Raw genomic sequence first — 115,343 nt, 5'->3', positions numbered from 1 at the left:
GCGTCGCTGACGCATTTCCCACTCGTTATCCTCGCCACCAACACCACGGCGGCGGCCCTGACAGATTGGCGGCAGCAGACCAGTTTCATGGTGACCACCGCCGCAATTTCGGCCACCATCATCGCGCTGATCCTCTACCTGATCATTCGCCAGATCAATCGGCAGAACCGCGAAGCGCAGGAACGGCTGGAAGCGGAGCGGCTGCGACTCGACACCGCCCTGAACAACATGACGCAGGGGCTGATCCTGTATGACGCGGGCGGCACCATCGTCACCTGCAACCGCCGTTATGCCGACATGTTCGGTCTCTCTCACGACGTCATCAAGCCCGGCTGCCACATCCGCGAGGCGATGTATCATCGCAAGGAGCGGGGCGCGTTTGACGGCGACGTCGAGGCGTTTTGCGCCGACGTCATGCGGGTGGTCGCCGAAGGCACCGTTTCCACGAGAATTCATCAGCTGGCCAACGGCCGCGCCTTCCAGGTCATCAACACCCCGCTGGCGCAGGGCGGATGGGTCGCCACGATCGAAGAGATCACAGAGCGCCGCCACCTGGAACAGGAGCGCGATCGCAACCACACCTTCCTGCGGGAGATCATCGACCATATCCCGTCCCGGATCACCGTGAAGGACGCCCGGACGCGACGCTATCTCCTGGCCAACCAGGTGGCCGAGGACCAGCTCGACGAAACCGCGGAGACGATCGTCGGCAAGAGCGCATTCGACCTTTACCCGACGGAAGCCGCCGAAATCATCACCCGGGACGACGACAGGGTGTTGCAGTCGCCGAACGGGTTGTTTCTGGACGAGCACGTCTGGCACACGCCGGCTGTCGGACCGCGCTATATCACCTCGACCCGGATCGGCATCCGCGACAAGTCCGGCGAGCCGCGCTACATCATCAATGTCGTCGATGACGTCACCGAGCGGCGCCGGGCCGACGAGAAGATCGCGCATATGGCGCATTACGATGCGCTGACCGACCTGCCGAACCGCACGTTGTTCCGCGAGCAGATCGAACGTGAGCTGGCGAAGGTCGCGGGCGGGGATCAGTTCGCACTGCTCTATATCGACGTCGACGAGTTCAAGGGCATCAACGATTCGCTCGGTCATCACGTCGGCGACGAGCTATTGAAGGCGATCGCAGGCCGTCTCCGCCGCTGTCTCAAGGAGGGCGATCTGATCGCACGACTGGGCGGCGACGAGTTTGCGGTGATCCAGACCGGGATCCAATCCTCCACCGAGGTGCTGGCCTTCGTGACCCATATCTACCAGGCGATCCGGCAGCCCTATCATTGTCTCGGCCATCAGCTCTCCACCGACGCGAGCATCGGAATCGCGCTGGCGCCGCAGGACGGCACCGATCTCGACCAGCTCGTCAAGAACGCCGACCTCGCGATGTACGGTGCCAAGGCCGAAGGGCGCCGCACCCATCGCTTCTTCGAGCCGGCAATGGATGCCTGCGCCAGGGCGCGCCTGAGCATGGAGCAGGATTTGCGGCAGGCGCTGGTGGACGGCGGCTTCGAGATTCACTATCAGCCGCTGGTCGATCTGCGCTCAGGCGAGGTCACGGGCTGCGAGGCGCTGCTGCGCTGGCGCCATCCCGAGCGCGGCATGGTGTCGCCGGCCGAATTCATTCCGGTCGCCGAGGACACCGGCCTGATCACCGAGCTCGGCGACTGGGTGCTGCGCATGGCCTGCAACGAGGCCGCGACCTGGCCGACGCATATCCGCGTCGCGGTCAACGTCTCGCCGGTGCAGCTCAAATGCGACACGCTGGCGCTCCGGATCGCAGGCGCACTCGCCGCCTCCGGCCTCGACCCGCGCCGGCTCGAGATCGAGATCACCGAGGCCGTGCTGATCCGCGACGACGAGGCTGCGCTTTCGATCCTGCACCAGCTCCGCTCGATCGGCGTACGCATCGCACTGGACGATTTCGGCACCGGTTATTCCTCGCTGAGCTATCTCAAGCGCTTCCCGTTCGACAAGATCAAGATCGACCGCTGCTTCGTCGCCGACATCGCCGAGACCAGCGGTTCGCCCGTGATCGTGCAGGCGGTGGTGAACATCGCCGCCGCCAGCAGCATGACCACGGTCGCCGAGGGCGTCGAGACCGAGGCGCAGCGTGAGATGCTGCGTGCGCTCGGCTGCACGCAGATGCAGGGCTATCTGTTCAGCGCGCCGAAGCCGGCCGCCGAAGTGCGCAAGCTGTTCGGTCCGGGCGACGGCTTGCCTGGAGCCGTGCCGGTGGCGGCGGTGGCCTGAGCGCAAAGCCGTCGAAGTCGCCGAGCAGGATCCCAGGAAGAACTTCGGGCAAGACGTCGGCCAAGTCCTCGACCCGAACGGGTGGCGCGCCGACCTCGCCAGCCTCGGCCGGCAGGCCGCAGCGGTTCCGGGCGCTTTCCGGCGCGAGACGGCTTAAGGCCCATTGCGGCGAGAAGCGGTTGCTCCCCCCTCGGCAATCGGCTAAATGAACCTCGACTAGCACCCGTAGCTCAGCTGGATAGAGCGTTGCCCTCCGAAGGCAAAGGTCACACGTTCGAATCGTGTCGGGTGCGCCAGATAACCGGTTGTATAAACTGGTGTTTCGCTCGACGCTCTTCGCCTCTGATATCGCGCGAAAATCAATCCGTCACAGCCCTGTCACGGCTGGACGAAATCATCCCAACCATCCGAAAGAGAAGCGAGACTCGGCAAGCTGAGGTGGGCCGAGTGGTTTATCCCGCGCTGTCCAAGTCGATCGTGACGCGAGGAGATGCGGCCACGTGCGCGAGGGAGAAGGAGCGATCGACAGACCGCGCTGCGCACCGACATCAAAGAGCCTGAAGCGTCTAACGATTGCCGACCTGCTGAGACGTTGCGAGCAGGACATCACGCCAAGAAAGCGGGGGCGCGGTGTTCGAACGTTCGCGCATTGGGCAGCGGCTCGTCATCGAATGCCGGGCCTGTTGCCCTCCCCTTCCTGCGCGAGGGTCGCCGTCTTTGACCCAAATCAACAGGGTGCCAGCCTGAGTGCGGCAGTCTTCATGAGCGTCACGGAGGTGCATTATGTCCATCACCCAGCCGGATATGACCCAATTTCCCAGCCCCAACAGCGCCCGTCAAATCGATTCCGCCGCGTGGGCAGTGTTCTTCATCTGGGTGGGCGTTGTCATGCTCGCCGGTGTTCCTTGGGCTTGGTTTCTCGTTGTCAGCAGCTTTGTGGTGCTTGGCGCACAGGTGCTGCGGTGGATGTCCGACTTAAAGATAGAAGCGTTTGGCATCTCAGTTGGGCTGATCCTTTTGGCAGCGGGCGTATGGGAGCTTCTTTCGCTGCAATGGCCGCTTATGCCAATCGTGATGATCTTGTTAGGTGTATACTTGTTGTGGAAAGCACTTTCGCGAAGGTCGGCGTGAGCGCGAGCGCCGCAGCCAAATCGGAGGTCTGCCACGGGTCAACGCGACTCACCAATATAGCGGCTGGTGCAGTTCTCAATTCAAGCGCCAGATCGCCGCGTTGAGCACGCCGGCAAAACCGACCCAGGCCGCATAAGGCACGAACAACGCCGCCGCCAGTCTGTCACGTGACAGCTCGAGGCCGATATAGGTGACGATCGCAACGAACAGGCAAATCAGGATGGCGAGCGCGGCGCCGATCTGGTGCATCGTGAACATCACCGGCGACCAGGCGAAATTGAGCGCCAGTTGCGTCGCCCAGGCCAGCATCGCTTTGCCGGAGGGGTCACGCCGAAAGGTCCGCCAGCCCGCGATGGCGATCATGACGTAGAGAATGGTCCAGGCCACCGGGAACGCCCAGTTCGGCGGCACGAAGCCCGGCTTGGCGAGGCCGGCATACCAGTCGCCCGGCGGATTGGTCACGCCGATCAGCCAGCCCATGCCGACCACGCCCACCACGAAGACCAACAACTGCAGCATCCCTCGCCTCGCGCTTCTCATGGTGCAATTGTATCATCTTTCCATGAGCGAATCCGACAAGGTGACTGGCGAGGCCTCGCCGGTGCGCAAGATCATCCATATCGACATGGATGCTTTCTACGCGTCGGTGGAACAACGCGACAATCCGGAGCTGCGCGGAAAGCCGGTTGCGGTCGGAGGCTCGGCGGAACGCGGCGTGGTCGCGGCCGCCAGCTACGAGGCGCGCAAGTTCGGCGTTCGCTCCGCCATGCCATCGGTGACGGCGAAGCGGCAATGTCCCGACCTGATCTTCGTCAGGCCGCGCTTCGAGGTCTACAAGGCGATCTCCAGGCAGATCCGCGACATCTTCGCCGAGCACACGCCGATCATCGAACCGTTGTCGCTCGACGAGGCCTATCTCGACGTGACGGAAAATCTGCAAGGTATCCCGCTGGCGCGGGACATCGCGCTGCGGATCCGCGAGAAGATCAAGGCCGAAACCGGCCTCAACGCGTCGGCCGGCATCTCCTACAACAAGTTTCTGGCCAAGCTCGCCTCCGATCATCGCAAGCCCAACGGGCAGTTCGTGATCGCGCCGGAGATGGGACCGGCTTTCGTCGAGACGCTGCCGGTCGGCAAGTTTCACGGCATCGGGCCGGCGACTGCCGCCAAGATGAATTCGCTCGGCCTGTTCACCGGCCTCGACATCCGCAACCAGACACTGGAATTCATGAATGCGAATTTCGGCAAGTCGGGCGCCTATTATTACTGGATCTCGCGCGGCGTCGACGAACGGCCGGTTCGGGCCAACCGGATTCGCAAGTCCATCGGCGCGGAGAACACGTTCTCGACCGATCTGGCCGAATATGACGCGCTGGCCGCCGAGCTCAGACCTCTCGTCGACAAGGTCTGGCGCCATTGCGAGGCGACCGGCAATCGCGGCCGCACCGTCACCCTGAAGATCAAGTTCGCCGACTTTGAGATCATCACGCGCAGCAGGTCCGTCCTGGCCGCAGTCAGGGGACGGGACGATCTGGAGCGGCTGGCCTGCGGCCTGCTCGAGGCAGAGATGCCGCTCGGAAAGCGCGTCAGGCTGCTGGGGGTTTCGTTGTCCGCCCTCCAGGCCGGCGACGACGCGGAGCCGCAGCTGACGCTGCCGCTGGCTGGAAGCGCAAGGTGATCGAGAACAACTGAGGACGTCCCTGCGTGGCGAGAGCCCTCACCCGCCGCGCTCTGCGAGCGCGCCGGCCTCTCCCGCAAGCGGGAGAGGCCGAGCAAGCCTAGGCAGCACCCGTGTCACATTCAATGCCGCATATGCTCGAACACCACGATCACGCCGGTCGGCTCGGGCTCGTGCGCCATCAGGCGGGTCAGGTCGGAATCGCCCCAATCGGCGAGGCTGACGACTTCACCGCTCTGGCGATCGGCGCCGGGCGACGCAGTGGGCTCGAGCACCTTGAGGCCCATTTCGTCGACGAAGAAGGTATGCTCGCCGAACATGCTGTTGAGCTGCGGCATGGCGGGATGTTCGTCAGGCAGCACCTGGGCGCCAAGCTGGTTGACGGTCTGCTTCACCTGTTCGGATGTGAGCTTCATGAGCTGCTCCGTTCTGTGTCCGGTTTCGTTGGCCTGAGCGGGAGCGCGCGTTCCCTGCGCCTTTGTCCGCCTGGCTCAAGCCCGAACAGGTGCTGCAGACAAATGTTCCGGCGAAATGCATTTTGTGATCGCGCGTTCGCATCTGCCGCGCTCACGGCACGAGATCGCCACAGGATGCACACGATCTGTCGGTGAGCTATGCACAGACTATTCGCTGCGGTTCTCGCCCACCGAGAGCGCGCAGATGCGCGATAGATAAGTGTAGGGCAGGCCGGTTTCCTCGGCCCAGGTGTTGAATTGCGCCTGCACCTTGGCGAGATCGCCCTTCGACTTGACCTCTTCTGCAATGTCGAGACCGGCATCGCGCAGGCAAACGACGACGTCCTTGGACGTCACAAAGCCGTCCCAGCCGACGAAGCGCAGCAACATCTGGCCGGTGTTGCCGCCGAGACGGCTGCCGCGCCGGGTCAGGAGATCGAGCAGGCCGATCTGGTTGGACGGCGGCCATTTCGCCAGAAACTTGCCGAAGCTGCCATGCTCCTTCGCGATCTCCTGGACGAACGCGGCGTTGTCGCGCACCGACATGATCTTGGCCCCGTTGCGCACGATGCGCACGTCGCGCAACAGGCCTTCCCAATAATCTTCCGGCTGGAAGCTGAGCGTGGCCGGCTGGAAATGCAGGAAGGCCTCTTCAAAGCCATCCCATTTCGAATCGATTACGCTCCAGGCGAAACCGGCGCAGAACACCCGCTTGGTCATCTCGGCCAGGATGCGATCGTCGCCGAGCTTGGCCAGACGCTTCAGGTCGGGCTTTTCCGGCATCAGCTTTTCCAGGGCCTTGGGCCCGCCCTTGCGTTTCTCGGCACGGGCGCGAATGGTCTTGAAGGAGGGCATGCGGACACGAGCGGTTGAGGGCCCGTCACGACATCAGAATTCGCGCCACAGGTCCAGCACCGCGGAGGTGAAGTCCGTGATGATGATGCGCCCAGGGCGCAGATTGTCGGGTGTGCGTCCCAGGGGCGCACCCTCCGAGAGCCCGCGCACGGCCGAAACGGTTGATTTCGCCTCAAAGTTGCTATTGGATGTTGCGGTAGTAAATAGGCATCAGTCGCCGCTTTCCCCGGACTGTGATCGATTGCGCGATCCCGGTTGCACCTCCGCCCGTATCGTTTTCCGACGGAGCGGAACGACGAGCGGTGTCGCAGCCCAATAATGTGACTTATTCCTGCAATGTCCTTTGTCACCGTCGCGTTCCTCTGTCTCGTCGCCGCGACCTTCCTGCTATACCACGCGACTTCCAGGCTCCCGGTCCAGAATCTGATCATATTGACGGCAAGCTACGTATTTTACGGCTGGTGGGACTGGCGCTTCCTGCCCTTGCTGATCGGAATTTCCATCGTCAATTACGCTGCGGCGATCCTGATCGCCGCGACCCCTCACGAACACACCCGAAAGCTTCTGGTTCTTGCCGCGGTCGCGGCGGCGATGCTCGTTCTCGCGATATTCAAATGTTTCAACTTCTTCGTCGATTCGTTCGCGACGCTTGCGCAGCGCGCGGGGCTCCGTCCGAACCTGCCGACATTGCACATCGTCTTGCCGCTCGGCATCTCCTTCATCACTTTCCAGGGCATCGCCTATGTGGTGGACGTCTATCGCGGCAGACATGTCGCGGAGAGAAGCCTCGTCAAGTTTCTCGCCTTCAAGGCGTTCTTCCCGCAACTCGTGGCGGGACCGATCGAAAGAGCCAGCAATCTCCTTGATCAATTTTCCAAGCCGCGCCAATTCACGGCCGACCACGCCGAGCGCGCGCTCTGGCTCCTGATCTACGGCTATGCCATGAAGATCGTGGTGGCGGATAGCCTGGCGGTGATCGTCGACACGCTCTTCATTCCGGATCAGCCCTTTGGCTGGTCGGTCGTGCTCGCTACGATCGCATTCGGCATCCAGATCTATGCCGATTTCAACGGATACAGCCTGATCGCAAAAGGCGTCGCACTGCTGTTCGGCTTCGAGCTGATTTGGAATTTCCGTTACCCTTATTGGTCGGTTTCGATCAGCGAGTTCTGGCGACGCTGGCACATCAGCCTCAGCACATGGCTGCGGGACTATTTGTATATCCCGCTCGGGGGCAACCGCCACGGCGCGGCGATCACGAACCGGAATCTGATGCTGACCATGGCATTGGGAGGCCTCTGGCACGGCGCATCCTGGACTTTCGTGCTTTGGGGGCTGCTTCATGGCGCAGCTCTCGCGCTATGGCGCATGGTGCCGGGCGGAGACGCGCCGTCGTCAAAGGCGGCTCGCGCCGCTGGCTGGGTCGTGACGATGCTGGTCGTGTTTGTCGGCTGGTTCCTCTTTCGAGCCGCCAATTGGACCTTGCTGGTCGGCATGCTGAGCGCTCTCGCGAACTGGGAATGGGCGCCGGTGCACAGCGCCATCGTGCTGGCAATTCTGTCGTTGGCCGGCCCGTTGATGCTCCTGGAATGGCAGCTACAGTTGCGCGGTGACTACTTCCTGCTTCACCGACCTGCGTGGATGAGATATCCGCTGTTTGCGGCTCTGGCGGCCGTGACCATCGCGGCGTCCGGGCATGTCAACGCCACCTTCATCTACTTTCAGTTCTAGCCATGCTGAAGCGCACGATCCAGGCGATCGAAAAATGGCCGCTGAGCCATGCGGTCCAGACCGTGGCGCGCAAATTTGTTCCAGTCGCGGTTTTGACCGCACTCATCCTCGCTAGCGCGCATTACATCTACCAGCAGAGCAAGCATCAATGGTCGCGCGGGATCGAGACCTATATCGTGCTCGAGCAGATCAGGCGTTCGGAGCGGCTGCCGACCTCCGATCTCGCCTTTCTCGGCGACAGCTCGTGCCTTTTCGGGGTTCACGTCCCGACCCTCTTGCAGGCGTTTCCGGGATCGAAGGTCGAATCGTTCTGCACCATCGGGTTCGTCGGCCCGGATGGCTACGCTGCGATGCTCGACAAGATGATCGCTCGCGGACGCCAGCCTCGGAAGCTCGTTCTGGTGTTCAATCCCGTCCAATTCGAGCGCGATCCAAGATGGAACGAGTGGCCGGCGTTCATCAGGACGGACCATTTCGAAGCTCCTTCCGTCCTGACGTTTCCGGCCGGCGGGCTCGAATTTATCCGGCTGCTGATGGAGCGGGCGGTGTACAACCCGCTCCCGGGCGCTTATGCGGTCTACTACGGCGGCAAGGACCAGTTCATTTCGACCATTTGGCGCGAGCATGGCAGCGCAATTGAGCCCAACCGGATGCTCAATGAACCTTCGCTGAAAGCTTTCAGAGCCACGCTGGCCGGTCACACTCTTCTCAGGCCGCTACCCGACTCAAAACCGTTCGTGATGAACGCGGAATTCGAAAAGGCACTCGACTCTCTGTCCGCAACGCTTTCGAAGCTCGATCGCTCAAAGGTCTATCTTGTGATCGCGCCGGTCAATTCGGTCAATGCTCAGGGCGGCCCGCAGAGCTTCCACACCGACGCCGGCAGGAAAATTGCGGCTCGCCTTGGCCTTGATCCATCGCAGTTTCTGGATACCCCGGCCGTCATGCTGGATATCCTCTTTGCGCATTATCCGTCGCATTTTCACCGGTGGGGACGGATCATCTACACCGAGCAGCTTGCCAGGACACTGGCCGATCGAGGAATCCTGGAATCCGCCGGCAACTGACCGTCTGCGCCACTGAAAGCGCGTCACACACGGGAGAGTGACGGCACCTCCTCCGGCAGGATCGCCTGGAGGCCGCCAAAGCGGCGCTCGCGGCCGTGGAAGGAGGCCAGCGCCGCGGCAAGATCGCCGGCATCGAACTCGGGCCACATCCGCTCGGTGAAGTGCAGCTCGGCATAGGCCCCTTCCCAGAGCAGGAAGTCCGAGAGCCGCTTCTCGCCCGAGGTGCGGATGATGAGATCGACGTCGCGCAGGCCGGCTTCGCCGGTGACGAGCTGCGAGAAGGCTTCGCGGGTGAGGCTGGTCAGCGCCGCCGCCTTCGCCGCGGCATTGAGGATGGCATCACGCGCGGAATAATCGACCGCGATACGCAAATGCAGCGTGGCGCCGCCGGCGGTGGCCTGTTCGGCCTGCGCGATCGCGCTGGCGATGCCTTCAGGCAGGCGATCGCGGCGGCCGATCACGGTGAGCCGCACGCCGTTCTTGACCAGGCTCTGCACCTCGTTGGCGAGATAGAAGCGCAGCAAGGTCATCAATGCGGCTACCTCGGCCTTTGGCCTCCGCCAATTGTCGGTGGAGAAGGCGTAGAGCGTCAGCGTGCCGATGCCCTGCTTGGGCGCGGCCTCGACGATGCGACGGATGGTCTCGACGCCGGCCTCGTGGCCGCGCACGCGCGACAGGCCGCGCCGTGTCGCCCATCTCCCGTTGCCGTCCATGATGATACCGACATGAAGCTTCTCGCTATGGGACGCATCACTTTGCATTGCAAAGTCTCCGGTCAAAAAAAGGGAAGGATCAGGTCGAGACGATGCCGAGGCGGCCGAGCGGCGGCGCCTCGCGGCCGGCGGCCCTGGCGGCGTCGCGCACCAGGCGTTCCAGCACGGCAAGATAATCGAGGAAACGGCGGCGTCCGGACTTGGTGAGGCGGCAGGTGGTGTGCGGACGGTTGCCCTCGTAGCCCTTGGTCACGTCGACGAGGCCGGCCTCCTGGAGCACGGCAAGGTGCCGGCTGAGATTGCCGTCGGTGAGGCCGCACAGCTGCTTGAGGTCGGCAAAGGCCAGCCCCTTGGGATGCGCCATCAGCGAGGTCAGAAGCCCGAGCCTCGCCTTCTCGTGGATCACGCGGTCGAGCCCTTCGTAGGAGAAGGGTGCGCTGTCAGTCTTCGACATCATGGTCTCCGGATGCGACATGCAGAATGGCCGCCATTAGCGACTGCCCGATCAGGAATGGCAGGCCCATGGTCCATGGCGACAGCGTGTGGGTCTGGCTCGCGATCACCACCACCGAAAAGCCGGACACGAAATACCAGGCGCCGGCGAGCGCCACGGGGCGCGGCAGCGAGCGGACGGAGGCGAAAATGCCGATCGACACCAGGATCTGCCACAGGCCCGGCAGGAGCCACAACGTCTCGGCCGCGAACTTCCACATCACCACCGCGAGCAGCACGCCGGCAACGCCCGCGGGCAGGAACTGCTCAACCGCCTGATGAATCATGGCGTCGGCCAGACCCGAATGATGGCGGCGCGAACGCGCGCGCATCTCGATTCCGATCATCAGGACGGACAGCGCGGCGGCGACGAACCAGCCGACGAAGAAGCCGAGCGGCTCAGCCGTGGGATCGCCGAGCAGCCAGAATTGCAGCACCGCCGTGATGAGCGCGACGGCACCGGTCGCGGCCATCGTCGCCGGGCCGTATCCGCGGAACGCCGTGCCGGCCGCGATCTGGCTGCGGATCGCCACGATGTCGGCCAGGGCCTTGTCGAGATCGCGCATTGGCAACGCCGAAGCCTCGTTCCGCTCACGCCTCACAGGACCGCAGCCCCGTTACTTTGTATTGCAAAGTATATAGCGACGCAAAGTAAACGCAAGTCCGAAAACCGCTGCGGGGACGCGCGGCCCGAACGGACAACTGCCGGTTGCGCGCCCCCCGTCTGCCCCGGATAAGATGTAGCCAAGAAATTCCCGGGGGTCGAGTATGTGGCCTAGGTCATTCATCGTTGCGCTAGTTTCCCAGGCGATGCTCGCCGGTCTCGCTCATGCGGCGGGGCCTTTCGGCACCATCCACGTCGGCAATTGGAACGGCGGCGCCTACACCAATGATTCCACCGGCGCATTCTCCCACTGCGCCGCGAGCACGCCCTACGCCAACGGCATAACGCTGCTGGTCGGCCAGGATTCGAACAACGCGTGGCTGCTCGGCTTCGCCAATCCGGCGTTTCGCTTCAAGAAGGGCGAGAACCTGACGATCGACGTGACTTTCGACGGTCAGGCCGAGGTCAGGCTGTTCGCGACCGCATTGTCCGAGGTGATGGTCTCGGCCGTTCTGCCCACGAGCGTCGCGCGTGCTTTCCAGAAGGCGAGCCTGATGGTGGCGGTGGCGAGAGGCACGCCGTTTCAGTTCAGTCTGACGTCAACTGCGCCCTTGATCGCCGCGGTCACCAATTGCGTGACGCGAGTCAAGGCCGACGGACTGGACAAGGCCGGCGACTTTGCAAAGGTTGCCGCCCGGCCGCAGGCCGCGCCGGACAAGCAGACGCCGCCTCCTGCTGCCGGCAAGTCCGCCAAATCGCAGGCCGGCACCGGCTTCGTCGTGAGCGCGAGCGGGCACATCGTCACCAACAATCACGTGATCAGTGGCTGCGTCGGCGACATCAAGGGCCACCTCACCGGCGAGGCCGCGATGGTGCTGCGCGTCGTTTCGGCCGACGCCAACAATGATCTCGCCTTGCTTCAGGCGCCGCCGACGGCGACGTTCAAGGATTTCGCCCGCATTCGCGACCGCTCGTTCCGCGCCGGCGATTCCGTCGTCGCGATCGGCTTTCCCTACCACGGGTTGCTCAGCTCGGACTTGAGAGTGACGACCGGGATCGTGAGCTCGCTCAGCGGCATGCGCAACGACACGCGTTTCCTGCAGATCAGCGCTCCCGTGCAGCCGGGCAACAGCGGCGGCCCGCTGTTCGACACCACCGGCCAGATCGTGGGCGTGGTCACCGGCAAGATCCCGGGATTGCGGATCGCGGCCATGACCGGCGACATTCCCGAGAACATCAACTTCGCCATCAAGACCGGCGTGCTGCGCGACTTCCTCGACAATTCCGTGGTGCCCTACCAGACCGCGGAGCCCAAGGGCGAGCTGAAGACCACCGACATCGCCGGCAACGCCCGCGCCTACACGCTGCTGCTCTCGTGCAACGTCACGGAGCAGGCCGACGCGAAGCGGTAAATCGCGGCTCCATTGCGGCGCGACGGGCCGCGCGCGCCGCGGCGGCGGCTGCACGAAACAAAGCGCGCAAGAAAAAAGCCCTGCCGAACGGCAGGGCTTCATTCCCGGTCGTCACGGGATCGCTACTCGACCTTGAGGCCGGCGAACTCGACCACCTTCCGCCACTTCTCGGTCTCGGCCTTGATCTCCTCGCCGAACGCTTCCGGAGTCTGCGGCCGCGGCTCGCCGCCGAGCTCGACCAGGCGCTTGGCCATGTCGGGCTCCTTGAGCACCGCGTTGACCTCGGCGTTGAGCTTGGCAATGATGTCCTTCGGCGTGTTCTTCGGTGCACCCATGCCGAACAGCGCGCTGGCCTCGTAGCCCTTCACGGTCTCGGCGACCGTCTGCACGTCGGGCAATTGCGGCGAGCGCTCCGCCGTGGTGACGCCAATCGCACGAAGCGAGCCAGAGCGGATGTGCTGGATGATCGAGGGCATGTTGTCGAAGATCACCTGCACCTGACCGGCGAGCATGTCGGTGATCGCCGGCGCCGCACCGCGATAGGGCACGTGCTGCATCTTGCAGCCGGTCATGGCCATGAACATCTCGCCGGAGAGGTGCACCGAGGTGCCGTTGCCGGACGAGGCCATGTTCACCTTGCCGGGATTGGCCTTCACATATTCGATGAACTCGGCGACGTTCTTGGCCGGCACGTCCTTGCTGACGGTCATCACGTTCGGCACGCGCTGGAACGAAGCGACCGGCGCCATGTCGTTCACGAAGTTGAATTTGAGATTCTTGTAGAGCGAGGCGTTGATGTAATTGGCCGGGTTGACCAGCTGCAGCGTATAGCCGTCGGGCTCGGCATTGATGACCGATTCGGTGGCGATGTTGTTGCCGGCACCCGGCTTGTTCTCGACCACGAATTGCTGGCCGAGCTTTTCCGAAAGCCGCTGGCCGATCAGCCGCGCCAGGATGTCGGTGGCGCCGCCCGGCGGATAGCCCACCACCCATTTCACGGGCCGGGCCGGATAATCGGCGGCAAGAGCCTTCGACAGCGGAGTGGCTGCAAGCGGACTGGCGGCGAGCAGGCCCAGCGCGGTACGGCGAGTGATCATCTCAAGGGTTCTCCCAGTGTTGTTCTTGAAAGTCGAATAGCTTGTAGGTCGAGCCGATCGGGTTGTAACAAAGGTCGTCGCGGGCGGAAAGTGCGCGGGACGCATCATGACGAAAGGATGAGACATGACGGTCAAGGTTCATGCCCTGGATCATCTCGTGATCAATGTCAGCGACGTCGCGGCGACAGCGGAGTGGTACCGCAAGATTCTCGGCATGGAAGTCAAGGTATTCGATCCCGGCGGCGGCAAAGCGCCGCGGACTTTCCTTCAATTCGGTAACCAGAGGATCAACGTGCGCCAGCGCGATGCCGACAGGGTGGAGTGGTTCACCGCCGCACACCCGACCGCGGGCAGCGAGGACCTCTGCTTCCTCACCTCGGCCACACCGGACGAGGTGGTGGCGCATCTGGGTGCACACGGCGTCGCGATCGAGGCCGGTCCAGGCCCGCGGCAAGGCGCCCGCGGCACGCTGCGCTCGGTCTATTGCCGGGATCCCGACGGCAGCCTGATCGAGATTTCGTCGTACGCGGATTAGAAACGTCATTCCGGGGCGGTGCGCAGCACCGACCCGGAATCTCGAGATTCCCCGGTGCGCAATTGCGCACCTGAGGCCTGGTCCTTTCGGACCATCCCGGAATGACAACGGAGCGAGCGCGGGCGTCCCAGCACCGTACGTCGCGCCTCCCGATTTGCACCCCGCGTCATCCGATGGCAGGAAGACGCAATAATCGCATGACAGCCGCCATCAAGATGCAGGCTGCACGGGGAGGAGCCATGCCACTTCAACAAACCACCGCGGGAATCGTAGGCCCGTTCGACGGGCTCGACGTGCCCTGGTTGCTCAAGATGCGCGCCGAGGTCCGGCGCGATCATCCGTTCCTGATTTGGGCGCCGTTCGATGCGCCGGCGCGGCGCTGGAGCTATGGCGAGTTTCACGAGCGTGTCGGCGCGCTGGCGGCGGGGCTGGTACGGCGCGGCGTGAAGCCGGGCGAGTATGTGCTCATTCATCTCGACAATTGCATCGAGGCGATGCTGGCCTGGTTTGCCTGTGTCGAGCTCGGGGCCATCGCGGTCACCACCAACACGCGCTCGGCACCGGCCGAGATCGCGTATTTCGCAGATCATTGCGGCGCGGTTGCCGCGATCACCCAGCCGGCCTATGCGGAACTCGTCGCGCAGAACTGCCGCAACATTCGCTGGATGGCGGTGACCTCACATGATGCCGGCGCGGCGCCTGCGGAGGCGGTCTCACGCGGTGACAGGTTTGAATCGCTGTTCGCCGACAGCGCCGACCGCCCCAGGCGCCCGACCGATCCGCTGGCGCCATGCAGCGTGCAATACACCTCGGGCACGACATCGCGACCCAAAGCGGTGCTGTGGACCCACGCCAACGCGCTGTGGGGCGCCAAGATCAACGCCGCGCACGAGGACCTGCACGCGAGCGACGTGCACCAGACCTACCTGCCGCTGTTCCACACCAACGCGCTGGCCTATTCCATGCTGGCCACGCTGTGGGTCGGCGCCACCTGCGTGATCCAGCCGCGCTTCTCGGCGAGCCGGTTCTGGGGCGTCGCGCGTGAGCACGGCGCGACCTGGACCTCGACGATCCCGTTCTGCATGAAGGCGCTGCTGGAGCAGGAGGTCCCGAAAGACCACAAATTCCGCCTGTGGGGCACCGCGATCAACGAGCCGCCGGCCTTCGCCGCCTTCGGCATCAAGATGATCGGCTGGTGGGGCATGACCGAGACCATCACCCATGGCATCGTCGGCGAGGTCGACCAGCCCAACGTCCCGATGTCGATCGGCCGGGCCGCGCCCGAATACCAGATCCGCATCACCGACGACGACGGGCGGCCGACCGAGGTCGGCGGCACCGGCAATCTGTCGATCAAGGGCATTCCCGGCCTGTCGCTGTTCGCCGAATATCTCCACAATGAGAAAGCCACGCGCGAGAGCTTCGACGAGCACGGCTTCTTCCTCACCGGCGACCGCGTCGAGCGGCTCCAGAACGGCTACATCAAGTTCGGCGACCGTGCCAAGGACATGCTGAAGGTCGGCGGCGAGAACGTCGCGGCCTCCGAGATCGAGCAGGTGATCGCGCTGGTAGCGGGCGTGCGCGAGGCCGCCGTGGTGGCGAAGCCGCACCCGATGCTGGACGAGGTGCCGGTGGTCTTCATCATCCCCTTGGGCGGTGTCGCCGGCGCCGCGCCCGACCTGCATGATCGGGTGATGGAAGCCTGCCGCAAAGGCCTTGCCGATTTCAAGGTGCCGCGCGAGATCAGGCTGGTCGACGACATGCCGCGCTCGACGCTGGAGAAGGTCGCGAAGGCGGAGCTACGGAAGATGGTGGGGTAGCGGCGTCGCCGAACGGCACACTGCCGTAGGGTGGGCAAAGCGAAGCGTGCCCACCAGCTTTCTCAAATCCGGATGCATATGGTGGGCACGGCGCTACGCGCCTTTGCCCACCCTACGGCAGCCGAGAATGCCGAACTAAAACGACCCCAGCGCCACCGGGCGGAACGCCTGCAGCAGCTGCTGGTCCAGCTTGCCGCTCATGCCTTCCATCATGGCGAACGCACGCGAATGCGTAAACGGCATGCGGTAGGCGCGTTTCTCGACCAGCGCGGCGTAGATGTCGACGATCGTCGTGAGACGCACGATGTCGCTGATCTGGTTCGACGACAGCCCGTTCGGATAGCCGCTGCCGTCGAGAAACTCGTGGTGATGCAGGATCACGTCGAGCATCTCCGGCGGGAAGCCGCCCTGGGCGGCAAGCGCGTCATAGCCGCGGCGCGGATGCTGGCGCACCTCGGCCATCTCCTCGTCGGTGAGCTTGCCGGGTTTGTCGAGCAGCGCGGAGGGAACGAAGGCCTTGCCGACGTCGTGAAGCAGCGCGGCGCGGACGAGGCGGCGCTGATCGTCCTCGCGCATGCCGAGATGCTGCGCGAAGGCGACCGCGAAGCCGGTGACGAACAGGCAGTGGCGATAGCTGCCGACATGATGGCAGCCGACCGTGGTGAGCCATTCGCGCAGCGAGGAATGCTTGATCGCCTTCAGGATCTTGCTTTCCGCCGCGATGACGTCGTCGAAGGTCAGGGGCACGCCGAGCGGCAGCTTCTCGAACATCTTCGCCAGCACCGCATGCGCCGCCTCGACGCCGCGGTTGAGCGTCTTGCCGCGATCGGTCGCGTCATAGGCCGCGGTGTCCGGGAAGGCGGCGCGAATGCGCTGCAGGATGGCCTCGGCCTGGAGCGGGCGTGAGATGGTGTCGGTAGCTCCTAACGCCCAGGCCTGCATGGTGCCGTGATGGAGGGCGTCCGCGAGTACGAACAGCCGCGGCATCGAGCGATAGGCATCGCCGCGCAGCTTGTTGCGCACCCGCTGCACGCTTTCGGGCGAGCGCAGGTTGATATCGACCACGAGGCCGGAGAGATCGCGCGAGGGCTTTTCGGGGATGTCCTGCGTCGTCACCGTCGAGACGTCGCCGACCGCCTTCAGGATGCTGGCGAGCTCGGAACTCTCGTCGCTCCGGTCGGAGGCGAGCAGAAGCCGGCGTTTGGCGGCGGATTTGGCTGGCGCGTTCATGGCTTCCCCAAAGCATGGGATCGGGATTTGGCATCAGCCTAAGCGGATCAGGTTCTCCGGCCCTTAAGAGGCGTGCTCAATGGAACCTTGGGGAATTCGGTGCAATTTTACGGGTTCTGGTTGCGATGGCGGGACCTGAAATCCGCAAAACAACCCCATGCACAGTAGAATGGCATTGATAACAAAGGGCAATTTTTCGCGTTTCACGCCACCCTCCGCTGTCATTCGCCGCTAGAGTGAGCAAGAGACAAGAGGGACGGAAACCATGCCTGGGATCAATCGGGACGGCGTCAATATCTACTACGAGGTTCACGGCGAGGGACCGCCGCTGCTGCTCACCCATGGCTATTCCTCGACGTCGGCGATGTGGCATGGTCAGGTCGATGCGCTCGCCAGGGAGCACAAGCTGATCCTGTGGGACATGCGCGGCCACGGCCGGTCCGACTATCCCGACGATCCCCGCGCGTACAGCGAGGCCCTCACGGTCGGTGACATCGCGGCGATCCTCGATGCGGTCGGTGCGGAGCGCGCGATCATCGGCGGATTGTCGCTCGGCGGCTACATGTCGCTCGCGTTCTATCGCGCCCATCCGGAGCGGACCCGCGCGCTGCTGATCATCGACACCGGGCCGGGTTTCAAGAAGGACGACGCGCGCGAGGCCTGGAATGCGCGGGCGCTCGCCACCGCCGACCGGCTCGATCGCGAGGGCCTCGAGGTCCTGAAATCGGCAACGCCCGAGCGCGCCGCCGCCAGTCATCGCAATGCGAAGGGACTGGCCCTCGCCGCACGCGGCATGCTGACCCAGCGCGATGCCCGCGTGATCGAACTGCTGCCCGACATCAAGGTGCCCTCGCTGATCGTGGTCGGTGCCGACGACACTCCGTTCCTGGCCGCGTCCGACTACATGGCCGCAAAAATCCCCGGGGCACAAAAGGTCGTGATCCCCGCGGCCGGTCACGCCGTCAACATCGATCAACCCAAGGCTTTTGTTGACGCGGTCGCGGCTTTCCTGAAGAACTTGCCGACATAGGCTAGGCAATCCGGGACGCAAGACATGATGCGAGCGATCTTCGCGGCCGTCGCAACGGCTGCGCTGCTGTCGTCGGCGGCGCAGGCCGAGCCATACGGTGCGCTGCCGTCGCGCCGGCCCTTCGTCGCGACTTTGTCCAACAACGTTCCCCTCGCCTTCGGCATGGATGCCGAAGAGACCGCGCGCGCCCTCGGACAGCCGCTGCAATATGTGCGGGGTCGCCCCGGCAACGAGATCTATCTCGCACTTCGCAACATCGGCGGCAGCGGCCTGATCCCCTATCGCCACCGCCTGTTCCTGCAATTCCGCCAGGGGCGTCTGGCGGGATGGAAGGAGGATTACGGCGAGAACTGGATGTGGGAGTGAGAGCGTCGCGCGCCGACACGTCCGGATCGTCGTGGCCGGGACAAGCCCGGGCATGACGAGTTTGTGGAACGAGCGAACTCCCTATCGACGACCAACCAAGAAGGACAACCCGCGTGGGACAGGACATCAAGCTGACGGCCTCCGACAATTTCCAGCTCGGCGCTTATCGCGCTGACCCCTCGGGCGCACCGAAGGGCGCGGTGGTGGTGATCCAGGAGATCTTTGGCGTCAATCACCACATCCGCGCGGTCTGCGACCGCCTCGCCCGGGAAGGCTATGTCGCGATCGCGCCGTCGATCTTCGACCGCACGACACCGAACTTCCAGTCGGGCTATTCGCCCGATGAGGTCGCCGAAGCGCGCAAGTTCGTTGCCAATCCGGACTGGGCCGCGATGCTGCGCGACACGCAGGCGGCGATCGATGCGGTGAAGGGCATCGGCCCGGTCGGCATCATCGGCTTTTGCCTGGGCGGCAGCATCGCCTTCGTCGCGGCGACGCGATTGACCGGCCTGAAGGCCGCGATCGGCTATTACGGCGGCGCCGTCGTTCGCTTTGCCGAGGAGACGCCGAAGGTGCCGACCCAATTGCATTTCGGCGAGAAGGATGCGGGCATCCCCTTGACCGACGTCGAGACCATCAAGTCGAAACGGCCCGAGGTCGAGGTCTTCGTCTATCCGGACGCGCAGCACGGCTTCCATTGCGACGAGCGCGCCAGCTACGACAAGGCCAGCGCCGACATCGCTTGGCCGCGCAGCATGGAATTCTTTGCGAAGCATTTGAGATAGGACTTGCGTTTCTCTTCTGTCATTCCGGAATGCGCCGCGAAGCGGTGCAGGCCCGGAATCCATACTCCCGATCGTGGTTATGGAGTCCGGGCTCGCGCTGCGCGCACCCCGGAATGACGAGAAGAGAGAGTTCGGCTGAAACCTAGAACCAGCGCTCGCCGACGAACACGGTGTCGCCGGGGTTCAAGGGTGTGCCGAGCGGCACCACGGCGCGCATGGATCCGCCGCGCTCGGTGTGGGTGACGGTGACTACGTCGCGCTTGGCGCGGGGCGAGAAGCCGCCGGCGATCGCGACCGCGCTCTCGACTGTCATGTTCGGCACGTAAGGATATTGGCCGGGCGCGGTGACTTCGCCGAGGATGAAGAACGGACGATAGGCCTCGATCTCCACCGCGACCGAAGGCTCGCGAATGTAGCCGTTGCGCAGGCGCGCGGCGATCTCGCCGGCAAGTCCGGCGGTGGTGCGGCCGCGGGCCGGCACCGCGCCGATCAGCGGCATGGTAATGGAGCCGCCGGCATCGATGGCGTAGCTGTTGGTGAGACCTTCCTGGCCGTAGACCACGACGCGGAGCTTGTCGCCGGCGTCGAGATGGTAGGAGGCATCATAGCGCACCGGCGCCGCCATCGGCACAGCGTAGCCGACGGGCATGGGGGCGGGCGACGAGGCAAAGGAGTTGCGCAGCGCGCCGATGGCGCCGCCGCCGTCGGCGACGACAACCGGCTGCGGCGCATTGTAGGGCTGGCCATAGGCCATGGAATCGAGGTCGGCGCGCGGTGGCATGACCGCGACGGGGCCGGCGGTCTGCATGCAGCCGCCAAGGGTCAGCGCGGCGGACGCTGTCAGGACCACTGCCGAGATCGACGATCGAAACGCGCGTGCAACTGGCACCGGACCTATCCCTCGAAACGAGACAGCTCCAGTGATGCACCGGTTATGGTTAATAAAGCGTTTGCGGGGAGCGCTGTGACGCGACGCGGCTCGATGCAGACACGGTACGCCCTCTCTCCCGCTTGCAAACGGAAGAGGTGCACCGAGCTTGCGCTTGCCTTAAGCGCCCACGCCGACTTCGATCGGGCGGGACACGCCGGTGCCGCCAAAGATCAATCCCGGGAATAGCCGATCAGCGGCTTCCGCGGCCGGAACAGGATCATCAGCAGGATGCCGAGAATGCCGAGGACGGCAAAGACCGGCTGATCCAGCAGCAGGCGGATCACCGAGGTCCAGAGCCAGGGTGCCTTGGCCTCGACCCAGGTGCGGAAGGCCGACTGGCTGGCCTGATTGATGTCGTTCCAGAACTGGCCGAACCGGGTGAACCTGAGGGTCTGATCGGCCACCCAGCGGGCGCCGTCATAGACCATGAAGATGAACCCGCCGGCGAGCAGCAACAGCCCAATCAGTCGGAAAAAGCCGCGGATCATGCCTCACCTTATTTGGTCGTCCGATCGGAGGACCTGGACAAGACGCCGCCAGCCAATAGCCGGGCGACGGCAGAAATTCAACCTCTTCAGGGCGTTACAGTGCCTCCTGGGGCGCCTTGGGGCCGCTTTTCCAGCCCGGAAAGCGTTGACGGTGCCGAAGAGCCTCTCTATAAGGGCGCCAACTGGCGGTGGGCGCAATCCTGCCGCCGCTGTTCTTTGAGCAGTTGCAGGCCACTTGAGCTTAGGGCTCCTTGAGGCCTCATGTTCCCGGGACAGCCAGCAACCGAACACCCTAAATCCGAGCGTCGATTCCGCGGTCAAGCAAGCCGGCGCTACCCGACCAAGACGCGACCGGTACCCGCAAAGGATATTGAGACCATGGCCAATACCACTTCCGCCAAGAAAGCGACGCGCAAGATCGCCCGCCGCACCGCCGTCAACAAGTCGCGCCGTACCCAGATGCGCGGTGCCGTGCGGACCGTCGAGGAAGCCATCGCGACCGGCGACCGCGCCGCGGCCGTGAAGGCGCTGGCGAATGCCGAGCCGGCCTTGATGCGTGCCGCGCAGCGCAACATCATTCACAAGAACAACGCCAGCCGCAAAGTCTCGCGCCTCACCGCGCAGATCGCGAAGCTCGCCAAGTAAGCTCGTCAGGTCAGCCTGCAAGTCACGGCTGGCCGACCGGTCGACGGATCGATCGCACATCGCACGCGTCAAACAGCCCGGCATCGCGCCGGGCTTTTTTGTTGCCTGTCATGATACACGGAAAGCGGACACGCACGATCGACGCTCGATCGGCGGGCTCGCAGCGCCTGCACCATTCTTCGTTCCGTAGTTTTACCTGCCGATGTCCTGCAACAGCAGTCTTGCAACGGCGCAGACCTTCACCGCGTTGCGAAAACTCCTGTGCCGCGGGCTCGAATTGAATCCGCAAGCGACGAAAGTTCTACACACCGTAGATTCACCGGAACACACACAGCGTGGGAGTTACCCTGCGAAACGAGACTCAAAAAACGATGTCTCGCTAATCACTTATCGACATAGTGACCGCAAGCATTTGGAAAATTCGTCCGCGCGTCGGGCGCATGAAGATTTTGTTAAAAAATTTTGGCGGTGGCGGAGAATTGTCACATGAGGTGCGGCGTTCTCGATTCTGCGCACGAATCCAAAAACTTGCTCCGAAGCCTGTGCACAAGTCGCGCGCGACGTTAACCGACGTCAAGTTTTTTTGGTGGCTCAAGTGTGAATCAATTCGTTGCGAGTCTTTCCGCTTAGTGTATTCCTTAGGTCGTCAGCGGCGCCCACGATCTTCAGACCAGCGCGGTTTAGGAAACGGGGCGAGCGTGCAAATCGGCGGCGGTGTGCACGTAGGCGACGCTTCAAAAAGCGATGTCGGTTCACAACCCATAGCAATATGGGAATGGTAGCTGTTTGTCTGAATGTCTCCAAGCGGGATCTTCCCGCCTCGTGCCAGGTGCATATGAGGGACATCGCAAAGCTATCCCGGCACGCTAAGGTGGCGAAGTCGAGCGGACATTCGAACGGGCAGGCATCCGCGACATCGTACGCCGCGGCTGTCTTTTGGACACGCAGGACCTTGTCGTGAGCAATCACGGCAGGACGGGGAGGTATCATGTCTTACGGACTCAACGCGGTATTGAAACACGTCTTCTCTTCGAACGATGCCGGTTTAGATCAGTCCGACCTCCAGCCTCCCGCGTGTGACGGAGCGCCGAGTACGCGCTGACCTCGCGAACCCTCCATCTCTGACATCGCTGACCGGACGCGGCGTTCTCGCCGAACGGCGGAGCCATGTCTGACGATGGACTCGCTCTGAGGTCGCCCCATGACAGAACCCCTGACGGCAGGAACTCTGCATGGCGCTCACCACGCAACTAAATCTCTCAAGAGAAGTTTTCTGACGATGACAATGGAACAGGATCGCTGGTCACGCGTGAAGGGTCGGCTGCGCTCGAGCGTTGGCGAAGACGTCTACACGAGCTGGTTTGCACGCATGGATCTGGAAGGCGTGCAGGACGAGAGCGTGCGGCTCTCGGTGCCGACGCGCTTCCTGAAGAGCTGGATCCAGGCCCATTACGCCGAGCGCGTGCTGTCGTGCTGGCAGGCCGAGATGCCGGAAGTTCATCGCATCGACCTCACGGTGCGTTCGGCCGTGCGCCCGGTGACGCAGCCGAAGGACGCGCCGGCGCCGGTCGAGACGCGGCGCGTGCCCGCGCCGGAGCTGCGCTCGACCGCAACCGCGCCGGTCTCGGCCAATCACGACGCGCTCGGCGGCTCGCCGCTCGATCCACGCCTGACCTTCGCGAGCTTCGTCGTCGGCCGCTCCAACACGCTGGCGCATGCGGCTGCCCGTCAGGTCGCGGAAGGGCGCCGCGGCGACCCCGTGATGTTCAACCCGCTCTACATCCATGCCGGCGTCGGCCTCGGCAAGACGCATCTGCTGCAGGCCGTGACCTGGGCCGGCAATTCCGGCAACGAGCGCAAGGTGCTGTACCTGACTGCGGAAAAATTCATGTACGGCTTCGTCGCCGCGCTGAAGACGCAGACGGCGCTGGCCTTCAAGGAGGCGCTGCGCGGCATCGACGTGCTCGTGATCGACGATCTCCAGTTCCTGCAGGGCAAGTCGACCCAGGCCGAGTTCTGTCACACGCTGAACGCGCTGATCGACGCCGGCCGCCAGGTCGTGATCGCGGCCGATCGTCCGCCGTCCGATCTCGAAAGCCTCGACGATCGCGTGCGCTCGCGGCTCGCCGGCGGCCTCGTGGTCGAGATGGGCTCGCTCGGCGAGGAGCTGCGCCACGGCATCCTCAAGTCGCGCGTCGCAGCCGCCCGCACCCATCATGCGACGTTCGAGGTGCCCGAGGAGGTGCTGCATTATCTGGCGCGCACCATCACCCATAACGGCCGCGACCTCGAAGGCGCGATCAACCGCCTGCTCGCGCACTCGAAGCTCAACAACCGGCCGGTGACGCTGGAGATGGCGGAGCACGAGGTGCGTGACCTGGTGCGGCCGCAGGAGCCGAAGCGGATCAAGATCGAGGACATCCAGCGCGTGGTGGCGCGGCAATACAATGTCAGCCGCTCCGACCTGCTCTCTTCGCGCCGCACCGCCAACGTGGTGCGTCCGCGCCAGGTCGCGATGTATCTCGCCAAGACGCTGACCTTGCGCTCGCTCCCCGAGATCGGCCGCCGCTTCGGCGGGCGCGACCACACCACGGTGCTGCACGCCGTGCGCAAGATCGAGGCGCTGGTCTCCAAGGACACTGCGCTGTCGGAGGAAGTGGAGTCGCTGAAGCGCCAGCTCCAGGAATAAACGCCTAGGGCGATCCTGCCATCCTGCCGCCGCCCCGGCCTCGCCCGGGCGGCGGTTTTCGTTTGAGCGGTAAATCGTGGGAATCGTGCGGAACTGGCCCCCAATCCCTTGAATCGGATGGCTTTCCGCGCCACCTTGCGCGACCCTGACAGCTTTGGTCATATCGGCTGGATGATCCGGCTTTTCGGGGTCTTCGGTGCCGTGGCGCGCGTCCCGCCGCCCGGCGTTTCCTAACGTTGTTTCCTTGGGGATCGGGCGAGTAGTGCAATGAAGGTTACGGTCGAACGCGCGCAACTGCTGAAGTCGCTGGGCCATGTCCACCGCGTCGTCGAGCGCCGCAACACGATTCCGATCCTCGGCAACGTGCTGGTCAGGGCCGAGAACGCCAAGCTGTCGCTGAAGGCGACCGACCTCGACCTCGAGGTGACGGAGACGCTGCCTGCGGAAACCGCCACCGCGGGCTCCACCACCGTGCCGGCGCACATGTTCTACGACATCGTGCGTAAGCTGCCGGATGGTTCGCAGATCGTGCTGGAGGCCGACGGCGACCGCGCCGTGCTGGCGATCCGCGCCGGCCGCTCGCGCTTCACGCTGCAAACGCTGCCGGAGAACGACTTCCCGGATCTGGCCGCCGGCGACATGTCGCATTCCTTCTCGCTCGCCGCCAAGGACATCAAGCGGCTGATCGATCGCACCCAGTTTGCGATCTCCACCGAGGAGACGCGCTATTACCTCAACGGCATCTATCTGCACGCCGCCGGCACGGCGAAGGCCGCCACCCTGCGCGGCGTCGCCACCGATGGCCACCGCCTCGCTCAGCTCGACCTGGTGCAGCCCAAGGGTGCCGAGGGCATGCCCGGCGTGATCGTGCCGCGCAAGACCGTCGGCGAGGTGCAGCGCCTGATCGAGGATACCGACGCCGAGATGACGGTCGAGCTGTCGCAGGCCAAGATCCGCTTCACCATCGGCAACGTCGTGCTGACCTCGAAGCTGATCGACGGCACCTTCCCCGATTACGGCCGCGTCATCCCGCAAGGCAACGACAAGGAGCTCGTCGTCGACAAGAAGGATTTCGAGAACGCGGTCGACCGCGTCTCCACCATCTCCAGCGAACGCGGGCGCGCCGTCAAGCTGTCGCTGTCGCCGGGCAAGCTGGTGCTGTCGGTGACCAATCCGGATTCCGGCAGCGCGACCGAAGAGCTCGAGGTCGAATACGCCTCCGACGCCCTCGATATCGGCTTCAACTCCCGCTACCTGCTCGACATCGCCGCCCAGATCGAAGGCGACGTCGCAACGCTCCGCCTCGCCGACCCCGGCTCGCCGACCCTGGTGCAGGACCGCGACGACAAGAGCGCGCTGTACGTGCTGATGCCGATGCGGGTGTGAGACCTACCGTCTTCCATACCTGTCACTACATCGTCATGGCCGGGCTCGTCCCGGCCATCTACGTCTTCAGAGTCAAGAACGTGGATGCCCGGCACAAGGCCGGGCATGACGGAAATCGGATCTCATGACCCCCTCCCGCATTCATCGCCTGACGCTGACGCATTTTCGCAATTATCGGGCGGCGGGGCTCGAGACGGCGGCTGACTTGGTGGCGCTGGTCGGGCCGAACGGGGCGGGCAAGACCAATTGCATCGAGGCGATCTCGTTCCTGTCGCCGGGACGCGGGCTGCGGCGCGCCACGCTGGAAGACGTCGCCGACAACCAGGGCGACGGCTCCTGGGCGGTGTCCGCGCAGGTCGAGGGCGCGCTGGGGCTGGCCACGCTCGGCACCGGCATCGATGCACCGCGGCCCGACAGCGCGGTGAGCCGGCGCTGCCGCATCGACCGCGAGCCGGTGGGTTCGGCGGCAGCCTTCGGCGACCACATCCGCATGGTGTGGCTGACGCCGGCGATGGACGGGCTGTTCATGGGCGCGGCGTCCGAGCGGCGGCGCTTCTTCGACCGCCTGGTGCTCGCCATCGACAGCGAGCATTCCAGCCGCATCAACGCGCTGGAGCGCTCCTTGCGCTCGCGCAACCGCCTGCTCGAGACCCGCAATTACGACGACCATTGGTGTGACGCGATCGAGCGCGAGACCGCGGAGCTTGCGGTCGCGGTCGCGGCCACGCGCGGCCAGACTGCTGCGCGTCTGACCGGCATGCTCAACGCGCGCGCGCAGGCCTCCGCCTTCCCCTCGGCGCAGATCGCGCTCGACGGCTGGATGGAGAATGCGCTGCTTCAGGAGACCGCGACCTCGGTCGAGGACCGCTATCGCCAGATCCTGCGCGACAACCGCCCGCGCGATGCCATCGCCGGCCGCACCACCGACGGCCCGCATCTCACCGACCTGCAGGTGATCTATGCGCCGAAGAGCATGCCGGCGCGCGACGCCTCGACCGGCGAGCAGAAGGCGCTGCTGATCGGCCTCGTTCTGGCGCATGCGAGCCTGGTCGCCGAGATGACCGGCATCGTGCCGCTGCTGCTGCTCGACGAGGTCGTGGCGCATCTCGACCCCAGCAGGCGTGCCGCGCTGTTCGACGAGCTGAAGAAGCTCGGCGCGCAGGTGTGGCTGACCGGCGCGGACCCCGCGGCCTTCGCCGAGATCGGCGCCGGAGGCGAAGTGTTTGACGTCGAGAGCGGACGAGTCTCGGCCAGAGGCTAGGCTGCCGCGTTGAACCCGCCCGTTTCCGTCAGCGACTAGCTGCTTGAGGCTGCAACACGCGGCCATCGCGCGAATATCGGACACGCGCGATATCCTTGGAGCACGGGCATGACGACGGTGAGGCATGGGGCGCAAGCTCCGGCACGATGGCAGCTGTTTGCGTGCGGCCTTGCGCTCCTCGCGAGCTGCCTGCTCGCGGCAAGCGCCGGCGCCTTCGTGTCGAATCTGCCGCCGCTGTTCTCGGCCGCGCTCACGCCGGATCCCGATGCCAGGCTGCCCGCGCCGACCCGCTATCTCTATCGCGGCATCCACACCACCATGATGCCGGGCCTCGAGGCTCCGCTCCGGATCAGGTTAGAGGCACGTGTGCCCGCAACGCTCGGCGATGTTCTCGCCTTCTATCGTACCGAGCTTCAAAAGCTCGGCTGGCAGGAACAGCAGCATGATTCTGCGATCGAGGCCGATCACGCGCGCCTCGCCTTCGTCTCGCCGGTCGGGCCTGCGGCGCTGGCGCTCGCCCGCAACGGCGACAGCACCTCGGTCCAGCTCGTGCAGAAGAATCTGGATGTCGCGACACGCGCAAACGTCCTGCCCGAGCCTGGTCAGTCGAAGCTGGTCTTCAGCAACATCAGCGGCAGCGAGGCCGTCCTCACGATCAACGAGCGGAGCATTGCGCGCCCCGCCACCGCCAGCGCCGTCGCGCTGGATCTGATGCCCGGCAAATATTCCTACGGATTGAGCATGCCCGGTCGTCGGGCCACCACGAACATGCTCACCGTCGCAGCCGGCGATACCTGGGAGCTCACGGTCGGGCCGGACGGAGAGGCGTGGCCGCCGCTTCAGCTGTACTGAGCGCCGCTTCACGTCCCGGCTCGGCACCCTGTTGAACCTCTCGGGTTCCCGCCGCGACTTCTGGTCTGAGGTCGCGCGCCGACGACGCCGCAGCCTGCTGCGCAGGGCATGGCGACCCACGCGACATCCAGGAGTTTGGACGATGCCGATGATCCCGCTTGGGGCGCAAGTCCCGGCCAGATGGCTGCTGCTGACCTGCGGCATTCTCGCGATGGCGGGCATTGCGCGTCCTGCGGGCGCGACCGACGAGGGCATCGTCGACGTCCATACGCTACCGCGGCTCGATGGCGCGATGGAGGACACCTCGCGCCCCGACGCCCATCGCGTGGTCTATGCGGTGCCGAGCGCCGTTAGCGCGGCGTCGGACGCCGCCAGGAAGCTGCTCAGCGCCGACGGCTGGGTGCCCTATGTCTATCCGCTGGATGAGAGGAGCGCCGCGCTGACCTTCAAGAAGGGACGGCAGGGGCTGCGCGTCTCCTTCACCCAGGCGCGCGGGCGCCCCGATCAATCCGCGGTGTCCTACACGCCGAACCGGATCTATGCGAACGTCCCCTTTCCGGAAGGCGCGACGAACCTCGTGTTCGACGAGACCCGGCCCTATCTCGGCTGCATCGCGCCCGGCGCGCTCGATGCGACGTCGGAATTCTTCACCAAGGAAATGGCGGCGATCGGCTGGCGCAAGCTCACGCCCGAGACGGCGGCGCGCTGGCCGAATGCCGATCTCGGCGAGACGGTGCCGAACGGCCTGCGCGTCTTCTTCGATCATGCCGGCGGCAACACCGCGCAGTTCTACAAGCAGAAGCCGGTCATGCTGACCTTGACGCGCCGCGACGACGGCCGCACCAACGTCGAGATCAGGGTGGCGCCGTTCGCGCTGCCGCAAGAGCTCGAGGCCGACGATGACATGGCCGGGTTGCCGCGGCCCAAGCCGACCAAATCGGCAAGGAGCCTCGGCAGCGCCAGCTCCAACACGCGCGAGATGTCGGCCGCCGCGATGGCCGAGCTGCCCGCCGTGCTCGCCTTCTATCATCGCGAGCTCGCCGCGCGCGGCTGGCGGGAGGATGGCAACGCGCCGCTCGCCGCCGGCGACGACGTCGCGATCAGGATCTCCAACGCCGAGGAAACCGGCGTGCTGCGGCTTGGCCGCAAGTATGATTTCACCATGGTCAGCCTGACCGCGCAGGTGAAGGAATCCGCGCTCGCCGCCCGCGCCAAGGCGAAGAAGGAGGCAGACGCGCGATTCCTCGGCGATGCCTTGGGTGCGGCCCAGCAGCTCATCGCCGCCGATGATATCAGGCGCAAGGCCCAGGCCGCCTCCCTCTCGGACACACCGCTCAGGGCGCTTGCCGACGCCACGACGCCGGTGCCGCTGCCCGAAAACGCCGAAGGCGTGAAATTCGAAGGCGGCGACGGCCGGCTGGAATTCTCCTCGGCGTCGAGCGTGAAGGCGCTCACCGCGTTCTATCGCGCATCGCTCAAGCCCGCCGGCTGGAGAGAGCAGCCCTCCGTGATCAACCAGCCCAACATGGCGGTGATGGAATTCGCCAGGGGTGGCAAGTCGATCTCGATGACCGTGATGCAGATAGGCCCGAAGGTGAACGTGAGCGCCAGCGGATCGGGCCTGGTGATGGCCACGGCGAAGCCGGCAGCGATCCCGGAGGTGCAGGCCCCATCCTCCGAGCCGCTGAAGCTCGACACCGAATCCCAGCTGCCCGTGCCGACGCAGCGTTCGTCGAAATCACTTGCCACCACCAAGATCCCCGGCGGCGAGGCCCCGCTCCGCCGCGAGCTGACAGCCAGCATCCCCGCTCCGCTCCAGGACGTCCTCGCCTTCTACCGCGCGGAGCTGTCCAAGCTCGGCTGGCAGGAAAAGACCGACGGCGCGGCGGTGTCCGCAGACCGCGCGCAGATCGATTTCACCTGGCCGCAAGGCCCGGCCGTGCTCAAGCTCGGCCGGACCAAGGGCGAGACCACGGTCAGTCTGGAGCAGAAGAACGCGGATGTCGCCGTGAAGGCCGACATCATGCCGAAGGCGGGGCAGGCCCGGGTGATGCTCGGCAACATGGGCCCGAAGGAGGCCTCGCTCACGATCAACAAGCAGGCGGTGAAGATCGCGGCCGGTGCCGGCGGCCCGCAAGCGCCGAAAGGCCCGATGCTCGATCTGCCACCAGGCAAGTACCAATACGCGGTGCGCACGCAGGGGCAGCCCACCCGCACCGACACGCTCACCGTGGCCGCCGGCGACATCTGGGGCCTCATGGTGGGCCCGAGCGGCGACGTGCTGCCGCTGCAGATGTATTGAGCGCCACAAAGGCGGCGCGCAGTCGCGCCATGAACTTTGCCAAAAAAAGATGCTCTGACCGGCGCCTGGGACGCCGTCACGCCCCGCAAAATCCACGCCTTTCAGGGCCCCAAAACGACCCCTCGAATCGCTTTTTTGCAGGACCCCAAATCGGCCTTCTGAAGGCTTGAAAACCGACCGAAAAACCCTATCTACTCAAAGGGTTGCGGCAGCATACTTTGCGCTAGGCGCTAGCCCGCTTTCATGGCACAAATAGCCCCGCAAATCAGCGCCTTCTGCGCCGCTGATTCGGGCGACATTCGAAGGCCTCTCATGACAGAACCAGCTCGGCAGCCCGCTGCCGAAAACGAGCCCTCCAATCCGAGCGAATACGGTGCGGAATCGATCCGCGTGCTCAAGGGTCTCGATGCCGTCCGCAAGCGCCCGGGCATGTATATCGGCGACACCGACGACGGCTCGGGTCTGCACCACATGGTCTACGAGGTCGTCGACAACGCGATCGACGAAGCGCTGGCAGGCCACGCCACGCGGGTCGACGTGATCCTCAATGCCGACAATTCCGTCACCGTGCGCGACGACGGCCGCGGCATTCCCGTCGACATCCACAAGGGCGAAGGCATCTCGGCGGCCGAGGTCATCATGACCCAGCTCCATGCCGGCGGTAAGTTCGACCAGAACTCCTACAAGGTTTCCGGCGGCCTGCACGGCGTCGGCGTCTCCGTCGTCAACGCGCTGTCGAGCAAGCTGGAGCTTCGCATCTGGCGCGACGACAAGGAGCACTACATCGAGTTCGCCCATGGCGACGCCGTGGCGCCGCTCAAGGTCGTCGGCGACGCACCGGGCAAGCGCGGCACCGAGGTGACGTTCCACGCCTCGACCGACACGTTCAAGAACGTCGAATATGATTTCGCGACGCTGGAGCATCGCCTGCGCGAGCTCGCCTTCCTCAATTCGGGCGTCAACATCGCCCTCTCCGACATGCGCCATGCGGTCGAGAAGCGCGAGGAGATGCACTATTCCGGCGGCGTCGAGGAATTCGTCAAATATCTCGACCGCAACAAGAGCCCGATCGTGCCGGCGCCGATCATGGTGCGCGCGGAAGCCAACGGTATCGGCGTCGAGGCCGCCTTGTGGTGGAACGACAGCTACCACGAGAACGTGCTGTGCTTCACCAACAACATCCCGCAGCGCGACGGCGGCACCCATCTCGCCGGCTTCCGCGGCGCGCTGACGCGCCAGGTCAACGGCTATGCCGAGGCCAACGCCAAGAAAGAGAAGATCGCGCTGACCGGCGACGATTGCCGCGAGGGCCTCACCGCCGTCTTGTCGGTGAAGGTACCCGATCCGAAGTTCTCGTCGCAGACCAAGGACAAGCTGGTGTCCTCGGAGGTGCGTCCCGTGGTTGAGAACGTGCTCAACGAGGCGCTCCAGGCCTGGTTCGAGGAGCACCCCTCCGAGGCCAAGATGATCGTCGGCAAGGTGATCCAGGCCGCGGCCGCCCGCGAAGCCGCGCGAAAGGCGCGCGAGCTGACCCGCAAGAGTCCGCTCTCGGTCTCCTCGCTGCCCGGCAAGCTCGCCGACTGCCAGGAAAAGGATCCGGCCAAGTCCGAGCTCTTCATCGTCGAGGGCGACTCGGCAGGCGGCAGCGCCAAGCAGGGCCGCAACCGCGAATTCCAGGCGGTGCTGCCGCTGCGCGGCAAGATCCTCAACGTCGAACGGGTCCGTCCCGACAAGATGCTGTCGAGCGAGCAGATCGGCACGCTGATCACCGCGCTCGGCACCGGCATCAGCGACGAGTTCTCGATCGAGAAGCTGCGCTATCACAAGATCATCGTGATGACGGACGCAGACGTCGACGGCGCCCACATCCGCACGCTGCTGCTGACCTTCTTCTACCGGCAGATGCGGGACATCATCGACGGCGGCTATCTCTATATCGCCCAGCCGCCGCTCTATAAGGTCTCACGCGGCAAGTCCGAGCAGTACCTGAAGGACGAACGGGCGCTGGAAGACTATCTGATCGACGCCGGGCTGGACGACTGCGCCTTCATTCCCGGCAGCGGCGGCGACCGCACCGGCCGCGACCTGCGCTCGCTGGTCGACGACGCCCGCGTGGTCCGCAGCATCCTGCGCAATCTGCACAGCCGCTATAACCGCAAGGTCATCGAGCAGGCCGCCATCACCGGCGTGCTGAACAAGGCGATCTACGGCGATCCCGAGAAAGCCGCGGCCGCGGCACAATACATCGCGGGCCGGCTGGACAACCAGGCCGAGGAGGTCGAGCGCGGCTGGATCGGGCAATACGTGGAAGGCCAGGGCTTCCAGTTCGAGCGCACCGTGCGCGGCGTCAAGGAAGCCGCTGTCATCGACGACGCCTTCCTGGGATCCGCCGAGGCCCGCAAGCTCGACGAGTACACGGTGAAGCTTCAAGATGTTTATGCCCGCCCCGGCAAGCTGCGGCGCAGGGACGTCGAGCACATGGTCTACGGCCCGGCCGACCTGTTCGAGGCGGTCACCGACGCCGGCCGCAAGGGCATCACGCTGCAGCGCTATAAAGGCCTCGGCGAGATGAACCCGGAGCAGCTCTGGGAGACGACGCTCAACACCGACGTGCGCTCGCTGCTGCAGGTGAAGGTCAAGGAGGTCGACGAGGCCGACGACATCTTCACCAAGCTGATGGGCGACGTGGTCGAGCCGCGCCGCGACTTCATCCAGGAACACTCGCTCAGCGCGACGATAGATATTTGAGGGCTCGCCGATTCCGCGGCGTCATGGCCGGGCTTGTCCCGGCCATCCACGTCTTGCCCCGCGGAACAGAGAACGTGGATGCCCGGGACAAGCCCGGGCATAACGACGTAGGGGCACACGGGCTGAACCTCACCACGCGCCGTCGCGACGAAGTGGCATGAACCCGTTGGCCAATTCCGGCCGGGACGCCTCACGTCATGATCGCCTCTGCAACGCCCAGTTCCGCTGCACCCTCACGCCGCCTCGGTATTATCGGCAGCATTGTCGGCGTGCTGGCGCTGATGGCGGCGGTGCTGCCGCATTGGGTGGTGCCGATCGTGTTTCCGCCGCCGCCGGCAGACAAGGTGATCGTCGACACCAGCCATCGCATCAAGGACCGCATCGTCGCGAAGGTGAAGGGCGTGGAATATCAGGCTCCGAAGGTCGAAAAGTCGGCTGGACGAAGCTGGAGTGAAACCGCCTCGGTCGCCGCAATCTCGCTCGGCCTGCTCGCCATCCTGTTGTCGGTTCTCTCGCTGATCTTCCGGGAGGAGCGGCTCCTTGCCGCCGTCGCCGCCACACTCGGCACCGGCGCCATCGCGATCGAGATCTCCTTCTTCATGATGGGAGCGCTGATCCTGATCGCAATCCTGTATGTGATCGGGAATATCATCGGGCTGTTTTAGCAGCCGTTTGTCGCAAGCTCCGACCTCATCCCGAGGGGCCCGCGCCAACGGGCGTCTCGTGGGGATGGCCGCGGCGACATACGGGCCTTCATGGTTCGAGACGCGCGTTCCGCGCTCCTCACCATGAGGTCTTGCAGTTGCATCCGAATGCCTCCGAACCACGCCCAGCACAATTGCTCCCGCGCTCAATTCTCTGTAGTTTCCGCCGAAACAGCCCCGCCCACCAACAGGACAGCGAGAACCACGTGGCGCCCATCCAATACATCGTCGAGGGCGGTCACCGGCTCTCGGGTTCGATCGAGCCGTCCGGCAACAAGAATTCGGCGCTGCCGATCATCGCCGCGGCCCTGCTCACCGAGCATCCGGTGACGCTGGAGAACGTGCCGCGCATCCGCGACACCGAGACGCTGGTCGAGCTGATCCGCTCGGTCGGTGCGTCCGCGGAATGGACGGCCCGCAATACGCTCCATATCCACGCCAAGAGCATCCGCGCCGCCGATCTCGACCCCGAGCTGTGCGTGCGAATCCGCGCCTCGATCCTGCTCGCCGGCCCCCTGCTCGCCCGCTGCGGCGAAGTGATGCTGCCGCCGCCGGGAGGCGATGTGATCGGCCGCCGCCGGCTCGACACCCATGTGCTGGCGCTGGAGCAACTGGGAGCAAGGGTCACCGCGACCGACCGGCTCGAGTTCCGCGCGCCCAAGCTTGCCGGTGCCGACGTGTTCCTGGACGAACCGAGCGTCACCGCGACCGAGAACGCGCTGGTGGCCGCGGTCGCCGCCGACGGCGTCACGCATTTGCGCAATGCGGCCTCGGAGCCGCACGTGCAGGATCTCGCCAACTTCCTGGTCGCACTCGGCGCCAGGATCGAGGGCATCGGCACCAACACCATGATCGTGCACGGGCCGGCGACACTGGGCGAAGCGACCTACCGGATCCAACCCGACCATATCGAGGTCGGCTCGCTGATCGGGCTTGCCGCGGTGACGCGCTCTCCGTTACGCATCACACGCGCCGGCGTCGAGCATCTGCGCTCGATCCGCATGGGCTTCGAGCGGCTCGGCATCGTCTGCCGCGTCGAGGGCGACGATCTCATCGTGCCGTCCAATCAGACATTGAAGATCCAGGACGATTTCGGCGGCCATGTGCCGAAGCTCGAGGACCAGCCCTGGCCGGCCTTCCCGGCCGACCTGATGTCGATCGCGATCGTCACCGCCACGCAATGCGAGGGCGTCATCCTGATGTTCGAGAAGATGTTCGAATCCAGGATGTTCTTCGTCGACAAGCTGATCGCGATGGGCGCGCGCATCGTGCTGTGCGACCCGCACCGCGCGATCATCGCCGGCCCCAGCCGCCTGCACGGCGCGACCATGACCTCGCCCGACATTCGCGCCGGCATGGCGATGCTGCTGGCGGCCGTATGCGCCCAGGGCACCTCCACCATCAACAACGCCGACCAAATCGAGCGCGGCTACGAGCGCATCGAGGAACGGCTGAACGCGCTCGGCGCCAAGATCAAGCGCGTGCCGGACAGGAAGGGCTGAGGCCTTTTCTTCTCCCCGTGTGGGAGAAGGTGGCGCGAAGCGCACAGTATGTAGGGTGGGCAAAGCGAAGCGTGCCCACGCGTCTGTTGCAATATTGGATAGGTGGTGGGCACGGCGCAAATGCGCCTTTGCCCACCCTACGGCACCGAGCTGTTGGCTGGGGCCATGTTTTCGTCGCGCGGCCGTGCTATTGAGCGGTCATGCTCGACACCGTGCAACATCAAGCGCAGCCGCAAGCCGGCGTGCCGCCAAACCATCTCGCTCAGGAATTCGTCGAGACGCTGCGGCTGGCCGTGCCCCTGATGCTGACGCAGCTCGGGCAGATCGCGATGATCACGACCGATCTCGCGCTGATCGGGCGGCTCGGCGAGGATGCGGTGGCGGCGGCGGCGCTGGCGCACACGGTCTATTTCGTCAGCTTCACCTTCGGGCTCGGCCTGATGTCGGCGGTGTCGCCGCTTGCGGCGCAGGCCTTCGGCGCCGGCGACGTCAGGCTGATCCGGCGCTCCTTGCGCGTCGGATTGTGGGTCGCGTTCCTGATCTCGCTGCCGATGATGGCCTCGCCGCTCTACGGCGAGCAGATCCTGCTCGCGCTCGGTCAAGTGCCGCAATCGGCCGCGCTGGCGCAGCGCTATCTCAACGGCCTCGCCTGGGGCATCGCACCGGCGCTCGGCTTCATCGCGCTTCGCAGCATGATGAGCGCGGTGAACCGGCCGCAGCCGCCGCTGTGGATCACGGTCGCGGCAATCCCGGTCAATGCCGTGCTGGTCTACGCCCTGATCCACGGCCTGTTCGGCCTGCCCGAGCTCGGTCTGTTCGGGGCGGGACTTGCGACCACGATCGTCAACCTCGGCACCTTCGCCGCCGTGCTCGCGATTGCCGCGTGGCGGAAGCCATTCGCGGACTATCATCCGCTCGCCCATCTGTGGCGGATCGACTGGCCGTTGATGCGCCAGCTGATTGCGATCGGCGCGCCGATCTCGTTCTCACTGCTCATGGAGTACGGCCTGTTCTCCTCCGCGGCGCTGCTGATGGGACTGATCTCGACCACCGCGATTGCCGCGCACCAGATCGCGCTCCAGGTCACGGCCGTGCTGTTCATGGTGCCGCTCGGCATCGGCATGGCGGCGACGGTGCGGGTCGGACATGCCTTCGGCCGCAATGATCCGGCCGCGGTGAGGCGCGCAGGGCTCGCCGCGGGCGTGCTTGGAGCAGCTCTCGTCTCGGCCCTGACCGTCGCGATCATCCTCGGTCGCTACGAACTAGGCCGCCTGTTTTTCGGCAGCAGCGGGGCGAGCGCAGCGACCGTCGAGCTGACAGCGACGCTGCTGGTGGTCGGCGCGACCTTCTTCATCGCCGACGGCCTCCAGACCATCGTGGGCGGTGCGCTGCGCGGCATCAACGACACCAGGATGACGCTGGTGTTCGCGGTGATCGGCTATTGGTGCGTCGCCTTTCCCGTCGGCTGGACTCTTGCCTTCCACACCGGCCTGGGCGCCGTTGGCGTCTGGGTCGGGTTCTCGGTGGGGACCTTCGTTTATGCCGGGCTGCTGATCTTGCGCTTCCGGATGCTGACACGCAGATTGGCGGGATGATGGCAACAGTCCGCGAAGTGCCTCCCGAAGTCGACGCCAATACGCTGCTGGCCGGCGCGCAGTTCATCGACGCATTTCGCGTGCAGATCGGCGCGAGCGCGATCGATGCCCGCGAGGCCTGCACGCGGATGGTGCTGCACGGGCCGAGCTGGATCGACACGCTGCTGCGCCTGCGCAACATCCTGGTGACGCCGTTCGGGCTGAAGACATCGGGCGAAGGCGCCCCGGCGCCGCACGGCCTGATCGGGCTGTTTCCGGTGGTCGACGAGACGCCCGAGCGTCTGGTCGCGGGCTTCGACGACTATCATCTCGACTTCCGCATCGTGGTCGACGTTTCAGGCGATGCCGCGGACCGCGAGGTAACCTCGACCACGCTGGTGCGGACCAACAACCTCCTCGGACGGACCTACCTCAGGCTCATCACGCCCTTCCACAAGCTCGTCGTCCGCGGCATGATGGGACGGCTCGTGGAGCGGGCCGATGACCCTGTCAGTTGATCTTTTCTTCTCCTTTCGCAGTCCGTTCAGCTATCTGGCGCTTCCGAAGACGCTCAAGCTCGTGGAGGACTACGATCTCGCGGTGAACCTGCGGCCGGTCTACCCGCTCGCGGTGCGCGTGCCCGGCTTCTTCAAGAAGGCCAGCCCGAATTTCATTCGATATGTCGTGCTCGACAGCACGCGCGTGGCGCAGCACGAGGGCATTCCGTTCCGCTTTCCCCGGCCCGATCCGATCGTGCAGGACAAGACGACGTTCGATGTCGCGGCCGAGCAGCCCTACATCCACCGCCTGACCCGGCTGGGCGCCATGGCGCAGCTCGAGGGACGCGGGCTCACATTCACCGATGCGATCGCGCGCGTGCTGTGGGACGGTTCGGTCGCCGGATGGAACGAGGGCGATCATCTCGCGCGCGCGGCCGAGACGGCCGGCTTCGACCTCGCCGCGATGGATGCCGCGATCACCGCGGATCCGGATCGGTACGAGCAGGTGATCGCAGCGAACGAGAAGGACCACGCAGCGTCAGGCCATTGGGGCGTGCCGACCTTCGTGTTCGAGAACGAGCCGTTCTTCGGCCAGGACCGCATCGATCTCCTCGTCTGGCGCATGCAGAGCAAGGGTCTGGCGAAACGCTAGGGCAAATTCCGCGCGATCTCGGAAGCCGTCGCTTGAGACGCCGGAGATGCATACCGTCCGCGGCGTGCGTCTGACACAAGTCAACATGCCGCGGCTATCGGTGCGCCCCACGTTGACACCGATCAAATGACCCATCCCACAGGCTGCATAGCGTCTCGTATCCGGAAGGAACCGCGAGCATGCTGCCGTTCACGATCGAGCAATTCCTCGGCGTCTTTGCGAGCTACAACCGGGCCATCTGGCCGGCGCAGGTTCTCGCATATCTGATGGGCGGGTTGGCCTTCTCACTGGTGTTTCGCAAGGGCCGATGGTCAAATCAGATCATCGCGGGCATTCTCGCGTCGATGTGGGCGTGGACCGGGGTCGTCTATCACCTGATCTTCTTCACATCGATCAACAAGCTGGCCTATGTCTTCGGCGCGCTGTTTGTCGTTCAGGCTGCGGCCTTGATCTATTTTGCCGTGTCTCAGAGACACTTGGATTTCCGCTATATGGAGAGACCGGCGGGATTCATCGGGGTCGCGTTGGTCCTCTACGCAGCGGCGATCTACCCGCTGTTCGGCCTCGCGACGGGTCAGCCCGCCGACCAACTACCGATGTTTGGGGTCACGCCGTGTCCCCTCACCATCTTCAGTTTGGGGATGCTGCTGCTGACGAGACAGCCGGTCTCGCGCTGGCTGCTTGTGGTCCCATTCCTGTGGTCGCTTGTCGGAGGCACCGCCGCGATATTTCTTCGCGTGCCACAAGACTGGGCGTTGCTGGTGGCTGGAGTTGTCTCCCTGGCACTGCTGATCTGGCGTGACCGGCGAATGGCACCGGCGGGATAGTTCCAGCACCAGCTCACTCCGCGAGCTTCGCTGGCCCACCTGCCGCCGCCTCCGCCCATTCGCCGACGACGCGGTCGAGATCGCGGAGATTCTGGTGCATCTGCTCCAGCGAGAAGCCGAGCGCGAAGAAACGCTCGGCAGTGTCGCTGGACTGGCCACGGATCAATCCGTCCTGACGGACGGATGCGACCGCCTCGGCATAGTGCTGGAGCGCGACGTGGACGGGATGGATCGGCGGCGCGCCGGCGCCTTCGCGCAAGGCGTTCGCTGCCGAACGCAGGAAACGGGCAATCGCGGTCGACACCTCCGTCAGCGGAGCAGCAAGGCGCATCTGCACCTCGACCGGCAGCGGCACCACGGTGGCGCGGCCGATCATCACGACGTCATGGCGCAGGCGCAGGACGGTGCGCAACAGCGGGCCGGTGTCGGGCCCGCTCGACAGAAGTGCGGCGCGCTCGCGCTCGGCTTCGGCGCCGATCGCATTCATGCCGACCATCGCAGTGCCGATGCCGTCCTGGATCCGGTGCAGCGCGTCATTGTCGCGGCCGCGGGTGAGACCCGCGAGCAGCTCCGTGAACGCATCCGCGATCAGCTCGAGCAATTGCGCCGCCGCGGCGCGAATCTGGCGCACCGCACGCGAGGGCAGCACCAGGAACGACACCAGCAATCCCGTAACCGCGCCGACACCGACCTCGCTGACGCGGTCGATCGCCGAGGTCATGGGATCGGCATGATGCATGGTCGGAACCAGCAGCACGATCACGGCCGTCACCGTGGCCGCGCTGAGGCTCGGATTGATCGCGGCGATGAAGGCGAGCGGGGCGACCGACAGCACCAGGAGGCCCAATAGCCCCGCTTCGCTGGAATAGGGGATCAGGATCGCGAGGGCGCCGCCATAAATCGCGCCGCCGATGGTGCCGAGCATGTAATCGCGCGTCGCCTTCAGCGAGCGGCCGACGCTCATCTGGGTCACGATCAGCGCGGTCAGGACCGCCCAGAGCGGCAGCATCAGATGCAGCGCGGTGGCGAGCGCATAGGCCGCGGTCGCCGCGACCGTGACCCGGATCGCGAGCCCCAGTTGCGTTCGCCGCGACCCGATCCGGTCGAGCAGCTCCTTTGCGAATGTCATCGTCTGAAGTCCCGATCCGCTCGAGGCCAGGCAAAAGCATGGCTGATGCCCGCGGCCGCAAGGCCGCTTGAAAGGCCAAATCAGCCCGCCTAACTTGCGCGCCAAAACGAGGAAACACGATGGCTCACGAAACCGCAACGCTCGCCGCCTATGTCTTCAATCTGAAATACCAGGATATTCCGGCGGAGGTGCTGGAGCGCGCCAAGGTGCTGACGCTGGACTTCCTCGGCAGCGCGATCCGGGCGCGGCGCGAGGCCGAATCGACCCCGTCGATGCTGAAGATGCTGGAAGCGCTGGCGCTCGACACCAAGGGCGAATCCACCGTGTTTGGCGATGCCAAGACCTGGACGCCGGCGGTCGCGGCGCTGCTCAACGGCGCGCTCGGCCATTCCCTCGATTTCGATGACACCCACGCCGATTCCTCGCTGCATCCGAGCGCGCCGGTGGTCCCGGCCGCCTTCGCCGTCGGCGAGATGGTCGGCGCCTCGGGCCGCGACGTGCTGACCGCGATCGTGGCGGGCTATGAGGTCTGCTGCCGGCTCGGCAACGCGCTCGACCCGACCTCGCATTACGCGCGCGGCTTCCATCCGACCGCGACCGCCGGCACCTACGGCGCCGCCGCGGCCGCCGGCAAGCTGTTCGGCCTGTCCGAGCAGCAGCTCATTTCAGCCTTCGGCGTCTCCGGCAGCCAGGCCGCGGGCTCGCTGCAATTCCTGGTCAACGGCGCCTGGAACAAGCGCTACCAGGTCGGCGCCGCCGCGATGAACGGCGTGATCGCCGCGACGCTGGCGCGCAACGATTTTGTCGGATCGACGGAATCGGTCGAAGGCAAGCACGGCCTGCTCGCCGGCTACACCGACGACGCGCATCCCGACAAGGCGGTCGCCGAGCTTGGCAAGAGCTATGAGACCATGAAGATCGGCGTGAAGCCGTATCCGAGCTGCCGCTACACCCATGCGGCGATCGACGCGCTGATCGCGATGCGGCGCGAGCACAATCTGACGCCGGACCAGGTCAAGCGCGTCGAGATCGGCCTGCATCGCAACGGCATCACGCTGACCGGTGACGCCGCGACCAAGCGGCATCCGCGCTCGATCGTCGGCGGCCAGTTCTCGATGTTCTTCACCGGCGCGCTCGCGCTCGACCAGGGCTCGTTCGGCTGGGACGACTACAATCGCCTGGGCGATGCCGCGATCGACGCGCTCGCGGACAAGTTCGACGTGGTGCAGGACGACCGCCTCGAGATCGGCCGCACCCATCCGTTCGGCGCCCGCGTCAGCATCACCACCGATGACGGCGTGCACGAGCGGCTCTATGCCGATCCCTCGGGCGAGCCGACCTCGTTCCCGGATGCGGCGGCGATGCAGCAGAAGTTCCTGACGCTGGCCCGCCCAGTGCTGAACGCGCGCGCGGAAAAATTCGCGGACGCGATCATGACGCTGGAGCGGTTCGACCGCGTCGCGCAGGCGACGGAGCTGGGGAGGTAAGGATTTTGAGCTAGAGCTGCGGCACTCCGCTTACCCTCCCCTGGAGGGGGAGGGTCGCTAGCATGTAGCGAAGCGGAATGCGTAGCGGGGTGGGGTGACGGTCTCTCCGCAACCAACGGTGCCCGCATGGAGAGATCACCCCACCCCGCTCGCGCTGCGCGCGATCAACCCTCCCCCTCCAGGGGAGGGTAAGAGAAAGATCAATCCGCCCCCGCAAATTTCCCTTTGTCGCCCGCTGCCGCCACCACGTCGCGCACGAGATCGAATACGCCGTCCGCTTCCGGCGGCCCATTCGGCGAGCGGCCGAGCCGCACGATCACCAGCTGCGCCGACGGGATCACGATGGTGTATTGCCCGATCGTGCCCTTGGCGAAGAAGGCATCCCGCGGCCAGCCATGGGTGATGCGGAAGTTCGCGCCAAAGCTGTCGCCCTGGTTGGTCCAGAAGCCGGCGCCGATGCCGACCCAGGCATTTGGCGTCGCCGTCGCCGAATAGTTCACCCAGCCCTCCGGCAGGATGCGTTTGCCGCCGGCGAGGCCGTCATTGAGATAGAGCTGGCCGAAGCGCGCCCAGTCGCGCGCGGATGCGAGCATCTCGCTCGACCCTTCGATCGTCCCCGAGCCATCGAGCTGCAGAGTGACATGTCGCATGCCGAGCGGGGCGAACAATTCGCGGCGCGCAAAGCGGAGCGCGCCTTCCGCCGTGCCGCCGGCCGCATCGCGGATCAGATGCGAGAGGACCAGCATGTTGCCGTCGTGATAATTCCACGCCGCACCGGGCGCGGTAGCAAGCGGGATGCTCTCGGCATAGGCCGCCATGTCCGATTCCATGAACTTCATCCGGTTGACCGGCTCGAAGGCCGAGCCGAGCGAGGCCTGCAGCGAGCTGCCGAGCGCAAGGCCGGCGGTGTGACGCAGCAGCTGATCGACGGTGATGGCATGGCGCGGATCATCAGGATCCTTCCAGGCCGCGACCGGCGCGGGTCCGTCGAGCTTCAGCTTGCCCTGGCGCACCAGCACGCCGATCAGGGCTGAGACCACCGATTTCGTCATGGAGAAGCCGAGCAGCGGCGTCTCCGGTCCAATGCCGTCGGCATAACGCTCCGCGACGATGCGGCCCGACTTCATCACGACCACCGCACGGGTGCGCCGATAGGGCGGCTGCGCCGGCTCGGCGAAAGCGCGGTCGAGCGCAGCGGCAAGCGAGGGGCTTTGCGGCGGCACGATCGCGGGGCCGGCGATCTCGGGCAGCAGTGCGGGCTGCCTGTCGGTCGCGGGCGGATCGACGGGGGCTATCCCCGCCCCATGGTCGAGCGTGCAGCCCAGCCCTTCTCGATAGACAGCACGGCTGCGGCCGATGCCGAACAACGTCACCGTGACATCCTTGCGAACGCGGTCGACCCGGGTGTCCATCGCCCATGTGATCAGCCCGGTCCCGGGCATCGCGTCATTGGTCTCGGCAAAGTTGCGCCGCGGATCGAGGCCGGAGACGAACGTCTCCGCGCACAGGACGTCGGCGACGAAGCCGGTGGCGATCTTCGGGACGTCACGGGCCCGCGCGGCTCCGAGCGCGAGGCCGGCGCAGGCGATGGTGGCGGCGAGGAGGACGATGTTGCGGCGGCGGGTCACTTGCTCTCTCCGGCTTAGGATGCGTGCCGGGAGGAAGCAGGAACAGGCGGCGAAGGGCTCGCCGGATTTGGAAAGCGGCCTGGTTGGAATTGGACGAGAGCTGGCCGATTCCAAAATAGCGTTGTTATTTCAAGTTGCTACGGGAATGCCCGGTGCAACGCCGGCCTTCAGGCGCCGATACTCCGTCGGTGTCACCCCCGTGACCGCCTTGAAGGCGCGGTTGAACGGGCCGAGCGACTGGAAGCCGGCGTCCATGGCGATGGTGATGACGGGGACCTCGGCCTGGGCGGGATCGGCGAGCGCGGCCTTGGCCTCCTCGATGCGGTGATTGTTCAGGAACACATTGAAGTTGCGGTAGCCGAGGCGCTGATTGATCAGCCGGCGCAGCCGGTATTCCGGGATCTTCAGCCGCCCTGCCAGCACGCCGATGGTGATGTTCTCCTGACGATAGATCCGCTCGTCCGCCATCAGCCGCATCAGGGCATCGATCAGCTTCTGGTCCGCGGATTCATCGACCGGTGCGGGCCGGGGGGCCAGAATCGCCGGCGCGGCCACCGACGCCGGAAACAGATCGGCGCCATCGACGCGCATCATCGTAGCGGCAATGGCCGCGATGACGCCGGCAAGCACGCCCGTACTGATCGCATCGGCGACAGAACCGACGTCGCTGCCGGCGACGGCAATCTGGAGAACCGCGTTCAACCCGCCATAGAGCGCGGCTGCGCAGACGATGAAGACACGAACGCGCCGGCGGCGCTCGACCAAATCAGCCGGCCACGAGGCAATCGTCTGCCCGATCGCAAGCGCTATGAAGCCGAGCACGATCAGATTGACGATCGTCACGGAAAACCGCGCGTGGCCGCCCGGCGCGATCCAGACGCAGCCCGCGAAGCTGAAGGCCGTCACCAGCGCCCACACCAATCCGTGCCACCTCCGCAGGCGAAATTCATCGTCGAACAGCGCGCGCGTGAACAACCAGAACACCACGATGTTGCCGGTCGACAGCGCGATCAGCGGCGCGTGCCAGGCGGGAATCAGCGACGTGACGCCGACCGAATAGCTCGCCGCATGCGCGGCCGAGCCGAGCGCGAAGGCCGCGCCGAGCCGGGCTGCCAGCACGTGGCGGAAGCCGGAGAGCAACGACGCCGCCAGCACCAGCAGCAGCGCGACGCTGGCGGCGCGAAAGGCAAGCTCGGTTGCAGCAAGGGTCATCGGGTCGTGCGATCAGTCGCAGTTGAAGGCCGCCAAACATCGTTGGTTGCGCCAGGTTTTTCAAGAACCATCCGCATGCCATGCCTAGAGCTACCTCCACCGCTGTCATTGTCCGACTCGACCGGGCGATCCAGCAATCCGAGACAGCCGTGATGAATCGAGCGGCTGCGGCGTACTGGATCGCCCGCCCTTCGCGGGCAATGACGGCGGAGTATGAGGCCTCATTGCGACGCGACGTCTTGTCCGGGCTTGGTCGCGACGACGCTGCAGATTCCTGCTAGGCTCGCGTCAACAAGGTCAAAAAGGAGTTCCTCATGAGCTGGCAGCCCTCGAACGACCCCGTGCTCGGCGATCCCATGTCCTGCGATGCGCTCGATCTCGTCATCGTGCCGCGCACGCGCGATCTCGGCGACGGCTTCGCGGTCCGGCGCGCGCTGCCGCACGGCAAGCGGCAGATGGTGGGGCCCTTCATCTTCTTCGATCATTTCGGGCCGGTGCAGTTCGTCTCCGGCAAGGGCATGGACGTGCGGCCGCATCCGCATATCGGGCTTGCTACCGTCACTTACTTGTTCGACGGCGCGATCATGCATCGCGACAGCGAGGGCAATGTCCAGGAGATCGCGCCCGGCGCGATGAACCTGATGACGGCCGGACGCGGCATCGCACATTCCGAGCGCACGCCGGATGCGCAGCGCGCCTCGGGCCAGCAGATGCTGGGCCTGCAGAGCTGGATCGCGCTGCCGGCCGGGTCGGAGGAGATCGCGCCCTCGTTCCAGCATTACGGCGCGGGCGATCTGCCGATGATCTCCGAGCGCGATTTCACCGCACGCGTAATCGCGGGCTCCTCCTTCGGCATCGCCTCGCCGGTCACGATGGTGTCGCCCTGGTTCTACACCGAGGTCACGGCAGTCGCGGGCGCGACCGTGCCGCTCGATCCTGATCATGAGGAGCGCGCGATTTACGTGGTGGAGGGCGAGGTCGAGATCGCGAACGAACGTTACGAGGGGCCGCGCCTCCTGATCTTCCGGCCCGGCGACCGCATCACCGTGAAGGCGCTGAAGGCGACCCGGATGATGTTTCTCGGCGGCGATGCACTGGAAGGCCCGCGCCATATCTGGTGGAATTTCGTCTCCTCCAGCAAGGAGCGGATCGAGCAGGCCAAGCAGGACTGGAAAACCGGCCGTTTCGCCGCAGTTCCGCAGGAACATGAGTTCATTCCGCTGCCGGAATAGGCTAATCCGGTTTCCGGCCGCGCCATCAGGTGCGGCCGGATGTTCTGCCTGAAGGCCTTGTCCGCGAAAGCTTTACCGATGACCGCCATGCTCTCCAGCGACCTGCCCCTGCCCACGATCGGACGCGGCAAGGTGCGCGATATCTATGCCGTCGACGATGATCGTCTGCTGCTCGTCACCACCGACCGCATCAGCGCCTTCGACGTGGTGATGGGCGAGACCATCCCGATGAAGGGCGCGGTGCTGACGCAGATCAGCGCGTTCTGGTTCAACGAGCTCGAAGGCGTGGTGCCGCATCACATGATCAGCGCGGACACCGATGAGATCGTCGCCGCCGTGCCGGCGTTGAAATCGCACCGCGCCGAGATCCTCGGCCGCGCCATGCTGTGCAAGCGCACCACCGTATTCCCGATCGAATGCGTGATCCGCGGTTATCTCTCGGGCTCGGCCTGGAAGGAGTACGCGGCCTCAGGCACGCTCGCCGGCGAGAAGCTCAAGGCCGGCCTGGTCGAGAGCGAGGAGCTGGAGCCGGCGATCTTCAGCCCGGCGACCAAGGCCGAGACCGGCCATGACGAAAACATCACCATCGCAAAGATGCGCGCGGTCGTCGGCGACGAGGTCGCCTACACGCTGGAGAGCATGACGCGCGCGATCTACACGCTCGGCGAGGAGCTGGCACGCGAGCAGGGCATCATCATCGCTGACACCAAATTCGAGTTCGGCCGCGACAAGGACGGCCGCATCATCCTGATCGACGAAGTCATGACGCCGGATTCGTCGCGCTTCTGGGCGGTCGATTCCTACAAGCCCGGCCAGCCGCAGGCGAGCTTCGACAAGCAGCCCTTGCGCGACTATCTCGACGTCGAGCGCCGCGCCGGCCGCTGGAACGGCGACGCCCCCCCGCCGCCGCTGCCGGCGAGCGTGGTGGAAGCGACCAGCAGGCGATATCTGGAAGCGTATCGGCGCGTGACCGGAACGGAGCTGAAGATTTAGCTTCCACTTAGCCGTCGCGGCGCAACGCGCGTGGTCTCAAGCGTCCGACGACACGGTGTGTTGGGCAAGGATCGATCGATGACCGGCTTCAGCGCTGGGGGGCGCGATCGGCATCCAGAGCCAGCAGCAGCTCGGCAACCCGGTTGGCGGACGCCGTCCATTCCGCGAGCTTGGCATAATTGTCCGTGAACCAGTTGAAGGCGGTCTGGACAACGACGAATGCTGCCGACGCCTGAACCACTTCGCCGAGCGTCATGGTGTCGTCGAGGTACTTGGGCAGGCAAAGCAGCAGGCCGACCACCGGCGTCACCAGCAGACCCGAATAAGTGACCAACGTCATCCGCATCAATTGCCAGCAGTAGATCCGCCAGATCGCAATCACGGCTTTCAAGGCGGCGCCGACGGCGTGGCGGCTATTCATGCCGGCCTCCGGCACCACCTTGCCTTCGCGGGTCTCGCGCACATGGGTTCCGATCGCCCGCAACTCGGCTTCCATGCGCTTGTTCTCCTCGATGACCCGGGTCAGCCGCCCGGCTGTCAGCCAGATGCCGATCGCCAGCAGCGCGGAATACGCGATCACCGCGAGGACGAGGTAACCGGGAATCGCAAAGGCGATGCCGTCGAACGCGATCTCGAGGCTACCACCGACCGACCATAGCAACCCGACGAAGGTTGCGATCGTAAGCACCGATTGAAGCAGGCCGGTGACCAGATCGATCGGGAGGTCGGTCGCAACCCTGGCGTCTTCGGCAATGCGATATTCCGGCGCCTCGTGATGTCCCTCGATGGCGCTGCGCCTCGGACGACGATCGTCCGTCAGCCAGTCGCTGTAGAGGCAATTGCTCAGCCACTCCCGCCACGAACGCTGCAGGGTCATCCGCGCCCACACCGAGAACACGGTCAAAGCGATGCTCGCCGCGGCCAGCGGCACAAACCGAACTGCCTGGTACAGCAGCTCAGCCTGATCCTTCCGGCCGATGGCGTTGAAGAAATCCCGGTTCCAAAAGTTCAGCCCGTACTGCGTCAGGAGTTGCAGGACGACGTTGACGATCAACGCGACCACTAAAAGCCACGCTGTCCAGGCGGTTGGTCCGCGCCAGTATCCTGAGGCGCTCTGCCAGAAGCGGCCGAGAAGTTGCTTTTCACCCAGGGCTAAAGAGGTCCTCATCAGCATGAGCTGAGCCGCAAATCCTGCGCGCGCGCGCCACCCCTATGGTGCCGCACGCGCCAAATTAGGCGGTCTTGCCCGAAGCCGCTTGACCTGCGTCAAGCGATGCTGGCGGCTACACCCCCGCCATCATCACGTATTTGATCTCGACATATTCTTCCATGCCGTGACGCGAGCCTTCACGGCCGAGGCCGCTTTCCTTGACGCCGCCGAACGGCGCGACCTCGGTGGTGATCAGGCCGGTGTTGACGCCGACCATGCCCGATTCCAGCGCTTCGGCGACGCGCCAGACGCGGCCGATATCGCGGGAGTAGAAATACGAGGCCAGGCCGAACGGCGAGGCGTTGCACATCGCGATGACGTCGGCCTCGTCCTTGAAGCGGATCACCGGCGCGAGCGGACCGAAGGTCTCCTCCTGCGACACCAGCGAATCCGGCTTGACGTCGGCCAGCACGGTCGGCTCGAAGAACGAGCGGCCGAGCTCGCTGCGCTTGCCGCCGGTCACGACCTTGGCACCGCGCTTGACGGCGTCGGCGATGTGACGCTCGACCTTGTCGATCGCCTTCATGTTGATCAGCGGGCCTTGCGTGACGCCGCTCTCGGTGCCGTCGCCGATCTTCATCGCCGCGACCTTTGCCGACAGCTTCTTCACGAACTCGTCGTAGATCTTGTCCTGGGCGTAGATGCGGTTGGCGCAGACGCAGGTCTGGCCCATGTTGCGATATTTCGAGACGATGGCGCCCTCGACCGCGGCGTCGATGTCGGCGTCGTCGAACACCACGAAGGGCGCGTTGCCGCCGAGCTCGAGGCCAAGCCGCTTCACGCCGACTGAGGCCTGCTGGTAGAGGATCTTGCCGACCGCGGTCGAGCCGGTGAAGCCGACGAAGCGCACCGCCGGATGCTCGCACAGCACCTTGCCGATCGGCGGCGCGTCACCCGTGACGATGTTGAGCACGCCCTTGGGGATGCCGGCCTTCTCGGCCAGCACCGCGAGCGCCAGCGCCGACAGCGGCGTCTCGTTGGCGGGCTTGAGCACCACGGTGCAACCGGCCGCGAGCGCCGGGGACACCTTGCGCGTGATCATCGAGTTCGGGAAATTCCACGGCGTGATGGCGCCGCAGACGCCGATCGGCTGCTTGATCGCGAGCAGCCGCGCATCGGGCCGCTGGCTCGGAATGGTCTCGCCATAGACGCGCCTCGCTTCCTCGGCGAAGAATTCGATATAGGCAGCGCCGATATCGACCTCACCGAGCGCCTCCGAGAGCGGCTTGCCCTGCTCCGAGGTGAGGATCAGCGCGAGGTCCTCGCGGTTGGCGATGATCAGCTCGAACCATTTGCGCAGGATGTTGGAGCGCTGCTTGGCGGTATGCTTGGCCCAGGCCGGAAACGCGCGCTGAGCGGCTTCGACCGCCCTGGTGGTCTCGTCCGCGCCCAGCTGCGGGACCTTTGCCAGCTCGACACCGGTCGCGGGATTATTGACGGCGAACACCGGCGTGCCGACCCAGGCCCCGTCGATGTAGCAGGCCTCCTTCAGGAGCGAGGGGTCCTTCAGCCGGTCGCGCAGGGTGGCGGTGGCTTGCGGGGCGCGTGCGGCGGCGGTCGGTGTCATGGCGTACTCCCTTAGGCAATCGGACTTGGGGCGATCGGATCGGCCCGGAATATAGGGCCAAGCGGTGCCGAATGCACCGCCCGTAACGCACATCTGCTGATAGCCAAGTCGGGAGCGGCTGGTTCTTCACCTCTCCCCAGCGGGGAGAGGTGGCCACCGCGAACGCGGAAGCAGATACTGTCAGTGGTTACGCCGCGCCGCTCATATAAGTCTCACGGCGGCCGATCATGCGCTCGGCGGCCGCCTTGGCGTCGGCCTTCGTGGACGTCGCGCAGGTCCGGTATTCGAGATCCGGGACGTGAGACGTGTCGCGGCGGCCGAACCATGACTTCGAGCCGACCGGCAGCAGCGCCAGCGCCTGCGCCAGATTGTCCACCGCGCCGAAGGAGTAGAGTGCGCCGGTGCCGGCGACGCGGACCTCGTAGATCCCAGGCGAAATCGGCGCCTCCAGGTTCTCACCCCGTCCGGGACGGGGATAGCGCTTCCATTCGCTCCAGGTCGAAATCATCTGAGGTCCCCCTCGCCGCCCATCCACGGCCGACAACATTTGCATCAAGTCTTATCGGCTCGTCGATCGGGCCGAGTGCTGAACGCGGCAGCTCACGAAATGTTTCAAGGGCTCGAGAACCGCGAAGCCATCGCGTGAAACCCATCCAAGGTGAAGCGAGGCACGTCGATCCACCGCAGATTGCAAAAGAGCGTAGGCGCTCAGCCGCGTTGTCGTCCTGCGCTAGATCAAGATCGTCAAGTCACGACATCGCGACCGGCGCAGGTCCACAGATGCGCTTGCCGCGCCGGACATCCGGGAGGACAATTGATCGCTTCCAACAATAATCAAACCCGAGGAAACGCCATGCAAAGCAAAGCTGAGATCGACGAGATCCTGCGTCAGAAAAGCGAGGCCAAGGAGATCCCTGGCGTCGTCGCCATCGCCGCCAGCGGTAACGACGTGCTGTATCAGGGCGCGTTCGGAAAGCGCGATCTGTCCAAGCCCGATCCGATGACCGCCGACAGCGTGTTCTGGATCGCCTCGATGACGAAGGCGGTGACGACAGCGGGCGCGATGCAGCTGGTCGAGCAGGGCAAGCTGTCCCTGGATGCGCCAATCGGTGAGGTATTGCCCGATCTCGCCAATCCGCAGGTGCTTGAAGGCTTCGATGCCAGGGGCGAGGCCAAGCTGCGGCCGGCCAAGCGGCCGATCACGCTGCGCCAGCTCATGACCCACACCGCCGGCTTCTGCTACAATATGTGGAACGGCGATCTCGCGGTCTATCTCGACAAGCACGGCATTCCCGCCATCACCACCTGCCAGAACGCGGCGCTGAAGACCCCTGTCATGACCGACCCCGGCACGCGCTGGGAGTACGGCACCAACATCGATTTCGTCGGCAAGGCGCTGGAAGCCGTCAGCGGCAAGCGGCTGGACGCCTATTTGCGCGACAATCTGTTCAACCCGCTCGGCATGAGCGACACGGCGTTCAAGATCACCGAGAGCATGCGCAAGCGCCTCGTCGGCATGCATGCGCGCGGCGAGGACGGCCAACTCGCATCGATTCCGTTCGAGCTCGAGCAGGAGCCTGAATTCCACATGGGTGGCGGCGGCCTGTACTCGACCGCGGCGGACTACATCAAGTTCACCCAGATGATTCTCAACAAGGGCCGCGGCAACGGCAACCAGGTGCTGAAGGCCGAGACCGTCGCGACGATGGGGCAGAACCACATCGGCGATCTCGCCATGACCAAGATGACCACGGCGGCGCCGATGTACACCAACGACGTCGATCTCTATCCGGAGCAGGTGAAGAAGTGGGGCCTCAGCTTCATGATCAACACCGCCAAGACCGCCGAAGGCCGCAGCGCCGGCAGCCTCGCCTGGGCGGGCCTTGCCAACACCTATTACTGGATCGATCCTGCCCGCGACGTCACCGGCGTGATCCTGATGCAGCTGCTCCCGTTCGCCGATGCGAAATGCCTGGAGGCGTTCGCGGGATTCGAGCGTGGGGTCTATGCCGGGCTCGATGCTGCCGGAAGCGGGCAGAAGGCGGCGTGAGTGTAGGGCTCTCACCACCCGTCATGGCCGGGCTTGTCCCGGCCATCCACGTGCCGCCGCAGGCACAAAGACGTGGATGCCGGGGCCTTCGCCGCGTCGAAGCGGCTTTGGCCGCGCAGGCGGGTCAAGCCCGGGCATGACGACTGAGAGACTATGCCGGCTATTTTTGACGAGGGGGTTTAGACTCGATGGACGACTTGGCTGATAAAGACGACTTGGCTGATAAAGCGGATAGCTACGTTTGCGGCGTCTCGGACACGCCGCTGCTCGGCGACACCATCGGTCGCAGCCTCGACCGTGCGGTCCGGCGCTGGGGCAATCGCGAGGCGCTGGTCTCGCCCAGCCACGGCGTCAGATGGACCTGGAGAGAATTCGCCGAGCGGGTCGACGCGCTCGCCGCGGGCTTTCTCGCGCTGGGGCTCGAACGCGGCGAGCGGATCGGCATCTGGTCGCTGAACCGGCCGGAATGGACGCTGACCCAGTTCGCCGCTGCCAAGGCCGGCCTGATCCTGGTGACGATCAATCCGGCCTACCGCCTCAGCGAGCTGGAATTCGCGCTGAAGAAGGTCGGCTGCGCGGCGATCGTCACCGCCACCGCGTTCAAGACCAGCAATTACATGGAGATGCTCAACACGCTGCTGCCGGAGCTGGCGGGGGCCACGCCCGGACACTTGCAAGCGGCGCGATTGCCGGCCTTGCGGATGGTGATCCAGATCGGCGGCCCGGCGGCATCGGGCACGATCCCGTTCGAAGAGGTCGCGGGGATGGGCCGGGCCGCGCATCGCGAACGGCTTGCCCAGCTCGGCGCTGTCCTGCAATTCGACGACCCCGTCAACATCCAGTTCACCAGCGGCACCACGGGATCGCCGAAGGGTGTCACGCTGACCCACCACAACATCCTCAACAACGGCTATTTCACTGGACGCGCCATGCGCCTGACCGAACAGGACCGCATCTGCATTCCGGTGCCACTCTATCATTGCTTCGGCATGGTGATGGGCAACCTCGCCTCGGTCACGCTCGGCGCAACCATGGTCTACCCAGGCGAGGGCTTCGATCCGCTCGCGACGCTGCGCGCGGTCGAACAGGAGAAATGCACGGCGCTGTACGGCGTGCCGACCATGTTCATCGCCGAGCTCGATCACCCCGAGTTCAAGACGTTCAATTTGAAATCATTGCGCACCGGCATCATGGCCGGCGCGCCCTGCCCGATCGAGGTGATGAAGCGCGTCAACACCGAGATGAACATGCGCGAGGTCACCATTGCCTATGGCATGACCGAGACCAGCCCGGTCAGCTTCCAGAGCGCAACCGACGATCCGCTGGAGCGGCGCGTCTCCACCGTCGGCCGCATTCACCCGCATGTCGAGGTCAAGGTCGTCGATCTCGAAGGCAAGATCGTCAAGCGCGGCGAACGCGGCGAGCTCTGCACCCGCGGCTACAGCGTCATGCTGGGCTATTGGGAGGAAAAGGAGAAGACCGCCGACGTGCTCGACGCCAATGGCTGGATGCACACCGGCGATCTCGCCACCATCGACGTATCAGGCTATTGCAACATCGTGGGCCGAATCAAGGATCTGGTGATCCGCGGCGGCGAGAACCTCTATCCGCGCGAGATCGAGGAGTTCTTGTACCGTCACCCCAAGATCCAGGACGTACAGATCTTCGGCGTCGCCGACACCCGCTACGGCGAGGAGCTCTGCGCCTGGATCCGCGTCAGGCCGGGCGAGACGCTGACGGCCCAGGAGGTGCGCGCCTTCTGCGACGGCCAGATCGCCCACAACAAGATCCCGCGCTACGTCGAGTTCGTCGACGAATTCCCGATGACGGTGACGGGCAAGATCCAGAAATTCGTGATGCGCGATGCGGTGGAGCAGCGGCTGGGGCTGAAGGCGGCGAAGACGGCGTGAGGCTCGCTGTCATTGCGAGGAGCTCTTGCGACGAAGCAATCCAGAATCTCGCCGCGGAGACAGATTGGATTGCTTTGCTACGCTCGCAATGACGGAGGAAAGTGTCGCGCGCCCTACCTCGTCAGCCCGCGCTGCTGCGCCAGCTCCTTCAGCGACACCAGCGGACGGGCGCCGATGTGCTGGATCACTTCGGCGGCGGCGAGCGCACCGAGCTCGCCGCACTGCTTGTAGGCCAGATTGCGCGCCAGGCCATACAGGAAGCCCGCGGCGAAGAGATCGCCGGCGCCGGTGGTATCGACCACCTTGTCGACCGGGAAGGCCGGCGCAGCGACGGCATCTTCAGACGAGACCACCATGCAGCCCTTCTCGCTGCGGGTGACCACGCCGAGATTGACGTCGTTGCGCAGCTGCTTCAGCGCGGTGTCGAAGTCCGAGGTCATGTAGAGCGAATGCAGCTCGGACTCGTTGGCAAAGACGATGTCGACGGTGCCGTTGCGCATCAGAGAGAGAAACTCGTCGCGATAGCGGTCGACGCAGAACGAATCCGACAACGTCAGCGCCACCTTGCGCTTGGCGTCATGAGCGATCTTGGCCGCCTTGACGAAGGCGTCCTTGGCGTTCTTGGGGTCCCAGAGATAGCCCTCGAGATAGACGATCCCGGCGCCGGCGATCTCGGCCGGGTCGATGTCGGCGGGCGACAGGTCCTGCGCCGCGCCGAGATAGGTGTTCATGGTGCGCTCGCCGTCATCCGTGACGAGGATGTAGGAGCAGCCGGTGGCGGGACCGTCCTTGGCGGCGGGCGTATTGAAGGCGACGCCGGCGGCGCGGATGTCGTGGACATAGAGCTTGCCGATCTGGTCGTCCTTGACCTTGCCGACATAGGCGGCGCGCGCCCCCAGGCTGCCGATGCCGACGATGGTGTTGGCCGCCGAGCCGCCCGAGACCTCCGTGGCCGGCCCCATGTCCTTGTAGATGGCCGCCGCCCGCGCCTCATCGATCAGGGACATGCTGCCTTTGGCCATGCCGTGCTTGACCAGAAAAGCCTCGTCGGTCCTGACCAGCACGTCGAACAGCGCGTTGCCGATGCCGAGAACGTCATATTTCACGTCAGCCATTCACCTTGATCCTGTTTGGCGGATTGCGAACCCTGCGAAAATCCGCTTCCTGTCAGCCTGAAATCCGGCTTGCGGCCTATCACGCCCGGCCGTGCGCGAGCAAGCAACGGGATGAACTAAAGAGCAATGATCCGCTCCTTCCTGACCGTCTCGACGGGAACACTGGCCTCGCGGCTGCTGGGTTTTGCGCGCGATTCCATGATTGCCGCCCTGTTGGGCACCGGCGCCGTGGCGGACGCGTTCCTGGCGGCCTTCCAGCTCGTCAACGTGGTGCGCCGGCTGCTCAGCGAGGGGGCGCTGAACGCGGCGCTGATCCCGGCCTGGCTGCGGGTGCGCGAGCGCGATGGCGAGAAGGCCGCCGCTGCATTCGCAGGACGCATGCTTGGCACGGTCAGCGCGGCCCTGGTCGCGATCTCGATCGTGATCGCGCTGGTGATGCCACTGATCATCACGATGATCGCGCCCGGCTTTCTCGGCAGCGCGACGCTCGATCTGGCCGTCGCCAACGCGCGGCTGATGCTGCCCTATCTCGCTTTTGCCGGACCCGTCACGGTGCTGATGGGCCTGCTGAACGCGCAGGGGCGATTTGCCCTCACCGCCTTCTCGCCGCTGCTGTTCAACATCGCGCTGATCGCGGCGATCGCGATGCTGCTCGTCTGGCATGCCGACGCGGGTGTCGCCGCCTGGCTGCTGGCGGCCACCGTCGGCGTCGCCGGACTGCTGCAACTCGCGATGCTGCTCTCGCAGCGAAGCGCGCGCCTCGCAACGCCGCTGCGCGTCAGCTTCGACGAGGAGATGCGCGCTTTCTTCGCCAAGGCCGTTCCCGGCATGATCGCAAGCTCCGGCCCGCAATGGCTGATGGTGGCTGGCGCCATCATCGCATCCGCGACCCCGTCCGCGGTATCCTGGCTCTATTTCGCCAACCGGCTGATCGAACTGCCGCTCGGCATCGTCGGCGTCGCCATGGGCACCGTGCTGGTGCCGGAGCTGACGCGCGCCGTCGCCAGCTCCGACAGGGACGCAGTGGTGCATGCCGAATCGCGCGCGCTCGAGCTGGCGGCCGGGCTGGCGCTGCCGGCGACGCTCGGCCTGATCGTATTGGCCGAGCCGATCGTACGGCTGCTGTTCGAGCACGGCGCTTTCAGCACCGAGGACAGCATGGCGACCGCGCGTGCGCTGATATGGCTGGCGCTGGGCCTGCCGGCTCACGTGCTGATCAAGGCCCTGTCGCCGGCCTTCTATGCCCGCAGCGACACGATGACGCCGCTGCTCGCCACCGCCAAGGGTTTTGCGGTCGCCGTCGTGCTGGCCGTGCTGCTCGGCCATTTCTTCGGCGCAAGCGGGATCGCGGCGAGCATCGCGGCCGGGGCCTGGAGCAGCGCGCTCTCCCTGCTGCGGAAAGGTGCGGCCGAGTTCGGCTTCTCGGTGGATGCGGCCGCCCGCAGCCGGCTGCCGCGGATCGTGCTCGCGGCGGCTGCGATGGGCGCCCTGCTCTGGCTGACCACGGGTCTCGTGCACTCGGAGGCGCACGGCCTCGTCCGCTTCGTCGTGCTGGGCCTGCAGATCGGGGCCGGCATCGCCGTCTACGGCCTGATGCTGCAGATCGTGGGGGCGGCCTCGTGGCGCGAGGCGGTCAACGCCTTGAAGCGTCCCGCTCATTAGAATGCGCGCTGAGGGCTCTTCACCTCTCCCATCGGGAGAGGTCGATTTGCCCTTGACGGGGCAGCGCCGCTGTTGGAAACGACGGCCGAATACCTATGGGAAGGCTGACCATGCCATTCGTTGAACGGGTCTTTTCGGGCGTCCAGCCGACGGGCAATCTGCACCTCGGCAACTATCTCGGCGCGATCGTCAACTTCGTGAAGATGCAGGAAACCCACAACTGCATCTATTGCGTCGTCGACATGCACGCGATCACGCAGGGCGTCGACGTCTGGGGCGGACCGGCCGAGCTCACGCGCAACACCCGCGAGGTCACCGCGGCGTTCATCGCAGCCGGCATCGATCCCAAGAAGCACATCGTGTTCAACCAGAGCCAGGTCTCGGGCCATGCCGAGCTTGCCTGGATCTTCAATTGCGTCGCGCGCATGGGCTGGCTCGGCCGCATGACCCAGTTCAAGGAGAAGGCCGGCAAGGACCGCGAGAACGCCTCGGTCGGGCTGTTCGACTATCCCGTGCTGATGGCCGCCGACATCCTTTTGTACCGGGCCACACACGTGCCGGTCGGCGAGGACCAGAAGCAGCATCTCGAGCTCTCGCGCGACATCGCGCAGAAGTTCAACAACGATTTCGGCGATTCCATCCGCGCCCAGGGCACCAATGACGGGCTGTTCTTCCCGCTGCCGGAACCTCTGATCACGGGCCCGGCAACGCGCGTGATGAGCTTGCGCGACGGCACCAAGAAGATGTCGAAGTCGGATGCATCGGACAATTCGCGCATCAATCTGACAGACGACGCCGATACCATCGCGCAGAAGATCCGCAAGGCGAAGACCGACCCGGAGCCGCTGCCGACCGAGGAGAAGGGTCTCGAGGCGCGGCCCGAAGCCGACAATCTCGTCGGCATCTTCGCCGCGCTCTCCGGACGCTCCAAGGCCGACGTGCTCCGGGATTTCGGCGGCGGTCAGTTCTCCAGCTTCAAGAACGCACTGGCGGAGCTGTGCGTCACCAAGCTGGCGCCGATCGCGGGCGAAATGAAGCGCCTCGTCGCCGACCCCGGCCATATCGACGCGATCCTCATCGACGGCTCCGACCGGGCCCGCGCCATCGCCGACGAGACGATGAAGCTGTCCAAGGACATCGTCGGCTTCATCCGCCGGCGCTGAAGACGGTCGGCGCTTGAGCGCCGACCCGCATCTCCCCTCCCCAAGCTTGCGGGAGTGTGGCAGCATGCGCGCCATGCACTCGCCGGGACATGCATGACCAGCAAGCGACTTTGCTTCGAGCCGGGTCACAAGCCCAAATGCCTCGTCGTCGTCGACGACACCGCCGAATGGGATCGCGCGGTCTACTATGCCAGCCGCTGGGCGATTCGCGCCGGCGGCGGCGTGGTGATGCTGCGCATCGTCGAGCCGGAGCAGCAGAGCCAGGAATGGCTGGGGGTCGCCGACATTATGCGCGCCGAAGCCCAGGAAGCCGCCGAAGCCGCGCTCGACCGCGCCGCGGGCCGCGCCAACGGCATTGCCGCGATCACCCCGGAGCGGGTGATCCGCGAGGGCGCGCCGATGGAACAATTGCTCGCCGTGATCGACGAGGACCCCGACATCGCCATGCTGGTGCTCGCCGCCAATCCCGGCGCCGAAGGTCCGGGGCCGCTGGTCTCATTGCTCGCGCATGCCGTGGGGACGTTCCCAATCCCCGTGACCATCATTTCAGGCGCATTGAGCGACGAAAGCGTGGATTCGCTGTCGTAGGGACGGCGCTCTTACCCTCCCCTGGAGGGGGAGGGTCGGCTCATGTCGAGCGCAGCGAGACATGAGACGAGGTGGGGTGACGGTCTCTCCACCACGAACGCTGCCCGTGTAGAGAGATCACCCCACCCGCTCGCGCGTTGCGCGATCGACCCTCTCCTTCCAGGGGAGGGTAAGCAAGAACATCCTTAACCCGCTGATATAACAGCGAAACGCCATTCCCTCCCCTTGATCGTGCGTTCCCCGTCGCCATCTGCTAGGGAAGAGGCAACGCGCCGGCCTTGAACCGGCGACGTCTGGAGAAAACCATGTTCATTCAAACCGAAGCCACCCCCAATCCCGCCACGCTGAAATTCATTCCCGGCCGCGTCGTCGTCGACGGCAGCCCGGTGGAGTTTTCGAGCCGCGAGGCCGCGACGCGCTCGCCGCTGGCCGAGAAGCTGTTCGAGGTGCCCGGCGTCACCGGCGTGTTCTACGGATCGGATTTCATCACCGTGACCAAGGCGAACGGTGAATGGCAGCAGCTCAAGCCCGCGATCCTCGGTGCCATCATGGAGCACTACATGTCCGGCGCGCCGCTGCTGGCCGACGGCGCGGCGCAAGGCGATGCCGATCTCGACGACGAGGACGAGTTCTTCGACGAGGCCGATGCCGAAACGGTCGACATGATCAAGGACCTGATCGAGACCCGTGTGCGGCCGGCGGTCGCCAATGACGGCGGCGACATCACCTTCCGCGGCTTCAAGGACGGCATCGTCTATCTCAACATGAAGGGCGCCTGCTCCGGCTGCCCGTCATCGACCGCGACGCTGCAGCACGGCATCCAGAACCTGCTCAAGCACTTCGTGCCCGACGTGGTCGAAGTCCGGCCGATGTGAACCGCGCTATCTGCCCACCACTTCCTTCGTCATGCCCGGGCTTGTCCCGGGCATCCACGTTCTAGGGGCCGCAAAGGCGTGGATGGCCGGGACAAGCCCGGCCATGACGGCAAGAACATTGGGCATCGTGCGATTGGCAATGCTATGATCGCGTTATGCTGATCCTCGCCATCGATACTGCGCTCGACGCCTGCTCCGTCGCGGTGCTCGACACCGAAGCGGCCGAGCTGCTTGCGCAGGAGCAGCTTCTGATGAAGCGCGGCCACGCCGAGGCCTTGATGCCGATGATCGCGCGCGTCATGCAATCGGCCAATGTCACCTTCACCGCGCTCGACCGCATCGCGGTCACCGTCGGCCCCGGAAGCTTCACCGGCCTGCGCGTCGGCATTTCGGCGGCGCGCGGCCTTGCGCTCGCGGCCGCGCGGCCGGCGATCGGCCTTACCACCTTGTCGGCGTACGCTGCCGCCGTCGTCGGCCAGAGCAAATCCGCGCCGGTGATCTCCGCGATCGATGCGCGGCACGACCACGTCTATTTCCAGATCGTCGCCGGCGACGGCAGCCAGCTGGTGCGGCCGCGCATCGCTGCCATCGACGAGGCGATCGCGGCCTCGCAGTTCGGCGCGCCTCACCTGGTCGGCAATGCCGCAAACATCCTCGCCGAGCGCTGGCCGAAAGATGGTGAGCAACCGGTCGCGGTCGACACGCAGGCAGCGCCGGATATCGGCTGGGTCTCCTGGCTCGGCGCGGCAGCCGATCCCGCGACAAATCCGGCGCGGCCATTCTACCTGAAGGCACCCGACGCAAAGCCCGCCGCAGCTCCGCCGTTCGCAGCACACGCTGCAACCTCATGATGAGATGGCTGTCGCAATGGTGGCGCGGCGGCACCGCCGCCGTCGAGCCCGCATCCATGCGCGACGCCGCGCGGCTGGCGCAGCTGCACGGCGCCTCCTTCGCGCACGGCTGGGGCGAAGGCGAATTCGAGGCCATGCTCAATGAGCGCAACACGCTGGTGCATCGCCTGCGCCTGGGACGCCGGACCATCGGCTTCGCGATATCCCGGATCGGGGCGGACGAAGCGGAAATCCTCTCGATCGCGGTGGACGAGGCCTATCGCGGCCGCGGCCTCTCCCGCACGCTGCTGATGACCCATCTCGGCCACCTCGCCGGGCGCGGCGTCCGCACAATATTTCTCGAGGTCGAGGAAAACAACCAGCCGGCGCGGCGGCTCTACGCCGGGTGCGGATTCGTGGTGGTCGGGCGCCGCGAACGCTACTATAAGCAGCCGAACGGGGAACAATTGAACGCCCTTCTGATGCGGCGTGACTTGTCGTAACATCGGTGGCAGAAAGCGCCCCTGCCAGGCAGACAAACAATGACCGCACTGAAACCTTCTTCCGCATCCAAGGCGTCCGGCATCGAGGCGCGCTGTGCCGCCACCGGCATGCGCATGACCGAGCAGCGCCGTGTCATCGCCCGCGTGCTCGCGGAATCAGTCGATCATCCCGATGTCGAGGAATTGTACCGGCGCTGCGTCGCCGTCGACGACAAGATCTCGATCTCGACCGTGTATCGCACCGTCAAGCTGTTCGAGGATGCCGGCATCATCGAGCGCCATGACTTCCGCGAGGGCCGCGCGCGCTACGAAACCATGCGCGACAGCCATCACGACCACCTCATCAATCTGCGCGACGGCAAGGTGATCGAGTTCACCTCCGAGGAGATCGAGAAGCTCCAGGCGGAGATTGCCCGCAAGCTCGGCTACAAGCTGGTCGACCACCGGCTCGAGCTCTATTGCGTCCCGCTCGACGACGACAAGCCGACGAATTGAGCTTAGTGTCCATCGATCTCATCATCTTCGATTGCGACGGCGTGCTGGTGGACAGCGAGGTGATCTCCTGCCGCGCCCATGCCGACGTGCTGACGCGGCACGGCTATCCGATCACCTCGGAGCAGGTGTTCGACCGCTTCCTCGGCCGTTCGACGAAGCAGGCCAATCTTGAGATCGAGACCGAGCTTGGCCGCAAGCTGCCCGAGGCCTATCACGGCGATCTCCAGGAGGAGCTGTTCCGCGCGTTCGAGGCCGACCTCGAAGCGATCCGAGGTATCCATGACGTGCTCGATGTCGTCACGCAACACGTCTGCGTCGCATCGAGCGGCTCGCACCAACGCATGCGCGTGAGCCTCGGGAGCACCGGCCTCTATGAGCGCCTCGCGCCGAACATTTTCTCCGCCTCGCAGGTGAAGAACGGCAAGCCTGCGCCGGACCTGTTCCTGTTCGCGGCCAGGGAAATGGGCGTGCCGCCCCAGCGCTGCGTCGTGATCGAGGACAGCCTGGCCGGGATAGCCGGTGCCCGGGCGGCCGGCATGACGGTGTTCGGCTTTTACGGGGGCAGCCATTGCCGCGACGGCTATGCCGAAACGCTGCGCGAGGCCGGCGCCGACCTGCTCTTCGCCGACATGCATCAGCTGCCCGAGTTGGTCCGGCGGGTCGAGGCCGACGCTTTGGCGGGCTGATTCTTGCAGTCGTTCCGGGGCGATGCACAGTATCGAACCCGGAATCTTGCGCGAAATCCCTCGGGATTCCGGGTTCGCGACTGCGTCGCGCCCCGGAATGACGGTTTGGAGGGCTCCATTCGCTGGATTTTCGCCGCCCCAGCCTATATCTGAAGGCCGCCCTCCACCGCCATTTTCGGGTTCCATGACGCCGCCGCGCAAGCTGCACATCAAATCATATGGCTGCCAGATGAACGTCTACGATGCCCAGCGCATGGTGGACACGCTGGCGCCGGAGGGATTCGTGGAGACCGCGAGCGCCGAGGAGGCCGATCTCGTCATCCTCAACACCTGCCATATCCGCGAAAAGGCGTCCGAGAAGGTCTATTCGGAGCTCGGGCGCCTGCGCGTCGCCAAGGACGAGGCCGCGCGCGGCGGCCGCGCGATGCAGATCGCGGTCGCCGGCTGCGTGGCGCAGGCCGAGGGCGAGGAGATCGTGCGCCGCGCGCCGGTCGTGGACGTCGTGGTGGGGCCGCAGAGCTATCATCATCTGCCGGAGCTCTTGAAGCGCGCCGGCAACGAAGGCCGCGCGATCGAGACCGAATTTCCGGCCGCCGACAAGTTCGGCTTCCTGGCCCAGCCGAAGCCCGACGCGATCCGGGCGCGCGGCATTTCGGCCTTCGTCACCGTGCAGGAAGGCTGCGACAAGTTCTGCACCTTCTGCGTCGTCCCCTATACCCGCGGTGCCGAAGTCTCTCGCCCCGTCGCCAAGATCGTCGACGACGTGAAGCGGCTCGCCGATAACGGCGTGCGCGAGCTCACCCTGATCGGGCAGAACGTCAACGCCTATCACGGCGAGGGGCCCGACGGAAAAACCTGGCCGCTCGGCCGGCTGCTCGAGCATCTGGCCAAGATCCCCGGCATCGCGCGGCTGCGCTATTCGACCAGCCATCCGCGCGACGTCGACGACAGCCTGATTGCGGCCCATCGCGATCTCGGTGCCCTGATGCCGTTCGTGCACCTGCCGGTGCAGTCGGGCTCGGACCGGATTCTGGCGGCCATGAACCGCAAGCATACCGCCGCTGATTACCTCGGGGTCATCGACCGTTTCCGCGCCGCGCGCCAAGACATTGCTTTTTCATCAGATTTTATCGTCGGCTTCCCCGGCGAGAGCGAGCAAGATTTTCTCGCCACCCTCGCGCTTGTCACGCAAATCGGCTACGCTGCGGCTTATTCGTTCAAATATTCCGCCCGGCCGGGAACGCCGGCCGCGGACATGCAGGAGACGGTGTCCCCCGCCGAGATGGACCAGCGATTGGAGCGGCTCCAGGAACTGATCGACAGCCAGCAATCGGCCTTCAACAAGGCCGCGATTGGCTCAACGGTCGACGTGCTGTTCGAACGTCCGGCGCGCAAGGACGGCCAGATCGTCGGCCGCACCGCCTTCCTCCAGCCCGCTCACGTGATGGCCTCGCCCGATATCATCGGACAGATCCTGCCTGTTCGGATCGACAGCCTCGAGCGCTACAGCTTTCTCGGCGAGCTCGCCATTCCGCCCAGCGCGGGCGAGCCCGCTTTATCGCAAGCCAGTGGAGCCTGAACCCTTGCCAAAAAGCGCATCGGATTCGTCTTCGTTCGCTCCCAGCCGCAAATTTGACCGCGACATGCAAGTTCCGCCCGAGACCCAGGTCGTCATCGACTTCGACGACAACCGCGCCGCTTCCGCGCTGGTCGGCCCTTACGGCCAGCATCTGGCGCAGCTCGAGCGGCGGCTCGGCGTCGTCGTCGATTCCAAGGGCAACCACATCACGATCGGCGGCAGCCGCGACGGCTGCGACGCTGCCCGCCGCGTGCTGGAGATGCTCTACGCGCAAGCCGTGAAGGGACAGGATCTCGACCAGGGCGAGGTCGAAGGCGCGATCCGCGCCGTGATCGCCCAGGGCTCGCTGTTCGAGTTCGACGCCAAATCGGCCAAATCGGCCTTCGACAGCATCAACTTGCGCAAGCGCCCGGTGCGGGCGCGCACCGCCGCGCAGGACTCCTACATTCGCGCGCTGAAGCGCCACGAGCTGGTGTTCGGCATTGGCCCGGCCGGCACCGGCAAGACCTGGCTCGCGGTGGCGCATGCCGCGCAGCTGTTCGAGCGCAAGGAGGTCGACAAGATCATCCTGTCGCGTCCGGCGGTGGAAGCCGGCGAGCGGCTCGGCTTCCTGCCCGGCGATCTCCGCGAGAAGGTCGATCCTTATCTTCGCCCGATCTACGATGCGCTCTACGACCTCATGGATGCGCGCATCGTCGAGCGCGCGCTGCAGACCGGCGAGATCGAGATCGCGCCGCTCGCCTTCATGCGCGGCCGCACCCTCACCAACGCCGCCATCATCCTGGACGAGGCGCAGAACACCACGTCGATGCAGATGAAGATGTTCCTGACCCGTCTCGGCGAGAACAGCCGCATGATCGTCACCGGCGACCCTTCGCAGATCGACCTGCCGAACGGCCAGACCTCGGGCCTCGCCGAAGCGACCCGGCTGTTGAACGGCGTCGAGGGCATTGCCCAAGTTCATTTCAAGGCCGAGGACGTGATCCGCCACGAACTCGTGGCGCGGATCGTTGCCGCCTACGAAGGTTCGCCGCAGCGGCCGGCCACCGGCCAATCCTGACGAGGCAACAGCTGGACCCCGGAGGGCGCGGACATTGCGCCTTTTCGTCCCAGACAACATGATGTCCCATCCCAACCTTCCCATGACCGAAGTCCTCGTTGTCGCCGATTGCTGGCAGCACGAGCCCGATTCCGAAGCCGTGATCCAGCGCGCGGTCGCGGCCGCCGCCGAAAGCGTCGACGAAGACGTTGCCGACGCCGAAGTGGCGGTGATGCTGACCGATGACGCCGGCATCCGCACCCTCAACAGCAACTGGCGGGGCATCGACAAGCCGACCAACGTGCTGTCGTTTCCCGCACTTCAGCCGGAGGGCGAATGGAAGCCGGGCGATGCGCCGCGCATGCTCGGCGACATCGCGATCGCCTACGAGACCATGCGGCGCGAGGCGGACGAGGAACAAAAGCCGTTCGACCACCATTTGAGCCATCTCGCCGTGCATGGTTTCCTGCACCTGATCGGCTACGATCACGAGAACGACGGCGACGCCGAGGAGATGGAAGCGCTGGAGACCCAGATCCTGGCGCAGCTTGGAATTCCCGATCCCTATGCAGACCGCGCGGGGACACACTGAGATGCCCGATTCCGACCCGGTCCAGGACAACCCGCGCAACACGGCCAATCTGCCGGCGGTGGTGACGCCGGGCGAGGTGATGCGCCCGGCCGCCGATGGCTGGCTGCTGCGCGCCATCCGCACGCTGTTCGGCTGGAAGGCGGGATCGGTGCGCGACGACCTCCAGGTCGTGCTCGATGCGACGACGCCCGGCGATTCCGGCTTCTCCGCGGTCGAGCGCACCATGCTGCGCAACATCCTCGGCCTGCACGAGCGCCGCATCGCCGATGTCATGGTGCACCGCGCCGACGTCGTCGCGGTGAAGCGGGACATCCCGCTCGGCGAGTTGATGGACCGCTTCGAGAGCGCCGGCCATTCGCGCCTCGTGGTCTACAACGAGACGCTCGACGATCCCGTCGGCATCGTCCACATCCGCGACCTGCTCGCCTTCATGACCGCGCGTGCCCGTGTGTCGGAAACCACCAAGACCAAGCGCAAGAAGCCGCTGCCGGCCGGGCTCGACCTGCGCGCCGTCGATCTCGCGATGCCGCTCGAGGAAGCCCACATCATCCGCAAGCTGCTCTACGTGCCGCCGTCGATGCGGGCGATCGACCTGCTGGCGCAGATGCAGGCCACGCGCATCCACCTCGCGCTGGTGGTCGACGAATATGGCGGCAGCGACGGGCTGGTGTCGCTCGAGGACATCGTCGAGCAGATCGTCGGCGAGATCGACGACGAGCACGATAGCGACGAGCCGCCTTCAATCGTGCGCCTGCCCGACAACGCCTTCATCGCCGACGCCCGCGCCAGCCTCGACGACGTCCGCTCGGTGATCGGCGAGGATTTCGTCACCGGCGAAGCCGGCGAGGAAGTGGAAACGCTGGGCGGCTATCTCGTCAGCTTCGTCGGGCGCCTGCCAGTGCGCGGCGAGGTGATCTCGGGCCCCGGCACCTACGAGGTCGAGGTGCTCGATGCCGATCCGCGCCGCGTCAAGCGGCTGCGCATCTCGACGCGAAAGGAGCGTCCCGCGCCGCGGAGCCAGCGCGAGAGAAGCCGCCGCGAGGCCGCGCCGGACAGCAGCCAGCCGCCGGCCGGCGACACGCCCAGCCCGCCGCCGAGCGACGGGACCAGCCAGCAGTGAGTCCGTTCCAACGACTTCGGCAAATCGCGCTTGCCATCATTCTCGCCTGGGGATGGAAGCGCGCGGTCATCGCGATGGGGTGCGGAGCGCTGTCGGTGCTGGCACTGGCGCCGTTCAACCTCTTCCCCGTGCTGTTCATCACCTTCCCGGTGCTGGTCTGGCTGATCGACGGCGCCGGCGCCGGCCGATATGGCGGCGTCCCCGCCGCCGCGTTGACCGGCTATTGGTTCGGGCTCGGCTATTTCGTGCCCGGGCTCTACTGGATCGGCTACGCCTTCTTCGTCGACGCCGATATATTCGCCTGGCTGACGCCGTTCGCCGTGCTCGGCCTGCCGGCCTATCTGTCCATCTTCACGGCGATCGGCTTTGCGCTGGCGCGCCTGCTCTGGACCAAGAACGCCACGCGCGTGCTTGCGCTCGCAGCAAGCCTCACCGTCAGCGAGTGGCTGCGCGGCCACGCGCTGACCGGCTTCCCCTGGAACGCGTTCGGCTATGCATTGTCCGAGCCGCTGCCGCTGGCGCAGACGGCGTCGCTGATCGGCCTGTGGGGCATGACGTTCCTGGCGGTTGCGATCTTCGCGAGCCCGGCGACGCTGATCGACCGCACACCCGATCGCCGCCTGCCATGGCGCGTGTCGGCGGCGGCCATTGGGCTCCTGCTTGTGATGAGCATTTTCGGCGCGATCCGCCTGTCGCTGCATCCGACCACGATGGTCGCGGGCGCCAAGCTGCGCCTGATGCAGCCGAACCTGCAGCAGGACGCGAAGTTCAACTACGCCGCCAAGACGGAGGTGATGAAGAAATATCTGGCGTTGTCGGACCGCGCCTCGGGCCCGCAATCGACCGGCGTGCGCGATGCCACCATCCTGATCTGGCCGGAATCCGCCTTTCCGTTCTTCCTGACCCGCGAAGCCGACGCGATGGCGCAGATCGCCGACCTTCTTCCGAAAGGCACCGTGCTGATCACGGGCTCGGTCCGCGCGCCCGACCTGCCGCCCGGCAAGCCGATCACGCGTGCCTACAATTCGATCTATGTCATCGACCACGACGGCAGCGTGCTGGCCGTGTACGACAAGTTGCATCTGGTGCCGTTCGGCGAATTTCTGCCCTACCAGTCGTTGATGGAGAAGCTCGGATTCGAGCAACTGACGCGTGTGCGCGGCGGCTTCATTCCCGGCACGGTACGGCATGCGCTGCAGGTCCCCGGCGCACCGCCCGCGCTGCCGCTGATCTGCTACGAAGCGATCTTTCCCGGCGAAGTGGCCGGTCGCAGCGAACGTCCCGGCTGGATCGTGAACCTCACCAATGACGGCTGGTTCGGCATCTCGACCGGCCCCTATCAGCATCTGGAGCAGTCGCGCATGCGCGCGATCGAACTCGGATTGCCGCTGGTCCGCTCCGCCAATACCGGCATCTCCGCAGTGATCGATCCGGTGGGCCGCACCGTTTCCAGCCTCGGACTCGGAATCGAGGGCATTTTGGATGCAAATCTGCCCGCCGCGATCCCGCCGACCGTCTACGCGCGGGTGGGCGATGCGCCCGCAGCCATGCTCGTCGCGCTGGCCGTGTTTCTGGCCCTCCGCCGACGCGTCAGCAAGCGCCAGAGCTGATTGCGCCGTCGCTGCGGAGGTAGCCGGAAACTTTTGACAACCGTAGTCCCACGGTTGACAGACTGCATGCGGGCTCCCCATTCTGCCCCGGCTGCAAAAAGACAGCGGTGCGTTGCTAAATTTCTCCGCAATGTTTCCCAATAACAGGGTTTGATTTGACGTTGCTTGCACCTGAGGCACTGCGATTGATTGCGCTGAAGGTGGTGTTTGGAGGGCTGAGGAAATGTCGAAAGCGCCCAACCCTGTTGACAAATATGTCGGCAGTCGCGTGCGTATGCGCCGCATCATGTTGGGCATGAGCCAGGAAAAGCTCGGTGACGCTTTGGGCCTGACTTTCCAGCAGATCCAGAAATACGAGAAGGGCACCAACCGGGTCGGTGCGAGCCGCATCCAGCAGATCGCCGAAATCCTGCAGGTGCCGGTGTCGTTTCTGTTCGAGGGCGGTCCGAGCGGCGTGCCGGGGCCGGATGGCTTCAGCGAAGGCGCCTCGCCCTCTTACGTCTCGGATTTTCTCGCGACCTCCGAAGGCCTGGCCTTGACCAAGGCGTTCACGCGAATCACCGATTCGAAGATGCGCCGCTCGATCGTCGATCTCGTCGAGCAGATCGCGGCCCGGGAAGGTCCCGACAAGCGCTGACGCGCCGTCTCGATGGCGATTTGAGACCGCGTGAAATCTGGCCTATGTCGTCATTTGTGGCCGCGCTTTGTCGTGCGTCCGCTTCGATGATGCGATTCAAGGGCACAGATGCAGTCATGGCCAGCACCAATTGGTTCGATTCCCAAACTATCCTCGACGGCATCCGCCGCTGGGTCGAGATCGAGACACCGACGGAAGCTCCTGAGCAGATCAACAAGCTGGTCTCCGTCGTCGCGGAGCAATATCGCGACTTGCCCGTCAGGCTCGAGCGCGTCGCCGGTGTCGGCGGCTGCGGAGACCATCTCCTGGCGCGTTCGACCTGGGGCCAGGACCAGCCGGGCATTCTGGTGCTGAGCCACCTCGATACGGTCCATCCCATGGGATTCATCGAGCGCCTGCCGTTCAAGGTCGAAGGCGACGTCGCCTTCGGCCCCGGCATCTACGACATGAAGGGTGGCGCCTACATCGCCCATCACGCGTTTGGCGCGCTGTGTGCGACGGCCGATCGCTCGCCGCTCGGCATCACGCACCTGTTCACCTCGGACGAGGAGATCGGCAGCCCGACCTCGCGTGCGCTGATCGAGCAGGAAGGACGCAAGGCCAGATACGTGCTGGTGACGGAGCCGGCGCGCGACGGCGGCAAGATCGTCACCGGACGCAAGGGCGTCGGACGCTTCCGCGTGTTCGTCAAGGGCGTGCCGGCGCATGCCGGCTCGCGGCCCGAAGACGGCCGCAGCGCCGTCCGCGAGCTCGCCAACGTCATCCTAGCGCTGGAAGGGATGAACGACCTCGCCCGTGGCGTCTCCGTCAATGTCGGCGTGGTGCGCGGCGGCACGCGCCCCAACGTCACGCCGGAAGAGGCCTATGCCGAAGTCGACCTGCGCGTGCTGAGCCTCGCGGACGCCGACGAGTTCGTCGGCAGAATCCTCGCCCTGACCTCGAAAACCGACGGCGTCACCGTCACCGTCACCGGCGAGCTCAACCGTCCGCCCTACGAGAAGAGCAATGCGGGCGCCGCGCTGTTCGAGCACGCGAAGACGCTCGCCGGCGAGATCGGCTTCGAGCTGATCGATACGCACACCGGCGGCGGCTCGGACGGCAATTTCACCGCCCCGCATACCGCAACGCTGGACGGGCTTGGCGTCGACGGCAAGGGCGCGCATACCCATTATGAGCAGCTCTACGTCTCCTCGCTTGCGCCGCGCGCGCGGCTGCTCCATCGCCTGTATCAGACGCTGCGATGAGCGAGCGCAAATCAGATCCCGATCGCGACGACAGCGAGCGCGCCTTCTTCGGGCGCCGCAAGGGCCACAAGCTCAGGCAGCACCAGGCCGAGCTGGTCGATCATCTGCTGCCGCATCTTGCGCTCGACATCCACACTGAGACGCCGGCGGACGCCCGCGAGATCTTTGGCCCCGGGACCGACGATGTGCGGCTCGAGATCGGCTTCGGCGGCGGCGAGCATCTTGCGGCCGAGGCGCAGAAATTCGCCGCGACCGGCTTCATCGGCTGCGAGCCCTATGTCAACGGCATGGCGAAGATCCTCACGCAGATCGAGGCCGCCAATATCGGCAACATCCGCCTGTTCGCCGGCGACGCCGCCGAGCTGCTGGCCTGGTTGCCCCAGGCATCGCTGTCGCGGATCGACCTGATCCATCCCGATCCCTGGCCGAAGCGGCGGCACTGGAAGCGGCGCTTCGTCCAGGACCGCACCATCGCGGCGATGGCGCGCGTGCTGAAGCGAGGCGGCGAATTCCGCTTCGTCTGCGATATCGACGATTATTGCGCCTGGACGCTGTCGCATCTTGCGCGCTCGCAGGACTTCGTCTGGCTTGCCGAACGCGCCGACGACTTCAGGCAGCCATGGGCCGGCTACACCATGACGCGCTACGGCCGCAAGGCCGCGCGCGAGGGACGCAAGGCGGCCTATCTGCGGTTCAAGCGGAAATGACCGTCGTTCCGGGGCGCGCGAAGCGTGAACCCGGAACCTGGAGATTCCGGGTTCGATGCTTCGCATCGCCCCGGAATGACCAACAAGGACATCTCAAATCGTCTGCCGGTTGCGCCAGAAATTCACGACGCGCTCGGCGGTCGTCGGCATCAGGCGCGTGAAGTTCGCGCGCGCGGCCTCGATGTCGGCATCGGCCGGAATACAATGCGGACCGTACCAGAGCAGGATGAGCGCGCGCACCGTGGGCCAGCCCAGATTCAGCACGCGGCCGACGATGAGAATCGGATCGTAGCGGTCGCCCGAGATCAGGCGGTCGAGAACCGCGAGGCGGACGCCGGACATCGCCGCGAGCGTTGCGATCGATTCCTCGTATTTGTTCGCCTTGGCGAAGCCGAGCAGCGCGCTTTCGCCGAGATGGCCCTCGCGATGCAGGGAAAGCACCGTGCGCTGGGCCGCCGAGAAATCCCGCCGGGGTCCGGGCGGCAGCGCGGCTTCCTCGATCGCCGCCATTGCGCGCTTGATCTCGGCCTGGCGTGCGGGATTGACCACGGTGGAAAGGCGCCGGCGGATGACGTCGAGCGTCCCGCCGAGAAGCTCTTTCAGGTTCTCGCCCGAAAGGTCGGTGCGCTGGCCGATCTTGAGCGTCAGCACGCCGTCCCGCGCCGCGCGCTTGATCATCTCGGAATAGCTGCCGGGCGAGAATGCCGCGCCGGCATTGCCGGCGGCGCGACGCACCACGTCGCGATCTCCGCGCTCGACCAGCACATCGGTGATTGCAGGCGACAATGTCGGGCGTTCCGTCATCGCCAGCAGATGCCCCTGGCCCTTCAGGCGCGCGATCTCGACCAGGGCGGTGTCATCGAGCACGGGCGAGCGGCGCAGCACGGGGCCCGCCACCATGATCTCATTTTCGCGCGCGAGTTGGTTGATCAGATGCGGCGGCGCGTTGTTCAAATGCGAGAAGCGCTCGGCGAGGTCGGCGCGCGAGGCAAGCTCCGCATGCGGGACGAGATCGATCAGGAGGTTGTCGAAGAGATCGATGAGCTCGGGACGAAGATTGGCGGAATCCTGGAAGAACAATTCGGAGATGGCGCGCGCAATCTCGCCTCGCCGCCGCGGATCGCCGCGTTTGACGATATCGTCCAGTCCGGGAATGAGCGACGTGGCAACGGTCATGAAAACGCAACTCGATCAGGGCACGCCGCGGGTGCGCCCTTGGTCCAAGCCGCCCCACAATCGGGGAATTTAGCCGCCCCGGGTGAAGGAAGCGTTGCCGCAGGGCGGTCGCGGAACGGCGCAAAAAGGCCCCGTTCCCCCGCAATGGGCCTTGTCCGGGCGGGGGGAAAGCGCTATATCAGCGCCAATTCATCTTCTCATACGATCCGCGTAGTGAGAGTGGGCCCGAAAGGACCCGCTCTTTTTTGTTACCTGAACGCGGCGTGGCGGAAGATGCGGCCCGACCCGTGTCGGGGAAATTCCGAAGCGGGCTTTGGCATCTTAACCAAGCCTTAACCATCGAGCGCCTGACCCTGGACATGACCGAACCGAACCCTGGTTCCACGGACGCCGAATTGCTGGCCGAGCCGAGACTCGTGGTCGAACCGGGCGTGGCGGCACGGGTGTCCGCGGTCGCAGCGCCGGTGCTGGAAGGCATGGGATATCGCCTGGTGCGGATCCGCATTTCCGGCGAGGCCGGCTGCACCGTGCAGATCATGGCCGAGCGGCCGGACGGCTCGATGCAGCTCGAAGATTGCGAGGCGATCTCGCGGGCGCTCTCCCCCGTGCTCGATGTCGCCGACCCCATCGATCGCGCCTACCGGCTGGAAATTTCCTCGCCGGGGATCGACCGTCCGCTGGTCCGCCGCTCCGATTTCGAACGCTATGGCGGCCATCTGGTGAAGATCGAGATGGCGGTCGCCCACGAAGGACGCAAGCGGTTCCGCGGCACGCTCGGCGCCGTCGAAGGCGACCGCGTGCATCTGCGTCGCGACGACGTCAAGCCGGGCGACAATCCCGACGTGCTCCTGACCATGGAGGATATCGGCGAGGCCCGGCTGGTGCTGACCGACGAGCTGATCGCCGAATCCATGCGCCGCGGCAAGGCCGAGGAGCGCAAGATGCGCAGGGATCTCGGCCTGGAGCCGCCGGCTCCTCCGCATGCCGAGATCAGCGCGAAGATCACCAAGAACACCAAGCCGAAAAAGAAACCGGCTCCGACCAACACGAAGAAACATCGCCTTGCCGCCGAACGCGCGCGGCGCGGCGAGACCGATCCTGACCAAGGAGACTAGCCATGGCAGTCAGCGCCAATCGACTTGAATTGCTCCAGATCGCCGACGCCGTTGCGCGCGAGAAATCGATCGACCGCGGTATCGTCATCGCGGCGATGGAGGACGCCATCGCCAAGGCGGCGCGCGCCCGTTACGGCAGCGAGACCGACGTTCACGCCGAGATCGACCCGAAGAAGGGCGAGCTGCGACTGTCGCGCCACATGCTGGTGGTCGACAAGGTCGAAAATCATTCCAACCAGATCTCGCTGGTCGACGCGCAGCGCGCCAATCCCGGCGCCCAGGTCGGCGACACCATCGCCGACACCCTGCCGCCGCTGGAATATGGCCGCATCGCCGCGCAATCGGCCAAGCAGGTGATCGTGCAGAAGGTGCGCGAGGCCGAGCGCGACCGGCAATACCAGGAGTTCAAGGACCGCATCGGCGACATCGTCAACGGCGTCGTCAAGCGCGTCGAATATGGCAGCGTGATCGTCGATCTCGGCCGCGGCGAAGCCATCATCCGCCGCGACGAGATGCTGCCGCGCGAAGTGTTCCGCAACGGCGACCGGGTCCGCGCCTACATCTTCGACGTCCGCCGTGAAACCCGCGGCCCGCAGATCTTCCTCTCCCGCACCCATCCGCAGTTCATGGCGAAGCTGTTCGCGCAGGAAGTGCCGGAGATTTATGACGGCATCGTCGAGATCAAGGCGGTCGCCCGCGATCCGGGCTCGCGCGCGAAAATCGGCGTGATTTCCCGCGATTCCTCGGTCGACCCGGTCGGCGCCTGCGTCGGCATGCGCGGCTCGCGCGTGCAGGCCGTGGTGAACGAATTGCAGGGCGAGAAGATCGACATCATCCCGTGGTCGCCGGACATCGCGACCTTCGTGGTCAACGCGCTGGCGCCGGCCGAAGTGTCCAAGGTCGTCATCGACGAAGACCGCGAGCGTATCGAGGTCGTCGTGCCCGACACCAACAACCAGCTTTCGCTGGCGATCGGCCGCCGCGGCCAGAACGTGCGTCTGGCCTCGCAGCTCACCGGCTGGGACATCGACATCCTGACCGAGCAGGAGGAATCGGAGCGCCGCCAGGCCGACTTCGAGAACTCCACCCGCGTCTTCATGGAATCGCTCAACGTCGACGAAGTGGTCGGCCAGCTGCTGGCGTCCGAGGGCTTCACCTCGGTCGAGGAACTCGCCATGGTGGACCTCAAGGAGCTCGCCAGCATCGAGGGCTTCGACGAGGAGACCGCGCAGGAGCTCCAGAGCCGTGCCCGCGAATATCTCGAGCAGCAGGAAGCCGAGATCGAGGCGAGGCGCAAGGAGCTCGGTGTCGAGGACGCCGTCAAGGACGTGCCCGGCGTCACCTCCAAGATGCTGGTGAAGTTCGGCGAGAACGACATCAAGACGGTCGAGGACCTCGCCGGCTGCGCCACCGACGATCTGGTCGGCTGGACCGAGCGCAAGGAAGGCGGCGAGCCCACCAAGCATCCGGGCGCACTCGACGGCATCGATATCTCCCGCGACGATGCCGAAGCCATGATCATGCAGGCCCGCGTCAAGGCCGGCTGGATCACCGAGGCCGATCTCGCCAAGCCCACCGAGGAGGCTGAGGCGACCGAAGATCAGCCGGCTTGAGGCGTGTTTCAGCGAAAGCGGAGGCCGGTCTTGCCTAGAGAACACACGATCTAGAAGGCGAAGGAGGATGTCGCCCGGATGCTCGCCAATATTGACAGCGAACTCGACCATGGGCCGCGGACCGAAAGGTCCGCGACCATGCGGATGTGCGCTGTCAGTCGGCAAGTCCGGCCGATCGACGAGCTGATCCGTTTCGTCGTTTCGCCGCAGGGCGACGTAGTTCCGGATCTCAAGCGCAAGCTGCCCGGACGCGGCATGTGGCTCACGGCCTCCCGCGGGGTGGTTGCGGAAGCGGTACGGCGTCACCAATTTAGCAAGGCCTTCAAGCGCGAGCTGCGGCCCCCTCAGACGCTTCCTGCCGACATCGAGACGCTTCTGGTTCGGAGCGTGACGGAAGCCCTTGGGATCGCCGCCAAGGCCGGCCAGATCGTGACTGGGTTCGGCAAGGTCGAGAGCGCCCTGAGGGAAGGCACGGTCGAGGTCCTGATCCACGCCAGCGACGGGGCCGCGGACGGAATCCGCAAATTGGACATGCTGGCACGTCAAAATGCCGGGAATCGCGGCGCCAAGCCGCAGATTCCCGTCGTCACCGCGCTGAAATCGGTAGAATTGGATTTGGCACTGACCCGGTCAAATGTGATACATGCTGCCGTGCTCGCGGGCCCGGCGAGCAAGTCATTCCTGTCACGTAGCCAGATGCTGGTCCGATACCGGATGGCGGACGATGACAAGACTGCCGAAGAGCACGGCCAGGATTTCTGAGAGACAACGACGACCCAATTGGACGGTGCGGCAACGCACAACACTGATAAATCAGGATTAGGACTGCTGAATGGTTGATACCAAGACCCCTGGCGACAAGAAGCTGAGCGTTCCGAGCAAGACGCTATCGCTCAAGCCGCGCGTCGAAACGGGCACTGTGCGCCAGAGCTTCAGCCATGGCCGCAGCAAGCAGGTCGTGGTCGAGAAGCGCGGCAAGCGCCGCATCGACGGCACCCCCGAGCCGCAGGCTGCCGAGGTGGCGAAGCCCGCGCCGGCGGCGCCCACGCCTGCCCCGTCGCGCCCCGCGCCGCCGCGCAACGCCGGCTCCGGCGTGGTGCTGCGCACGCTCACCGAGGACGAGCGCTCCGCCCGCGCCAGCGCGCTGGCCGATGCCAAGGTGCGCGAAGTCGAAGAGCGTCGCCAGGCCGAGGAAGAGGCCCAGCGCCGCGCGGTCCGCGAAGCCGCCGAACGCGCCGAGCGCGAGGCCGCCGAATCCCGCCGCAAGGCCGAGGAGGAGCGCCACCGCCACGAGGACGAGGCCAAGCGCAAGGCCGAGACCGAGGCCAAGAAGCGTTTCGGCGAAGGCGAGCAGCCGCAATCTGCCCCGCGCGCCGCCGCGGCGGCCCCGGCCGCTGCAACGTCGCGGCCCGGAGCGCCCGCAGCGCGAACCGGAACCGCGACAGCACGCCCGGGAACGACGACCGCGCGCCCCGGAACCAGCACGCAGCGACCGGCCGGCGGACCGCTCGGTCGCGCACCTGCGGTCGCGGCCGGACCCGACGAGGACGATGGTCCGCGCCAGATCCGTCGCGGTCCCGGCGGCGCCGCGCGTCCTGCGGCGGCTCCCAAGACCACCCACAAGCCCGGCCCGCAGAAAGAGCGCGGCCGCCTGACGGTCGTCACCGCGCTCAACGCCGACGAAGTCCGCGAGCGCTCGATCGCCTCGTTCCGCCGCCGCACCCAGCGCCTGAAGGGCCACGCCTCGAACGAGCCCAAGGAAAAGCTGATCCGCGAGGTGGTCATCCCGGAAGCTATCACGATCCAGGAACTCGCCAACCGCATGGCCGAACGCGCGGTCGACGTCATCCGCATGCTGATGAAGCAGGGCGCGATGCACAAGATCACCGACGTGATCGACGCCGACACTGCGCAGCTGATCGCGGAAGAGCTGGGGCACACCGTCAAGCGCGTTGCCGCCTCCGACGTCGAAGAAGGCCTGTTCGACCAGGTCGACGATTCCACCGACACCGAGACGCGCTCGCCGGTGGTGACCGTGATGGGTCACGTCGACCACGGCAAGACCTCGCTGCTCGACGCGCTCCGTCACGCCAACGTGGTCTCCGGCGAAGCCGGCGGCATCACCCAGCATATCGGCGCCTATCAGGTGGTATCGCCCGAGAGCGGCAAGAAGATCACCTTCATCGACACGCCCGGCCACGCCGCGTTCACCGCGATGCGCGCCCGCGGCGCCAAGGTCACCGACATCGTCGTGCTGGTGGTCGCGGCCGATGACGGCGTGATGCCGCAGACGGTCGAAGCCATCAATCACGCCAAGGCCGCGCGCGTGCCGATCATCGTTGCCATCAACAAGATCGACAAGCCCGACGCCAAGCCCGAGCGCGTGCGCACCGAGCTGCTCCAGCACGAGGTGCAGGTCGAATCGTTCGGCGGCGACGTCGTCGACGTCGAAGTGTCCGCCAAGAACAAGACCAATCTCGACAAGCTGCTCGAGATGATCGCGCTCCAGGCCGACATCCTCGACCTCAAGACCAATTCGGAGCGTCCGGCCGAGGGCACCGTGATCGAGGCCAAGCTCGACCGCGGCCGCGGCCCGGTCGCGACCGTGCTGGTCCAGCGCGGCACGCTGCGCGTCGGCGACATCATCGTCGCGGGCGCCGAGATGGGCCGCGTCCGCGCGCTGATCTCCGATCAGGGCGAGACCGTGCAGGAAGCAGGTCCGTCGGTGCCGGTCGAAGTGCTCGGCTTCAACGGTCCGCCGGAAGCCGGCGATCGTCTCGCCGTGGTCGAGAACGAAGCCCGCGCCCGCCAGGTCACCAGCTACCGCGCGCACCAGAAGCGCGAGAACGCGGCGGCCTCGATCTCCGGCATGCGCGGCTCGCTCGAGCAGATGATGTCGCAATTGAAGACCGCGGGCCGCAAGGAATTCCCGCTGATCATCAAGGCTGACGTGCAGGGCTCGCTGGAGGCGATCCTCGGTTCGCTGGAGAAGCTCGGCACCGACGAAGTCGCAGCCCGCATCCTGCATGCCGGCGTCGGCGGCATCTCGGAATCCGACGTGACGCTGGCCGAAGGCTTCAACGCCGCGATCATCGGCTTCTCGGTTCGAGCCAACAAGGAAGCCGCTGCGGCTGCCAAGCGCAACGGCATCGAGATCCGCTACTACAACATCATCTACGATCTCGTGGACGACGTGAAGAAGGCGATGAGCGGCCTGCTCGCGCCGACCTTGCGCGAAACCATGCTCGGCAATGCCGCGATCCTGGAGATCTTCAACATCTCCAAGGTCGGCAAGGTCGCCGGCTGCCGCGTCACCGACGGTACCGTGGAACGCGGCGCCAATGTGCGCCTGATCCGCGACAACGTCGTCGTGCACGAGGGCAAGCTGTCGACGCTGAAGCGCTTCAAGGACGAAGTGAAGGAAGTCCAGTCCGGTCAGGAATGCGGCATGGCCTTCGAGAACTACCACGACATGCGTGCCGGTGACGTGATCGAGTGTTACCGCGTGGAGACGATCCAGCGCTCCCTGTAAGTCCAAATCTTACCGAAGCGCCCGGATCTTTTTGAACTGAAATTGCGGGAGTGCGATGGCCGGATTTTTCCGGCCATCCACCCCTCTTCGTTTCAACAGGATAAATGACGATGCCCGTGTCCCAGGCACGGGCATGACGAGGTGATTTCGAGAATGCCACGCCATCATCAGAAAAAGAGTTCCGCACCCGGCGGCGGCTCGCAACGCCAGTTGCGCGTCGGCGAGCAGGTTCGCCACGCGATGGCCGATATTCTGGCGCAAGGCAACGTGCATGATGCGGATCTCGAAGGTCACATCATCACCGTGCCGGAGGTGCGGATGTCGCCCGACCTGAAGCTCGCGACGGTCTACGTGATGCCGCTCGGTGGCCGCGACACCGAGATCGTCCTCGCTGCGCTCGCACGCAACAAGAAGTTCCTGCGCGGCGAAGTCGCGCGGCGCGTTAACCTGAAATTTGCACCCGACATTCGCTTCCGCGTCGACGAACGATTCGACGAAGCGGAACGGATCGAGAAGCTTTTGCGAACACCTGCGGTGCAGAAGGATCTGGAACAGGATCCGGAGACGGATCGGGAAGAAGAACGATGACGATGGACCCGGCTCACGACACGATCAGCGGCGAACAGGCCGATCAGCGCGACGTGCAGAAAAATAATCTTGCGGACGATAATTTCGCAGGCTTGGGCGGCAATTCGGAGCCGCATCACGAGCCGCGCCGCGTCAACAACGATCCGCGCGCCAAGCAGCAGAAGGGCAACCAGGTCCGCCGCGACCGGCGCGACGTCCATGGCTGGGTCGTACTCGACAAGCCGATCGGCATGACCTCGACGCAGGCGGTTGCGGTGCTCAAGCGCCTGTTCAACGCCAAGCGCGCCGGCCACGCCGGCACGCTCGATCCGCTCGCCTCGGGGGGCCTGCCGATCGCGCTCGGGGAGGCCACCAAGACCGTTCCCTTCGTCATGGACGGGCGCAAGCGCTACCAGTTCACGGTGTGCTGGGGCGAGGAGCGCGATACCGACGACATCGAGGGCCGGGTGACCGCGACCTCCGACCAGCGCCCGACCCGGGAGGCCATCCTGGCCCTGCTGCCCCGCTTCACCGGGGTGATCGAGCAGATCCCGCCGCGCTATTCCGCGATCAAGGTCCAGGGCGAGCGCGCCTACGATCTCGCCCGCGACGGCGAGGTCGTGGAACTGGCCCCCCGTCCGGTCGAGATTCACCATTTAACCCTTGTGGATCAACCGGATAACGACCACGCCGTGTTCGAGGCCGAATGCGGCAAGGGCACCTATGTCCGCGCGCTGGCCCGCGATATGGGCCGGATTCTCGGCACTTTTGGCCATATCTGCGCGCTCAGGCGGACCCTGGTCGGCCCATTTGGCGAAAACGACATGATTCCGCTGGATCAGCTGGAGGCTTTGTGCGATAGAGCCGCGTCCGGCGAGGGCAGCCTCGCCGACGCGCTTTTGCCCGTTGAGACCGCGCTGGACGACATCCCGGCACTGGCCGTCACTCGGGCTGATGCGGCAAGGCTCCATCGGGGCCAGGCCGTTTTGTTGCGCGGACGGGATGCGCCCACTTGTAGCGGCACAGTCTATGTCACGGTGGCAGGCCGGCTTCTCGCGCTTGCTGAAGTCGGCAATGGCGAAATCATCCCCAAGCGTGTGTTCAACCTGACCGGCCTGACTGCCAGCCCCGGTCGCAACGAGAGAAATTGACGATGTCGATTGCCGCAGAACGCAAAGCGGAAGTCATCAAGACGAATGCCACCAAGGCCGGCGACACCGGCTCGCCCGAGGTTCAGGTCGCGATCCTGTCGGAACGCATCAACAACCTCACCAGCCATTTCAAGACCCACGTGAAGGACAATCATTCGCGTCGCGGCCTCTTGAAGCTGGTCTCGACCCGCCGCTCGCTCCTCGACTACCTCAAGAAGAAGGACGAGGCGCGGTACAAGGCGCTGCTCGAGAAGCACAATATTCGTCGTTAAGAGTTCCTGCGCGCGCCCTTGGCGCGCGTTTTCGCACGCGGTTTCGAACGAAGGCGCTTATTTTGAGCTTTTTTTTGATCGAGGCTGCGCGCGCGTCGAATGCGGGCCCAAAGCGCGATAAGAATCGCACTTTGGTTGGTTGTTTGAGCATGATCTTTACGGAAAACCGCTTCACACTTTTCCGGATCATACTCGAGTGACGGCCGGCATCCGGGGCATGAGGGCGAAGACCGAAGGTTCGGTGTTCGCATTCGTGCCGACTGACAGTCCAGCAGCAATCCGGCGGCTGGGCACAACGGGCAAGGCGCCCGTATGACCCGAAAGGATGGACGCCATCCGACATCCAAAAACCATGGCAGGATCGCAGGACGCTGATCATCCGCTCCGATCAGCGTCCCGCAATCTTGCGCATGGTTTTTGTTTTTCGAGAGCCGTCCCCTCTTTCGAGAACCCATGAAAGAAGACCTCTATGTTCAATAAGCATTCAGTCGAGATCGACTGGGGCGGACGCCCTCTCAAGCTGGAAACCGGCAAGATCGCCCGCCAGGCCGACGGCGCCGTCGTCGCCACCTATGGCGAGACCGTGGTGCTTGCCACCGTCGTCGCGGCGAAGGCCCCGCGCGAAGGCGTCGACTTCCTGCCCCTGACCGTCGACTACCAGGAAAAGACCTACGCCGCGGGCCGCATTCCCGGCGGCTATTTCAAGCGCGAGGGCCGTCCGACCGAGAAGGAGACGCTGGTCTCCCGCCTGATCGACCGTCCGATCCGCCCGCTGTTCGTCGACGGCTGGCGCAACGAGACCCAGGTGATCGCCACCGTGCTGTCGCACGATATGGAGAACGATCCTGATATCGTCGCGCTGGTGGCTTCGTCCGCTGCGCTGACCCTGTCCGGCGCGCCGTTCAAGGGCCCGATCGGTGCCGCCCGCGTCGGCTTCGTCAATGACGAATATGTGCTCAACCCGACGCTCGACGAGATGGTCGACACCCAGCTCGACCTCGTCGTCGCCGGCACCGCCGACGCCGTCCTGATGGTGGAATCGGAAGCCAAGGAGCTGAACGAAGACATCATGCTCGGCGCGGTGATGTTCGGTCACCGTCACTTCCAGCCGGTGATCAACGCCATCATCGAGCTGGCCGAGAAGGCCGCCAAGGAGCCGCGCGAAGTCACCGTCATCGACAATGCCGCGCTCGAGAAGGAAATGCTCGGCCTCGTCGAGCAGGAGCTGCGCGCCGCCTACGCCATTCCGGTCAAGCAGGATCGCTACGCCGCGGTCGGCAAGGTCAAGGAAAAGGTGATCGCTCACTACTTCCCCGAGGGGCAGGAGCCGAAATACGACAAGCTGCGCATCGGCGCCGTGTTCAAGGAGCTCGAGGCCAAGATCGTTCGCTGGAACATCCTCGACACCGGCAAGCGCATCGACGGTCGCGACAGCAAGACCGTGCGCAACATCGTCGCCGAAGTCGGCGTGCTGCCGCGCGCCCACGGCTCGGCGCTGTTCACCCGCGGCGAGACCCAGGGCCTGGTCGTCACCACGCTCGGCACCGGCGAGGACGAGCAGTACATCGACGCGCTGTCGGGAACGTACAAGGAGACGTTCCTGCTGCACTACAACTTCCCTCCCTACTCGGTCGGCGAGACCGGTCGCCTCGGCGGCACCAAGCGCCGCGAGATCGGCCACGGCAAGCTGGCCTGGCGCGCGATCCACCCGGTGCTGCCGCCGCATCACGAGTTCCCCTACACGATCCGCGTGGTCTCGGAGATCACCGAATCCAACGGCTCCTCGTCGATGGCTTCGGTCTGCGGCGCCTCGCTCGCGCTGATGGACGCCGGCGTGCCGTTGAAGCGGCCGACCGCGGGCATCGCGATGGGCCTGATCCTCGAAGACAAGCGCTTCGCGGTGCTCTCCGACATCCTCGGCGACGAAGACCATCTCGGCGACATGGACTTCAAGGTGGCCGGCACCGAAGCGGGCATCACCTCGCTGCAGATGGACATCAAGATCGAGGGCATCACCGAAGAGATCATGAAGGTGGCGCTCGGCCAGGCCAAGGAAGGTCGTATCCACATCCTCGGCGAGATGGCGAAGGCGCTCACCAACGCGCGCGCCGAGCTCGGCGAATACGCGCCGCGCATCGAGACCTTCAAGATCGCCACCGACAAGATCCGTGAAGTGATCGGCACCGGCGGCAAGGTGATCCGCGAGATCGTCGAGAAGACCGGCGCCAAGGTCAACATCGAGGACGACGGCACCGTGAAGGTCGCCTCCAGCGACGGCGAGGCGATGAAGGCCGCGATCAAGTGGATCAAGTCGATCGCCTCCGATCCGGAAGTCGGCCAGATCTACGACGGCACCGTGGTCAAGGTGATGGAGTTCGGCGCCTTCGTGAACTTCTTCGGCTCCAAGGACGGCCTCGTTCACATCAGCCAGCTCGCGGCCAACCGCGTGCAGAAGACCTCCGACGTCGTCAAGGAAGGCGACAAGGTCAAGGTCAAGCTGCTCGGCTTCGACGACCGCGGCAAGACCCGCCTGTCGATGAAGGTGGTCGACCAGACCACCGGCGAAGACCTCGAAGGCAAGGGCGGCGAGGGCGAGAAGGCCCCGCGCGAAGCCGCCGGCGAGTAAGCCTCGCTACTTATCAATCAGAAGCACGAAGGGCGGCCGAGAGGCCGCCCTTTTTTTGCTGGTTCCGCCGGCGTCATCGGACGGGCGATGTGCGATTCCGTCGCAGCATCGACGTGACTGCGATCGAACCCGGGACGATTGCCGCTGCGTACCTGATTTGACCGCCGTGCGCTTCATCAGCGGATCGTCCCAGACAGGAGAACCACATGTCATCCATATCCCGGCGTCGTCTCATGCTCGCAACGACCGGCCTCGTCGTGGCTGCCGCCGCCCCACGCATGGCCTTTGCCCAGGCCGCGGCGGCGCCCGCAGGCCCATTCAAGCTCGATCCGCTGGCCTATCCGGCGAACGCGCTGGAACCGCACATCGATGCCAAGACGATGGAGATCCATCACGGCCGCCACCACCAGGCGTTCATCACGAACCTGAACAATTTCGCAAAGGACAATCCGCAGATCGCGGACAAATCCGTCGGCGACGTGCTGGGCAATCTCGGCGCCGTGCCGGAGGCGATCCGCACCGGCGTGCGCAACAGCATGGGCGGCCACGCCAACCACACGATGTTCTGGCAGATCATGGGGCCGAATGGCGGCAAGCCGGAAGGTGCCCTGCTTGCCGCGATCGACGGCGATCTCGGCGGCATGGAGAAGCTGCAGGCGGACTTCAACGCCGCCGGCGGGCGCGTGTTCGGCTCGGGCTGGGTATTCGTGACCGTCAGCAAGGATGGCAAGCTCGCGATCGAAACGCGACCCAACCAGGACAATCCGATGATGGACGGCAAGCGGGCGCTGCTCGGTAACGACGTCTGGGAGCATGCCTATTACCTGAATTACCAGAACCGCCGCGCCGATTATCTCAAGGCCTGGTGGAGCACGGTGAACTGGAGAGTCGTCGGCGAGCGCTATGCCGCCGCGAAGGCCGGCAAGCTCGAGGTCTGATCACAGACCGCAATCAAAAAAGAAGGACGACCTCGCGGCCGCCCTTCCTGCTTATACGCGTCGTTACCGAGCGCCGCTCACTTCTCCCGCGCGCGGGAACGGCACTCTCGCTTCACTTGCGCACGATGTCGTAGCGATCGAGGTTCATCACTTTCGTCCACGCCTTGGCGAAGTCCCTGACGAACTGCTCCTTGGAGTCCGAGGTGGCATAGACCTCGGCATAGGCGCGGAGCTGCGAGTGTGCGCCGAAGATCAGATCGACGCGCGTTCCCGTCCACTTCACCGCATTGGTCTTGCGGTCGCGGGCCTCGTAGCTGCCGTCGGCGACCGGCGTCCACTGCGCGCTCATGTCGAGCAGGTTGACGAAGAAGTCGTTGCTGAGCGTACCCACCTTCGAGGTGAAGACGCCATGCTTCGAACCGTTCGCATTGGCGCCGAGCACGCGCAGGCCGCCGACCAGCACGGTCATCTCCGGACCGGTCAGCCTCAGGAGCTGCGCACGGTCGACCAGCGCCTCTTCCTGCTGCATGAACTGATGCCGCTTGCCGATGTAATTGCGGAAGCCATCGGCCCGCGGCTCGAGCGGTGCGAAAGATTCCACATCGGTCTGCTCCTGCGAAGCATCCATGCGGCCCGGCGTGAAGCCGACCTTGACGTCGATGCCGGCATCCTTCGCCGCCTTCTCGACCGCAGCGGTGCCGCCGAGGACGATGAGGTCCGCCAGCGAAACCTTCTTCGCGCCCGCCGAGGCGTTGAAGTCCTTCTGGATCGCCTCGAGCTTGCCGAGCACCTTCGAGAGCTGCGCCGGTTCGTTCACCTCCCAGTCCTTCTGCGGAGAGAGGCGAATGCGCGCGCCGTTGGCGCCGCCGCGCTTGTCCGAGCCGCGGAACGTCGAGGCCGACGCCCAGGCGGTCGAGACCAGCTCGGACACCGACAGGCCCGACGCCAGGATCTTGCTCTTCAGCGCAGCGATGTCCTGCTCGCTGACGAGCTCGTGGTTCACGGCCGGAATCGGATCCTGCCAGATCAGCGTCTCCTTCGGCACCAGCGGGCCGAGATAGCGCTGGATCGGACCCATGTCGCGATGGGTAAGCTTGAACCAGGCGCGGGCAAAGGCGTCCGCGAACTGATCCGGGTGCTCGAGGAAGCGGCGCGAGATCTTCTCATACACGGGGTCGAAGCGCAGCGAGAGGTCGGTCGTCAGCATGGTCGGTCGATGCTTCTTCGACTTGTCGAAGGCATCGGGAATGATCGCGTCGGCGCCCTTGGCCGTCCACTGGTTCGCGCCGCCCGGGCTCTTGGTCAACTCCCATTCGAAATTGAACAGGTTCTCGAAGAAGTTGTTGCTCCACCTCGTCGGCGTCGTCGTCCATGTCACTTCGAGGCCGCTGGTGATGGCATCGCCGGAGTGACCCGACGCGTGCTTGCTCTTCCAGCCGAGGCCCTGATCCTCCAGCGCGCCCGCTTCCGGCTCCGGTCCGACCAGCGAGGGATCGCCCGCGCCGTGGGTCTTGCCGAAGCTGTGGCCGCCGGCGATCAGCGCGACGGTCTCCTCGTCGTTCATCGCCATGCGGGCGAAGGTCTCGCGGATATCCTTGGCCGCGGCGACCGGATCCGGCTTGCCGTTGGGGCCTTCCGGATTGACGTAGATCAGGCCCATCTGCACCGCGCCGAGCGGCTCGGCGAGCTGGCGTTCGCCGCTGTAGCGCTCATCGCCGAGCCAGGTGCCCTCGGGACCCCAATACAGCTCTTCCGGCTCCCAGACGTCGACGCGGCCGCCGGCGAAACCGAAGGTCTTGAAGCCCATCGATTCCAGCGCGACGTTGCCGGCGAGCACCATCAGATCGGCCCAGGACAGCTTGCGGCCGTATTTCTGCTTGATCGGCCACAGCAGGCGGCGCGCCTTGTCGAGATTGGCGTTGTCGGGCCAGCTGTTGAGCGGTGCAAAACGCTGCTGACCGGCGCCGGCGCCACCGCGGCCGTCGGTGATGCGATAGGTGCCCGCACTGTGCCAGGCCATGCGGATCATGAGGCCGCCGTAATGACCGAAATCGGCCGGCCACCATTCCTGGGAATCCGTCATCAGCGCGGTCAGGTCCTTGATCACCGCGTTAAGATCGAGCGACTTGAACTCCTTGGCGTAGTCGAAGTCCTTCCCCATCGGATCGGACTTGTCGGAATTCTTGTGCAGCACCTCGATATCGAGCTGCGTCGGCCACCAGTCGCGATTCCCGCGCGTGGGTTTTCCGCCCGAAAACGGGCACTTCGAAGTGTCGTCCATGAATACCTCCTCTGGTGGCGTCGAACTCGCGCCTTTGACCAGGTAGAACCACTCTAAGCGTCGCGTTCGATCAGGGGAAGTTGACTTTAGTGATCGCTGCAATAAGATTTGCTGATGCTGAACGTGACGCTCCGCCAGCTCCGGTATTTCGATGCGCTGGCGCGTCATGGCCATTTCGGCCGCGCGGCCGAGGCCTGCTCCATCTCGCAGCCGGCCTTGTCGATGCAGATCAAGGAGTTGGAGGAGGCGCTGGGCGGGCTGCTGCTGGAGCGCAGCGCGCGCCAGGTGGCGCTGACCCGGTTCGGCGAGGAGCTCTCCCAGCGAGTCCGCGACATCCTGCGCTCGGTCGATGAGCTCGGCGATTTCGCCCGCGCCTCGCAAGACCGGTTTGCCGGCCGCTTGCGCATCGGCATGATCCCGACCATCGCGCCTTACCTGCTGCCCACGATCACCAAGAATCTCACGCGCCTGCATCCGGAGCTCGATATCCGCGTGCGCGAGACCATGACGCCGCGGCTGATCCAGGAGCTGGTGGAGGGGCGGCTCGACACGGCCATCGTCGCGTTGCCGGTGTCGGAGCCCTCGCTCACCGAGGTCGCCCTGTTCGAGGAAAAATTCCTGCTGGTCCGGCCGGGCTCCGATGAGGGGACGCCGGCCCCCTCGCGCGAGATGATGCGCGAGATGCGGCTGTTGCTGCTCGAAGAGGGGCACTGCTTCCGCGATCAGGCGCTGTCGTTCTGCAACATGCAGTCGGCGCCGCCGCGCGAGATGCTCGATGCCAATTCGCTGTCGACGCTGGTGCAGATGGTCAGCGCCGGCATCGGCGTGACGCTGATCCCGGAGATGGCAGTGCCGGTGGAGACGCGATCTGCCTCGGTCTCGCTCGCGCGCTTCCGTGATCCGCAGCCATCCCGCACCATCGGCATGGTCTGGCGCAAGACCAGCCCGTTGGCCCGGCAGCTGCTGCAGATCTCCGAAGTGGTGTGCCTGTCGGCCGGCAAGGTGCGCGCGCGGCAATCCGTGCGCAGTCTAAGAGCCTGACGTCCGATGCCGCCTCCGGTCATCCGTCTCGCCGATGCAGACGAATATGATGAGGTCGGCCGCGTCTGGATGGAAAGCTGGGTCTCGACCGGGCTCGGCGAGGCCAGCGACTTCCTGCTCGCAAACCTGCGCGCGCGCATCCGGCGCGAGATCGAGGACGGCTGGAGCCTGTTCGTCGCCGACGATCGTGGCGCCATCGCCGCCATGCTGGCGCTGCATGTGCCGAGGCGCTATCTCGACATGCTTTTCGTCGCGCCCGCCTATCAGGGCCGATCGCTCGGCCGGCAATTGCTCGCCTTCACCCGCACGCAAATGCCGGATGAGATGTACCTGCGTTGCGTCCGCGAGAACGAAAAAGCCTGGCGCTGGTACGAGCGCGAAGGCTTTGTGTTCGAGAAGGAAGAGATCGAGCCGTCGAACGGATTCATGATGAAATGTTATCGGTGGAAGCGGACGACATAGGTTGTGCTTGCGAACGCGTTCTACTCGCCCTAGTTTGCAAGTCACGTCTCAGCAACTTGAATTTCCCGAGTCATGTTACGCACCTTCGCCGTCGCTGCCATCTTCGTGTCGTCTTGCGCCACGACCGGATGGTCCCAGTCCGCCTCCGCTCCACCCACTGCCGCAACTCCGGCGACGACCAAGCCGGCTGGGAAGAAGGTGGGGCCGAAAGCCAAGCAACCGGCAGCGAACAAGCCGCAAGCGGTGGAAATCGGCCCCTGCAAGCTCGGCGTGATCTCGGTGATCGGCGCACGCTACTCCGTCCAGAAGTTCGGGCTGACCATCTTCGAGAACGAGGAGACCGATGTTGCCATCGACTGGGGTCTTGACGATCTCGTGTTTGCACGGGTGAAAGCCGCAACGGGTAACGATCCCGGTGTTCGCAGGATCAGCTATCCCAAGGGAGCCTTCGAACCCTTCTACAATCCGAAATCGCGATTCATTCCCGATCCCAGCGAACGCCTGCCGGCGATCGTGCGCGGCATCACGCCGAACGCGAGCTGCGATCGATATCTGGTTGCGACCACGTACAAGGGCGAGTTGCCGGGCAGCCGACTGATGCTGAATGGTATCGGCACGTTCAATCAAGGCCTCGGGAATCTGATCCGGCATTCGCATTTGTTCGCCAACATCTCGATCAACCTGATCGACGGTAGAAGCTATGAGCAGATCAACCGTCCGTTCGTGAATTTCGGCGTCAACCTCGCAGCGAGCATGCGGTTGACGGAGGATCCACTCACCAAGCTCGACAACGATCATTTCCCCAATCCGCCCGCGACGGCTTCGAGCAGCGCGGTTCTGCGCGAGAGAACACGTGCGCTCGTGACCGACAGGCTCGATCGGGGCCTTCCCGGCTATCTGAAGCAGGATTGACACCCACTCATTCGGGTTGACCAAGATATTGCGCGCCGAACACGGCCTCCTCCCCATGCGTAGTGAGTTGCGGATTCCAGGCAGACACGCGATGAATTGGACTTGCGTCTCTCGCACATTGGAAGGTCCGCGCCATGATCAAGCTCTATTGGTCGCCCCGCTCGCGCTCGTTCACGACGCTCTGGCTGATGGAGGAGAGCGGCCTGCCCTACGAGCGGGTGCTGACCGACATCTCGACCGGCGCACAGAAGGTGCCGGATTATTTGAAGATCAATCCGATGGGCAAGGTGCCGGCGCTGACCGACGGCGATGCCGCACTCGGCGAAGCCGCGGCGATCTGTGCCTACATTGCCGACCGCTATCCGGAGACGAAGCTCGCGCCGGGGGTGACCGATCCACGCCGCGCGCGCTATCTGCAATGGCTGTTCTTCTCGCCGGGCTGCATCGAGCCCGCCATCATCCAGATCTTCACCAAGATCGAGATTCCGACCTCGACCGCGGCCTGGGGCAGCGCCACGCAGGTGTTCGACGTGCTGGAAGCCGCGCTCGCCAAGGGACCGTGGATTCTCGGCGAGGACTTTTCCGCGGCCGACATCGTGGTCGGCTCGGGTCTGAACTTCGCGGTGCGCCTGTTCAAGATGGTGCCGACGCGCCCCGCCTTCGATGCCTATCTGGCGCGCTGCACCGCGCGGCCGGCGTTCCAGCGCGCGGAGAAGATCGCGGCAGGGTGAGACGGCGCGCTTACAATTTGATCTTGAGGACGGCGAGCCCGGACTGCTGAAGCAGTCCGGAGGATGTCGCCGCAAGGCCGTAGCGGATGCCGAGGTCAAAACCCTTGCCGTCGGCCGCGACGAGACCCAGCGCGGTCGAGTAGATCCAGGGTGACAACGCAAGGCCATTAGTGACGAAACTGTCGCCGCCGCCGGCGAACGCCGATTTGATCTGCAGTCCCTGGTTCAACGTGTTGTAGCCGACCCCGACATCGCCAGTGAGATAGACCTGCTTCGTGACCTGGTACGCGCTCTTCAGCCCTGCCGTCAGCGTCAGCTCGCGATAGGTTTGCGCCTCCACGTTGAGGCTGAAGCCGCCCGCGCCGCCCTCCTGATAGGCGGATGAGCGGACATGGCCATAGTCCAGCCGCAGCGACGGCGCGATGGTAAGCCCCGGCTCGACCGGGATCAGCTTGCGGATGCCGGCGCCCGCGTGGCCGCTGTAGGAGCGATAGCCGGCGCCGGCCATGCCGTTGATGAAGGTAAGCGAACGGCTCTCGCCATTGTCATTCAGCGCGCCGTCGATCTGGCTATCGACCTGAAGGCCGTGGCCGAGCGCATAGGCCCCGTAGAGACCCGCCTGATAGGAATCGATGGCGAGCCGGTGCGGAACGGCAGCCTCGCTGCCGGTGACGGCTTGATGCGAATAGGCGAACACGCCGCCGAGCATCGCGCGCGGCGAGATCGCCCCGTCCGCGCCGACGGCAATGCCGCCGCCCGACGCGTTATAGCCGGGGACGCCGTCGACGCCGCCCTGCCGGATGCTGCCGCCAAGCGGCTTCATCCAGACATTCCGCTCAGGCGTGACGCCTGTGTTCAGCCCGAGCACATCGTCCAGTCGCCCCGTCATCGCCTGCTGAAACATTCGCTGCGTGGCGTAGGCCGCCTGCGATGCGGCGCCGGTGAGGACGGGCAAGGTCTGGTTGACCGCGTCGACGAGACCGGAGCCGCTGAGATTGTCGAGCGCGGCGAAGCCGGTCGCCATGCTCCCGCTCCAGCCAAGCGATGTCGCCGACAGGCGATAGAGCATGTCGGCCGCGCCTAAGCCCGCGCGGCTGTTCTGCGCCTGAAGCGTCTCGGCATAGGGGCGCACCAAGGAGATATAGGCGACGCCGCCGGTCGGGTTGCCTGAGAGGTCGTAAGTGCTGACGAGCATCTGTGCGCCCGAGGCGTCGCCGCTCGCGCTGCCATAGAGACTGGCGAGCGTGCCGCGCGAGAGCGTGTTGAACAGGACATTGCCCTCCGGAGTCACGGATCCCAGCAGCGTGAAGTTGGCGGCGGAGCTGCCTGCGGGCGCGACGCCCGCGCCCCAGAAATATCCGTTCTGGTAATTCGTGATGACGAAGCGGCCGGGCGCGGAGGTGCCGAACAACGAATTGCTGGTGATCCGCCACGGCGTGCCTGGCATCCACGCCCATTGCGGGACGGAGTTGGCGGGAACGGGCTGCGAGGCCGGCGGCGTGAAGGTTGCGGGATCGTAGGGCAACATGTAGGCCCAATGAGTCACGAGCACGCTGTCGCCCGTGATCATCTGCATCTCCATCGAGGTCACGCCGCCAATGGTTCTCATGTGGCCGAGACCAACGGTCACCGCGCCGCCGGACGTCGGCGTGAACTGCATCGTGATCTGGCCCGCCGTCGTGACAAACCCCTGGATGGTCGAGTTATCGGTGAGAAGCGCGGGACCTATCTTGAGCTGCGCCACGCTTGTTCCCGTGAACGAGCCGTTGGTCGCGGTCGCGAGCGACCACAGGGTCTGGTCGCCGATCGGGATCGGATTGGAGAAGCCGGTCCTCGGCGCGGCATAGGCCAGCAGCTGCGCCGTCGGCACGTACCAGTTGGTGTTGGAGAGGGTCGTGTCCCAGATCGCCGACTGTGCCAGGGCATCCGAACCGCCGCAGAGCAGCATCGCGCCCGCAACGGACGCCAGCGCGCTCGCGCGACCTATCGCATGCAGCCTCGGCACGATCACTCCTCCCGGACCGCAGGGAGATACGACCCTGCGGCGCCACCGCGGCAGCATGCATAATTTGGTGATCGAGTCAGCCCCATGATCGTGGGGCGGGGGGGAGACCCGTAGGGTGGGCAAAGCGAAGCGTGCCCACGTTTTCCCTGGATGCGGAGAAGACCGGTGGGCACGTCGCTGGCGCGCCTTTGCCCACCCTACGGCGTCCTTGCTTCGAAGCTAATCCGGAGCCTTCAGATCGTCGGGCCGCGGCATCAGCACGATGTTGTAGCCGGAATCGACATAGTGGATCTCGCCGGTGACGCCGCCGGACAGATCCGACAGCAGGTACAGCGCCGAGCCGCCGAGCTCGTCGAGCGTGACGCCGCGGCGGAGCGGCGAATGCTTCTGCATGAAGGCGAACATCGCGCGCGCCTCGCCGATGCCCGAGCCCGCGAGCGTGCGGATCGGACCTGCGGAGATCGCGTTGACGCGGATGCCGCGCGGTCCGAAATCCGAGGCGAGATAGCGCACCGAGGCTTCCAGCGCCGCCTTGGCGACGCCCATCACGTTGTAGTTCGGCATCGCGCGCTCGGAAGCGCCGAAGGTCAGCGTGATCATGCTGCCGCCCTCGGTCATCAGTTCGGCGGCGCGCTTTGCGACCTCCGTGAACGAGAAGCAGGAGATCACCATCGTGCGCGAAAAGTTCTCGCGGCTGGTGTCGGCGTAGCGGCCCTTCAATTCGTTCTTGTCGGCGAAGCCGATCGCGTGAATGACGAAATCGAGCTTGCCCCATTTGTCGCGCAGCGCGGCGAAGGTGGCGTCGACGCTGGCGATGTCCTCGACGTCGCAAGGCAGCACCAGATCGACACCGAGCTGCTCCGCCAGCGGCTTGACGCGCTTGCCCAGGGCGTCGCCCTGGAAGGTGAAGGCGAGCTCGGCGCCGTGGGCATGCAGCGTCTTCGCCATGCCCCAGGCGATCGAATGATCATTGGCGATGCCCATGATCAGACCGCGCTTGCCTTTCATCAAACCTTCCATCTCGCGACTACTCTCCGCTCTCCGTCATGCCCGGGCTCGTCCCGGGCATCCACGTTCTTCCACAGTCGGTAGCAAAGACGTGGATGGCCGGGACAAGCCCGGCCATGACGAAAAAACTACCAGTGCGTCCGCAAGGCCTCACACATCCATCCGGCTGAACACCAGCGTGGCGTTGGTGCCGCCGAAGCCGAAGGAGTTCGACAGCACGGTGCCGATCTTGACGTTGTCGATGCGCTTGCGCACGATCGGCATGTCGGCAAACACCGGATCGAGCTCCTGGATGTGGGCACTCTCGCAGATGAAGCCGTTGTTCATCATCAGCAGCGAATAGATCGCCTCCTGCACGCCGGTGGCGCCCAGCGAGTGGCCGGTCAGCGCCTTGGTCGCCGAGATCGGCGGGCACTTCTCGCCGCTACCAAACACCCGACGAAGCGCGTCGATCTCCGGAGGATCGCCGGCCGGCGTCGAGGTCGCATGCGGATTGATGTAGTCGACCTTGGTCTTCACCGTCGACATCGCCATGCGCATGCAACGCTCGGCACCTTCGCCCGACGGCGCGACCATGTCGTAACCGTCCGAGGTCGCGCCGTAGCCGACGATCTCGCCGTAGATGCGGGCGCCGCGCGCCTTGGCATGCTCGAGCTCTTCCAGCACCAGCACGCCGGCACCGCCGGCGATGACGAAGCCGTCGCGGTTGACGTCGTAGGGACGCGAGGCCGTGGCGGGCGTGTCGTTGTACTTCGAGGACATCGCGCCCATGGCGTCGAACAGCACCGACAGCGACCAGTCCAGCTCCTCGCAGCCGCCGGCGAAGATGATGTCCTGCTTGCCGATCTGGATCGTCTCATAGGCATTGCCGACGCAATGATTCGAGGTCGCGCAGGCCGAGGAGATCGAGTAGTTCACGCCCTTGATCTTGAACCAGGTCGCGAGCGTCGCGGACGCCGTTGACGACATCGCCTTCGGCACTGCAAACGGTCCGACGCGCTTCGGTCCCTTGGTGCGGGTGATGTCCGCGGCCTCGACGATGGTGCGGGCGGACGGGCCGCCGGAACCCATGATGATGCCGGTGCGAATGTTGGAGACTTCGTCCGGCGACAGACCGGAATCCTGGATCGCCTGCTCCATCGCGATGTGATTCCACGCCGCGCCCTGACCGAGGAAACGCATGGCGCGGCGGTCGACCACCGTCGCGGGATCGAGCGTCGGTGCACCCTGCACCTGCGAACGGAAGCCGAGCTCGGCATATTTCTCAGCCCGGGAAATGCCCGACTTCGCCTCGTGAAGGCTCGCAAGCACTTCCTGGGTGTTGTTTCCGATCGACGAGACGATGCCCATCCCGGTGACCACAACCCGCCTCATGACAGCCTCGCCCTGCTCGTTGTCTTCTCGTTCTCTTCGTGGTGATGCGCGTTAGCCCAGGCTCGTGCCCTGCTTGAACAGGCCGACCTTCAGGTCCTTGGCGCGATAAATAATCTGATCATCGACCGAAAGCCACCCGTCGGCGATACCGAGCACCAGCTTTGCGCGCATCACGCGCTTGATGTCGACCTGGTACACGACCTTGCGCGCCTCCGGCAGCACCTGGCCGCTGAACTTGAGTTCGTTCAGGCCGAGCGCGCGACCGCGGCCTTCGCCCCCGATCCAGCCCAGATAGAAGCCGACCATTTGCCAGAGCGCGTCGAGGCCGAGGCAGCCGGGCATCACCGGATCGTTCTTGAAATGGCAGCCGAAGAACCAGAGATCGGGCTTCACGTCCAATTCGGCGCGCACCAGACCCTTGCCGAACTCGCCGCCGTTGTCGTTGATCTCGGTGATGCGGTCGAACATCAGCATCGGCGGCAACGGCAGCTGGGCATTGCCCGGGCCGAACATCTCGCCGCGGGCACAGGCCAGCAGATCTTCGTATTCGTAACCGTTGCGCCTGTTCAGCATGCACGAGCCTCTGTTTGAATTCCGATAGCGGCGTTTTGGCGAAATGGGCCCCGTTGGTCAGAGAGCAACGCCAATTGCCACCGTCAGGCGCGGCTCCCGCATGCCCCGGATGGATTGTCGGCCGAGCTTCCACGCCCGGCCGCGCCAAAATCGGCTAAGCGGAACCGCGCGCTCTCTAACACAGGCCCATCGGGTGGCAAAGTGCATCCATGAAGGTAAAATGACGCGATCCCGGACCGGTTCCAAGACTGATGAGACCTTCAAGTCTGATTAGAACCTCTCTAGTTGCGAGAAACTTGCATCTGCATCTTTCTGTTCTTATATTGCAGAGAGATATTGTTCACGCGTGCCCGAAATCTGGAAATGACCGAGAACACCTCGTCCCATCACGACGACGACGTCCACGCCGCGGCCCTCTTGTCCGGCCGTCAGCCGGCTTTGACCGGCTGTCCCTGGCACGACGTCAATGAAATGCTCCAGTCCGCCGGGCTCCGTCCGACGCGCCAGCGCATGGCGCTGGGCTGGCTGCTGTTCGGCAAGGGCGCGCGCCACCTGACGGCCGAAATGCTTTACGAGGAAGCGACGCTGGCCAAGGTTCCGGTGTCGTTGGCAACCGTCTACAACACGCTGAACCAGCTCACCGACGCCGGCCTGCTCCGCCAGGTTAGCGTCGACGGCACCAAGACCTATTTCGACACCAACGTCACCACCCACCACCATTACTACCTCGAGAACAGCCATGAGCTGGTCGACATCGAGGATCCGCATCTGGCGCTGTCCAAGATGCCAGAGGTGCCGGAGGGTTACGAGATCGCCCGCATCGACATGGTCGTGCGCCTGCGCAAGAAGCGCTGAACTAACCCGACATTGCTGATGTGATCGTCGTGGCCGGACATGTTCCGGCCATTTCCATTTCGCGGTCATTCCGGGATGGTCCGAAGGACCAGACCTCAGGTGCGCAATTGCGCACCGGGGAATCTCGAGATCCCGGGTTCGATGCTCCGCATCGCCCCGGGATGACGCCTTCGGCGTCAGTTGAGCTGCTCGTCCGAATAGACGCCCCAGAGGCGCTCTTGCTGGATCCAGCCGTCGAAGCCGTTGCCGGTGACGCGGCACCAGTTTGCAGCGCACTTCTTCACCTGCGTGACGACGCCCGCCTGGAGCCTTGCTGCAACCGCACTGTCGGGATCGGCCCGATCGTAGATCGGGGCGAGTTCGTCCTTGTGCTTCATGGTGACCACCGCGGTACGGCGGCCCGAGAGCAGCGAGTGGTAGACCCAGCCTTCGGCGCCCTCGGAATCGCGCACCCGGCGCCAATTCTCGAACTCGGCGGTAATTTCGACCGGCAGGCCAGCGCGGGTATAGACCCAGGCCACGTCATTGTCCTTGGTCGGGCCGGCGCGAACATTGACGTGATCCGACTTGAGGCTGACGTAACGCGGCACCGGCAGGCCGCTGGAGGTCTGCGGGGTATCCTTGGCCGAATGCGAGGGACCGACCGAGGCGCTCCACCAGGTGCAGACAAGCGCCATCACCGAACAAAAACGCCCCAACGCCATCAACCCGTCTCCTGTCGAGGACCCGGCCTTGCCGGACCCTCACCCCGAAATTCCAAATCCTGCCGCATCGATCCCGACCCGCCCCACGCGGGTGTTCCCCAGGCCTGGCCCGTGGTTCTTGTCTTGGCCCGGCCTTCTGCTAGAGAGGACGGGCACTTGAACAACCAGTTTGCCCCGATTTTCCGGCCGGAAATCTCGGGAGAGCTTGAAGGAAACGCCGGGGACGGACACGGCAAGGGCAGTGTCGGACAACCGGGTTAATGAGACCTCAACGGCCTGCCTTTGGCGACAGAGGCGGCCGGCGACGCCTCATGAGAGCAGGACATGTCGGTGAAGAAGAAGCCCCTCGTCGTGGTGACGCGCAAGCTGCCGGATTCGATCGAGACGCGGATGCGTGAATTGTTCGACGCGCGGATCAATCTCGAGGACACACCGATGTCCACCGAGCAGCTTGCCGAAGCCGCGCGCACCGCCGACGTGCTGGTTCCCACGGTCACCGATCATGTCAGCGCCGACATCGTCAACCAGCCCGACTGTAAGCTGCGGCTGATCGCCAATTTCGGCAACGGCGTCGACAATATCGACGTCGCGGCCGCGCACGCCCGCGGCATCACCGTCACCAACACGCCGAAGGTCCTGACCGAGGACACCGCCGACATGACCATGGCGCTGATCCTCGCCGTGCCCCGGCGGATGATCGAGGGCGCCTCGATCCTGACCGAAGGCAAACCCTGGGCGGGCTGGTCGCCGACCTGGATGCTCGGCCACCGCATCGGCGGAAAACGCCTCGGCATCATCGGCATGGGCCGCATCGGCCAGGCGGTCGCGCGCCGCGCCCGCGCCTTCGGCCTGCAGATCCACTACCACAACCGCCGTCCCGTCGCGCCCGTCATCGCCGAGGAGCTTGGCGCGACTTATTGGGAAAGCCTCGACCAGATGCTGGCGCGGATGGACATCATCTCGGTGAACTGCCCGCACACGCCGGCGACCTATCATCTGCTCTCGGCGCGGCGGCTGAAGCTGATCCGGAAGGACGCCTATATCGTCAACACCGCGCGCGGCGAGGTCACCGACGAGGACACGCTGATCAAGCTGATCGAAGGCGGCGAGATCGCCGGCGCCGGCCTCGACGTCTACGAGCACGAGCCCGCGGTCAACCCCAAGCTGGTGCGGCTCGCCAAAGCCGGCAAGGTGACCTTGCTGCCGCATATGGGCTCGGCCACGATCGAAGGCCGCGTCGAGATGGGCGAGAAGGTGATCATCAACATCCGCACCTTCCTCGACGCCCACAAGCCGCCGGATCGCGTGCTGCCGAGCATGCTCTGAAGTCGATCAGATGCGGTGGGCGCTGAGGTCGGCGACGACAGGCCCGTCGCCGTTGAGCGGATTGGCCGGATCGCGCGCATAGCGCAGCGTCTCGAAGCGCATTGCGCGCGCATCGATCATCAGGAGGCGGCCGACGAGGCCTTCGCCGAAACCGACGATCTCGCGGATCGCCTCCAGCGCCATCATCGAGCCGAGCACACCGGCCAGCGCGCCCATGACGCCGGCTTCGGCGCAGGCCGGAACGGTGCCGGGCGGCGGCGCCTCCGGAAACAGGCAGCGATAGGTCGGGTTGAATTCGCCCTGCCCGTTCCGCTCATGCGCGCGAATGGTGGTGAGCGAGCCGTCGAAAGTGCCGAGCGCCGCCGTGATCAGCGGCCGCTTGGCAAAGAAGCAGGCGTCCGAGACCAGATATCGCGTGGCGAAATTATCGGAGCCGTCGAGCACGAGATCGTAGTCGCCGATCAGGCCGAGCGCATTGTCGGCATTGAGCCAGGTGGCGTGGCCGACGAAGCGGACATGGGGATTGAGCGCCGCGATCCGCTCGGCGGCGCTCTCGACCTTGTGCCGGCCGATATCGGGCGTGGTGTGAATCACCTGGCGCTGCAGGTTCGACAGCGACACCACGTCGTCGTCGACCACGCCGAGCGTGCCCACGCCGGCAGCGGCCAGATACATCAGGGCCGGCGCGCCGAGGCCGCCGGCGCCGATCACCAGCACGGAGGACCGCTTCAGCGCGGCCTGGCCCGGTCCGCCGACATCGCGCAGCACGATATGGCGGGCGTAGCGTTCGAGTTCGTCCGGGCCCAGCATCGTCTTTCGTCTCTCCTACCGAGCCATCGCTCTCTCCCCTCATGGTGAGGAGCGCGGAACGCGCGTCTCGAACCATGCAGGCCGGGATCTCGCCTGCGGCCATCCTTCGAGACGCGGCCTTCGGCCGCTCCTCAGGATGAGGGTCTGAGTTCGCTGCCTCTACGGCACCTGAACCAGCCCAACATTGTTCGCGACCAACGAGATGTGCTTCAATGGCACTGCGTTCAATGGGCTGGCTGGATTTGTCATGAGATCGATGCTTGCGGCAACCTTGATGTTTGCGGCTGCCACGGGCGCGCAGGCCCAGATGACGACTTCGCAGGTCCCCGGCGCCAAGCCGAAGACGGTCCAGACCGTGCCGATCCAGCCTCCGGCGATGCAGACGCCGTCGGCGACGGCGGATGCCATGGCAAAAGCCGAGCGGCTGGCGCTGCAATCCGACCTCGCCTGGGTCGGCCAATACAACGGCGCCATCACCGGCGACGTCAGTGAGCGCATGGTCAACGCCATCAAGGAATACCAGAAGGCCAAGGGCGGCAAGCCGACCGGCGTGCTCAATCCGCAGGAGCGCGCCGCGCTCGCCGAGACGGCACGAAAGAAGCAGGACAGCGTCGGCTGGAACATCGTGACGGAGCCGACCAGCGGCGCCCGGCTCGGCATCCCCTCGAAGCTGGTGCCGCAGCAGGCCAGCGACGCCAACGGCTCGAAATGGACCTCGCCGACCGGAACGGTGCAGGTGCTGCTCAGCCGTCGCAAGGAGGCGAACCCGACCGCGGCGAAACTCGCGGAGCTGGAGAAGGAGCCGTCAGGGCGCAAGGTCGACTATACCGTGGTGAAGCCCGACTTCTTCGTGCTGTCGGGCTTGCAGGGCCTGAAGAAGTTTTACGTTCGCGGCAGCTTCAAAGGCGACGAGGTCCGCACCATGACGATCCTCTACGATCAGGCCACCGAGAACATTGTCGAGCCGGTCGTGATCGCGATGTCGAGTGCGTTCAATGCGTTCCCGTCAGGACCGCAGGCGGGGCCGCCGCCGCGCAAGACCGTCGAGTACGGCACCGGAATCGTCGTCAGCGACGACGGCGCGATCGTTGCCGACCGCCTCGTCACCGACGGCTGCCTCGCGATCACCATCGCCGGCCATGGCAATGCCGACCGACTCGCCGAGGACAAGGAGCGCGGTCTCGCGCTCTTGCACATCTATGGCGCACGCGGCCTGAAGCCGCTCAGCCTGGCTGCCGGCGCGGCAGCGAAGACGAATGTCGATGTCGTCGGCATCGCCGATCCGCAGAGTCAGGGCGGCGCGGCCGGCGTGTCGAGCCTCAAGGCTGCGCTGGCACCGGTGTCGAGCAGCAATTCCGCGCTGTCGCCACCGCCGGCGGTCGGCTTCTCCGGTGCTGCGGCGATCGATGGCGACGGCAAGTTCGCCGGCATCGCGCTGCTGAAGCCGGCCCTGATGGCGGGACCTGCGACATCGGTGCCGGCCTCGCAGGCCGTGATGGTGTCCGCGGATGCGGTGCGCGATTTCTTGAAGGCGAACAATGTCGCAGCCAACGGCACCTCGACGGACGCAAAGGCCGCCGTCGTGCGCGTGATCTGCGTCAGGAAATAGAGCGAGAGATCATCATGCTCTCTCGTATCCGATGCGGTGCGGCACCGGATGCGTTCCGCTTGACCACGCATGCAGAGTCTCACGTGGTATTTTGCGAAGTCCCGAGATTCTTGAGGGGCGCCGTCAGACGACATTTGAGCCCGGCCGAGCCGTAGGAAACATCGACGGAACCGCTAAAATCGTCTTTCAGCACGCGCGAAATAAGCCTGGAGCCGAAACCTGCGCCGACGGGCTCCGACACAAGCGGGCCGTCAATCTCCTCCCAGACAAAAATGAATTTTGACTCACCATCCTCAGTCTGGACCGTCCATGTGATGGATACACAGCCTGCCGCCACGGTCAGAGCGCCGTACTTCAAAGCGTTGGTCGCAAGCTCATGGAGCGCCAAGGACAGAGCAAGCGCTTGGCGAGACTTCACGACGAGTGGAGGACCCGACACCGTGAAGCGGCCCTCACCTGTCCGGTAGGGTGCTAGAGCCGTGCGGATCACATCGTGAAGCGGCGCGGCCGCCCAGTTTGACGCGGTCAGCAGGTCCTGCGCGCGTCCAAAGGCGCCCAGCCGCGCCTGATACTTTTCGAGGCTCACTTTGCTCGTGGGATCGCGAAAGGTCTGCGCAGCGACCGCGCTCAACACTGCAAGCGTATTTTTGACGCGGTGCTTCAGCTCCTCGTTGATGAGGTTGAGCGCTTCCCTTGCCATATGCTCGGACGTGACATCCCTGCAGACGACAAGCACGCCGCCAACCTCGCCTTCAAGGTCGATGGGGCCAAAGCTATACGTCCACCAAACGTCCTCGCGACGCCCGTGACGCGTGACCGGCACCAATTGGTCCTCATTCCAGGTCGCCCCCTTGCCGGACATAACGTACTCGATCTGAGGACCAATGATGTCCCAGATCTCAGCCCAGCACTCGCGACCGCGGCTTCCCAAAGCACTTGGGTGCCTTTCCGGCCCCATCGTCTCCCGGTATGCATCGTTGTAGAACTGGATGAGCTCCGGCCCCCACCAGATGAACATGGGGTGCCGCGAGGTCAGAACGAGCCGCACCGTAACCCTAAGACTTTGGGGCCAGCTTTCTGGAGCGCCCAGGGACGTGCTCGACCAGTCAAACGCTCGCGTCAAAGCGCCCAACTCGCCTCCGCCAGCCAAGAAGTCGCCGCCGATATCCCTGCCCATACGCACAGCCTTACTGAGACGTTGACAGACGCGCCTGCCGCCAGCCAGCCCCAGCATATACTGCCAGGCTCATGCCGTCATCCGCAGGGGATCGGGTCCGAGGTGACGTCGATGTGCACCGGCAAAGGCCATTGTTCGAATAATGCCGCGGCAGTCCGAGAACTGCCAAACGCTGAACGAAGGCGATGGCGTCCGGAGGCGATTGGACAACCTCAGTGGCCTCGACGGGCAAGCGAACGGGTCTTGTAATTTCCCGGTTAGCCCAACCTGAATCTGATGCCACTCCGCGCGAGACCACCCGATATCCCGACTGGCGTGCCGTCAGCACGCCAGCAGGCGGCCCCGGTCATGGTGCCGTCGTCGTCGAAAGCGATGCCGTTCATGCCGCCTGCGACCGTCGCAACGGGCTGCACCGCGTGTCCAAGGCTTTCGAGCTTGGTGCGCACGCTCTGCGGCACCGTCTGCTCGACCTCGAGCGCGTTGCCCTCGGTCCAGACCCTGGGCGCCTCGACGGCCTCCTGCAGGCTCATGCCGTGGTCGATCAGATTGACCAGGGCCTGCATCGCACTCGGAAAGATGCGCTTGCCGCCGGGCAATCCGAGCGCATAGCGCAGCCTGCCACCCTTCAACGCCATCATCGGCGACATCGAGGTGGTGACACGCTTGCCCGGTGCCAGCGAGAGCGCGTGGCCCGGTCGCGGATCGAACAGGTTCATGTAGTTGTTGGCAATGGCCCCTAAGCCCGGGATCATGATCTTGGCGCCGAACAGATTGTTGATGGTCTGCGTCGTCGCGACCACGTTTCCGAAAGCGTCCGCCGCCGTCATGTGCGTGGTGTGGGCACCTTCGAGCTGCGACACGCCGGCGCCCCAATTCTGCGCCCGCACGGAGTCGATGGCGCGCCGGCGCTCTTCGGCATAGGCTTTGGAAGTCAGTTTCTCCACGGGGACGCCGACATAATCAGGATCGCCGCTGGCCGCAGCGCGGTCGGCAAAAGCGATCTTCATCACCTCGGCGAGATAGTGGATCGTCTCTGACGTGCCGAAGCCGAGGGCGCCGATGTCATAGCCCTCCAGGATGTTGAGCATCTGCGCAATGTGCACGCCGGACGCGGCGGGCGGCGGAGGACCAAGGATGGTCCAGCCGCGATAATCGGCGCGGATCGGCTGCCGCTCGACGGTCTTGTAAGCCGTGAGGTCATTGCGGCGGATGAAGCCGCCGGCCTTCTCCATGTAGTCGACGAGGATATCGCCGAGCGGCCCTTCGTAGAGAGCTTTTTCGCCATGATCGGCGATATAGCGCAAGGTCTCGGCATATTCGGCCTGCACCACGCGCTCGCCGACCTTCAGCGGCTCGCCATCGGGCAGATAGATCGCCGCGATCGGCTTGTCCTTGCGCATCTCGACGGAGCTCTCGCTGATGCATTCATGCAAGTAGGGCGTCGCCGCGTAGCCGCGGGCCGCATGCTTGATCGCGGGCTGCATCACGTCGGCGAGGCTCATGGTGCCGAACCGATGCAGGGTCTCGCACCAGGCCTTGAGCGAGCCCGGCACCGCGACGGCCTTCGGCCCGTTGAGGTTCTCGTTGCCGACGGTGTCGAACACGTCGTGGGCCGAGCCCGGCTTGGACGTATAGGTCGTGTCGCGAACGGCCGACGGGACGGTGCTCTGGCCATCGATGAAGCGGTGGCTACCGTCGGCCAGCCGGATATGTGCCATGCCGCCGCCGATGATGCCCACCATCATCGGCTCGACCACGGTCAGCGTGAACAGGGTCGCGATCGCGGCATCGATGGCGTTGCCGCCGGCGGCCAGCATCTCGGCGCCGGCGCTGGAGGCCAGGGGATGGTTGCTGACCACCATGCCGCGGCTCGAGACCGCCGGCATCTTCTGGCAGTCAAAGGTGGTTGTCGTCCGGTCGCGCCAGTTACCGCTCATCGCCTGCCCTTTCCATCACGGCAGCGAGCACATCACACGTACGAGTACTGGTCCAGTAATGGTACGGATTAGCTGGCATTCCCTATTCCGCCATCATCATGACTGCTGATTCGGACCTCCGCGATCCCCCTTTTGGATCGGGCCGGCACGTCCTGAGCGAGAAGAGCTCAGCATCGAGATCGATGCACGTTCGCGTGGCGTATTCCTGACCCAAGCACTCCAAAGGATTGATCTCACATGCACACGATCGTACTGGCTACCCAAAAGGGTGGCAGCGGCAAGAGTACGCTTGCCATCGGCCTCGCGCTCGCAGCCAAGCAGGCCGGCTTCACCGTCCGCCTGATCGAGACCGACCCGCAGGGCACCCTGTCCAACTGGCAGCGCCGCCGCAGCGCCGATGATCTCGTCGTCGAGCCGATCTACCATGCCGCCGACATCGAGCCGCGCCTGAAGATGCTGGCTGACAGCGGCCTGCAGCTCGCGATCGTCGACACCGCCGCCGGCCTGTCCGCCGCCACCACCGCTGCGATCCGCCATTCCAATCTCTGCCTGATCCCGGCCCGCCCGAGCGTCGCCGACATCGAGGCGACGGCCTCGACCCTCAGCGTCGCGCGCGCCTGGAAGCGGCCCTACAGCTTCGTGCTGAACCAGACGCCGATCCGCGGCCAGCGCATCGACAACGCCGCGGGCGCGCTCGCCGAGGAAGCGTCGCTCGATCTCGCTGAGGTGCTCGCGCGCCCGCTGATTGCGATGCGCAATGACCACCAGGACGCGCTCGCCAGCGGCCTTGCCGTGAGCGAGTTCGCGCCGAGCGGCAAGTCTGCGGACGAGATCCGCGGCCTCTGGCGCTGGATCGCGGCCCGGCTCGAGCTCGAAGCCACGACCAATGCCCTGATCGACCAGGTGATGTCGGCCGCGGACGACATGCTGCATGTCGCCGCCGATCTTGCGGCGGACGAGACCACGACACTGGCGTCCTGAGCGGGGCAATCGCTCGGACGGCAGCCGGCCCTCCACCATCCGGAAGGGCCCTAGCGACGAAGCAATCCGGTCACCAGCCCGGCCGGATTGCTTCGCTTCGCGTTTTTGGGAAGACGTCTTCGTACCCGATCATCACTTCTGACATTTCGGACACCAGAAGGTCGACCGGCCGTTCTGGGTGAAGCGCTTGATGGTGCCGCCGCAGCCCGGCGTCGTGCATGTCTCGCCCTCGCGGTCGTAAACCCTGAACGAATGCTGGAAATAGCCGAGCTCGCCGGAGGTCTGGCGATGATCGCGCAGTGAGGATCCGCCGGCCTTGATGGCGTCGTTCAGCACGGTGTGGATCGCGCCGACCAGCCGCTTCGCATGATCGGTGGGCTCGCCTCCGCCGATGCCCTTGCGGCCCTTGGTCGCCAGCGTCGCGGCGATCCGGCGCGGCGACAGATGCGAGCGATGCAGTGCCTCGCAGACATAGATGTTGCCGAGCCCGGCGACCACGCGCTGGTCGAGCAACGCCGCCTTCAGGCTGGCGGTCTTGCCGGCGCAGGCACGCGCCAGCATCGCGGCGTCGAATTCGTTGCCGAGCGGCTCGGGACCGAGCCCACGCAGCAACGGCTCGTCTTCGAGCGCGTTGCGCGCGATCACTTTCATGTAGCCGAAGCGGCGCGGATCGTTGAACACGATGTCGGCGCCGGAGGACATACGGAACAGCACATGGTCGTGCGCGGAGTCCTTGCCCCGCGGATAGTGAAATTCGCCAGGCACGGCGGCGTTGTCCGGCTTGATGACACGGAACGAGCCCGACATGCCCAGATGCATCAGGAGCACATCGCCCGAGGCAAGGTCCGCCATGAGATATTTTGCCCGACGGCCGAGCCCCGTGACGACCTGCCCCTGCAGCCGGGCCACGAAATCCGGCTGGAACGGAAAGCGCAGGTCCGGCCGGCGAGCCTCCGCCTTGAGGATCTTCGCGCCCTCCATGACGGGCTGAAGGCCGCGGCGGACGGTCTCGACTTCGGGCAATTCAGGCATGGTCAGGCATTCACCTTATGAGGGCGGTGTGATAGCGCCATTGCGGCGGGCGCGCTATGGTCCGCCCAGTGGAGTAGAGTAATGGATCGGCCGGGCGAAACCACGCATTTTGGCTTCAAGGACGTCCCGCTCGGGGACAAGCAGACGCTGGTGAACGACGTGTTTCACAGCGTGGCGTCGCGCTATGATCTGATGAACGACCTGATGTCCGGCGGCCTGCACCGGGTCTGGAAGGACATCATGATCACCGCGCTCGACCCGCCGAGGAGCGACCGGCCGTTCGCATTGCTGGACGTTGCCGGCGGCACCGGGGACATCGCGTTCCGCGCCGCCAAGGCGGCCGGCCCCGGCTTCCATGCCACGGTCTGCGACATCAACGCGGACATGCTGGCGGTGGGCCGCGAGCGCGCCGTCAAGCGACATCTCGACACCCGGGTGGACTTCGTCGAGGGCAATGCCGAGGCGCTTGGCTTCGCCGACCGCAGCTTCGACGCCTATACGATCGCTTTCGGCATTCGCAACGTGCCGCGGATCGACCTGGCGCTGCGCGAGGCCTATCGCGTGCTCAAGCCCGGCAGCCGCTTCCTCTGCCTGGAATTCTCCACCGTCGAGATGCCCGGTCTCGATCGTCTTTATGACCTGTTCTCGTTCAAGGTCATCCCGCCGCTCGGGCGCATGGTCACGGGCGATGCCGAATCCTACCAATATCTCGTCGAATCGATCCGCAAGTTTCCCAAGCCTGCCGCCTTCGCCGACATGATCCGCGACGCCGGCTTTGCCCGCGTCAGCTGGCAGACACTCTCCGGCGGCATCGTCGCACTGCATTCGGGCTGGCGTTTGTGATCTCTGCCTTCACCCACATTTCGCGCCTGATCCGCGCCGCGTTCGTGTTTGCCCGCGAGGGCGTGTTCGGATCGGTCGATCCGAGCCTGGTGCCGCCGCCGGGACAACTCGCGCTGAAGCTGGCCCGCCTCGTCGAACGGCGCGGCGCCAAGCACGGCCCGCGAATCTCGCGCGCGCTGACGCGGATGGGCCCGGCCTATCTCAAGCTCGGGCAATTCCTGGCCACGCGCCCCGACGTCGTCGGCGTCATCATGGCCCGCGACCTCGAAAGCCTCCAGGATCGCCTGCCGCCGTTTCCACAGGACGAAGCCGAGGCCGCCATCGCGACGTCGCTGGAGCGGCCCCTGAAGGACATCTTCACGACATTCGGCCCGCCGGTTGCGGCGGCCTCGATCGCGCAGGTGCATCGCGGCGAAGTCCTGCATGACGGAATCCGCAAGTCGGTCGCGGTCAAGGTGCTTCGGCCGAACGTCGCCGCGCGCTTCCGCCGCGATCTCTCCGACTTCTTCTTCGTCGCACACAAGGCCGAGACCTACTCGGCGGAAGCGCGGCGGCTGCGCCTCATCGAGGTCATCAACACCATGTCGCGCTCGGTCGCCATGGAGATGGACCTGCGGCTGGAGGCGGCCGCGCTGTCGGAGATGGCGGAGAACACGCGCGACGATCCCGACTTCCGCGTGCCGACCGTCGACTGGGACCGCACCACGCACAACGTGCTGACGATGGAGTGGATCGACGGCATCGCGCTGAACGATCACAAGCGTCTGGAAGAGGCGCGGGTCGACCTGCCCGATCTCGGCCGCAAGGTGATCCAGAGCTTCCTGCGCCACGCGCTGCGCGACGGTTTCTTCCACGCCGACATGCATCCGGGCAATCTGTTCCTCGATGACGCCGGCCGTCTCGTCGCGGTCGATTTCGGCATCATGGGCCGGCTCGGCATGAAGGAGCGGCGCTTCCTCGCCGAGATCCTGCTCGGCTTCATCACCCGCGATTATCGCCGCGTCGCCGAGGTGCACTTCGAGGCGGGCTACGTGCCCGCGCATCACTCGGTCGAGAATTTCGCGCAGGCCATCCGTGCCATCGGCGAGCCGATCCACAACCGCACGGCGGAAGAGATTTCGATGGCGCGGCTGCTGACGCTGCTGCTCGAGGTCACCGGCCTGTTCGACATGAGGACACGGCCCGAGCTGATCCTGCTCCAGAAGACCATGGTCGTGGTCGAAGGCGTGGCGCGCGGCTTCGATCCCAGGCTCGACATCTGGAAGGTCGCCGATCCCGTCGTGCGCGAATGGATCGAGCGCAATCTCGGACCCGTCGGCCGGGTGCAGGGTGCGCTTGCCGGGACCGGAGACCTGGCGCGCGTGCTGATGCGCCTGCCGGAGATCGCCGAGCGGTCGGTGAAGGTGCTCGAGCAGCTCGAAGCCATGACGCGGGACGGCATCAGGCTGTCGCCGGAGAGCATTGCCGCGATGGGCCGTAGCGAGGGCCGCAAGAACCGCTGGCGCACCGTAGCGCTCTGGATCATCGCCGCGACCTTCATTGGAATCCTGATCGCCGTCCGGAATCTGTGATTGCATTGCAATCACTCGAATGATAGCATCGCTATCATTTCGTGCTGGAGGGCGCCGTGGCAAGCCTGACCATCCGTAAGCTCGACGACACCGTCAAAACCTATTTGCGGCTGCGCTCGGCCAAGAACCGCAGATCGGTCGAGGAAGAGGTCCGGGTCATTCTGCGGGAGCTGATCGAGGGCCGCGAGGAGCCGCTGACGCCGTTTTCGGCGCCGCCGGCCGCATCCACCGCCCCGACGCCGCAGCGCACCGGCGCCGTTCCCGAGGCCAGCGTCACCCTGATCATCGGCGGCGGCATCGCCGCCTATAAATCACTGGACCTGATCCGCCGACTGAAGGAGCGCCGCATCGAGGTGCGCTGCGTGCTGACCAAGGCCGCACAGCAGTTCGTTACGCCGCTGGCGGTGAGCGCGCTGTCGCATGAGCGTGTCTATACCGACCTGTTCGACCCCCAGAGCGAGTTCGACGCCGGGCACATTCGCCTCGCGCGCGACTGCGACCTGATCGTGGTGGCACCGGCCACCGCCGACCTGATGGCGAAGATGGCCAATGGCCATGCCGACGATCTCGCCAGCGCCATCCTGCTGGCGACCAACCGCAAGGTGCTGCTGGCACCGGCGATGAATCCGCTGATGTGGAGCAATGCGGCCACGCGCCGCAATGTCACGCAGCTTCAGCGCGATGGTGTGGTGCTGTGTGGGCCCAATTCCGGCGAGATGGCGGAGGCGGGCGAGGCCGGCATCGGCCGGATGTCCGAGGCGATCGAGATCGCCAATGCCGCCGAACGGCTGCTGCGGCCGCCAGTGCCAAAGCCGCTCGCCGGCAAGCGCGTGCTGATCACCGCAGGCCCCACGCACGAGCCGATCGATCCGGTGCGCTACATCGCCAACCGCTCCTCGGGAAAACAGGGCTTTGCCATTGCCGCGGCCGCGCAGGCGGCCGGCGCCGAGGTGATCCTGGTGAGCGGCCCGGTCGATCTCGACGATCCCGCAGGCGTCACCGTCAAGCATGTCGAATCGGCGCGGCAGATGCTGGAGCAGGTGCAGGCCGCGTTGCCCGCCGACATCGCGATCTTCGCCGCCGCGGTCGCCGATTGGCGTGTCGCCAACGAGGGCGAGCAGAAGCTGAAGAAGACTTCCGCCGGCATGCCGCCGCTGCAGCTGGTCGAGAACCCCGACATCCTCGCCACGATCTCCAAGCTGACCGACAAGCGCCCGCCGCTGGTGATCGGATTTGCCGCCGAGACCGAGCACCTCATCGACAACGCCAAAGCCAAATTCGCGCGCAAGGGCTGCGACTGGATCGTCGCCAACGACGTCTCCCCCACGACCGGCGTAATGGGCGGCGATCGCAACACGGTCCACCTGCTCAGCCGCAAGAACGGTGCGAAGGACGGCGAGATTGCGGTTGATTCCTGGCCGGTGATGACCAAGGAACAGGTCGCCATCGAGTTGGTCGCGCATATCGCGAAAAGCGTGACCGACAAATCCCGGGAGCCGGCATCTTGAGCACTGAGATCATCGTCGAACTGCAGCAGCTGGCCCATGCCGAAGGCCTGCCGCTGCCGGCCTATCAGACCGCGGAAGCCGCCGGGCTCGATTTGATGGCGGCGGTGGCGGACGGCGCGCCGCTGACGCTCGCACCGGGCCAATACGCGCTGGTGCCGACCGGGCTTGCGATCGCCTTGCCGCCCGGGCACGAGGCGCAGGTGCGGCCGCGCTCGGGATTGGCCGCCAAGCACGGCGTCACCGTGCTGAACTCGCCGGGCACGATCGACGCGGATTATCGCGGCGAGATCAAGGTGATCCTGATCAATCACGGCACAGAGCCATTCGTGATCAAGCGCGGCGAGCGCATCGCCCAGCTGGTGATCGCGCCCGTGGTGCAGGCCGCGCTGGTTCCCGTCGCCACCTTGTCAGCCACCGATCGCGGCGCCGGCGGCTTCGGCTCGACTGGCCGCTAAGGCGCGGCGATCTCAGCCGAATCATCCCGAAGACTGACGTGCGCTGGAACAGCACAGCCGGCATTTTTTAAGGACCGCTTTTACGTTCACGATCTGGACTCTTACCGGCGGAGTCACGGTGAGGGTATTGTCTTTTGATTCGCGCGCGACGGGGGTCGCCGCGCGCAAATTCGTGCGGTCTTGAACTCCGCGGTCTTGGGGCAACTATGTCAGGCGTGATCGGGTCGATGCGTCGGACGCTGCTGTCGTGCACATCGCTTGCGCGCAACGGCCTGTTGGGCGGCGCTCTCGCAGCGCTGCTGCCGGCTGCGCCGGCCGAGGCCGCCGACCTCATCGAGACCCTCTCCATCATGCTGGATTTCAACAGGCAGGAACTCGCGGTGCTCGCCACCGCGCTGGCGCTGCTCGGCTTCTCGGTGATGGCCGCGATCCTGCTGATGCGTACGCGGGTGCGCACGGCGAAGAACGAGGCGCGGCTGCGCGCCCGGATCGGGGAACTTCAGCTCCAGGCCGACCGCTTCGGCGCGCTGCTGTTCGCCGAGCCGCAGATTCTGATCTCCTGGCCGGCCGGCGACAATCGCGCCCAGATCTCCGGCGACATCTCCTTGGTGCTGCCGCGCGATTCCTCGCCGCAACGGGTGCTCGCATTCGGAACCTGGCTGCCGCCGGAACCGGCGCTGCAGATGGACCACGCCGTCGATGCCCTGCGGGACCGCGGCGACGGGTTCCAGCTGACGCTGAGCACCGCGCACGGCCATACGCTGGAAGCGATCGGCCGCGCCATCGGCGGCCAGGCCATCGTCCGGATTCGCGAACTCTCGGGACTGCGGCGTGAGCTGGCCGAGACCAATCTGCGCTACAACGCGCTCTCCGACGAGACCGAGATGCTGCGCGGCTTTGCCGCCGCCGCACCCTGGCCGATCTGGGCCAAGGGCGAGAACGGCGCGCTGACCTACGCCAATCCGGCCTATGTCCGTGCGACCGAGGCGAACAGCGTCGCCGACGCGCAGGAGCGCAAGCTCGAGCTGCTCGACAGCGCCGACCGCAGCGCGATGGAGCGGGGTCTGAAGGAGGCGACCAATTTCAACGCGCGGCTGCCGATCGTGATCGGCGGCGAGCGCCGCATTTTCGACGTGCGCGCCGTCAATGTCGGCAGCGGCAGCGTCGGCGTCGCCATCGATGCCAGCGAGGCGGATGGGCTCAGCGCGGCGCTGGTGCGGATGGCGGAGGCGCATCGGCGCACGCTCGACCAGCTCTCCTCCGGCGTTGCCGTGTTCGACGGCCAGCGCCGCCTTGCCTTCTACAACGATTCCTATCGCCGGCTGTGGGACCTCGACCGCAGCTTCCTCGACGCCAACCCTGACGATTCCAGCGTGCTCGACCAGCTCCGCGCCGCGCGCAAGCTGCCGGAGCAGCCGGACTTCCGGGCCTGGAAGGCCAAGCTGCACGAAGCCTATCGCGCGGTCGAGACCGCGAAGGAGACCTGGTATCTGCCCGACGGCCGCGCGCTCTCGGTCGTCACCACGCCGAACCCGGAAGGCGGCGTCACCTATCTGTTCGACGACGTCACCGAGAGCCTCGACCTCGCCCGCCGCTTCGACGGCCTGATCCGCGTCCAGCGCGAGACGCTGGACAGCCTCGCCGAGGGCGTCGCCGTGTTCGGCAGCAACGGCAAGGCGCAGCTGTTCAACCCGGCCTTCGTCCGGATGTGGAAGCTGTCCAGCGATGCCATGCGCGACGAGCCGCACGTCCAGACTGTGGAAGCCTGGTGCCATCAGCTGTTCGACGACCCCGCGGTCTGGCGCCAGATTCGCGAGGCCATCACCTCGATCGAGAACCGCGCCGACGTGCCGCTGAAGCTGGAGCGCAAGGACGGCAGCGTGCTCGACGGCATGATCCGGCCGCTGCCCGACGGCGCCACCATGCTGACGTTCCAGGACATCACCGACACCGAAAACGTCGAGCGCGCGCTACGCGAGCGCAACGAGGCGCTGGAGGCCGCCGACCAGATGAAGGTGGATTTCGTCCACCACGTCTCCTACGAGCTGCGCGCGCCGCTCACCACCATCATCGGCTTCGCGCATTTCCTCAGCGATCCCTCGACCGGGCCGCTGACGCCGAAGCAGGCCGAATATCTCGACTACGTCACCAAATCGACCAATGCGCTGCTCGCGCTCACCAACAACATCCTCGATCTCGCCACCATCGACGCCGGCGCGATGAAGCTGGAACTCGGGCAAGTCGACGTCAGCAAGGCCATCGAGCTCGCTGCCGAGGGCATCCAGGACCGGCTCGCCACCGACCGCATCCGCCTCAAGGTCGAGATCGCGCCCGATGTCGGCAGCTTCGTCGGCGACGAGAAGCGCGTGGTGCAGGTGCTCTATAACCTCCTCGCCAACGCCGTCGGGTTTTCTCCACAGGATTCCACCGTCGGCATCAGCGCGCGGCGCACCGAGCGCAGCGTGGTCTTCACCGTGACAGATTCCGGCCCTGGAATACCTGCCGACATGAAGGACAAGGTGTTCAACTGGTTCGAAAGCCGCTCGCAGGGCTCGCGTCACCGCGGCGCCGGGCTCGGCCTGTCGCTGGTGCGCTCCTTCGTCGAGCTGCATGGCGGCAAGGTGCGGGTGGATTCGATCGTCGGCCGCGGCACGGTCGTGATCTGCGATTTCCCGACCGACCAGGCGGCGCATCGCGACGCCGCCGAATGACAGAACCCACCAAGCTCTCCGTCGCGCTCCACAACGAGACGGCCACCGCGCAATTGATGGCCGACCTTGCGCTGCTGGTCGGCCCCGGCGACGTCATCACGCTCACCGGCGATCTCGGCGCCGGCAAGACTGCGGCGGCGCGCAGCCTGATCCGCTACCTCGCCGGCGACGAGGAGCTGGAGGTGCCGAGCCCGACCTTCACGCTGGTGCAGGGCTACGAGCTGCCGCCCTTCCCGGTGCTGCATGCCGATCTCTACCGGGTCGAGGACGAGAGCGAGCTCGAGGAGATCGGGCTGTCGCCACTGCCCGATGCCACGCTGGTCCTGATCGAATGGCCGGAGCGCGCGCCGTCGGCGATGCCGCAGGACCGCATCGACATCGCGCTGACGCACCGGCCGGCGCTGGGATCGAACGCACGCGCCGCCGACATCACCGGCTCCGGCAAAGGTGCGGCCGTCGTCGCGCGGCTGAAGGCGTTGCGCGAATTCCTCGACACGTCCGGCTACATGGATGCGACGCGCAGGCGCATGGCCGGCGATGCCTCGACCCGCTCCTACGCGCGGCTGCTGCGCGACGACGAGAGCGTCATCCTCATGAACTCCCCGCAGCGCCCCGATGGCGCTGCGCTCTACAACGGAAAATCCTACAGCGCCGCCGTGCATCTCGCCGAGAACGTCACGCCCTTCGTCGCCGTCGACGAAGGCCTGCGTGCGCAGGGGCTCTCGGCGCCCGCGATCCACCATTTCGACCTCGATCATGGCTTCCTGATCTCGGAGGATTTCGGCAGCGAAGGCGTGATCGAAGGCGATCCGCCGCGCCCGATCGTCGAGCGCTACGAGGTCGCGGCCGACGTGCTGGCGGCGCTGCACGGCAGAACGCTGCCGGAGACGCTGCCGCTCGACGGGCAGACCTATGCCATTCCCGTGTTCGACATCGAGGCGATGCTGATCGAGATCGGGTTGATGCCGGAATGGTATCTGCCCGACCGGAACGCAGCGCTGAGCGAGGCGGCGCGCGCGGAGTTCTTCGCGATGTGGCGCGAGCTCTTGAAGAAGCCACTGGCGGCACCGCGGACCTGGATCATCCGCGATTATCATTCGCCCAATCTGATCTGGCTCGGGAATCGCACCGGCATCGAGCGCGTCGGCGTGATCGATTTCCAGGATGCCGTGCTCGGGCCGCAATCCTACGACGTGGTGTCGCTGCTCCAGGACGCCCGCATCGACGTCCCCGAAAACATCGAGCTGACGCTGCTGTCGCGTTACATCAAGGCGCGCCGTGCAGCCGATTCCGGTTTTGATGCGGCCGGCTTCGCCGAGCTCTACGCTATCATGTCGGCGCAGCGCAACACGCGCCTGCTCGGCACCTTCGCCCGCCTCAACCGCCGCGACGGCAAGCCGCATTATTTGCGCCACCAGCCGCGGATCTGGACCTATCTCCAGCGCTCGCTGGCCCATCCCGCGCTGGGCGCCTTGCGCGACTGGTATCTCGCCAACGTCCCGCCGCCCCAAAGTCCGCCACAGGTCTAATTCGTGGCCCGATTTACCGGCCGTTAGCCAAGATGTCGCTATTCTGGCGCCGAGGGAGCCGGAAACTACGGGCTGGAGCAAGGCAGATGGCGGCGAAAGCGGATCAGCGCGGAAATAGCCGGGTGATTTTCGAGCGCGGGATTCCGGCCCAGATGATGGGGATCGACGGGACTTGGCGGCGCGATTGCACCATGGAGGACGTCTCCGACACCGGCGCCAAGCTGACCATCGACGGCTCGGTCGAGGGTCTGCATCTGAAAGAGTTCTTTCTGCTGCTATCGTCGACCGGCCTGGCCTACCGGCGCTGCGAGCTTGCCTGGCTCAATGGCGACCAGATCGGCGTCAATTTCCTCAAAGTGGGTGAGAAGAAGAAAAAGGTCCGTTCCACAGCCGTCGGGGCATGACGGCAACACCCGTCGTACAACCGTCACGACCGGTGGCTAAGGCGGTCGAGATGCGATGCGGCCGATCGAACCTCGTGTTAGGATTGCTGCGAACGCGAAAGGTCTGAGAAAGCGAAGGATGTCCGTCAAACCGACCAAAGCCATGGTGCTCGCCGCGGGATTCGGCCTGCGCATGCGTCCGTTGACGGACAAGATGCCGAAGCCGATGGTGCCGGTGGCCGGCCAGCCGCTGCTCGACCACGTGCTCGACAAGCTCGGCCAGGCCGGCGTGACCGAGGCCGTGGTCAACGTGCATTATCTGCCGGACCAGATCATCGATCACGTCGCATCGCGCCAGCATCCGCGCGTGACCATCTCGGACGAGCGCGACCAGGTGCTCGGCACCGGCGGCGGGGTGGTCAAGGCGCTGCCGCTGTTGGGCGATGCCCCTTTCTTCCACGTCAATTCCGACACGCTCTGGATCGACGGCGTGCGCTCGAACCTAACGCGGCTCGCCGAAAACTTCGATCCCGCGCGCATGGACATCCTGCTGCTGATGGCGCCGACCGCGACCAGCATCGGCTATAGCGGCCGCGGCGATTACGGCATGCTGCCCGACGGCGCCCTGCGCAAGCGCAAGGAAAAAGAGATCGTTCCGTTCGTCTATGCTGGCGCGGCGATCCTGTCGCCATCGATCTTCGAAGGCGCGCCGAAGGGCGAGTTCTCGCTGACCAAGATGTTCGACCGCGCCAACGAGCAAGAGCGGCTGTTCGGCCTCCGCCTCGACGGCGTCTGGATGCATGTCGGCACGCCCGATGCCGTGCATGCCGCGGAAGAGGCGTTTCTGGAGAGCGTGGCCTAGAGCCACAAATGGTGCCGTAGGGTGGGCAAAGGCGCCCTTGCGCCGTGCCCACCATCTCTCTCGATCGCCAAAAACGTGGGCACGCTTCGCTTTGCCCACGCTACGAGATCTGTGCTCGTCTCGCGAACAGCGGGGACTATCTCCTCTCCACCCATGACCATTTGATCCCACCTCCCTATATTGCCTGATCTTCCGAATCAGGCAGCCCATGCGCGTCTTCAGCGTTCCCATCTCAGTTCCGTTCCTGCGCACGGTCGTCGCGGCCCTGCTCGAGGGTCGCCTGGTCGAGGGGTTCGAGGCGCGCAAGGAACCGGCGCGGCTTGCCGATGCCACGCTGTACCTGCCGACCCGGCGCGCCATGCGCGTGGTCCGCGAGATCTTCCTCGACGAGATGAAGGCCGACGCGGTGGTGCTGCCGCGCATCGTCGCGCTCGGCGACATCGACGAGGACGAGCTCGCGTTTGCCGGTGAAGGCGAGCAGTTCTCCGGCGCGACGCCGCTCGACATTCCGCCGCGGCTCGGCGAGCTCGAACGGCGACTGACATTGGCGCAGCTCGTCGCCGCCTGGGCCAAGGGCCCGGTGCTGGCGCCGCTGGTGGTTGGCGGGCCCGCCTCGACGCTGGCGCTCGCCGGCGACCTCGCGCGCCTGATCGACGACATGGTCACGCGCGGCGTCGACTGGAACGCGCTCGACGGCCTCGTGCCTGATAACCTCGACCGCTACTGGCAGCACTCGCTCGAGTTCCTGCGCATCGCACGCATCGCCTGGCCCGGTCATCTCGCTGAAATCAACCGGATCGAGCCGGCGGCGCGGCGCGATCTCCTGATCGCGGCGGAAGCCAAACGGCTGACAGCGCATCCGAACGGGCCTGTCATCGCGGCGGGCTCGACCGGCTCGATGCCGGCCACCGCGAAATTCCTGCACGCGGTTGCCTCGCTGCCGCATGGCGCCGTGGTGCTGCCCGGCCTCGACACCGATCTCGACGAGGATTCCTGGCGAACGATCGGCGGCGTGCGCGATGCGCTTGGCAAATTTGCGGAGCACCCCGCTTCGAACCATCCGCAATATGCCATGAATGCGCTGCTGCAGCGCTTCGGCATCAAGCGCAGCGACGTCGAGATCCTTCAGCCGCCGGCCGAAGGCGGCCGCGACCTGCTCGCCTCCGAATCGATGCGGCCATCCGCCAAGACGGAAGTCTGGCACGATCGGCTGAAACAGCCGGATGTCACCGCAAAGATCGCCGGCGGCATGACGAGGCTCGCGGTCGTCGAAGCTCCCAATTCCGAAATGGAAGCTCTCGCCATCGCGATTGCGATGCGCGAAGCGCGGCATCTCGACAAGACGGCGGCGCTGGTGACGCCCGACCGCGCGCTGGCGCGACGGGTGATGGCCGCGCTCAGCCGATGGGGCCTGAGTTTCGACGATTCCGGCGGCGACGTCCTGATGGAAACCTCCGCCGGAATCTTCGCACGCCTTGCGGCAGAGGCGGCGACGAAGGGATTGGAGCCGCCGACGCTGCTGGCGCTGCTGAAGCATCCGCTCTGCCGGCTCGGCCGCGCGCCCGGCACGTGGAAGGCGGCGATCGAAGGCCTCGAGCTGGCGGTCTTGCGCGGCACGCGGCCGCCCGCCGGCACGGCCGGCCTTCTGCGCGAATTCAATCGCTTCCGCGAGGAGCTCGCAAAGTTGTGGCGGAGCGAGGCCTCCGCGCTGCACCGCGCCGAGCCGCGCGCACGGCTCAAGGCCGAGGATCTCGATCGCATCCAGGGCCTGATCGATGCCCTGCAAAAAGCGTTGGCGCCGATCGAGAGCATGGCGTCATCGAAGCCATACGACTTCGTCGAGCTCGCGCACCGGCATCGCGAGATCATGATCGAGCTGGCGCGCGACGAGCAGGGCATCCCGCTCGCCTTCGAGGACCGCGAGGGCCTCGCGCTCGCCAGCGCGTTCGACGATCTCCTGCGCGGCGGCACGACCAGCGGATTGATGGTGCAGCTAGCGGACTATCCGGACGTATTCCAGACCGCGTTCAGCGACCGCGCGGTGCGGCGGCCGGACAGACCGGGCGCACGGCTGCAGATCTACGGCCCGCTGGAATCACGCCTGATGCAGGCCGACCGCATCATCATCGGCGGCCTGATCGAAGGCGTCTGGCCGCCGGCGCCGCGCATCGATCCCTGGCTGAGCCGACCGATGCGGCATGAGCTTGGGCTCGACCTGCCGGAGCGCCGCATCGGCCTCTCCGCGCACGACTTCGCGCAACTGCTCGGCGGCGACGAGGTGATCCTCACCCATTCCGCCAAGGCCGGCGGCGCGCCGGCGGTGGCTTCGCGTTTCCTGCACCGGCTGGAGGCGGTCGCGGGAGATGATCTCTGGACCACGGCGATCCAGGCCGGCGAAAAATACGTGCAGTTCGCGGGCGCACTGGACCAGCCTGCCGAGGTCAAGCCGATCAAGCAGCCCGAGCCCCGCCCGCCGCGCGCGA

The 115,343-nt window shown here is 65.4% G+C and carries 99 protein-coding genes and 1 tRNA gene (2 of these 100 cut by a window edge); 72 read left to right on the top strand and 28 right to left on the bottom strand.

Annotated elements, in window-relative coordinates; genetic code table 11:
• The 3 genes from WI560_RS01065 to WI560_RS01055 form a co-directional block, all read left to right on the top strand.
• Positions 1-2,265, top strand: the 3' portion of a protein-coding gene (locus tag WI560_RS01065) for an EAL domain-containing protein (protein WP_375306549.1). The gene continues 858 nt to the left of window position 1, outside the view; only the last 2,265 of its 3,123 coding nucleotides appear in the window; its start codon lies beyond the left edge, outside the window; its stop codon occupies positions 2,263-2,265.
• Positions 2,266-2,484: 219 nt separating this feature from the next.
• Positions 2,485-2,561: transfer RNA gene (locus WI560_RS01060), tRNA-Arg, on the top strand.
• Between the two features lie 487 nt (positions 2,562-3,048).
• Positions 3,049-3,396, top strand: coding sequence for a hypothetical protein (locus WI560_RS01055; protein WP_375306548.1), 348 nt, complete (start codon positions 3,049-3,051; stop codon positions 3,394-3,396).
• A gap of 75 nt (positions 3,397-3,471) precedes the next feature.
• On the opposite strand, the gene WI560_RS01050 is transcribed toward WI560_RS01055, so the two are convergent.
• A complete protein-coding gene (locus tag WI560_RS01050) occupies positions 3,472-3,915 on the bottom strand; it encodes a TspO/MBR family protein (protein ID WP_375306547.1) in 444 nt (147 codons plus the stop codon).
• Positions 3,916-3,958: 43 nt separating this feature from the next.
• Here WI560_RS01050 and dinB point away from each other — a divergent pair, with 43 nt between their 5' ends.
• Positions 3,959-5,074 (top strand): DNA polymerase IV, encoded by a 1,116-nt coding sequence (dinB, locus tag WI560_RS01045; RefSeq protein WP_375306546.1) that lies wholly within the window; start codon positions 3,959-3,961, stop codon positions 5,072-5,074.
• A gap of 122 nt (positions 5,075-5,196) precedes the next feature.
• On the opposite strand, the gene WI560_RS01040 is transcribed toward dinB, so the two are convergent.
• Positions 5,197-5,490, bottom strand: coding sequence for a hypothetical protein (locus WI560_RS01040; RefSeq protein WP_257178941.1), 294 nt, complete (start codon positions 5,488-5,490; stop codon positions 5,197-5,199).
• A gap of 207 nt (positions 5,491-5,697) precedes the next feature.
• Positions 5,698-6,384: a DNA-3-methyladenine glycosylase I gene (locus WI560_RS01035; protein WP_375306545.1), complete on the bottom strand. Its 687-nt coding sequence runs from the start codon at positions 6,382-6,384 to the stop codon at positions 5,698-5,700.
• Between the two features lie 591 nt (positions 6,385-6,975).
• Here WI560_RS01035 and WI560_RS01030 point away from each other — a divergent pair.
• Together WI560_RS01030 and WI560_RS01025 are read left to right on the top strand one after the other, a co-directional pair.
• The gene (locus WI560_RS01030) at positions 6,976-8,115 is read left to right on the top strand and encodes an MBOAT family O-acyltransferase (protein WP_375306544.1); all 1,140 of its coding nucleotides are present in this window, start codon (positions 6,976-6,978) and stop codon (positions 8,113-8,115) included.
• A gap of 2 nt (positions 8,116-8,117) precedes the next feature.
• On the top strand, positions 8,118-9,182 hold the full coding sequence (locus WI560_RS01025) for a hypothetical protein (RefSeq protein WP_375306543.1): 1,065 nt from the start codon (positions 8,118-8,120) through the stop codon (positions 9,180-9,182).
• Positions 9,183-9,205: 23 nt separating this feature from the next.
• On the opposite strand, the gene WI560_RS01020 is transcribed toward WI560_RS01025, so the two are convergent.
• Genes WI560_RS01020 through WI560_RS01010 form a run of 3 tightly spaced genes read right to left on the bottom strand, consistent with a single transcriptional unit; the run spans position 9,206 to position 10,953 of the window.
• The gene (locus WI560_RS01020; RefSeq protein ID WP_257178944.1) at positions 9,206-9,943 is read right to left on the bottom strand and encodes a di-trans,poly-cis-decaprenylcistransferase; all 738 of its coding nucleotides are present in this window, start codon (positions 9,941-9,943) and stop codon (positions 9,206-9,208) included.
• A 31-nt stretch (positions 9,944-9,974) separates the two neighbouring features.
• Positions 9,975-10,349: a transcriptional regulator gene (locus tag WI560_RS01015; RefSeq protein WP_257197220.1), complete on the bottom strand. Its 375-nt coding sequence runs from the start codon at positions 10,347-10,349 to the stop codon at positions 9,975-9,977.
• Positions 10,336-10,953, bottom strand: coding sequence for a hypothetical protein (locus tag WI560_RS01010; protein ID WP_375306542.1), 618 nt, complete (start codon positions 10,951-10,953; stop codon positions 10,336-10,338). The genes WI560_RS01015 and WI560_RS01010 overlap by 14 nt, the downstream gene beginning before the upstream one ends.
• Positions 10,954-11,155: 202 nt before the next feature.
• On the opposite strand from WI560_RS01010, the gene WI560_RS01005 reads away from it, so the two are divergent.
• Complete coding sequence (locus tag WI560_RS01005) at positions 11,156-12,403, top strand: S1C family serine protease (protein WP_375306541.1); 1,248 nt, start codon at positions 11,156-11,158, stop codon at positions 12,401-12,403.
• A gap of 122 nt (positions 12,404-12,525) precedes the next feature.
• On the opposite strand, the gene WI560_RS01000 is transcribed toward WI560_RS01005, so the two are convergent.
• Positions 12,526-13,500 carry a Bug family tripartite tricarboxylate transporter substrate binding protein gene (locus WI560_RS01000; RefSeq protein WP_375306540.1) on the bottom strand — a complete coding sequence of 325 codons (975 nt, stop codon included), beginning with the start codon at positions 13,498-13,500 and terminating at the stop codon, positions 12,526-12,528.
• 124 nt (positions 13,501-13,624) lie between these two features.
• Between WI560_RS01000 and WI560_RS00995 the strand changes: the two genes are divergently transcribed.
• The gene (locus tag WI560_RS00995) at positions 13,625-14,035 is read left to right on the top strand and encodes a VOC family protein (protein ID WP_375306539.1); all 411 of its coding nucleotides are present in this window, start codon (positions 13,625-13,627) and stop codon (positions 14,033-14,035) included.
• A gap of 239 nt (positions 14,036-14,274) precedes the next feature.
• Complete coding sequence (locus WI560_RS00990) at positions 14,275-15,855, top strand: AMP-binding protein (protein WP_375306538.1); 1,581 nt, start codon at positions 14,275-14,277, stop codon at positions 15,853-15,855.
• A 135-nt stretch (positions 15,856-15,990) separates the two neighbouring features.
• Here the strand turns inward: WI560_RS00990 and WI560_RS00985 are convergent, their stop codons facing one another.
• Complete coding sequence (locus tag WI560_RS00985) at positions 15,991-17,085, bottom strand: HD-GYP domain-containing protein (protein WP_028133695.1); 1,095 nt, start codon at positions 17,083-17,085, stop codon at positions 15,991-15,993.
• Between the two features lie 265 nt (positions 17,086-17,350).
• Between WI560_RS00985 and WI560_RS00980 the strand changes: the two genes are divergently transcribed.
• From WI560_RS00980 to WI560_RS00970, 3 genes are all read left to right on the top strand, one after another.
• Complete coding sequence (locus WI560_RS00980; protein ID WP_375306537.1) at positions 17,351-18,115, top strand: alpha/beta fold hydrolase; 765 nt, start codon at positions 17,351-17,353, stop codon at positions 18,113-18,115.
• A gap of 24 nt (positions 18,116-18,139) precedes the next feature.
• Positions 18,140-18,481 (top strand): hypothetical protein, encoded by a 342-nt coding sequence (locus tag WI560_RS00975; protein ID WP_375306536.1) that lies wholly within the window; start codon positions 18,140-18,142, stop codon positions 18,479-18,481.
• 113 nt (positions 18,482-18,594) lie between these two features.
• On the top strand, positions 18,595-19,266 hold the full coding sequence (locus tag WI560_RS00970; protein WP_375306535.1) for a dienelactone hydrolase family protein: 672 nt from the start codon (positions 18,595-18,597) through the stop codon (positions 19,264-19,266).
• 142 nt (positions 19,267-19,408) lie between these two features.
• Here WI560_RS00970 and WI560_RS00965 read toward each other — a convergent pair whose 3' ends face one another.
• Both WI560_RS00965 and WI560_RS00960 read right to left on the bottom strand, forming a co-directional pair.
• Positions 19,409-20,155: a polysaccharide biosynthesis/export family protein gene (locus tag WI560_RS00965; protein ID WP_375306534.1), complete on the bottom strand. Its 747-nt coding sequence runs from the start codon at positions 20,153-20,155 to the stop codon at positions 19,409-19,411.
• Between the two features lie 212 nt (positions 20,156-20,367).
• On the bottom strand, positions 20,368-20,685 hold the full coding sequence (locus WI560_RS00960) for a hypothetical protein (protein ID WP_028133689.1): 318 nt from the start codon (positions 20,683-20,685) through the stop codon (positions 20,368-20,370).
• Positions 20,686-21,063: 378 nt separating this feature from the next.
• Here WI560_RS00960 and rpsT point away from each other — a divergent pair, with 378 nt between their 5' ends.
• The 13 genes from rpsT (at position 21,064) to WI560_RS00895 (ending at position 38,327) form a co-directional block, all read left to right on the top strand.
• A complete protein-coding gene (gene rpsT / locus WI560_RS00955; protein WP_027563963.1) occupies positions 21,064-21,330 on the top strand; it encodes a 30S ribosomal protein S20 in 267 nt (88 codons plus the stop codon).
• 1,279 nt (positions 21,331-22,609) lie between these two features.
• Positions 22,610-24,019 (top strand): chromosomal replication initiator protein DnaA, encoded by a 1,410-nt coding sequence (gene dnaA / locus WI560_RS00950; RefSeq protein ID WP_375306533.1) that lies wholly within the window; start codon positions 22,610-22,612, stop codon positions 24,017-24,019.
• 267 nt (positions 24,020-24,286) lie between these two features.
• Complete coding sequence (gene dnaN, locus WI560_RS00945; protein ID WP_028133687.1) at positions 24,287-25,405, top strand: DNA polymerase III subunit beta; 1,119 nt, start codon at positions 24,287-24,289, stop codon at positions 25,403-25,405.
• 124 nt (positions 25,406-25,529) lie between these two features.
• On the top strand, positions 25,530-26,666 hold the full coding sequence (gene recF, locus WI560_RS00940) for a DNA replication/repair protein RecF (RefSeq protein WP_028133685.1): 1,137 nt from the start codon (positions 25,530-25,532) through the stop codon (positions 26,664-26,666).
• A gap of 108 nt (positions 26,667-26,774) precedes the next feature.
• Positions 26,775-27,518, top strand: a complete 744-nt coding sequence (locus WI560_RS00935) for a hypothetical protein (RefSeq protein WP_375306532.1) — start codon at positions 26,775-26,777, stop codon at positions 27,516-27,518.
• A 142-nt stretch (positions 27,519-27,660) separates the two neighbouring features.
• The gene (locus WI560_RS00930; protein WP_375306531.1) at positions 27,661-29,820 is read left to right on the top strand and encodes a hypothetical protein; all 2,160 of its coding nucleotides are present in this window, start codon (positions 27,661-27,663) and stop codon (positions 29,818-29,820) included.
• Between the two features lie 312 nt (positions 29,821-30,132).
• Positions 30,133-32,568 carry a DNA topoisomerase (ATP-hydrolyzing) subunit B gene (gene gyrB, locus WI560_RS00925; protein ID WP_375306530.1) on the top strand — a complete coding sequence of 812 codons (2,436 nt, stop codon included), beginning with the start codon at positions 30,133-30,135 and terminating at the stop codon, positions 32,566-32,568.
• Positions 32,569-32,765: 197 nt separating this feature from the next.
• Positions 32,766-33,233, top strand: coding sequence for a hypothetical protein (locus WI560_RS00920; RefSeq protein WP_375306529.1), 468 nt, complete (start codon positions 32,766-32,768; stop codon positions 33,231-33,233).
• 245 nt (positions 33,234-33,478) lie between these two features.
• Positions 33,479-34,774, top strand: a complete 1,296-nt coding sequence (gene murA / locus WI560_RS00915; protein WP_375306528.1) for a UDP-N-acetylglucosamine 1-carboxyvinyltransferase — start codon at positions 33,479-33,481, stop codon at positions 34,772-34,774.
• A 200-nt stretch (positions 34,775-34,974) separates the two neighbouring features.
• Positions 34,975-36,369: an MATE family efflux transporter gene (locus tag WI560_RS00910; RefSeq protein ID WP_375306527.1), complete on the top strand. Its 1,395-nt coding sequence runs from the start codon at positions 34,975-34,977 to the stop codon at positions 36,367-36,369.
• Positions 36,366-36,866 (top strand): DUF2867 domain-containing protein, encoded by a 501-nt coding sequence (locus WI560_RS00905; protein ID WP_375306526.1) that lies wholly within the window; start codon positions 36,366-36,368, stop codon positions 36,864-36,866. Before WI560_RS00910 ends, WI560_RS00905 begins: the two co-directional genes overlap by 4 nt.
• Positions 36,850-37,500 (top strand): 2-hydroxychromene-2-carboxylate isomerase, encoded by a 651-nt coding sequence (locus WI560_RS00900; protein ID WP_375306525.1) that lies wholly within the window; start codon positions 36,850-36,852, stop codon positions 37,498-37,500. The genes WI560_RS00905 and WI560_RS00900 overlap by 17 nt, the downstream gene beginning before the upstream one ends.
• 179 nt (positions 37,501-37,679) lie before the next feature.
• Entirely contained in the window at positions 37,680-38,327 is a 648-nt protein-coding gene (locus WI560_RS00895; RefSeq protein ID WP_375306524.1) for a DUF6064 family protein, read from the top strand.
• Between the two features lie 13 nt (positions 38,328-38,340).
• Here the strand turns inward: WI560_RS00895 and WI560_RS00890 are convergent, their stop codons facing one another.
• Positions 38,341-39,456, bottom strand: coding sequence for an aromatic acid exporter family protein (locus tag WI560_RS00890; protein WP_375306523.1), 1,116 nt, complete (start codon positions 39,454-39,456; stop codon positions 38,341-38,343).
• A 119-nt stretch (positions 39,457-39,575) separates the two neighbouring features.
• Between WI560_RS00890 and WI560_RS00885 the strand changes: the two genes are divergently transcribed.
• Entirely contained in the window at positions 39,576-40,943 is a 1,368-nt protein-coding gene (locus tag WI560_RS00885; RefSeq protein WP_375306522.1) for an MmgE/PrpD family protein, read from the top strand.
• Positions 40,944-41,143: 200 nt separating this feature from the next.
• Here WI560_RS00885 and WI560_RS00880 read toward each other — a convergent pair whose 3' ends face one another.
• Both WI560_RS00880 and WI560_RS00875 read right to left on the bottom strand, forming a co-directional pair.
• Positions 41,144-42,571 (bottom strand): serine hydrolase domain-containing protein, encoded by a 1,428-nt coding sequence (locus tag WI560_RS00880; protein WP_375306521.1) that lies wholly within the window; start codon positions 42,569-42,571, stop codon positions 41,144-41,146.
• Positions 42,572-42,700: 129 nt separating this feature from the next.
• Positions 42,701-43,783: a helix-turn-helix domain-containing protein gene (locus tag WI560_RS00875; protein WP_375306520.1), complete on the bottom strand. Its 1,083-nt coding sequence runs from the start codon at positions 43,781-43,783 to the stop codon at positions 42,701-42,703.
• A gap of 314 nt (positions 43,784-44,097) precedes the next feature.
• Between WI560_RS00875 and WI560_RS00870 the strand changes: the two genes are divergently transcribed.
• Together WI560_RS00870 and WI560_RS00865 are read left to right on the top strand one after the other, a co-directional pair.
• Positions 44,098-45,015 (top strand): pirin family protein, encoded by a 918-nt coding sequence (locus tag WI560_RS00870; RefSeq protein WP_375306519.1) that lies wholly within the window; start codon positions 44,098-44,100, stop codon positions 45,013-45,015.
• Between the two features lie 78 nt (positions 45,016-45,093).
• Entirely contained in the window at positions 45,094-46,008 is a 915-nt protein-coding gene (locus WI560_RS00865; RefSeq protein ID WP_375306518.1) for a phosphoribosylaminoimidazolesuccinocarboxamide synthase, read from the top strand.
• Positions 46,009-46,096: 88 nt separating this feature from the next.
• Here WI560_RS00865 and WI560_RS00860 read toward each other — a convergent pair whose 3' ends face one another.
• From WI560_RS00860 to WI560_RS00850, 3 genes are all read right to left on the bottom strand, one after another.
• Positions 46,097-47,182, bottom strand: coding sequence for an SbmA/BacA-like family transporter (locus WI560_RS00860; protein WP_375306517.1), 1,086 nt, complete (start codon positions 47,180-47,182; stop codon positions 46,097-46,099).
• Between the two features lie 109 nt (positions 47,183-47,291).
• Positions 47,292-48,785, bottom strand: a complete 1,494-nt coding sequence (locus WI560_RS00855) for an NAD-dependent succinate-semialdehyde dehydrogenase (protein WP_375306516.1) — start codon at positions 48,783-48,785, stop codon at positions 47,292-47,294.
• A 187-nt stretch (positions 48,786-48,972) separates the two neighbouring features.
• On the bottom strand, positions 48,973-49,293 hold the full coding sequence (locus WI560_RS00850; protein WP_027572396.1) for a hypothetical protein: 321 nt from the start codon (positions 49,291-49,293) through the stop codon (positions 48,973-48,975).
• 345 nt (positions 49,294-49,638) lie between these two features.
• On the opposite strand from WI560_RS00850, the gene WI560_RS00845 reads away from it, so the two are divergent.
• Complete coding sequence (locus WI560_RS00845) at positions 49,639-50,835, top strand: serine hydrolase domain-containing protein (protein WP_375306515.1); 1,197 nt, start codon at positions 49,639-49,641, stop codon at positions 50,833-50,835.
• A gap of 215 nt (positions 50,836-51,050) precedes the next feature.
• On the top strand, positions 51,051-52,745 hold the full coding sequence (locus WI560_RS00840) for an AMP-binding protein (RefSeq protein ID WP_375306514.1): 1,695 nt from the start codon (positions 51,051-51,053) through the stop codon (positions 52,743-52,745).
• A 113-nt stretch (positions 52,746-52,858) separates the two neighbouring features.
• Here the strand turns inward: WI560_RS00840 and WI560_RS00835 are convergent, their stop codons facing one another.
• Positions 52,859-53,860, bottom strand: coding sequence for an adenosine kinase (locus tag WI560_RS00835; protein ID WP_375306513.1), 1,002 nt, complete (start codon positions 53,858-53,860; stop codon positions 52,859-52,861).
• Between the two features lie 126 nt (positions 53,861-53,986).
• Between WI560_RS00835 and murJ the strand changes: the two genes are divergently transcribed.
• The 16 genes from murJ to trmB all read left to right on the top strand — a co-directional run bounded on the left by murJ (position 53,987) and on the right by trmB (position 69,190).
• Positions 53,987-55,522 (top strand): murein biosynthesis integral membrane protein MurJ, encoded by a 1,536-nt coding sequence (gene murJ / locus WI560_RS00830; protein WP_375306512.1) that lies wholly within the window; start codon positions 53,987-53,989, stop codon positions 55,520-55,522.
• A 110-nt stretch (positions 55,523-55,632) separates the two neighbouring features.
• Entirely contained in the window at positions 55,633-56,685 is a 1,053-nt protein-coding gene (gene trpS, locus WI560_RS00825) for a tryptophan--tRNA ligase (protein ID WP_375306511.1), read from the top strand.
• Between the two features lie 93 nt (positions 56,686-56,778).
• Positions 56,779-57,273 carry a universal stress protein gene (locus WI560_RS00820; protein ID WP_375306510.1) on the top strand — a complete coding sequence of 165 codons (495 nt, stop codon included), beginning with the start codon at positions 56,779-56,781 and terminating at the stop codon, positions 57,271-57,273.
• Between the two features lie 305 nt (positions 57,274-57,578).
• Positions 57,579-58,148, top strand: coding sequence for a NifU family protein (locus tag WI560_RS00815; protein WP_375306509.1), 570 nt, complete (start codon positions 57,579-57,581; stop codon positions 58,146-58,148).
• Between the two features lie 155 nt (positions 58,149-58,303).
• The gene (gene tsaB / locus WI560_RS00810) at positions 58,304-58,999 is read left to right on the top strand and encodes a tRNA (adenosine(37)-N6)-threonylcarbamoyltransferase complex dimerization subunit type 1 TsaB (protein ID WP_375306508.1); all 696 of its coding nucleotides are present in this window, start codon (positions 58,304-58,306) and stop codon (positions 58,997-58,999) included.
• A complete protein-coding gene (gene rimI / locus WI560_RS00805) occupies positions 58,996-59,481 on the top strand; it encodes a ribosomal protein S18-alanine N-acetyltransferase (RefSeq protein ID WP_375306507.1) in 486 nt (161 codons plus the stop codon). The genes tsaB and rimI overlap by 4 nt, the downstream gene beginning before the upstream one ends.
• A gap of 39 nt (positions 59,482-59,520) precedes the next feature.
• A complete protein-coding gene (locus WI560_RS00800) occupies positions 59,521-59,976 on the top strand; it encodes a Fur family transcriptional regulator (protein ID WP_061028170.1) in 456 nt (151 codons plus the stop codon).
• A 5-nt stretch (positions 59,977-59,981) separates the two neighbouring features.
• Positions 59,982-60,662 (top strand): HAD family hydrolase, encoded by a 681-nt coding sequence (locus WI560_RS00795; RefSeq protein ID WP_375306506.1) that lies wholly within the window; start codon positions 59,982-59,984, stop codon positions 60,660-60,662.
• Between the two features lie 184 nt (positions 60,663-60,846).
• Positions 60,847-62,241, top strand: a complete 1,395-nt coding sequence (gene miaB / locus WI560_RS00790; protein ID WP_375306505.1) for a tRNA (N6-isopentenyl adenosine(37)-C2)-methylthiotransferase MiaB — start codon at positions 60,847-60,849, stop codon at positions 62,239-62,241.
• A gap of 64 nt (positions 62,242-62,305) precedes the next feature.
• On the top strand, positions 62,306-63,301 hold the full coding sequence (locus WI560_RS00785) for a PhoH family protein (protein ID WP_257178983.1): 996 nt from the start codon (positions 62,306-62,308) through the stop codon (positions 63,299-63,301).
• Between the two features lie 82 nt (positions 63,302-63,383).
• The gene (ybeY, locus tag WI560_RS00780) at positions 63,384-63,872 is read left to right on the top strand and encodes an rRNA maturation RNase YbeY (RefSeq protein WP_257178984.1); all 489 of its coding nucleotides are present in this window, start codon (positions 63,384-63,386) and stop codon (positions 63,870-63,872) included.
• Between the two features lies 1 nt (position 63,873).
• Entirely contained in the window at positions 63,874-64,992 is a 1,119-nt protein-coding gene (locus tag WI560_RS00775) for a hemolysin family protein (protein WP_375306504.1), read from the top strand.
• Complete coding sequence (gene lnt, locus WI560_RS00770; protein ID WP_375306503.1) at positions 64,989-66,602, top strand: apolipoprotein N-acyltransferase; 1,614 nt, start codon at positions 64,989-64,991, stop codon at positions 66,600-66,602. The genes WI560_RS00775 and lnt overlap by 4 nt, the downstream gene beginning before the upstream one ends.
• A gap of 223 nt (positions 66,603-66,825) precedes the next feature.
• Positions 66,826-67,239: a helix-turn-helix domain-containing protein gene (locus WI560_RS00765; RefSeq protein WP_028133651.1), complete on the top strand. Its 414-nt coding sequence runs from the start codon at positions 66,826-66,828 to the stop codon at positions 67,237-67,239.
• Between the two features lie 86 nt (positions 67,240-67,325).
• Complete coding sequence (locus WI560_RS00760; protein WP_375306502.1) at positions 67,326-68,483, top strand: M20 family metallopeptidase; 1,158 nt, start codon at positions 67,326-67,328, stop codon at positions 68,481-68,483.
• On the top strand, positions 68,480-69,190 hold the full coding sequence (gene trmB / locus WI560_RS00755; RefSeq protein WP_375306501.1) for a tRNA (guanosine(46)-N7)-methyltransferase TrmB: 711 nt from the start codon (positions 68,480-68,482) through the stop codon (positions 69,188-69,190). Before WI560_RS00760 ends, trmB begins: the two co-directional genes overlap by 4 nt.
• Positions 69,191-69,283: 93 nt before the next feature.
• On the opposite strand, the gene WI560_RS00750 is transcribed toward trmB, so the two are convergent.
• Entirely contained in the window at positions 69,284-70,366 is a 1,083-nt protein-coding gene (locus tag WI560_RS00750; protein ID WP_375306500.1) for a DUF2336 domain-containing protein, read from the bottom strand.
• A gap of 359 nt (positions 70,367-70,725) precedes the next feature.
• On the opposite strand from WI560_RS00750, the gene rimP reads away from it, so the two are divergent.
• From rimP to WI560_RS00705, 9 genes are all read left to right on the top strand, one after another.
• Positions 70,726-71,481 (top strand): ribosome maturation factor RimP, encoded by a 756-nt coding sequence (gene rimP, locus WI560_RS00745; RefSeq protein WP_257178990.1) that lies wholly within the window; start codon positions 70,726-70,728, stop codon positions 71,479-71,481.
• 2 nt (positions 71,482-71,483) lie between these two features.
• Positions 71,484-73,094 carry a transcription termination factor NusA gene (gene nusA, locus WI560_RS00740; RefSeq protein ID WP_028133646.1) on the top strand — a complete coding sequence of 537 codons (1,611 nt, stop codon included), beginning with the start codon at positions 71,484-71,486 and terminating at the stop codon, positions 73,092-73,094.
• Between the two features lie 78 nt (positions 73,095-73,172).
• On the top strand, positions 73,173-73,856 hold the full coding sequence (locus tag WI560_RS00735) for an RNA-binding protein (RefSeq protein WP_375306499.1): 684 nt from the start codon (positions 73,173-73,175) through the stop codon (positions 73,854-73,856).
• Between the two features lie 70 nt (positions 73,857-73,926).
• Positions 73,927-76,626 carry a translation initiation factor IF-2 gene (infB, locus tag WI560_RS00730; protein WP_375306498.1) on the top strand — a complete coding sequence of 900 codons (2,700 nt, stop codon included), beginning with the start codon at positions 73,927-73,929 and terminating at the stop codon, positions 76,624-76,626.
• A 153-nt stretch (positions 76,627-76,779) separates the two neighbouring features.
• Positions 76,780-77,214, top strand: coding sequence for a 30S ribosome-binding factor RbfA (gene rbfA / locus WI560_RS00725; RefSeq protein ID WP_375158178.1), 435 nt, complete (start codon positions 76,780-76,782; stop codon positions 77,212-77,214).
• Positions 77,211-78,344, top strand: a complete 1,134-nt coding sequence (gene truB, locus WI560_RS00720) for a tRNA pseudouridine(55) synthase TruB (RefSeq protein WP_375306497.1) — start codon at positions 77,211-77,213, stop codon at positions 78,342-78,344. The genes rbfA and truB overlap by 4 nt, the downstream gene beginning before the upstream one ends.
• Before the next feature lie 2 nt (positions 78,345-78,346).
• Positions 78,347-78,616, top strand: coding sequence for a 30S ribosomal protein S15 (rpsO, locus tag WI560_RS00715; protein ID WP_028133641.1), 270 nt, complete (start codon positions 78,347-78,349; stop codon positions 78,614-78,616).
• 469 nt (positions 78,617-79,085) lie between these two features.
• Complete coding sequence (gene pnp, locus WI560_RS00710) at positions 79,086-81,242, top strand: polyribonucleotide nucleotidyltransferase (protein ID WP_126257003.1); 2,157 nt, start codon at positions 79,086-79,088, stop codon at positions 81,240-81,242.
• A gap of 206 nt (positions 81,243-81,448) precedes the next feature.
• The gene (locus tag WI560_RS00705) at positions 81,449-82,180 is read left to right on the top strand and encodes a superoxide dismutase (RefSeq protein ID WP_375306496.1); all 732 of its coding nucleotides are present in this window, start codon (positions 81,449-81,451) and stop codon (positions 82,178-82,180) included.
• 112 nt (positions 82,181-82,292) lie between these two features.
• Here WI560_RS00705 and katG read toward each other — a convergent pair whose 3' ends face one another.
• Positions 82,293-84,461, bottom strand: coding sequence for a catalase/peroxidase HPI (gene katG / locus WI560_RS00700; protein WP_375306495.1), 2,169 nt, complete (start codon positions 84,459-84,461; stop codon positions 82,293-82,295).
• Between the two features lie 114 nt (positions 84,462-84,575).
• Here katG and WI560_RS00695 point away from each other — a divergent pair, with 114 nt between their 5' ends.
• The 4 genes from WI560_RS00695 (at position 84,576) to WI560_RS00680 (ending at position 87,607) form a co-directional block, all read left to right on the top strand.
• Positions 84,576-85,502: a LysR substrate-binding domain-containing protein gene (locus WI560_RS00695; RefSeq protein ID WP_375306494.1), complete on the top strand. Its 927-nt coding sequence runs from the start codon at positions 84,576-84,578 to the stop codon at positions 85,500-85,502.
• A gap of 6 nt (positions 85,503-85,508) precedes the next feature.
• Entirely contained in the window at positions 85,509-85,964 is a 456-nt protein-coding gene (locus WI560_RS00690) for a GNAT family N-acetyltransferase (protein ID WP_375306493.1), read from the top strand.
• A 198-nt stretch (positions 85,965-86,162) separates the two neighbouring features.
• Entirely contained in the window at positions 86,163-86,876 is a 714-nt protein-coding gene (locus WI560_RS00685) for a hypothetical protein (RefSeq protein WP_375306492.1), read from the top strand.
• Between the two features lie 134 nt (positions 86,877-87,010).
• A complete protein-coding gene (locus WI560_RS00680) occupies positions 87,011-87,607 on the top strand; it encodes a glutathione S-transferase family protein (RefSeq protein ID WP_375306491.1) in 597 nt (198 codons plus the stop codon).
• A gap of 10 nt (positions 87,608-87,617) precedes the next feature.
• Here WI560_RS00680 and WI560_RS00675 read toward each other — a convergent pair whose 3' ends face one another.
• The 4 genes from WI560_RS00675 to fabA form a co-directional block, all read right to left on the bottom strand.
• A complete protein-coding gene (locus WI560_RS00675; RefSeq protein WP_375306490.1) occupies positions 87,618-89,612 on the bottom strand; it encodes an autotransporter outer membrane beta-barrel domain-containing protein in 1,995 nt (664 codons plus the stop codon).
• A gap of 219 nt (positions 89,613-89,831) precedes the next feature.
• Positions 89,832-90,632 (bottom strand): enoyl-ACP reductase FabI, encoded by an 801-nt coding sequence (gene fabI, locus WI560_RS00670; protein WP_375306489.1) that lies wholly within the window; start codon positions 90,630-90,632, stop codon positions 89,832-89,834.
• 138 nt (positions 90,633-90,770) lie between these two features.
• Positions 90,771-91,994 carry a beta-ketoacyl-ACP synthase I gene (gene fabB, locus WI560_RS00665; protein WP_375306488.1) on the bottom strand — a complete coding sequence of 408 codons (1,224 nt, stop codon included), beginning with the start codon at positions 91,992-91,994 and terminating at the stop codon, positions 90,771-90,773.
• A gap of 51 nt (positions 91,995-92,045) precedes the next feature.
• The gene (fabA, locus tag WI560_RS00660) at positions 92,046-92,567 is read right to left on the bottom strand and encodes a 3-hydroxyacyl-[acyl-carrier-protein] dehydratase FabA (RefSeq protein WP_257179004.1); all 522 of its coding nucleotides are present in this window, start codon (positions 92,565-92,567) and stop codon (positions 92,046-92,048) included.
• Between the two features lie 363 nt (positions 92,568-92,930).
• On the opposite strand from fabA, the gene irrA reads away from it, so the two are divergent.
• A complete protein-coding gene (gene irrA / locus WI560_RS00655; protein ID WP_257179005.1) occupies positions 92,931-93,422 on the top strand; it encodes an iron response transcriptional regulator IrrA in 492 nt (163 codons plus the stop codon).
• A 176-nt stretch (positions 93,423-93,598) separates the two neighbouring features.
• Here irrA and WI560_RS00650 read toward each other — a convergent pair whose 3' ends face one another.
• On the bottom strand, positions 93,599-94,126 hold the full coding sequence (locus WI560_RS00650) for an SH3 domain-containing protein (RefSeq protein ID WP_257197282.1): 528 nt from the start codon (positions 94,124-94,126) through the stop codon (positions 93,599-93,601).
• A gap of 324 nt (positions 94,127-94,450) precedes the next feature.
• Between WI560_RS00650 and WI560_RS00645 the strand changes: the two genes are divergently transcribed.
• Positions 94,451-95,452 (top strand): D-glycerate dehydrogenase, encoded by a 1,002-nt coding sequence (locus tag WI560_RS00645; protein ID WP_028133629.1) that lies wholly within the window; start codon positions 94,451-94,453, stop codon positions 95,450-95,452.
• 6 nt (positions 95,453-95,458) lie between these two features.
• Here WI560_RS00645 and WI560_RS00640 read toward each other — a convergent pair whose 3' ends face one another.
• Positions 95,459-96,262, bottom strand: coding sequence for a ThiF family adenylyltransferase (locus WI560_RS00640; RefSeq protein WP_375306487.1), 804 nt, complete (start codon positions 96,260-96,262; stop codon positions 95,459-95,461).
• A gap of 247 nt (positions 96,263-96,509) precedes the next feature.
• On the opposite strand from WI560_RS00640, the gene WI560_RS00635 reads away from it, so the two are divergent.
• Entirely contained in the window at positions 96,510-97,871 is a 1,362-nt protein-coding gene (locus WI560_RS00635) for a peptidoglycan-binding protein (RefSeq protein ID WP_375306486.1), read from the top strand.
• A 79-nt stretch (positions 97,872-97,950) separates the two neighbouring features.
• Here WI560_RS00635 and WI560_RS00630 read toward each other — a convergent pair whose 3' ends face one another.
• Positions 97,951-98,889: a sensor histidine kinase gene (locus WI560_RS00630; RefSeq protein WP_375306485.1), complete on the bottom strand. Its 939-nt coding sequence runs from the start codon at positions 98,887-98,889 to the stop codon at positions 97,951-97,953.
• Between the two features lie 416 nt (positions 98,890-99,305).
• On the bottom strand, positions 99,306-100,985 hold the full coding sequence (ggt, locus tag WI560_RS00625) for a gamma-glutamyltransferase (RefSeq protein ID WP_375306484.1): 1,680 nt from the start codon (positions 100,983-100,985) through the stop codon (positions 99,306-99,308).
• Positions 100,986-101,222: 237 nt separating this feature from the next.
• On the opposite strand from ggt, the gene WI560_RS00620 reads away from it, so the two are divergent.
• The gene (locus WI560_RS00620) at positions 101,223-101,966 is read left to right on the top strand and encodes an AAA family ATPase (RefSeq protein WP_375306483.1); all 744 of its coding nucleotides are present in this window, start codon (positions 101,223-101,225) and stop codon (positions 101,964-101,966) included.
• Positions 101,967-102,098: 132 nt separating this feature from the next.
• Here WI560_RS00620 and mutM read toward each other — a convergent pair whose 3' ends face one another.
• A complete protein-coding gene (gene mutM / locus WI560_RS00615; protein WP_375306482.1) occupies positions 102,099-102,998 on the bottom strand; it encodes a bifunctional DNA-formamidopyrimidine glycosylase/DNA-(apurinic or apyrimidinic site) lyase in 900 nt (299 codons plus the stop codon).
• A gap of 81 nt (positions 102,999-103,079) precedes the next feature.
• Between mutM and ubiE the strand changes: the two genes are divergently transcribed.
• The 9 genes from ubiE to addB form a co-directional block, all read left to right on the top strand.
• Positions 103,080-103,841: a bifunctional demethylmenaquinone methyltransferase/2-methoxy-6-polyprenyl-1,4-benzoquinol methylase UbiE gene (gene ubiE, locus WI560_RS00610; RefSeq protein ID WP_375306481.1), complete on the top strand. Its 762-nt coding sequence runs from the start codon at positions 103,080-103,082 to the stop codon at positions 103,839-103,841.
• A complete protein-coding gene (ubiB, locus tag WI560_RS00605; RefSeq protein ID WP_375306480.1) occupies positions 103,838-105,412 on the top strand; it encodes a 2-polyprenylphenol 6-hydroxylase in 1,575 nt (524 codons plus the stop codon). The genes ubiE and ubiB overlap by 4 nt, the downstream gene beginning before the upstream one ends.
• A 56-nt stretch (positions 105,413-105,468) precedes the next feature.
• Complete coding sequence (gene coaBC, locus WI560_RS00600) at positions 105,469-106,920, top strand: bifunctional phosphopantothenoylcysteine decarboxylase/phosphopantothenate--cysteine ligase CoaBC (RefSeq protein WP_375306479.1); 1,452 nt, start codon at positions 105,469-105,471, stop codon at positions 106,918-106,920.
• Positions 106,917-107,375: a dUTP diphosphatase gene (gene dut, locus WI560_RS00595; RefSeq protein WP_375306478.1), complete on the top strand. Its 459-nt coding sequence runs from the start codon at positions 106,917-106,919 to the stop codon at positions 107,373-107,375. Before coaBC ends, dut begins: the two co-directional genes overlap by 4 nt.
• 206 nt (positions 107,376-107,581) lie before the next feature.
• Complete coding sequence (locus WI560_RS00590; RefSeq protein ID WP_375306477.1) at positions 107,582-110,086, top strand: PAS-domain containing protein; 2,505 nt, start codon at positions 107,582-107,584, stop codon at positions 110,084-110,086.
• Positions 110,083-111,615 (top strand): tRNA (adenosine(37)-N6)-threonylcarbamoyltransferase complex ATPase subunit type 1 TsaE, encoded by a 1,533-nt coding sequence (gene tsaE / locus WI560_RS00585; protein WP_375306476.1) that lies wholly within the window; start codon positions 110,083-110,085, stop codon positions 111,613-111,615. The genes WI560_RS00590 and tsaE overlap by 4 nt, the downstream gene beginning before the upstream one ends.
• Positions 111,616-111,701: 86 nt before the next feature.
• Positions 111,702-112,019, top strand: coding sequence for a PilZ domain-containing protein (locus WI560_RS00580; RefSeq protein ID WP_375306475.1), 318 nt, complete (start codon positions 111,702-111,704; stop codon positions 112,017-112,019).
• A 118-nt stretch (positions 112,020-112,137) separates the two neighbouring features.
• Positions 112,138-112,860: a nucleotidyltransferase family protein gene (locus WI560_RS00575; protein WP_375306474.1), complete on the top strand. Its 723-nt coding sequence runs from the start codon at positions 112,138-112,140 to the stop codon at positions 112,858-112,860.
• Positions 112,861-113,068: 208 nt separating this feature from the next.
• Positions 113,069-115,343: the 5' portion of a double-strand break repair protein AddB gene (gene addB / locus WI560_RS00570; RefSeq protein WP_375306473.1), read on the top strand. It continues 872 nt past the right edge of the window; only the first 2,275 of its 3,147 coding nucleotides appear in the window; its start codon is at positions 113,069-113,071; its stop codon lies beyond the right edge, outside the window.

Source organism: Bradyrhizobium sp. A11 (assembly GCF_042077125.1).
Classification (GTDB): Bacteria; Pseudomonadota; Alphaproteobacteria; order Rhizobiales; family Xanthobacteraceae; genus Bradyrhizobium; species Bradyrhizobium japonicum_B.
Note: the sequence above shows the minus strand (reverse complement) of the source record. Positions and strands in the feature narration are given on the sequence as shown.

Bases quoted from the DNA above. Each gene is read 5' to 3' on its own strand.
- WI560_RS00635 (WP_375306486.1), top strand. From the start codon at position 96,510: ATGAGATCGATGCTTGCGGCAACCTTGATGTTTGCGGCTGCCACGGGC.
- WI560_RS00890 (WP_375306523.1), bottom strand. From the start codon at position 39,456: ATGACATTCGCAAAGGAGCTGCTCGACCGGATCGGGTCGCGGCGAACG.
- WI560_RS01000 (WP_375306540.1), bottom strand. From the start codon at position 13,500: ATGATCACTCGCCGTACCGCGCTGGGCCTGCTCGCCGCCAGTCCGCTT.
- rimI (WP_375306507.1), top strand. From the start codon at position 58,996: ATGATGAGATGGCTGTCGCAATGGTGGCGCGGCGGCACCGCCGCCGTC.
- infB (WP_375306498.1), top strand. From the start codon at position 73,927: ATGGTTGATACCAAGACCCCTGGCGACAAGAAGCTGAGCGTTCCGAGC.
- rpsT (WP_027563963.1), top strand. From the start codon at position 21,064: ATGGCCAATACCACTTCCGCCAAGAAAGCGACGCGCAAGATCGCCCGC.
- WI560_RS00680 (WP_375306491.1), top strand. From the start codon at position 87,011: ATGATCAAGCTCTATTGGTCGCCCCGCTCGCGCTCGTTCACGACGCTC.
- WI560_RS01040 (WP_257178941.1), bottom strand. From the start codon at position 5,490: ATGAAGCTCACATCCGAACAGGTGAAGCAGACCGTCAACCAGCTTGGC.
- WI560_RS00580 (WP_375306475.1), top strand. From the start codon at position 111,702: ATGGCGGCGAAAGCGGATCAGCGCGGAAATAGCCGGGTGATTTTCGAG.
- mutM (WP_375306482.1), bottom strand. From the start codon at position 102,998: ATGCCTGAATTGCCCGAAGTCGAGACCGTCCGCCGCGGCCTTCAGCCC.
- recF (WP_028133685.1), top strand. From the start codon at position 25,530: ATGACCCCCTCCCGCATTCATCGCCTGACGCTGACGCATTTTCGCAAT.
- WI560_RS00980 (WP_375306537.1), top strand. From the start codon at position 17,351: ATGCCTGGGATCAATCGGGACGGCGTCAATATCTACTACGAGGTTCAC.
- WI560_RS00650 (WP_257197282.1), bottom strand. From the start codon at position 94,126: ATGGCGTTGGGGCGTTTTTGTTCGGTGATGGCGCTTGTCTGCACCTGG.
- WI560_RS00985 (WP_028133695.1), bottom strand. From the start codon at position 17,085: ATGAACGCGCCAGCCAAATCCGCCGCCAAACGCCGGCTTCTGCTCGCC.
- WI560_RS00785 (WP_257178983.1), top strand. From the start codon at position 62,306: ATGCAAGTTCCGCCCGAGACCCAGGTCGTCATCGACTTCGACGACAAC.
- WI560_RS00850 (WP_027572396.1), bottom strand. From the start codon at position 49,293: ATGATTTCGACCTGGAGCGAATGGAAGCGCTATCCCCGTCCCGGACGG.
- WI560_RS01050 (WP_375306547.1), bottom strand. From the start codon at position 3,915: ATGCTGCAGTTGTTGGTCTTCGTGGTGGGCGTGGTCGGCATGGGCTGG.
- rpsO (WP_028133641.1), top strand. From the start codon at position 78,347: ATGTCGATTGCCGCAGAACGCAAAGCGGAAGTCATCAAGACGAATGCC.
- WI560_RS00895 (WP_375306524.1), top strand. From the start codon at position 37,680: ATGCTGCCGTTCACGATCGAGCAATTCCTCGGCGTCTTTGCGAGCTAC.
- WI560_RS00620 (WP_375306483.1), top strand. From the start codon at position 101,223: ATGCACACGATCGTACTGGCTACCCAAAAGGGTGGCAGCGGCAAGAGT.
- WI560_RS00640 (WP_375306487.1), bottom strand. From the start codon at position 96,262: ATGCTGGGCCCGGACGAACTCGAACGCTACGCCCGCCATATCGTGCTG.
- WI560_RS00930 (WP_375306531.1), top strand. From the start codon at position 27,661: ATGCCGATGATCCCGCTTGGGGCGCAAGTCCCGGCCAGATGGCTGCTG.
- WI560_RS00835 (WP_375306513.1), bottom strand. From the start codon at position 53,860: ATGGCTGACGTGAAATATGACGTTCTCGGCATCGGCAACGCGCTGTTC.
- WI560_RS00575 (WP_375306474.1), top strand. From the start codon at position 112,138: ATGTCCGTCAAACCGACCAAAGCCATGGTGCTCGCCGCGGGATTCGGC.
- WI560_RS00885 (WP_375306522.1), top strand. From the start codon at position 39,576: ATGGCTCACGAAACCGCAACGCTCGCCGCCTATGTCTTCAATCTGAAA.
- WI560_RS00735 (WP_375306499.1), top strand. From the start codon at position 73,173: ATGCTCGCCAATATTGACAGCGAACTCGACCATGGGCCGCGGACCGAA.
- WI560_RS00905 (WP_375306526.1), top strand. From the start codon at position 36,366: ATGATGGCAACAGTCCGCGAAGTGCCTCCCGAAGTCGACGCCAATACG.
- WI560_RS00860 (WP_375306517.1), bottom strand. From the start codon at position 47,182: ATGCTGATGAGGACCTCTTTAGCCCTGGGTGAAAAGCAACTTCTCGGC.
- WI560_RS00690 (WP_375306493.1), top strand. From the start codon at position 85,509: ATGCCGCCTCCGGTCATCCGTCTCGCCGATGCAGACGAATATGATGAG.
- WI560_RS00995 (WP_375306539.1), top strand. From the start codon at position 13,625: ATGACGGTCAAGGTTCATGCCCTGGATCATCTCGTGATCAATGTCAGC.
- gyrB (WP_375306530.1), top strand. From the start codon at position 30,133: ATGACAGAACCAGCTCGGCAGCCCGCTGCCGAAAACGAGCCCTCCAAT.
- WI560_RS01015 (WP_257197220.1), bottom strand. From the start codon at position 10,349: ATGTCGAAGACTGACAGCGCACCCTTCTCCTACGAAGGGCTCGACCGC.
- WI560_RS00845 (WP_375306515.1), top strand. From the start codon at position 49,639: ATGCAAAGCAAAGCTGAGATCGACGAGATCCTGCGTCAGAAAAGCGAG.
- truB (WP_375306497.1), top strand. From the start codon at position 77,211: ATGACGATGGACCCGGCTCACGACACGATCAGCGGCGAACAGGCCGAT.
- WI560_RS00760 (WP_375306502.1), top strand. From the start codon at position 67,326: ATGATGCGATTCAAGGGCACAGATGCAGTCATGGCCAGCACCAATTGG.
- WI560_RS00800 (WP_061028170.1), top strand. From the start codon at position 59,521: ATGACCGCACTGAAACCTTCTTCCGCATCCAAGGCGTCCGGCATCGAG.
- nusA (WP_028133646.1), top strand. From the start codon at position 71,484: ATGGCAGTCAGCGCCAATCGACTTGAATTGCTCCAGATCGCCGACGCC.
- WI560_RS00935 (WP_375306532.1), top strand. From the start codon at position 26,775: ATGACGACGGTGAGGCATGGGGCGCAAGCTCCGGCACGATGGCAGCTG.
- murJ (WP_375306512.1), top strand. From the start codon at position 53,987: ATGATCCGCTCCTTCCTGACCGTCTCGACGGGAACACTGGCCTCGCGG.
- WI560_RS01030 (WP_375306544.1), top strand. From the start codon at position 6,976: ATGCTCGTTCTCGCGATATTCAAATGTTTCAACTTCTTCGTCGATTCG.
- dinB (WP_375306546.1), top strand. From the start codon at position 3,959: ATGAGCGAATCCGACAAGGTGACTGGCGAGGCCTCGCCGGTGCGCAAG.
- WI560_RS00910 (WP_375306527.1), top strand. From the start codon at position 34,975: ATGCTCGACACCGTGCAACATCAAGCGCAGCCGCAAGCCGGCGTGCCG.
- WI560_RS00705 (WP_375306496.1), top strand. From the start codon at position 81,449: ATGTCATCCATATCCCGGCGTCGTCTCATGCTCGCAACGACCGGCCTC.
- WI560_RS01055 (WP_375306548.1), top strand. From the start codon at position 3,049: ATGTCCATCACCCAGCCGGATATGACCCAATTTCCCAGCCCCAACAGC.
- WI560_RS00855 (WP_375306516.1), bottom strand. From the start codon at position 48,785: ATGACACCGACCGCCGCCGCACGCGCCCCGCAAGCCACCGCCACCCTG.
- WI560_RS00630 (WP_375306485.1), bottom strand. From the start codon at position 98,889: ATGTTCATCTGGTGGGGGCCGGAGCTCATCCAGTTCTACAACGATGCA.
- ggt (WP_375306484.1), bottom strand. From the start codon at position 100,985: ATGAGCGGTAACTGGCGCGACCGGACGACAACCACCTTTGACTGCCAG.
- WI560_RS00645 (WP_028133629.1), top strand. From the start codon at position 94,451: ATGTCGGTGAAGAAGAAGCCCCTCGTCGTGGTGACGCGCAAGCTGCCG.
- WI560_RS01025 (WP_375306543.1), top strand. From the start codon at position 8,118: ATGCTGAAGCGCACGATCCAGGCGATCGAAAAATGGCCGCTGAGCCAT.
- WI560_RS01010 (WP_375306542.1), bottom strand. From the start codon at position 10,953: ATGCGCGATCTCGACAAGGCCCTGGCCGACATCGTGGCGATCCGCAGC.
- WI560_RS00900 (WP_375306525.1), top strand. From the start codon at position 36,850: ATGACCCTGTCAGTTGATCTTTTCTTCTCCTTTCGCAGTCCGTTCAGC.
- WI560_RS00920 (WP_375306529.1), top strand. From the start codon at position 32,766: ATGATCGCCTCTGCAACGCCCAGTTCCGCTGCACCCTCACGCCGCCTC.
- WI560_RS00750 (WP_375306500.1), bottom strand. From the start codon at position 70,366: ATGACCGTTGCCACGTCGCTCATTCCCGGACTGGACGATATCGTCAAA.
- WI560_RS00870 (WP_375306519.1), top strand. From the start codon at position 44,098: ATGAGCTGGCAGCCCTCGAACGACCCCGTGCTCGGCGATCCCATGTCC.
- dnaA (WP_375306533.1), top strand. From the start codon at position 22,610: ATGACAATGGAACAGGATCGCTGGTCACGCGTGAAGGGTCGGCTGCGC.
- tsaE (WP_375306476.1), top strand. From the start codon at position 110,083: ATGACAGAACCCACCAAGCTCTCCGTCGCGCTCCACAACGAGACGGCC.
- WI560_RS01020 (WP_257178944.1), bottom strand. From the start codon at position 9,943: ATGCAAAGTGATGCGTCCCATAGCGAGAAGCTTCATGTCGGTATCATC.
- fabI (WP_375306489.1), bottom strand. From the start codon at position 90,632: ATGGAAGGTTTGATGAAAGGCAAGCGCGGTCTGATCATGGGCATCGCC.
- WI560_RS00990 (WP_375306538.1), top strand. From the start codon at position 14,275: ATGCCACTTCAACAAACCACCGCGGGAATCGTAGGCCCGTTCGACGGG.
- WI560_RS01035 (WP_375306545.1), bottom strand. From the start codon at position 6,384: ATGCCCTCCTTCAAGACCATTCGCGCCCGTGCCGAGAAACGCAAGGGC.
- dnaN (WP_028133687.1), top strand. From the start codon at position 24,287: ATGAAGGTTACGGTCGAACGCGCGCAACTGCTGAAGTCGCTGGGCCAT.
- WI560_RS00865 (WP_375306518.1), top strand. From the start codon at position 45,094: ATGACCGCCATGCTCTCCAGCGACCTGCCCCTGCCCACGATCGGACGC.
- WI560_RS00695 (WP_375306494.1), top strand. From the start codon at position 84,576: ATGCTGAACGTGACGCTCCGCCAGCTCCGGTATTTCGATGCGCTGGCG.
- WI560_RS00960 (WP_028133689.1), bottom strand. From the start codon at position 20,685: ATGATCCGCGGCTTTTTCCGACTGATTGGGCTGTTGCTGCTCGCCGGC.
- WI560_RS01005 (WP_375306541.1), top strand. From the start codon at position 11,156: ATGTGGCCTAGGTCATTCATCGTTGCGCTAGTTTCCCAGGCGATGCTC.
- WI560_RS00775 (WP_375306504.1), top strand. From the start codon at position 63,874: ATGCCCGATTCCGACCCGGTCCAGGACAACCCGCGCAACACGGCCAAT.
- trpS (WP_375306511.1), top strand. From the start codon at position 55,633: ATGCCATTCGTTGAACGGGTCTTTTCGGGCGTCCAGCCGACGGGCAAT.
- WI560_RS00875 (WP_375306520.1), bottom strand. From the start codon at position 43,783: ATGACCCTTGCTGCAACCGAGCTTGCCTTTCGCGCCGCCAGCGTCGCG.
- WI560_RS00765 (WP_028133651.1), top strand. From the start codon at position 66,826: ATGTCGAAAGCGCCCAACCCTGTTGACAAATATGTCGGCAGTCGCGTG.
- ybeY (WP_257178984.1), top strand. From the start codon at position 63,384: ATGACCGAAGTCCTCGTTGTCGCCGATTGCTGGCAGCACGAGCCCGAT.
- tsaB (WP_375306508.1), top strand. From the start codon at position 58,304: ATGCTGATCCTCGCCATCGATACTGCGCTCGACGCCTGCTCCGTCGCG.
- katG (WP_375306495.1), bottom strand. From the start codon at position 84,461: ATGGACGACACTTCGAAGTGCCCGTTTTCGGGCGGAAAACCCACGCGC.
- fabA (WP_257179004.1), bottom strand. From the start codon at position 92,567: ATGCTGAACAGGCGCAACGGTTACGAATACGAAGATCTGCTGGCCTGT.
- rbfA (WP_375158178.1), top strand. From the start codon at position 76,780: ATGCCACGCCATCATCAGAAAAAGAGTTCCGCACCCGGCGGCGGCTCG.
- trmB (WP_375306501.1), top strand. From the start codon at position 68,480: ATGAGCGAGCGCAAATCAGATCCCGATCGCGACGACAGCGAGCGCGCC.
- ubiE (WP_375306481.1), top strand. From the start codon at position 103,080: ATGGATCGGCCGGGCGAAACCACGCATTTTGGCTTCAAGGACGTCCCG.
- WI560_RS00820 (WP_375306510.1), top strand. From the start codon at position 56,779: ATGACCAGCAAGCGACTTTGCTTCGAGCCGGGTCACAAGCCCAAATGC.
- irrA (WP_257179005.1), top strand. From the start codon at position 92,931: ATGACCGAGAACACCTCGTCCCATCACGACGACGACGTCCACGCCGCG.
- pnp (WP_126257003.1), top strand. From the start codon at position 79,086: ATGTTCAATAAGCATTCAGTCGAGATCGACTGGGGCGGACGCCCTCTC.
- fabB (WP_375306488.1), bottom strand. From the start codon at position 91,994: ATGAGGCGGGTTGTGGTCACCGGGATGGGCATCGTCTCGTCGATCGGA.
- rimP (WP_257178990.1), top strand. From the start codon at position 70,726: ATGACCGAACCGAACCCTGGTTCCACGGACGCCGAATTGCTGGCCGAG.
- WI560_RS00975 (WP_375306536.1), top strand. From the start codon at position 18,140: ATGATGCGAGCGATCTTCGCGGCCGTCGCAACGGCTGCGCTGCTGTCG.
- miaB (WP_375306505.1), top strand. From the start codon at position 60,847: ATGACGCCGCCGCGCAAGCTGCACATCAAATCATATGGCTGCCAGATG.
- WI560_RS00815 (WP_375306509.1), top strand. From the start codon at position 57,579: ATGTTCATTCAAACCGAAGCCACCCCCAATCCCGCCACGCTGAAATTC.
- WI560_RS00590 (WP_375306477.1), top strand. From the start codon at position 107,582: ATGTCAGGCGTGATCGGGTCGATGCGTCGGACGCTGCTGTCGTGCACA.